The sequence below is a fragment of the Luteimonas granuli genome, assembly GCF_007795095.1.
Classification (GTDB): Bacteria; Pseudomonadota; Gammaproteobacteria; order Xanthomonadales; family Xanthomonadaceae; genus Luteimonas; species Luteimonas granuli.
The window spans coordinates 2,418,799-2,531,417 of sequence record NZ_CP042218.1; the positions used below are offsets into that span (position 1 = coordinate 2,418,799).

The following is a 112,619-nucleotide window of genomic DNA, read 5'->3' on the forward strand; positions in this document are numbered from 1 at the left end:
CCGGAGACGCGCTGCGGCAGGCGGATGATCCGGGCCAGCGAGCGCGGCGCACGCACGATGGCGAGGTGGCCGCTGCGGCCGAATGCGTCCTTGCCCTTGAGCACGACCACCAGGTTGAGCGACTTGTTGAGGATCTTCGGGAACGGATGCGATGGATCGAGGCCCAGCGGCGACAGCACCGGCAGGATCTCCTCGCGGAAGCAGGCGCGCAGCCAGCGGCGCTGGCGCGCGTTCCAGGTCTCCCGCGCGAGCACGCGCACGCCGGCGTCGGCGAGCGCCGGGCGCAGGACCTCGTTCCAGCAGGCGTACTGGGCGTCGACCAGCTCGGCGGTGCGTTCGTGGATCCGCCGCAGCACGGTGCCCGGCGACAGGCCGTCCGCCGGCAGCGGCACCTCGAAGTCCTGGGCATGGCGCACGGTGGCGGCGCGGATCTCGAAGAACTCGTCGAGGTTGGTGCACGAGATGCACAGGAAGCGCAGCCGCTCCAGCAGCGGGATCGTGGCGTCCTGCGCCTGCGCCAGGACGCGGAAATTGAAGTCGAGCTGCGACAGTTCGCGGTTGAGGTACAGCGCGGGGTCGCGGAGCGAATCCGCCGCGGGGTCCGGCGCGGGCGCGGCCGGCACCGACGTCCGGCCCCGGGTGGTGGCGGGTGTCCGCCCGCTAGTCATGCGGCTCTTCATGGATATCCTCGGTGCGCGCCATGACCCGTTCGGCGCCGAAGCGGCAGGTGAAGATGCTGCCGCGCCCGACCTCGCTGGCGATCTCCAGGCGCGCCTGGTGCAATTGGAGCACATGCTTGACGATCGCCAGGCCCAGGCCGGTGCCCCCGGTCTCGCGGGTGCGGCTGCTGGAAACCCGGTAGAAACGTTCGGTCAGGCGCGCCAGGTGGGCTTCGGGGATGCCGTAGCCGGTGTCTTCGACCGACAGCGCGACGCCGCCCCCCGCGTCCGGGGCGAAGCGCACGCGGATGTGCCCGCCGCTGGGCGTGTAGCGCACGGCGTTGGCGACCAGGTTGGAGAAGGCGCTGTGCAGCTCGCGGCTGGAGCCGCGCAGGTCGACGCCGGCGGCGTCCTCGACGGCGACGGTGTGGCGGCCCTGGCCGATGGCCTCCGCCTCGCGGCGCAGGGTGGAGAGCATGGGAGCCATCGCGACCTCCTCTTCGACCAGGGTGTCCTGGGCCTCGAGCCGGGACAGGGTCAGGAGATCCTCGACCAGCTGGGTCATGCGCTGGGACTGGCGCCGCATTTCGCCGACGATCGGCTCCCATTCGGGGTTGTCCGACGGATCGAGCATGTCCAGGTAGCCGTGGACCACGGTCAGCGGCGTCCGCAGCTCGTGTGAGACGTTCGCGACGAAGTCGCGGCGCATCTTCTCCAGCCGCATCAGCTTGCCGACGTCGCGCGCGACCAGCAGCCACAGGGCGTCGGAATAGGGGATCAGCCGCAGGCTGATGCGGATCGACGGATCGGCCGGCGAGGCGGCGTCATTGATCGGCTCGGCGTGCCGCCCGCTGCTCAGCCAGTGCGAGACCGGCAGCGGCTGCAGCCGTTCGCCGAGGCTGGCGCCCTTGTCGCGCGGATAGCTCAGGCCCAGCAGCCGCTCCGCGGCGACGTTGCACCAGATCACCCGCTGGGTGTTGCGATCGGCCACCACCACTGCGTCGGGCAGCGCCGCGGCGACGGCGCGGTAGGCGCGCATCATTTCGACCAGTCGGCGTTCGCGGCCTCGGACCTCGTTGCGCGCGCGGTGGAGCAGGCGCTCGACGCCGGCCCAGACCCCGCCGCCGGAATGCGGCGGCGGCAGCCGCACGCGCGCGTCGAGCTGACCCATGATCCTGCGCAGTCGCAGCAGGTGCGCGGCCAGCATCCCGAGCGCGGCCAGCGCGAGGGCCGGCCAGGGCTGGCCCACGGCCAGCCCCGCGAGCATGGCGCAGCCCAGGACCGCGGCCAGCGTGGCCAGGGTCCGTTGCCAGGAGGTCTGGAGGGTCGGCGGCATGCCGCCAGTCTAGACCGAGGCGGAGAATCGATACCCGGCGCCGCGGACCGTCTGCACCATGCCATCGAGCGCGAACGGTTCGAGCGTCTTGCGCAGGCGGCGGATGTGCACGTCCACCGTGCGCTCTTCGACATAGACGCTGCCGCCCCAGACATGGTCGAGCAGCTGCGAGCGGGAATAGACGCGATCGGGATGGGTCATGAAGAAATGCAGCAGGCGGTACTCCGTCGGCCCGATCGCCACCGGCTCGTCGCCGGCGAACACCCGGTGCGCGGCGCCGTCGATGCGCAGGCTGCCGACGGCGACGCTGCCGTCCTCGTCGTCCTCCCGCGAGCGGCGCATGACGGCGCGGATCCGGGCCAGCAGTTCGCGCGAAGAGAAGGGCTTGACGACGTAATCGTCGACTCCGGCCTCGAGCCCGCCCACGCGGTCGTTCTCCTCGCCGCGGGCGGTCAGCATGATGATCGGAACTTCGCGGGTGAGGGACTCCCGACGCCAGCGGCGGGCCAGCTCGATGCCGCTGGTCCCGGGGAGCATCCAGTCGAGCAGGATCAGGTCGGGCACCCGGTCGGCGATCGCTTCCTGGGCCTGGCGGGCATCCGCGGCATGGACCGGCTCGTAGTCGCCCTTGCGCACGGCGAAGGCCACCATGTCCCGGATGGCTGGCTCATCGTCGACGATCAGGATGCGCTTCTGCACGCTGCTACCGCTCGTTCAATGGAGATGGCGGCCATTAGACGACGGTTTGGTGACTGTTTGGTGACAGTGTCACGTGCGGCCGGGCGGCCTCACTTGCGCAGCACGGGGTCGTGGATGCCCTGGCGGCGCAGCTCCAGCACCATCGGCGTGACCGCGGCGATGCGCGCGTCGATCCGCACCCGCGCATAGTAGTCGAGGTCGTCGCGGCGACGCAGGGTGTTGAGCTGCAGCAGGGCCTGCTCGGCGCGGCCATTCAGCAGGGCGGCTTCGGCCCAGGCCTCGCCGGCGCGGACCGGATCGCCGGCGATCTCGCTGGCGCGGGCGAAGATGCGCTGGAAGACGGGGTCATCGCCGGAACCGGCCGTCAACGGCCGCAGGATGTCGCTGGCCCGGCGTCCTGCCTCGGGAGTGTCGCGCTCGGTCAGCACCTCTGCGTACGCCAGCACCACCGCGCGGTTGCGGGGCATGCGGCGGACCAGGTCTTCGAAGCGGGCGTCGGCGGCCGCGTGCCGCCCCTGGCGGGCTTCGGCCTGGGCCAGCCCGATCAGCAGCCAGGTGTCGCCGGGGTGGGAGGCCAATAGTTCGCCGAATCCACGTGCCGCCTCCGCGCCGTCGCCGGCCAGCAGACGGGCCAGGGCCAGGCCGTAACGCTGGGCGTCGTCGAGGGCGCCGGCGCGCGCGAAGCGTGCGTACTCGCCCATGGCCTGGGCCGGAGTGTCGGCGCTGAGCACGCGCAGGCGCTCGCGCACCCAGCCGTACTGACTGCCGTGGGCGTCCCCGGAAAGGCCGTCCGGGCGCAGCGAGGCAGGCAGCAGGGGATTGTTCCCCGCAAGCCCGGAGGTCGCGAAGGTCGCCTCCGCCCGCCCGCCGTGCTGCCCGGCGAGCTGCCGCGCCTCGCTGATGCGGGTGGTGGTGACCGGGTGGGTGCGCAGGTAGTCCGGCATCCGCTCGCGCTCACCACCCTGGTTGGTGCGCGACAGCGCCTGCATGCGCTCGAACATCCGCGCCATCGCCGCGGTGTCGTAGCCGCTGCGCGCAAGCGTGCGCATGCCGATTCGGTCGGCCTCGGACTCGTTGGACCGGGTGTAGTCGATCTGCCGCTGGACCAGCAGCCCCTGCGCACTGGCGAGCGCGGCCATCGTGGCTTCGCCGGAGGAACTTCCGCCAGCCTGCGACGCCACCGCCACCGCGCCCAGCATCGCCAGCAGGATCGGCACGCTGTCGCGCTGGGCGCGCTCGACGCCGCGCAGCACATGGGCCTGGGTGACGTGGGCCACCTCGTGGGCGAGCACGCCGGCGACTTCGTCTTCGCTGGCGGCGGCAAGCACCAGGCCGGCGTTGGTCCCGATGTAACCTCCGAGGGTGGCGAAGGCGTTGAGCGACCGGTCCTTCATCATGAAGAAGGTGAACGACTGCTCCGGCTGGTCGCTCGCGGCGGCCAGGCGGCTGCCCAGCGCGTGCAGCCAGGCATCGATCAGGGGATCGTCGAGCACGTAGTCGTAATGGCGCAGCTGCGCCAGCAGCATCTGGCCGTATTCGCGCTGCTGCGCCGGGCCGAGCAGGGTGCCGGCGGAGGAGCCGATGTCGGGCAGCCGGGTCTGCGCGGGAGCGGCGGCCGCGGCCAGCGCAAGGACCAGGGCGGCGGTGGCGGGAAGCAGGCGCATGCGGTCTACGGGGCGTCCTCGAAGCATGGATGACAGGATGGAGCCGGGGCGGAGGGCAGGCGTGAACAGCCGGTTAATCCGTCCCGGCGAACGGTGCGGACCACCGGCGCCTGCTGAAATCGGCGCGCGCGGCCCCCACAATCGACCCCGCCAGGCCACGCAAGTTTCCGGAGACCGCCTTGAACGAGCAAGCTTCACCCGAGATCACCCTGTACACCAGCGCCGTCTGCGCCTACTGCGTGGCCGCCAAGAACTTCCTGCGCAGCAAGGGTCTGGAATGGACCGAAGTGAGGATCGACACCGATCCCGAGGAGCGCGCGCGCATGGTGGCACGCGCCGGGCGCACCTCGGTGCCGCAGATCTTCGTCGGCAAGGTCCACGTCGGCGGCTACGACGACATGATGGCCCTGCACCGCGCCGGCGGCTTCGAGCCGCTGCTGGTGGGGAAGGGCGCATGAGCGCCGGTGACGACGGCGATCGCGTCCGGGCCTTCACGGAATTCCGCGAACGCATGAATGAACGCATCCTCGCCGAGCCCAACCAGGTCGTCCGCCGCTTCTTCGCACTCGACACCCAGGCCTACCAGGCCGGCGCGCTCGACGTGGCGACCAAGGAGCTGCTCGGACTGGTGGCATCGCTGGTGCTGCGCTGCGACGACTGCATCAGCTACCACGTCGCGCGCTGCCGCGATGCGGGGGTTGGCCGCGACGCCATGTTCGAGGCGTTCTCGATCGGGCTGGTGGTGGGCGGGAGCATCGTGATCCCGCACCTGCGTCGCGCCGTGGACTTCCTCGACCGGCTCGAGTCCGGCGCCGACGCTCCCCCGGACGGACACCACCACGACTGAGCCCCGCGAGCGCCCCTGGCGGCGCCCCCGGGGCAGGGAAGGGCAGGGCCGCACCGCTGCGTTCCCGGGGGCGCCGGACAGCAGGGGGCCGCATTTGGCATAATTGCGTGCTGCTTTCCGCCCCCAGACGCCCGCTCGCGCAATGGCGTCCCCCCACCCTGGACCCCACACAATGACCCAGACAATCACGGTCATCCGCGGCGATGGCATCGGCCCGGAGATCATGGACGCCACCCTGCATGTGCTCGATGCCATGAAGCTCGGGCTCGCCTACGAAGAGGCCGATGCCGGGCTGATGGCGCTCGAGAAGCACGGCGAGCTGCTGCCGCAGGCCACGCTCGATTCCATCAGCCGCAACAAGGTGGCGCTGAAGAGCCCGCTGACCACGCCGGTCGGCGGCGGCTTCTCCTCGGTCAACGTGCAGCTGCGCCGCCACTTCGATCTGTATGCGAACGTCCGTCCGGCGACCTCGTTCCCCAACACCCGGTCGCGCTTCAGCGAAGGGGTGGACATCGTCACCGTGCGCGAGAACACCGAGGGCGCCTACAGTGCCGAAGGCCAGGAAACGGCGCCCGACGGAAGCTGGGCGGTGTCGGTGACCCGCAACACCCGCAAGGGCTCCGAGCGCATCGTGCGCTACGCCTTCGACCTGGCCCGCAAGGCCGGGCGGAAGAAGGTGACCGTGGTGCACAAGGCCAACATCCTGAAATCGACCTCCGGCCTGTTCCTCAACGCCGCGCGCGACGTGGCGAAGGAATATCCGGACATCGAGTGCAACGAAATGATCGTGGACAATGCCTGCATGCAGCTGGTGATGCGTCCCGAGCAGTTCGACGTGATCGTGACCACCAACCTGTTCGGCGACATCATCTCCGACCTCTGCGCCGGCCTGATCGGCGGTCTGGGGCTGATTCCCGGCGCCAACATCGGAAAGGACGTCGCGATCTTCGAGGCCGTGCACGGCTCGGCGCCGGACATCGCGGGCAAGGGCGTGGCCAACCCCTGCGCCCTGCTGCTGGGCGCGGCGCAGATGCTCGAGCACATCGGCATGGTCGACAGGGCCACGCAGCTGCGCGCCGCGATCGTGGACACGCTGACGGCCCAGGATTCGCTGACGCCGGACCTCGGCGGCAACGGCAGCACGATGGATTTCGCGCGCGCGATCGCCAGCCGGGTCGCGGCCTGAACCGGCCGCCTGCCCCCGGGCAGGCCGCCGGGCTGTATGGAGACGGGCGCTTCGGCGCCCGTTTCCTTTGGCGCCGTTTCGTTTCTGGAACGCCGCCATTCCGGATGTCGTCTCGACAGCGCCCGGCAGCGGCCCCACAATCGCCGATCCTTTCATGCGGATAAAGCGATGGATGCACGTCCCAGCGCGCTCGCGCTGACCCCGCTGCTGCTGTTCCTGGCGCTGTTCTTCGGCTCGGGGCTGTATTTCACCCTGCACGGCGAGGAGATGGGCTTCTACCAGCTGCGCGCGCCGGTGGCGATCCTTCCGGCGCTCGCGCTGGCGGCGTGGATCGCCCGCCGCCGCGGGGTGAAGGCCGTCGAGGTCCTGCTGCTCGGCATGGGCAACCCGAACATCATGACGATGTGCCTGATCTTCCTGCTGGCGGGGGCATTCGCCTATGTCTCGCAGGCCATCGGCGCCGTGGATGCCGTGGTGTCCCTGGGAATCGGCGCGGTGCCGGCGGGGCTGCTGTTGCCAGGGCTGTTCGTGGTCGCCTCGCTGATCTCGCTGGCCATCGGTACATCGATGGGCACGATCGCGGCCGTGGTTCCGATCGCCCTGGGTGTGGCCGATGCCTCCGGCCTGGACCGCGCGCTGGTACTGGGCGCGGTGATCGGCGGCGCGATGTTCGGCGACAACCTCTCGGTCATCTCGGATACCACGATCGCCGCCACGCGCAGCCAGGGCGCCGAGATGCGCGACAAGTTCCGCGAGAACTTCAAGATCGCGTTGCCCGCGGCGCTGGCCACGATCGCGCTGCTGGTCTTCCTCGGCGACCCGGCGCCGGTCACCACCGACGAGCCCGCCTCGGCCTGGCTGGTCCTGCCCTACGTGCTGGTGCTGGTGCTGGCGCTCGCCGGCCTGGACGTCATCCTGGTGCTGGGGATCGGCGTGGCGCTGGCCGGTGCATTCGGCCTGGCCCTGGCGCCGGAGTACGACCTGGTGCACTACGCGGGCGACATCTGGACCGGCTTCGAGGGCATGACCGAAATCCTGCTGCTGTCGTTGCTGATCGGCGGCGTGGGTGCGCTGATGAAGGCCGCCGGTGGGCTGGGGTGGCTGGCCCAGACGATCGCGCGTTTCGCGCGCGGTCACACCGGGCGACGCACGGGCGAGTTCAGCATCGCCGTGCTTTCGGCCACCGCCGATGTCTTTACAGCCAACAACACCGTCGCCATCCTCGTCAGCGGCGATGTCGCCCGCGACATCGCGGAGCGGCACCGGATCAGCCCGCGGCGCGCGGCCAGCCTGCTCGACGTTTTCGCGTGCGTACCCCAGGGTGTGATTCCGTACGGGGCACAGATCCTGCTCGCGGCGGGGCTGGCCTCGATGTCGCCGCTGTCGCTTTCGGGCACGGTCTTCTACTGCTGGATCCTGGCCCTCTTCGCGGCCGCCTTCATCGCCTGGCCATCATCGCGCCCCGTGGGGGCTGACGACGGAGACGCCTGCACCGCTGGCGCCCGGTCGGCCGGATGAAAGCATGGCCACCGCCGTCCGGCGCGGGGCCGCGTTGTCGCGCCTGGAAGAGCCAGGAGCCGTTTCGTTGTGGTCCGTGCGGCCCGTCCCGCGCACAGGGGGTGTGCTTCCCCGGCAGTCTCCGCGTCCTGCTCCCACGGCCGGCCGCCGGCCATCCATGGCCGGCTGTCCGCACACCCCCTGTGCGCGGGACGGGCTTCGGCGTTCTTCGGCTTCGGGAGGGAAGATCCAAAGCGGCGGAGCCGGGCAGCTCCCGGTCATGACGCCCTCCGTTTCGACGCGAACGTCGGCGTAGCCCTCGTCCCGACCGCGACCAAAGGTCGTGCCCCCCTGCGTCCGTGGCGGGCGGCCCGGACTCGAACGGAGCGTCCGTGGCGGGCGGCCCGGACTTCACCGGAGCGCCCGTTGCGGCGGAGCGTCCCCTCGATCGGGAGAAGAACCAAAAAGAGGCGCCGATGGCGCCTCTCCGGGATTGCCGCGTGGCGTGTCCGGCTGCCTCAGTCGCGCGACTGCAGCTTGGCCAGCAGGCGAAGGAACTCGATGTACAGCCACACCAGCGTGACCATCAGCCCGAAAGCACCGTACCACTCCATGTACTTCGGCGCGCCCCGTTCGGCGCCGGTCCGGATGAAGTCGAAGTCCAGCACCAGGTTCAGCGCCGCGATCACGATCACGAACAGGCTGAAGCCGATGCCGACGATGCCGTTGCCGTGGATCATCGGGATATCGACCCCGAAGAAGCCGAGCACGATGGTCGCCAGGTAGACCAGGAAGATGCCGCCGGTGGCCGCGACCACGCCGAGCTTGAACTTCTCGGTGGCCTGCACCCAGCCGGCGCGGAAGGCGACAAGCATCGCGAACAGCGTGGCGAAGGTCAGCATCACCGCCTGGATCACGATGCCCTCGTACAGGTGGCTGTACAGCGCCGAGATCGCGCCCAGGAAGAAGCCCTCCACCAGCGCGTACAGCGGCGCGGTGACCGGCGCCCATTCCTTCTTGAACACCGTCACCAGGGCGAGGACGAAGCCGCCGATCAGGCCGCCCCACATGTAGACGGGAAAGCCGGGCGCGATCTCGCCGGTGGCGGTGAAGGCCTGGCTCCAGGCGAACGCCGCCGTGAGCACGGTCAGGAACAGCAGGAACGCGGTCCTGTTGACCGTGCCATTGATCGTCATCGCGCTGGCGTCGCGGGTGACGACGCTGCCGCTGCCGAGGTCGAGGAAAGTGGATTCGGACAGGACCGGATTGCCGCTACGCATGGATTCCCCCAGGAGGTCGAGTGCGTGTGCCAGTCGGGAGGATACACGGCCGGGCGTTGCAGCCGCGTGGGCCGGCGGGCCCCGGCCCGCGCTCCGCGGGCTCCGGGTTGGTGCGAAAGGGGGGACTCGAACCCCCACGCCTTGCGGCACTGGAACCTAAATCCAGGGCGTCTACCAGTTCCGCCACTTTCGCCTGTGTCCGGGCATCCGATCCGGCAAACAGAAAACGCCCGGCGGGGCCGGGCGCTTCGGGTTTGGTGGGCCGTCAAGGATTCGAACCTTGGACCTATTGATTAAGAGTCAACTGCTCTACCAACTGAGCTAACGGCCCCGAGCGGGAAATCCTACCAAAACAGCGGCCGGCGGATCAACAGCACCGGCCATGCGGGAAGCTGGGGTGGAAGACGGGATTTGAACCCGCGACCCCCGGAATCACAATCCGGTGCTCTAACCAACTGAGCTACATCCACCATGGAGTCCTGTCGCGGCCGCGACACGGCCCGCTAAGGGCCTGCGGGAGCCGGCAGGGCCGGGCATTGTACGCGGTCGGAAGGGAATGTGCGACGTGCGCGTGAGGAGCTGGCGCGCCCGGCAGGACTCGAACCTGCAACCACCGGCTTAGAAGGCCGGTGCTCTATCCGGTTGAGCTACGGGCGCCGGGTGGTCGGGGTAGAGGGATTCGAACCCCCGACATCCTGCTCCCAAAGCAGGCGCGCTACCAGACTGCGCTATACCCCGAAGGTCGTGGACCGCCGGTTCCGCCCGGCATGCCCTGCGGCATTGTCGGGAGGCCCCGGGATGGTGTCAACGCGCGGAGCTGGCGGTGGGCGCGGGATTCCGCCAAAATGTCGCGTTCCGTCGCCGGAGGTGCGGGCCAGACCCGCCGGCTCCCCGGCCAACCAGACAACCAACGCCCGTGGCCCTTGCCGCGGTGGCAGGAGTGGGTATGCAAGTTTCAGTCGAGACCGTCGGCAACCTCGGACGCAGGATGACCTTCAACCTGCCGGCCGACCGCTTCCAGGACCAGGTCGGGGGCCGCCTGCGCGAGATGGCGCGCACGGCGCGCATCAAGGGCTTCCGGCCCGGCAAGGTGCCGGCGAAGGTGATCGAGCAGCGCTTCTGGCGAGCAGGTCCGCAACGAGATCCTCGACGGCATGCTGCGCGAGGGCTTCGACAGCGCCGTGCGCGAGAACGCTCTGCGCATCGCGGGCCAGCCGCGCATCGAGCGCGGCGAGGGCGACGAGCTGTGCTACGTGGCCACCTTCGAGATCGTCCCCGACTTCGGCGACGTCGACGTCGCCGGCCTCGAGGTCGAGCGCCCGGTGGCCGAGGTCACCGAGGAGGACATCGACCGCATGATCGAGAACCTGCGCCAGCAGCGTCGCAGCTGGTCGGAGGTGACCCGTGGCGCGAAGGAGGGCGACGCGGTCGACATCGAGACCTGGTCCGAGGTCGACGGCGAGCGCCTGCCCGCCGAGGGTGTCGAACGCGGCGTCACGGTTGTCGGCTCGGGCGCCATGCACGCCGATCTCGAGGCCGCGCTGGTGGGCATGGCCAAGGGCGGGGAGAAGGACGTCGAAGTCAGCTTCCCGGCCGACTGGCGGGTGCCGCAGCTGGCCGGCAGGACCGCGAAGGTCCACCTCAAGGCCGAGCAGGTCTCCGAGGCCGTGCTCCCGGAAGCCGACGCGGCCTTCATCAGGAGCTTCGGTGTGAAGAGCGGCGAGATGGAGCAGTTCCGCGCCGACATCCGCACCAACCTGGAACGCGAGCTGAAGCACGCACTGATGAACCGCTTGCGCCGCGCCGTCGGCGAGCAGCTGGTCGCCGCCTACGCCCACGTCGAGCTGCCGCCGAACCTGGTCGAACAGGAAGCCCGCGCCCTGGTCGCCCAGGTCGCCGAGCAGGCCCGCCGCCAGGGTCGCCCGTCGGAACCGCCTGCCAACGCCCACGAGAACTTCATGGAGCCGGCGCGCAAGCGCGTCCTGGTCGGCCTGCTGGTGGGCGAGGTCGCCCGCAGGCACCAGCTGATGCTGGACCGCAAGCGCCTGGACGAGAGCCTGCGCCTGATCGCCTCGACCTACGAGGAGCCGCAGCAGGTCATTGACTTGTACCGGAACGATCCCCAGCTTATGGCGGGACTGCAGAACCGCGTGATGGAGGAGCAGGTGATCGACTGGATCGCCCAGCGCGCCCGCCACACCGACACGCAGCTGACCTTCCAGGAGGCGATCGCGCCGCAGGCGTGACCGCCTCCCCCTGACCCGGGATTCCAATGAGCATCGAGACCAAGGCCCTCAACCTCGTGCCGATGGTGGTCGAACAGACCAGCCGCGGCGAGCGCGCGTACGACATCTATTCGCGCCTGCTGAAGGAGCGGGTGATCTTCCTGGTCGGCGGCATCGACGACCACGTGGCCAACGTGATCGTGGCGCAGATGCTGTTCCTCGAGGCCGAGAACCCCGAGAAGGACATCAACCTGTACATCAACTCGCCCGGCGGCATCGTCACCGCCGGCATGGCGATCTACGACACCATGCAGTTCATCAAGCCCGACGTCAGCACGATCTGCGTCGGCCAGGCGGCCAGCATGGGCGCCCTGCTGCTGGCCGCGGGCGCGGCCGGCAAGCGCTATGCGCTGCCGAACTCGCGGGTGATGATCCACCAGCCCCTGGGCGGCTTCCAGGGCCAGGCCACGGACATCGAGATCCACGCCCGCGAGATCCTGTCGATGAAGCAGCGCCTGAACGAGATCCTGGCGCGCCATACCGGCCAGGCGCTCGAGACCGTCGCCCACGATACCGAGCGCGACAATTTCAAGAGCGCCGAGGCCGCGCGCGAGTACGGCCTGGTCGACCAGGTGCTCGAGCGCCGTCCGGAAGACTCGATCCAGCCCGCCTGAACGGGCGGCGCCCGGCCGCCGCGGCCGTGCCTGCCCCGGACGCAGCATCCCGCGCCCCCCGCGCTTGCGGCCCGGGGCCCGGGTGCTATTCTCGACCCGGACCACCCGTATTCCCCCCGAAACACCGATTGGCGAACGCATGACCGAAGACCGACAGGGCCGTTCCGGCGACAGCAGCAAGATCCTCTACTGCTCGTTCTGCGGGAAGAGCCAGCATGAGGTCCGCAAGCTGATCGCGGGCCCGAGCGTGTTCATCTGCGATGAATGCGTGGAGCTGTGCAACGACATCATCCGCGAGGAACTCGAGGAGAAGGCGCAGAGTGCGCGCAGTTCGCTGCCCAAGCCCAAGGAGATCCTCGAGGTCCTCGACCAGTACGTGATCGGGCAGCAGCGGGCGAAGAAGACGCTCGCGGTGGCGGTGTACAACCACTACAAGCGCATCGAGAGCCGGCAGAAGAACGACGAGGTCGAGCTCGCCAAGTCCAACATCCTGCTGGTCGGTCCCACGGGTTCGGGCAAGACCCTGCTGGCCGAGACCCTGGCGCGCATGCTCAACGTCCCGTTCACCATGGCCGACGCCACGACCCTCACCGAGGCCGGCTACGTCGGCGAGGACGTCGAGAACATCATCCAGAAGCTGCTGCAGAAGTGCGACTACGATGTCGACAAGGCGCAGCAGGGCATCGTCTACATCGACGAGATCGACAAGATCTCGCGCAAGAGCGAGAACCCGTCGATCACCCGCGACGTCTCCGGCGAGGGGGTGCAGCAGGCGCTGCTGAAGCTCATCGAGGGCACCATCGCCAGCGTGCCGCCGCAGGGCGGGCGCAAGCACCCGCAGCAGGAATTCCTGCAGGTCGACACCCGCAACATCCTGTTCATCGTCGGCGGTGCCTTCGCCGGCCTGGACAAGATCATCCAGCAGCGCAGCACGGAGGCCGGCGGCATCGGCTTCGGCGCCAAGCTCAAGAGCTCCGAGCGCAAGGCCGAGGTCGGCAAGGTGCTCGCCGACGTCGAGCCCGAGGACCTGATCAAGTTCGGCCTGATCCCCGAGTTCGTCGGCCGCCTGCCGGTGGTCGCCACCCTCGAGGAACTGGACGAGGCGGCCCTGGTCAAGATCCTGTCCGAGCCCAGGAACGCCATCACCAAGCAGTTCCGGAAGCTGTTCGAGATGGAGGGCGTGGAGCTGGAGTTCCGCCCCGACGCGCTTGCGGCCATCGCCCGCAAGGCGCTGAAGCGCAAGACCGGTGCGCGCGGCCTGCGCACGATCGTCGAATCGGTCCTGCTGGACACGATGTACGACCTGCCCTCGAAGGAAAACGTGAGCAAGGTGGTGGTCGACGAGTCGGTGATCGAGCACAAGTCCGAGCCCTACCTGATCTACGAGTCGGCCGCTCCGGCTCCGGCCAAGGCCGCCTCCGGCGACTGAGTCGCCCGGCATCGTCCCACGGCCCGCGGGAGCCGCCCCGGCGGCTCCCGCGGCGTTCGCTGCGTGGCTTTTCGATCACTGGGGCCTGGATGTTCAGGCTGAACGCACAGTCTGCGATGCCGGCCTGCGATGGCGCTTGCATCGGCCGCCGCCGGGCCCCATAACCGGAACCAGGCGGCCCCGGGCCGCATGCATTCCCCCCCAGGAGTCCCGATGAGCCCCTCCCAGACCGCCGCCACCTTCGACCTTCCGGTGCTGCCACTGCGCGACGTGGTGGTGTTTCCGCACATGGTCATCCCGCTGTTCGTCGGCCGTGACAAGTCCATCAAGGCACTCGACCTGGCGATGGAAGGCGACAAGCAGGTCCTGCTGGTCGCGCAGAAGTCGGCGGAAACCGACGACCCGGGCGCGGAGGACCTGCACCCGGTGGGCACGCTTGCGCAGGTGCTGCAGTTGCTGAAACTGCCCGACGGCACCATCAAGGTGCTGGTCGAAGGCGTGGACCGCGCCACCATCGATGGCGTGCGCGACGTGGACGGAGCCCTCGTCGCCACCGGCACGCTGGTGGAGGCCGTCGAGGACCGCGAGCCGCGCGAGGTCGAGGCCATCGCGCGCTCGCTGATGGGCCTGTTCGAGCAGTACGTGAAGACCAACCGCAAGCTGCCGCCGGAGCTGCTGCAGACCCTGGCCGGCATCGACGAACCTTCCCGCCTGGCCGATACCGTGGCGGCGCACCTGGGCGTGCGCCTGGGCGAGAAGCAGCGCCTGCTCGAGACCTTCTCCACCGCGGAGCGGCTGGAGATGCTGGTGGGCCTGGTCGACGGCGAGATCGACGTGCAGCAGATGGAGAAGCGCATCCGCGGCCGCGTGAAGTCGCAGATGGAGAAGAGCCAGCGCGAGTACTACCTCAACGAGCAGATGAAGGCGATCCAGAAGGAACTGGGCGACATGGACGACGCGCCGAACGACCTCGAGGAGCTGGCGCGGAAGATCGCCGCCGCCGGCATGCCCAAGGCGGTGGAAACCAAGGCGAAGAACGAGCTCAACAAGCTCAAGCAGATGTCGCCGATGGCGGCCGAGGCGGCGGTGGTGCGCAACTACCTCGACTGGCTGCTGGGCGTGCCGTGGAAGAAGCGCAGCAAGGTGCGCAAGGATCTGAAGGTCGCGCAGGAGGTGCTGGACGCCGACCACTACGGTCTGGAGAAGGTGAAGGAGCGCATCCTTGAGTATCTCGCGGTGCAGTCGCGCGTTTCGAAGATGAAGGCCCCGATCCTGTGCCTCGTCGGTCCGCCCGGCGTGGGCAAGACCTCGCTCGGCCAGTCGATCGCCAAGGCCACCAACCGCAAGTTCGTGCGCATGTCGCTGGGCGGCGTGCGCGACGAGGCCGAAATCCGCGGCCACCGCCGCACCTACGTCGGCTCGATGCCGGGCCGGATCGTGCAGAACCTCAACAAGGCCGGCACCAGGAACCCGCTGTTCGTGCTCGACGAGATCGACAAGATGTCGATGGACTTCCGCGGCGATCCGTCCTCGGCGCTGCTGGAGGTGCTCGATCCGGAGCAGAACCACGCCTTCAACGACCATTACCTGGAAGTCGACCTCGACCTCAGCGAAGTGATGTTCGTGGCGACCTCCAACTCGCTCAACATCCCTGGCCCGCTGCTCGACCGCATGGAAGTGATCCGCATCCCCGGCTATACCGAGGAGGAGAAGATCAACATCGCCTTGCGCTACCTGCTCCCCAAGCAGATCAAGGCCAACGGCCTGCGCGAGGGCGAGCTGAAGGTTGCCGAATCCGCGATCCAGGACATCGTGCGCTACTACACGCGCGAATCCGGCGTGCGCAACCTCGAACGCGAGATCGCCCGGATCTGCCGCAAGGTGGTGAAGGAGCTCGCGCTGGCCGGCCCGCAGAAGCGGAAGCCGCGCGCTGTCAACGTCGCCCCGAAGAACCTGGAAAAGTACCTGGGCGTGCGGCGCTACGACTTCGGCCGCGCCGAACAGGACAACGAGATCGGCCTGGTGACGGGCCTGGCCTGGACCGAGGTCGGTGGCGACCTGCTGCAGATCGAGTCCACCCTGGTGCCTGGCAAGGGACAGCTCACGCTCACCGGCCAGCTGGGCGAGGTGATGAAGGAATCGGCGTCCGCGGCATTGTCGGTCGTGCGCGCGCGCGCGGAGCGGCTGGGCCTGGAACTCGACTTCCTGCAGAAGCGTGACGTGCACGTGCACGTGCCGGACGGCGCGACGCCCAAGGACGGTCCCAGCGCCGGTATCGCGATGGCGACCTCGCTGGTGTCGACGCTGACGCGGATCCCGGTCCGCGCCGACGTCGCGATGACCGGCGAGATCACCCTGCGCGGCAAGGTCACCGCCATCGGCGGGCTCAAGGAGAAGCTGCTGGCCGCTCTGCGCGGCGGCATCACCACCGTGATCATCCCCGAGGAGAACCGCAAGGATCTCTCCGACATTCCGAAGAACGTCACCCAGGGCTTGAAGATCGTCCCGGTGAAGTGGATCGATGAGGTGCTCGACCTCGCGCTGGAACGCCCGCTGCCGCCGCTGCCGGCCGGCGGGACGGCCGAGGCGGTGGTGCGCGCGCCGCGCAAGGCGCCGCCGCGCCAGGACGTCAAACACTGACGGCCGGCGCTTTTTCTTGCGCCCCTGCGGGTGCGCTGGTATAAATTCGCGCTCGCAGCGGCCGGGGGCCGCGGGCGATCCAGGAGCCGCGGCGGCAAGGTCGCCAGCAGGCCCGCCACCAATTCGAGCGGCCGCAGGGCTGCGCAGGAGCACCGAATAGATGAACAAGAATGATCTGGTCCAGGCCGTTGCCGATGAGGCCAACCTGTCCAAGGCCGATGCCGCGCGCGCCGTCGACGCCGTGTTGTCCTCGGTCGGCAAGGCCCTGAAGCAGGGCGACAGCGTTGCCCTGGTCGGCTTCGGCACCTTCCAGGTCAAGGAGCGCGCCGCGCGTACCGGCCGCAATCCGCGCACCGGGGAAGAGATCGCGATCGCCGCGTCGAAGAATCCGGTCTTCAAGGCTGGCAAGGCGCTGAAAGATGCCGTAAACTAAGCGGCCCGCATGGGTGCTTAGCTCAGCGGTAGAGCGTCTCCCTTACAAGGAGAGGGTCGGGGGTTCGATCCCCTCAGCACCCACCACAAGGGTCTGACGTTCGCAACAGGTTCGACAACGCGGAGTGGTAGTTCAGTTGGTTAGAATGCTGGCCTGTCACGCCGGAGGTCGCGGGTTCGAGTCCCGTCCACTCCGCCAGTCACACCAGGAAGGCGCCCGCAAGGGCGCCTTTCTTCTTTCCGGGCCTCCGGGGCCGCTGCGGGTGGCCATGCGCTAAACTGCGCGGCTACGTCCAACGCCGTGTGCCGACATGCTGCAAGCACTCCGAGAAAAGACCTCCGGCTGGATCGCCGTTGCCATCGTCGCCGTCCTGGCGATCCCGTTCGCGTTCTTCGGGATGGAGCAGTACCTGTTCCAGAACTCCGCGGACTACGCGGCGAAGGTCGAGGCGCCACCGTCGTGGTGGCGTTCGGCGCCCGACCTCTGGCCGGTGCGCAAGGCGTTCTGGGTCACGCAGGAGATCTCCACGAACGATTTCCGCAACGAGTTCGAGGCTGCGCGGCAGCAGGCGCGCGCCACGCAGGGCGAGGCCTTCGACGCGCGTGCCTTCGAGTCGACGGAGAACAAGCTGCAGGTGCTCGACGGGCTGATCGACCGTACGGTGCTGGCCCTGGCCGCGCGCAATGCCGGCATCGCCGTGGGCAACAGCCAGGTGCGCGAGGTCGTGGCATCGATGCCCGACTTCCAGGTGGACGGTCGCTTCGACCAGCAGCGCTACCAGATGCTGCTGCAGGCGCGGGTCCCGGCCCAGACGCCGCGCCAGCACCAGGAGGAGATCCGCGAACGTCTGCAGATGGTGATGCTGCCCAGCCGGGTCGCCGGTTCGGCGTTCGTGACCGATGGCCAGGTCGAGCGCACGATGCGGCTGCTGGGACAGCAGCGCGACGTGGCGATGGCGCTGGTCCCGGCGCCGGCGCCTGATACCGGCGCGATCGCCGCCGCGGACATCCAGGCCTGGTACGACGCCCACCGCAGCGAATATCGCGCGCCCGAAGAAGTCTCGATCGAATACGTCGAGATCCTGGGTGATGCGATGCCGGCGCCGGCGCCGCCCGACGAGGCCACGCTGCGCGCGCGCTACGAACAGGAGAAGGCGCGCTTCGTCGAGCCCGAGCAGCGCCTGGTCTCGCACATCCTGGTCGAGGTGCCTGAGGGTGCGGACGCCGCCACGCGAGAGGCCGCGAAGGAGCGCGCCGACGGGATCGCCGCCCGCGCACGCGCCGAGGGCGCCGACTTCACGGCGATCGCCGCCGAAACGTCCGATGATGCCGGCTCCAGGGCCGTGGGCGGCGACCTTGGCTGGCTCGAGCCAGGGATCATGGGTGAGGCCTTCGATGCCGCCGTGCAGGCGGCCGTTCCCGGCGTGGCCACCCGGCCGGTGTTGACCGACTTCGGCTGGCATGTGCTGCTGGTCCGCCAGGTGCGCGAGGGCAAGGAGGTGCCTTTCGAGGAGGCCCGGGCCGAACTCGCCCAGGCCGAGGCCGCGATCAGCCGCGAACGTGCCTTCAACGACCTGATCGGCCGCCTCGTGGACCAGGTCTACCGCAACCCCAGCTCGCTGGCCGCGGCCGCGCGCGAAGCCGGGCTGCCGGTGCAGAAGACCGGCCCGTTCCCGCGTGCTGGCGGTGAAGGCATCGCCGCCAACCCCGCAGTGCAGCGCGCGGCCTTCTCCGACGCACTCGTGCAGGACGGCACCGTCAGCGACCCGATCGAGCTGGGCCCCAACCACACCGTGCTGATCCGGGTCACCGCGCACCAGCCCGAGAGGGAGCGTCCGCTGGCCGAAGTCCGCGGGCAGGTCGTGGCCGCCATCCGCGCCGACCGCGCCGGCAAGGCCGCGCTGGCCGAGGCCGACGCCGCGGTGGCAGACGTGGCCGGCGGCAAGGCGCTGGCGGAAGTCGCCGAGGCGCGGGGGTGGCAGCACATGGCGATCCCGGACATGCGCCGCGGCATGCCGTTGCCGTCCGTCCAGGCCAATGAAGCGATCTTCGCGGCGCCCCAGCCGGAGGAAGGCAAGGTCTCGGTGGGCCGCGTGCAGCAGGACGACGGCAGCATCGTGGTGTACGCGATCGCCGGCGTGGTGCCGGGCGACACCAACGAAGCCAGTGCCCAGGAGCGGGAGATGATCGCGACCCAGCTCATGCGCATGGCCGGCGACGAGGACGCACTGGCCCTGCTGCGCGGCCTGCGCCAGGGGATGCGGGTGACCACGGTCGAAGCGCGCCTGTAACGGCGCCACCGGTCGCCACCCGGGCGGCCTCCGGAATACGAAGAAGCCCGGCGTTGCCGGGCTTCTTCGCATGGATCCGTCGGCTTCCGCCGCCGGGCGGCATGCCGGTCGCCTACTCGGCGGCTTCGCCCGCCGGTTCTTCCAGCCCCGTCATGCTGACGATGTTGTAGCCGGCATCGACATAGGTGACCTCGCCGGTGATGCCCGATGCCAGGTCCGAGCCCAGGAAGGCGGCGACGTTGCCGACGTCCTCGATGCTCACCGTGCGGCGCAGCGGCGCATGCGACTCGACGTGGCCGAGGATCTTCCGGAAGCCGCCGATGCCCGAGGCCGCCAGGGTCTTGATCGGGCCGGCCGAGATCGCATTGACGCGGATGCCCTCGGGCCCGAGGTTGTAGGCCAGGTAGCGCATCGTGGCTTCCAGGCTGGCCTTGGCCACGCCCATCACGTTGTAGCTGGGGAGGGTGCGCACCGCGCCCAGGTAGGTGAGGGTGAGGATGGAGCCCTTGCGACCCCGCATCAGCGGGCGTGCGCCCTTGGCCAGCGCCGCCAGCGAGTAGGCCGAGATGTCCTGCGCGATCGCGAACGACTCGCGCGACAGGCCGTCCAGGAACTGGCCGGCGATGGCCTCGCGCGGGGCGAAGGCGATGGCGTGGACCAGGATGTCGAAACCCTCGGGCCAGTGCTTGCCGAGATCGGCGAACAGCGCGTCGATCTGGGCATCATCGGTGACGTCGAGCGGAAACGCGGGGCCGCCGCCCAGGCGTGCGGCGACGTCCTCGACGCGCGACCTGAGCTTTTCGTTCTGATAGGTGAAGGCCAGTTCCGCGCCTTCGCGGTGCATCGCCTCGGCGATGCCGTTGGCGATCGAGCGCTGGCTGGCGATGCCGGTGATCAGTGCGCGCTTGCCCTGCAGGAATCCCATGGTGGTGTTCGACTCGATGGAAGGAGCGGGCTAGTTTGCCATGGTCGCCGCGGCCGGGACCGCGGTGGCGCCGGCCGGCACCAGGATCGACTGGCGGGCCGTGCCCCCGCGGTGCGCAGGGTTGAGCCTCTTCAGGCGCGCCGGATCCAGCCCGTTGCGCCGCGCGTAGCTCTCCAGGCCGGCCGACTCGCCGGTGAGCTCGACCGCGACCAGGCGGGACACCGGGCGGTCGAGCGCCCGCGTCCATTCGGCGTCGCCGCCTGCCTCCATCATCAGGCACGAGAGCGCATGCAGCTTGCGCACGTAGGCCCGGGTGGAGCGCGAGAGGCTCTCCAGCGCCTGGGGCTGCGCGTCGGCGGGCCGTTGGCCGTGGCGCCGCAACGCACCGAGCACCCGGTACTCGCCGGCGTTGAACGCCATCACCGCCAGGCGCCAGTCGCCGGCGAACATGCCGTGCAGGGTCTTGAGGTAGCGCACTGCCGCACGGGTGGCGTCCACCGGCGAAAGACGGCCGTCGTACCCGCCGCGGATCGGAACGTCGTGGTTGCGCGCGGTGGCGGCGATGAACTGCCACAGCCCGGCGGGCCCGCTTGCACTGCGCGCGCCGGGGCGATAGCCGCTCTCCACGAACGGGATCAGCGCATATTCGGTGGGCAGGTGCGCGCTGCGCAGCGCCTCGACCACGTAGCCGAACAAGGGCAGCACCTCGCCCTCGCCGGAGGCGAGCTGCCGGGGCACGTGGGCGTAGTGGGCGCGCCAGCGCGGGCTGGCGTCTTCGCAGCCGGGCTGGGCCAGGCCTTCGACGAAGCGGTCATAGATGGCGGCGCCGCTGGTGGCCTGCGGCGGCGCCGGAATGGCGGCCGCTTGTCCGGCAGGCGGCGAGGCGCCGGGCATCACGCTCCCGACATCCGGCGGGGGAGCGGCGCCTTCGCCGGCGTCCGGCGAGGGCGGGGTTCCGATCGCCCCCACCGGGCCTGCGGCGAGCGCCAGCATCAGCGCCAGCGCCGCCACGGCGGGGCGCGCGCTCATGCGCGGAATCCGTCTTTCCAGCGCCGCAGCGCGGCGAAGGCGTCGACCCGGGACAGCGCCTGGTTGCCGGCCCAGGCGGCGATCGACGCGCGGACGGCGGGCGCGTCCACGCGCAGGAAGGGGTTGCAGGCGCGCTCGTCGGCGAGCGCCACGGGAAGCGTGGGCAGGGCGTGTTCGCGCATGGTCCTCACCTCTTCGCTGCGGCGCGCGAGCGCCGGATTGTCGGGGTCGACCGCCCGTGCGAAGGCGGCATTCGACTGCGTGTACTCGTGCCCGCAGCACACCAGGGTGTCGTCGGGCAGGGCCGCCAGCCGGTCGAGCGAGGCCAGCATCTGGGCCGGCGTGCCTTCGAACAGGCGGCCGCAGCCGAGACTGAACAACGCATCGCCGCAGAACAGGAGGCCATTGCCGTAGAAGGCGATGTGGCTCGCGGTATGGCCGGGCACGGCGATCACCTGGAAGTCGCGTCCGGCGGCCTCGATCCGCGCGCCCTCGGCGACGCGCTCGGTGGCCACCGCGATGCGCTCGTCCTCCGGTGCGACCACCCGGAGTCCGGGCCAGCGCTCGCGAAGTGTCGCCACGCCGCCGATGTGGTCGTTGTGGTGATGGGTCAGCAGTACCGCATCGGGTCGCCAGCCGCCGGCGTCGGCGGCCGCCAGCACCGGCGCCGCATCGCCCGGATCGACGATCACCGTGCCGCGTCCCCCGCCGGCGGGCAGCATCCAGATGTAGTTGTCGGCGAACGCCGGAATCGGGGCGGGAGTCATGCGCTGGGAGCGTGCCGGCGGCCGGGCCGTCTAGAATGGCGACCATGCCGCTCCCTTCCCACCCCGGTCAACCCGACGCAGCCCAGGCCTGGTTCGCGTCCAGCGAGGGTGCGATGGTGCTGGACAGCGAGCAGGACGTGGTTGCGAGCGCCCTCGAGGAGCGCCCGGCCCAGCCATGGCTGTGGCTGGCGCCACTCCCGCCCGCACGGCGTTCCGCGGCTCCGGGGCGCGGGCTGGTGCTCCATCCACGCGGGGGCCGGTTCGACGGCGAAGTGGTCTGCGGCCTGCCGCTGCCGCTGCCCAGCGAAACCTTCGGCACGGTGGTGCTGCAGCATGTGGGCACCGCGGACCCTCGCGGCACCGGGCTGCTGGAGGAGGTCGAGCGCGTGCTTCTGCCCGGAGGGAGGGTGCTGCTCTTCGCACTGAATCCGCTGTCGCCCTACCGCTGGCGCTGGCGCGGACACGGGCTCAGCGCCGCCGAGCCGCTGTCGTGGCGCCGCCTGCTGCGCCGGGTGGGACTGGATCCGGGCGCCGTCTCCGAGGGCATCGGGCCGCGCTGGGAGCCGATGGTCGACCGGCGGCGCCAGAGTGGCGCCGGCCTGCGCGCCGCCTATCTGCTCCGCGCCGACAAGCGCAGCCTGCCGCTCACTCCCGTCCGCCGGCGGCGCTTGCTGCCCGTGTCTCCCGGGGCCGCGACCGCATGAAGGCGGTCGAGGTGCATACCGACGGGGCCTGCCTCGGCAACCCCGGCCCCGGCGGTTGGGCCGCGCTGCTGCGCTACGGCGCGCGCGAGCGCGAACTGGTGGGCGGCGAGGTCCTGACCACCAACAACCGCATGGAGCTGACGGCGGCCATCGTCGCCCTGGAAACGCTGAGCGAGGCCTGCGAGGTCACGCTGCACACCGACTCGCAGTACGTGCGCCAGGGCATCACCGAATGGATGCGCAACTGGGTCCGTCGCGGCTGGAAGACCGCCGCCGGGGCCCCGGTGAAGAACCGCGACCTGTGGGAGCGCCTGCACGCCGCCGCCGGCCGCCACGTGATCGAGTGGCGTTGGGTCAGGGGGCATTCGGGGGATCCCGACAACGAGCGGGTCGACAGCCTGGCGCGCGCCGAAGCCCTGAGGTTCAAGGCCACGATGCCCCGCTGAGCCGCCGGCCGCACACGGAGGACGCGATCCTCGCAGATCCTCTCCGACCCGACCAGACCCCCTCCAACCACGACCACGACCATGCGCCAGATCGTCCTCGACACCGAAACCACCGGCCTGGAATGGCGCAAGGGCAACCGCGTCGTCGAGATCGGCTGCGTGGAGCTGTTCGAGCGCCGGCCGACCGGGCGGACCTGGCACCGCTACATCCACCCCGAACGCGAGTTCGAACCCGGGGCACAGGAAGTCACCGGCCTGACCCTGGAGTTCCTGGCCGACAAGCCGAAGTTCGCGGCGATCGCCGACGAGTTCCTCGCGTTCATTGCCGGCGCCGAGCTGGTGATCCACAACGCGGCCTTCGACGTCGGCTTCCTCGACAACGAGCTGTCGCTGCTCGACGGCGCTCACGGCCGGATCGGCGACCACGCACGGGTCCTGGATTCGCTCGAGCTCGCCCGCCAGCGCTTCCCCGGCCAGCGCAATTCGCTTGATGCGCTGTGCCGCCGCCTGGGCGTGGACAACGCGCACCGCCAGCTGCATGGCGCACTGCTCGACGCGCAGCTGCTGGCCGAGGTCTACCTGGCGCTGACCGCGGGGCAGACCGAGCTCGGCCTGGCGGGTCCGTCCGCGCCGGAACCGGCCATGGTGCGCATCGACCGGCCGCGGGCGGACGCGTTCGCGCCGCGGCCGCGGGTGTCCGTGCCCGCCGCGGAGCTCGCTGCGCACCAGGCCCGCGTGGACGCGATCCGGGGCCGCGCAGGCAAGGCGCTGTGGGACGAGGCGGAAGGAGAGCCGGAAGTCGAGCTGGTCGCCGGCGGAGCTTGAGACCGGGCTCGTCGCTGCAGCGGCGACCTCCGCTCAGTGGCGGCGCACCAGGACCACGGTGACGTTGTCCGAGCCGCCGCCGTCCAGCGCGGCGGCGACCAGGCCGTCCACGCACTCCTGCGCGCTGCACTCGGCATGGGCGAGCACGCGCGCGATCGTGCCATCGTCGACCTCTTCGGTCAGGCCATCGCTGCACAGCAGCAGCTGCGTGCCCGGCGCCAGTTCGCCGGACATGGTCTCGACGTTGAGCGCCTGCGGATCGGTCACGCCCAGGGCCTGGGTGACCACGTTGCGCTGCGGGTGGCTGCGCGCCTGGTCCACGCTGATCACGCCCTGGGTGATCAGCTCCTGTACGTAGCTGTGGTCCTGCGTCAGCTGCGCCAGCTTCCCGTCGCGCCAGAGATAGACCCGGCTGTCGCCGACCCAGGCCACTTCGAAACGGTTGCCGCTGATGCGCGCGGCGACCACCGTGGTGCCCATGGGCAGGGCGTCCTGGCGCCTGTGCGAGGCGCTGATGATCTCTTCGTCCGCGATGCGGATGGCCTGGGCGAGCGGGGTGCCCTGGCGGGTCTCGCGCACGATCGCCTCGCGCGCCAGCGCGCTGGCGACCTCGCCGTACTCGTGTCCGCCCATGCCGTCGGCCACCAGCCAGAGACCGAGCTCGCTGTCGCCGTAGTACGTGTCTTCGTTCAGCTCGCGACGCAGGCCGACATGAGTGAGGTGGCCGAATTCGATCATGCGCGGGCCGCGGCGGTTCCCGGGAGGGCTGTACGGATGAACGGTGCCGGCGGGCGGGAAGGGTCAGCGGGCATGCGGTGCGGGCGGTGCGGGCGCGGGTGGCGTGGCCGGATGATCGCATACAGCCCGCCGGATACGCGAAACGCCCCGTTCGGGGCGCTTTGCGTATCTGGCGGAGAGGGAGGGATTCGAACCCTCGAGGCGCTATAAACGCCTGCCTGATTTCGAGTCAGGTACATTCAACCACTCTGCCACCTCTCCGGTGGTCCCGGCCGCTGGGGCCGGGGGGCGCAATGATACGGGGCGGCGGCAGGCCCGACAAGGCGAGGGCGTAGACTGTAGGTCCCTTCACGCCGCCCGTGACCATGTCCGAGATTTCCGTCCCCGTGTCCTTCGGCGAGCTGCTCGACAAGATCGCCATCCTCCAGATCAAGTCCGAGCGCATGACCGATCCGGCGAAGCTGGCCAACGTCCGCAACGAGCTGTCGGCGCTGGAGAAGGCCTGGATGGCCCATCCCGCGGCCGGGAAGGACATCGCCCGTCTGCGCGCCGAACTCAAGGCGGTCAACGAGCGGCTGTGGGTGATCGAGGACGAGGTCCGGCTGAAGGAGAAGGCGCAGGCCTTCGACGCGAAGTTCGTCCGGCTCGCGCGCAGCGTCTATGTGCAGAACGACGAGCGTGCCCGGCTGAAGAAGGAGATCAACCTGGCCCTGGGCTCGGGCTACGTCGAGGAGAAGTCCTACCAGGACTACGGCGCCGGGCCGGCCTGAGCCCCCGCCAGCCTTCCGCCACCTGCAGGGAGCAGCTCAGCTGCGACCCCGATGGGCGAGGACCCCGCACGGAGGTCGCAGCTGTAGCTGCTCCTACGGACGGGGGCGGGTCAGCGCGGATGGTCGGCGCGGTAGCGCTCGAAGGCGCCGATGGCGTCGTCCACGGTGATCAGATCCATCACGCCCTCGCGTTCGATCTTCGTGCCCCAGCGCAGCTCCGCCCCGGGCCTGCCGAGGAAGCGGCGGGCCGCGGCGTCGTAGCGGTCCACGCAATAGCGGCGGTCGGAGTAGGGCCCGCTGCGCGCCGGATCGGTCGCGGCGTGCAGGCCCAGCACCTTCGTGCCCATGGCGTTGGCGATGTGGGTGGGGCCCGAGTCGGGGGTCATCACCAGGTCCGCGCGTTCGAGCAGGGCCGGCAGCTGCTTCAGGGTGTCCTTGCCCACCAGGTCCAGCAAGGGCACGCCGGCGGCGGCGAGGATGGCGTCGGCGGTGTCGCGCTCCAGCCGGCTGCGGCCGCCGCACAGCACCACCCGCCAGCCCTGCGCCACTGCATGTGCGGCCACGGCGGCGTTGCGGTCGGCGGCCCAGTTCCGCAACGGATGGCTGGAGCAGGGCGATACCACGAGCGTCGGCCGGCCGTCGTCCGGCCACTGCGCGCGCGCCCATTCGCGGGCGTCGCCGGGCACCGGCAGATTCCATTCGACCCGGTCCTGGTGCAGGCCGAGGGGGCGCGCGAAGGCGCCGAGCACATCGAGCACATGGGCGCCGGCAGCGGCCGGGATCCGTTCGTTGACGAACAGGCCGTGCAGCTCCTTCGAGCGCGCACGGTCGTAGCCGATGCGCCGCCGGGCGCGGACCGCGCGCGAGAGCAGGTTGGCGCGCAGCGCCAGCTGCATCAGCAGCAGGGCGTCGAAGTCGCGCCCGGCGAGTTCCCGTCGGAGGGCGCGCATTCCTTCGCGGCCGGTCTTCTTGTCGTAGACCACGAACTCCACGCCCGGCAGGCCCTCGAGCAGGCGCTGCTCGCCCTTGCCGATGATCCAGGTGAGTGCCACGTCCGGCCATGCCCGCCGCAGCGTGTGCACCAGGGGCAGGACATGGGTGACGTCGCCCAGCGCGGACAGGCGCAGCAGGCAGATCGAACGCGGGGGAGCGGTATCAGGCTGCGACAAGCTTGCTAGACTCGGTTGAATGGCCATTTTCGATGCCACCGAGAGCCTGACGCCGTTCCGCGCCGGACCCGGCGGGGGCGGGTTCGGCTCGATTCTGTTCGACCTGACGCAGCTGCGGCAAGCCGACCCGCGCTGGTTCGAGCCCGAGGCCTGGGGCGCGCGCGCCACGCCGGTATCGGGCAGCGGTCGCGGCGGGGCCTGGTACATCGACGACACCAGCCACGGTCCCTGCGTGCTGCGCCACTATCTGCGCGGCGGCCTGGTTGCCGCGCTCAGCCGCGACCGCCATCTCTGGCGGGGCGTGGACCGGGTACGCAGCTTCGCCGAGTTCCGCCTGCTGCGCGAGCTGGGCAAGCGCGGGCTGCCGGTGCCACAGCCGATCGCCGCCTCCTATCTCCGCACTGGCGCCACCTACCGTGCCGCGATCCTGATGGAGCGGCTGGTCGATGTGCGTTCGCTCGCGGACCGCGCGGCCGCGGATCCGGCCGGCGTCCCCTGGGAGGAGACCGGCCGCCTGATCGCGCGCTTCCATCGCGAGGGGCTCGACCACGCCGACCTCAATGCCCACAACATCCTCTACGACGCCACGGGCAAGGGTTGGCTGATCGACTTCGACCGCAGCCGGATGCACATCCCGGAGACCGCCTGGCGCATGCGCAACCTGGCGCGTCTCGAGCGTTCGCTGCTGAAGCTCCGCGGGGGACGCAGCGAAGACCAGGTGCGCGAGGATTTCGCACGCCTGCGTAGCGGCTACGACCGGCAGTGGGAACGGGGCATCTGAGCATGACCTGGACGCTCAGGTTCCAGGGCGTGGGCAGCGCGTCGGCACCGGCGCTGGGCGCGACGATGGCGACCATCGAGCGCGACGGCGCGCCGTGGCTCGCGATCGACTGCGGCGCCGAGGGGCTGACCGCGTACCTCGCCCACTACGGCGCGCCGCCGCCGGCGCTGTTCGTCACCCACGTGCATTTCGACCACGTCGCCGGCTTCGAGCGCCTGTTCGTGGCGAACTGGTTCGACCCGACGCGCCGTGGCCGCATGCCGCTGTACGTGCCGGTGGACGTGCTGCCGCTGCTGCACAGGCGGGTCGCGTCCTACCCCAATGCGCTGGCCGAGGGCGGCGCGAACTTCTGGGACGCGTTCCGCGTGGTGCCGGTGGACGACGCCTTCTGGCATGACGGCCTGCGCCTGGAAGTCTTCGAGGCCCGACACCACTGGCCGCGGACCGCCTTCGGCCTGCGCCTGCGCGGCAGCCTCGCCTGGACCGGCGACACGCGTCCGATCCCGGAGGTGCTGGCCGCGATGGCGGACCAGGGCGAGCTGATCGCGCACGACTGCGGCCTTCATGGCAATCCGTCCCACAGCGGCATCGACGACCTCGAGCGCGAATACGCGCCGGACCTGTTGCGCCGCTGCGTGCTGTACCACTACGCCAGCGAGGCCGACGGCGAGGCCCTGCGCGCGCGAGGGCATCGCGTGGCGCGGGCCGGCGAGGCATTCACGCTGGCCCCACCCGTGATGCATCCCGCGCTGGCATCCTGATCGGGAGTGCGCCGACATCGGCGCATGTCCCTCACGAACGGAGGATATCCGTGAGCCATCGACGCATCTTCGCCCCGCTGCTGGTCGCGCTGTGCGGCACGTCGGCCGCCATCCCCGCCCTGGCCCAGTCGCTGGACGCCGCCGCGGGTCCCGCGCGCAAGGCCGCGCTGCTCGTGGGCAACAAGTCCGCCGCCAGCGTCTGGCGCCTGGACCTGGCCGACGGCGCGAAGCTCGGCGAGGCCGCGACCGGGCAGGGGCCGCACGAGATCGCCGTGGCGCCGGGCGGGCGCATCGCCGTGGTCGCCGACTATGGCGTGGGCGACGTACCAGGCAATACGCTCACGGTGCTGGACCTGGGCGGCGGCGCAGCGCGCTCGATCGATCTGGGCGACAACACCAGGCCTCACGGTCTGCGCTTCCTGCCCGGTGGCACGCGCCTGGTCGCGACCGCCGAGGGCAGCGACGCGCTGGTGGTGGTGGACGTCGCCGCCGGCAGTGTCGAAGGCGTGATCGACATCGGCCCAGGGACGGGACACATGGTGGCGCTGTCGGCCGACGGGGGCATTGCCTATGTCACCAAGGTCGGCAACGGCGGCCTGGTCCGCGTGGACCTGGCCGCGGCGGGCCGCGATGGCAACGACGACGCGCGCGCCGCGGACGGATCCAGCGACGGATTCGCCGCAGTCCGCGAGATCCATGCCGGCGCGGGTGCCGAAGGCATCGACGTCGCGCCCGACGGCACCGTCTGGGTCAGCAATCGCGAGGCCGGCACCGTGACCGTGCACGATCCCGACTCACTGGCGGTCCTCGACACGCTGTCGAGCCCGGGCTTCCCGATCCGTCTCGTCTTCACTCCCGACGGCCGGCACGCCCTCGTGACCAACGCCCGCGCGGCGACGCTGACGGTGTTTGACGCCGCCATCCGCAAGCCGGTGGCCACGGTCGCGCTGGAGCCCGAGGGCGTGGAGCTGCACGACACCATGCTCGGCCGCGCGGCGCTGCCCATCGGCGCCATCGCCGACCCCGACGGCAGCCGCGTCTTCGTCGCGGTCAGCGGCGCCGACCGCGTCGCGGTCATCGACACGGCGACGTGGACGGTGGCGGAGTACTGGGAGACGGGCCGCGAGCCCGACGCGCTGGGGATCGTCGCGCCCTGAGCGCGAGGGTTTCCGCGGTCCGGAATGGAGGCGACCCCGCCGACTTGCCTCGGCGCCCGCGTCGATCGATACCGTTGCTGCCTTCCGGCCCTGGCGGGGTTTTCGACCTAGCGTCGCGAGGGGCCGACGGGGCCACCATGGAAACCTGCGGGCGCGCCCGTTGCGCGGCGCGCGTTTGAAGCTGGCGGAGAGAGGGGGATTCGAACCCCCGAAGCGCGGTTTAGACGCTTACACACTTTCCAGGCGTGCTCCTTCAACCACTCGGACACCTCTCCGCACCTGGCCCGGACGTCACGCCTGCCTTGGCGCGGCCGCACGGGGGCCGCAATTCTAGCCTTCCGGCCGCTGAACCGACAAGGAAAAGGTTCTTCCAGACTCCGGGGTGACGGCGTGCGGTTGGCGTTGTCGCGCTCCTGCGCCCGTCGCGCCTTGGAGCCGCTTCGTTGTGGTCCGCGCAGCCCGTCCCGCGCACAGGGGGTGTGCTCCCCCGGCCGTCTCCGCGTCCTGCTGCCACGGCCGGCCGCCGGCCATCCATGGCCGGCTCTGGGCATCCCCCCTGCGTTCGTGGCGGGCGGCCCGGACTCCATCGGAGCGTCCCTTCGGTCGGGAGAAGAGTCCGACAAGAAGGAACGGGCGTCACGCGCGTACATGGCAGAATGGCGGCATGTCCTACCTCGTCCTCGCCCGCAAGTGGCGCCCGAAGCGGTTCGCCGAACTGGTGGGCCAGGAACACGTGGTCCGCGCCCTGGTCAACGCGCTCGACTCAGGCCGCGTCCATCACGCCTTCCTGTTCACCGGCACCCGCGGCGTGGGCAAGACCACGATCGCGCGCATCTTCGCCAAGAGCCTGAACTGCGAGCGCGGGGCGTCCAGCGATCCCTGCGGCGAGTGCGAGACCTGCCAGGCCATCGACGCCGGCCGCTACATCGACCTGCTGGAGATCGACGCCGCCTCGAACACCGGCGTCGACAACGTCCGCGACCTGATCGAGAACGCGCAGTACATGCCCTCGCGCGGACGCTACAAGGTGTACCTGATCGACGAGGTGCACATGCTCACCAAGGCGGCGTTCAACGCGCTGCTGAAGACGCTCGAGGAGCCGCCGGAGCACGTCAAGTTCCTGTTCGCGACCACCGACCCGCAGAAGCTGCTGGTGACGGTGCTGTCGCGCTGCCTGCAGTTCAACCTCAAGCGGCTGGAGGAGGAGCAGATCGGCGGCCAGCTGGCGAAGATCCTCGCTGCCGAGGGCATCGAGGCCGAGCCGGGTGCGGTGCGCCAGTTGGCGAAGGCCGCCGACGGCAGCCTGCGCGACGGCCTGTCGCTGCTCGACCAGGCGATCGCCTACAGCGGCGCAGGTGGAAGCGCGGCGCTAGGCGACGCGGCGGTGGCGTCCATGCTCGGGTCCGTCGACCGGACCCGGGTGGCGGGACTGCTTGCGGCGCTGGCGGATGGCGACGGGGCCTCGCTGATGGCGACGATCGAGGTGCTGGCGGGCTTCTCGCCCGACTGGAGCGGCGTGCTCGACGCGTTGGCCGAGGCCTTGCACCGCATCCAGGTGAAGCAGCTGGTGCCCGGCAGCGAGTTCGAGGCCGACGGCATCGACCTCGACGCCCTGGCGGCCGCGCTCCGCCCGGAGCTGGTGCAGCTCTGGTACCAGATGGCGGTCTCCGGCCGCCGCGACATCAGCCTGGCGCCGAGCGCGCGCGTGGGCTTCGAGATGAGCCTGCTGCGGATGCTGGCGTTCCGGCCGGCCGATGGCGGGGCGGAGGCCTCGCCTGCAGCGGGCGGGACGGTGGCCGGCGGTATCGGCGCCGGCGGCGGGCGCTCCGCGGCTGCCGCGGCACGCGCCGCGCTGGAGGGCGCCGGCCCGGTGCGGACGGTCGCCCCGGAGTCCGCCACGGTGCCATCGCGGGTGGCGGAAGCCCCGGCGTCCCTGCAACACGCGGCCCGTCCGCGGGTACCGGCGGAAACGGAGGCACCGCCGTGGCCGGAGCCGGCGTCGCACGCCGCGCCAGGGCGGCCCGCCCCGGCAGCGGCAGGGCCACCGCCGCAGGCAAGCTCCTCCGGCCCGACGCGACCAGTGGTTGCCGCGGCGCCGGCGGGCGGCCAGGGCACCGCGAGGCCGGTGGATCTCGATGCCGCCTCATGGCCCGACCTCGTCGCCGGCCTCGACCTGCGGGGCCCGGTGCGGGAACTCGCCGCCAGCTCGGCCTTCGTCGCCTGCGACGACGGCGTGCTGCGCCTGTCGCTCCCCGAGTCCGACGACCACCTGCGCGCGCCGTTCCTGGTGCAGCAGCTGGCCGAAGCGCTGGGCGCGCGCTGGGGAACCGCACCCCAGGTCCGTTTCGAGGCCGCTGCGACGGCCGCCGGCGAGACCCTGCATGCGCGCAACGAGCGCGAGCGGGACGCGCGCCAGGGCGCCGCCGAAGCCGTCTTCCACAACGATCCGCACGTGCAGCGCCTGATGGAGCAGGGCGCGCGCGTGGTGCCGGATTCGATCCGACCGATACAGCAACAGGAGCACTGACATGCGCGGGAACATCGCCCAGCTGATGCAGCAGGCGCAGAAGATGCAGGAAAACCTGCAGAAGGCGCAGGCCGAACTGGCCAACATCGAAGTCACCGGCAGCGCTGGCGGCGGCATGGTCACGGTCACCCTGACCGGCCGCAAGGAGTGCCGCAAGGTCCGCATCGATCCCAGCGTGCTGTCCGACCCGGAGATGGCGGAGGACCTGGTCGCCGCCGCGTTCAACGACGCGAGCAACAAGGTCGACGCCGAATCGCAGGCGAAGATGGGCGCCGCGACCGCGGGCATGCCCCTGCCGCCCGGCATGAAGATGCCCTTCTGAGCGGGCCGCGCCGCCGCACCGCAGCTCCGTGAGCGTTCCCCTGCTCGAACAGCTGGTCGAAGCCTTCCGGGTGCTGCCCGGCGTGGGCCAGAAGACCGCGCAGCGCATGGCCTACCACGTGCTCGAACGCGGGCGCGACGGCGGCCGGCGCCTGGCCGAGGTGCTGGGCGAAGCGGTGGAGAAGATCGGCCACTGCGAGCGCTGCCGCGACTTCAGCGAGACTCCGCTGTGTCCGACCTGCGCCAGCGCTTCGCGCGACGCACACCTCCTCTGCGCGGTGGAATCCCCCGCCGACCGGCTCGCGATCGAGCAGGCTACCGGCTACCGTGGTCTCTACTTCGTACTGCAGGGGCGGTTGAGTCCGCTCGACGGCATCGGCCCGCGCGAACTCGGCCTGCACACGCTCGGCGAACGCCTGGCCGAGGGCGAAGTGCAGGAGCTGATCATCGCCACCAACCCCACCGTCGAGGGCGAGGCCACCGCGCACTACCTCGCACAGCTCGCGCGCCAGCACGGCGTGCGCCCCAGCCGCCCGGCGCACGGCCTGCCGCTGGGCGGCGAGCTGGAATACGTCGACCGCGGCACGCTGTCGCACGCCTTCGGAAGCCGCGGCGAGATGCCCTAGGAGACCACGATGACGACCATCTTCCACCGCATCATCAAGCGAGAGCTCCCCGCCGACATCGTCTACGAGGACGAACACCTCATCGCCTTCCGCGACATCGCGCCGCAGGCGCCCGTGCACGTGCTGTTCGTGCCCAAGGTGGACGTGGCCACGCTCAACGACCTGCGGGCGGATCAGGCCGAGATCGTCGGCCGCCTGGCGCTTGCCGCCGCCGCCTATGCGAAGAAGGAAGGCTTCGACGAGGACGGCTACCGCATCGTCATGAACTGCAACGAAGACGCCGGCCAGACCGTGTTCCAGATCCACCTGCACCTTCTGGCGGGAGCGCCGCTCGGCCGCTTCGGCACCAAGGGCTGAGTTACCAGGAGCCCCACCACGGCCAGGGGGCGGGCCGGGTCACCACGCGCACCCGCTCCCGCTCCGGCCAGAGGTAGACGACGTCGGCGTCGAGCAGCGGGAAGCGGTAGCTGTAGCCCCCGATGCGGCGGCTCTCGTGCCCCGACAGGCGCCCGGTGAAGGTGACCTCGCGGTTCACTTCGAAGACCGCCGGGTCGTAGAAGCCGGTACGGCAGGCGATGAAGCGGCCGCCGGCGTCGTTGTCGCGCCACTGCGGCCGCCCGTAGGCGTCAAGGCGGCTGGAGACCATCTCGAAGCAGGTGCTGTCCGGGCGCGGTTCGACCTGGACGATGCGTCCTCCCCAGCGGACCTGGCGCCCGGTGGCGTCGGTCTCCGCGGCCTGGTGGGGCGTGAGCGGGGAGTAGTCACCCTGCAGGGGAACCGGCTGGGTGGCACAGGCGGCCAGCAGGGTGGTGGCGGCCAGTGCGGTGAGGGTGCGGTGGCGCATGTCGGGTCTCCGGGGCCCCGGCCGGGGCCGTGCTCAGGGGCGGTGCGCGCGCAGGTCCCGCAGCAGCCCGCGGGCCCGGTCGTCGCTCCCCGGAGCGTAGCGCCAATCGCTGAAACGTGCGCTGAGGGCGACCAGTCCCGCCGACCGTGGGCGCAGCGCCGCCACCCGGGCCGCCCAGGCGCCCGCGGTCTCGTGCCGGTGACGGGCCAGGCCCAAGCGGGCATAGCGTGCGCCCAGGCGGTGCCAGGCGCGCAGCATCGGGTCATGTTCGCGCTCGCCCCGCGCCACCAGCCAGAGCATCGCGGCCAGGGCCAGGCCGGCCACCAGCGCGAAGAGCAGCGCCAACTGGCCGCCGCCCGGGTCGCTTCCGCCGAAGGCGTGCAGCAGGCGCGCCTGCCGGCCGGCATCGAAGCCCAGCACCAGGTCGTTCCAGCCGCGCCGCATCCAGTCCCCGAGATCCAGCACCGGCGCGAGCGCCTGCAGGCCGCCAAGTCCCCGGCCGGCGCGGTCCTCGATGGTGTCGTAGATGCGCTCGGGAGCCACCGCCGCGGTCGGGTCCACGCGCACCCAGCCGCGCGCCGGGAGCCAGACCTCCGCCCAGGCATGGGCGTCGGAATTGCGCACGATCCAGTAGTCGCCCACGGGGTTGCGATAGCCGCCCACGTAGCCGGTGACCACGCGCGCAGGGATGCCCGAGGCGCGCATCAGTACGACGAACGCGGAGCTGAAGTGTTCGCAGAAGCCCTGCTTCCGGTCGAACAGGAACTCGTCCACCGCGTGGCGGCCGGGCAGCGGCGTGGCCAGGGTGTAGCCGAACTCGGTGCGGATCCAGGAGAGGGCGCGCTCGACGATGGCGGCATCGGCGGCCGCGCCTTCGCCGGCCGCGGCCCGCCATTGGTCCGCGAGGGCCAGAGTGCGTGGATTGAAGCCTTCGGGCAGGCGCAGTGCGGCCTCGCGCAGGAGCGGGCGCAGCTCGGGTTCGAACGACACCGGCGCGGCGGAAGTGATCCGCCAGCGGGTGATCCAGGACAGCGGCCGTCGCGTGCCCAGCGTGTGCTCGTACGCACGGTGCGCGCCTTCGGGCACGGTCACCGGCAGCTCCAGCGCGACGAGCATCCTGCGCTCGGTGGGTTCGACCACGAGCTCATAGGCATAGTGCGTGGCGCCGTGTTCGACCGCGGCGGCGGGGAGCGCGGCGTGCCAGCGCGACGCGGTCCACTCGCGCCCGTCGTAGTTCCACAACACGGGGCCGCGCCAGTACATCTCCGAGGTCGGCGGCGCTGCGCCGTCGAAGGTGACGCGCAGCGCCGGTCTGTCGTCGACCAGCATGTCGACCCATTCGCCAGGCGCCATGCTGTCGGACAGGCCGGTGCGGGCGACGGCGTTCTCCGGCACGCCCCACAGCGGCGTGGTCATGCGCGGGAACAGCCAGAACGCGGCCAGGGCCAGCGGCAGGCCGATGGCCACCATCGTCCCGACGCGGCGCAGCCGCTCCGCCGGGCGCAGGCCGTCGTTCGAGCCGTCCTCCAGCTCGGCCAGGCGCGACATCGCCGCCAGCGCCAACAGCGCGGCCGCCAGGCCCAGCAGCAGGCTCAGCGGACCCTGGTCGAGCAGGAAGGTTGCGAACGGCGCGAACAGGGCGAAGCCGAGCAGGCTGCGCGCGTCGCGCAGCGTCACCAGTTCCACCGGCTTGGCCGCGAGCATGGCGGCGAGCAGCGCACAGGCGGTGTCGCGCCCGAAGCCACCGCGCGCGCCGGTCAGCACCAGTCCAACGAGCACAAGCACCAGCAGCAGCCGCAGCACCGAGGGCAGCCTGCGTCGCCAGGACAGCGCGCTGACCACGGCCGCCACCGCGGCCAGTCCGACGGCCAGCGGGCCGGGCAGCTGCAGCAGCAGTGGCAGCAAGCAAGCGGCCGCCGCCACCAGGGTCCCGGCGCGCGCCTGCGGATCCAACGCGGGACTGCGCCGACGCGCGTCAACCATCGCCGGTCCCCGCGTCCACGGCCGGGGCCGCGGGCAGCAAGGCCAGCGCACGCAGGCAGGCGTGGCGATGCGCCGCTCCGCGGCCGGGGCCGACGTCCTGCTGCGGCAGGCGGAGCCGGTAGCGACGGCCCTCGCGCTCGGCCTCGTCGACCCAGCGTGCGAGCCTGCGGATGCGGTGCTCGTGGCCGAGCGCGAGCGCCGACCAGTCCAGCACCACGTCCCCGCCCTGCGGCTGCTCGTATTCGCGGACGAGGAGGGCACCGCGCCGCGCCGACGGTTTCCAGGCGATCATCCGCCGCGAATCGCCGCGACGCCAGGCGCGCAGGTGGTGCACGTCGTCGCCGGCGGGATGCAGCCGCGCCTGCGGCGCATCGCCGGCGCCCTGCGGCAGCGGCGGCCCCCCGGCCTCCGGGTGCGGATAGACCAGCAGCGGGTCCGCCGGCCAGGCGTAGGCCCAGGCGCGTGCGATGCCCAGCGGGCGGATGGTGGACAGCGTGATCCGGCCGGGCTGAAGCCAGCCGCGGCGATGGGTGGGCAGGACCAGGCGCGCATCCCCGGCACCGTCGAGCAGCGGAACCGTGGTCGCCGCCTCGTCCAGCGCCAGTCGCAGGCCGCGTCGCGGACGGCCTGGATCGGTCCGCAGGTGCACGCGTATCTCTATCGGAGCACCGGCGGGCACCGGCTCGGCGTCGATCGCGACCACGCGCAGGCCGGAAAGCTGCAGATGCGCGGCGAACAGGCTGGCATTGCCCGCGCCCGCCAGCAGCAGCCCCAGCAGCAGTGCCGGGTTGTTGTTGTAGTTCAGCGCGCCGACCAGCATCACCGTCAGCAGCGCGAGGAAGAAGATCCCGAAGGCGGTCGGCAGGATGTAGATGCGGCGACGGTCGAACACGACCGGAAGCGGCTCCGGACCCCTCGGACGCGCCAACGCATCCAGGCGCGAGCGCAGGCCGGACAGCCGCCCGCGCGCCATGCTCAGTCGACCGCGACGGCGTGCAGGATCGCCCCCGCCCGCGTCGCGCCGTCGCCGGCGTCGGCATCGACCACCAGACGGTGCGCGGCGACCGCACCGAACAGGGCCTGGATGTCGTCAGGCAGCACGTGGCCGCGGCCCAGCAGCAGCGCGTGCGCACGCGCCGCGCGCAGCAGCGCGATGCCGGCGCGCGGCGACAGCCCGACCCGGACCCCCGCATGGTGCCGGCTGTGCTCCAGCAGCGCCTGCACGTAGCGCACCAGGGCATCGCTGGCGTGTACCGACAGCACCGATTCGCGCAGGCGCAGCACCTCGTCCGCGCCCAGCACCGGCGGCACGCGCGCGATCAGGTCGCGGCGGTCGGCACCCGCGAGCAGGGCACGTTCGGCCTCGGCGTCGGGATAGCCCAGGTGCAGGCGCAGCAGGAAGCGGTCGAGCTGCGAATCGGGCAGCGGATAGGTGCCGGCCAGGTCGACCGGGTTCTGGGTGGCGATCACGAAGAACGGCCGCGGCAGCGCATGCGTGATGCCGTCCACCGTCACCTGGTGCTCGGCCATGGCCTCCAGCAGCGCACTCTGGGTGCGCGGCGGGGCGCGGTTGATCTCGTCGGCCAGCAGCACGTGCGCGAACACCGGCCCCGGATGGAAGCCGAAGCTCCCCGACTGCGCGTCGTACACCGAAACGCCGACGATGTCCGAGGGCAGCAGGTCCGAGGTGAACTGAACGCGCTGGAAGCCGAGCCCGAGGGTGGCCGCCAGCGCGTGCGCCAGCGTGGTCTTGCCGAGGCCGGGCAGGTCCTCGATCAGCAGGTGGCCATCGGAAAGCAGGGCGGTGAAGGCGAGGCGCACCTCCCGTGCCTTGCCCAGCACCAGCGAGTTCACCTGCGCCTCGGCGCCATGCAGGGCGCTGCGCAGGACGTCGGGTAGCATGTCCGGGTTCGCGGACTGGGCGCTCATGCCGTGCTCCGTAGGGGTCCATCGAAGTGTAGCGAGGTCGTTGCCGGATGCGGGACAAGTTCGATGCGCGTGCGATCTTCGTCGCGCTCTGGTGCGCGCTGCTGCTGCTCAAGGCCGCGGTCGCCGTGCGCTTGCCGCTGTTCGTCGACGAGGCGTTCTACTGGCAGGAAAGCCGGCACTTGGCCTGGGCCTATTCCGACCTGCCCGGTCTGACCGCATGGCTGATCCGTATCGGGACCTGGGCCTTCGGCGAAGGCACGCTGGCGCTGCGCATGCCCTTCCTGCTGCTGGCCTCGCTGGTGCCTTGGCTGGTGGTGCGGATCACCGCGCGCGAGGTCGGCGAGCGCGAGGGATGGGTCGCCGGCATCGCGGCGCTGCTGCTGCCGCTGTCGGGCACGCTCGGCCTGATGGCGCTTCCGGACACGGCCATGGTGCTGGCCGCGCTGATGTGCCTGGATGCGGGCACCCGGCTGCTGCGCGGGGTGGACTACGGTGTGGCGCTGCAGCTGGCCGCCGGCCTGGCCATCGGTGCGCTCAGCCACTACCGCTTCGCCGCGGTGATCGCGGTGGGCGTGGTGGCGCTGCTGGTCCTGCCGCAGGGTCGCCAGGCGCTTCGCGATCCCCGGCTGTGGATCGCGATCGCGTTCGGCGCCGCGGCCTGGACGCCGCTGCTGGCCTGGAACTTCGAAAACGCCGAGGCCGGCCTGCGCTTCCAGCTGGTCGATCGACATCCCTGGGCCTGGCATCCGGACGGCGCCTGGTTCATCGCGATCCAGGCGCTGCTGGCCACGCCGCTGCTGTTCGCGGCGCTGCTGTGGGCGGGCTGGCGCGGAATGCGCGACCCTCGCGCGCCGCTGCGTTTCATCGCGCTGTCCGGTGGCCTGGTGGTGCTCGGCTTTTTCCTGCTCGGCTTTTTCGCCGACACCGAGCGCGTGAGCTTCCATTGGCCGTTGCCGGGGCTGATCGCGCTGCTGCCTCTGCTGCCGGCGGCGCTGCGGCGATGGCCGCGCTGGCTGCGCGCGTTCACCTGGGCGGGTGCGGCCATCGGCCTGGCCGCGGTGCTCGGCTACTACGCCCTGGTCTCGATGCCGGAGCTGCGCGCGCGCACCGCGGCACTCAAGTGGTATCCGTCGAACTTCGCGGGCTGGGACGTGCTCGCCGATGCCGTGCGCGAGGAACTGGCGGCGATGCCCGCCGACACCGTCCTCGTGGCGGACAACTTCAAGATCGGCGCCGAACTCGGCTTCGCGCTCGACGACCCGCGGATCCCCGTCCTCGACCATCCGCTCAACCGCAACCACGGCCGGGCGCCACAGCTGCAGCTCTGGGGCCTGCAGCTCGACGGCCGGGCGGAGCTCGCGGGCAGGCCCGCGCTGCTGGTCGTCGGCGCCACCGACGTCAAGTTCAGGGCCCTGCTCGGGCGTTACCAGTGGGTCTGCGAGCGCATGGGCAGCCTGCCGGCCAGCCGCGTGGTCAACGCCGATCGCGGCGCGCAGCGCTTCGTGCTTGCGCGGATTCCTGCGGCGGCGCCGGCATCCGGGGGCTGCGTCACGCCCACGCTCGCGCACATCGACGCACCGGCCCCGGACGCGGAGGTGGCGGGGCGCTTCGAGGTGGTCGGCTGGGCGGTCAAGGACGTCGCCGGCATCGAATCGGTGGTCGTCACCCTGGACGGCAGGCCGGTGGCTCGCGCGCGCTACGGCCTCGCCAACGCCTGGGTGGGCGAGTTCCTGCAGGGCGGGTCGCGGGATCCGTCGCATCCGGACGTGGCGTTCACGGCGACCGTCGACGCCACCGGGCTGTCGCCCGGACGCCACTGGCTGGGCCTGGAGATCACCGGGCGCGACGGTTCGGTGGAGCGCTGGGCGGAGCGGCCCGTGCGGGTCGGTCCGGCGCGCCCGGACGCGGCTTCCGGAGGCGGGAGCACGTCCCCCTAGGTCAGGGCACGGCGAGGCCGGCCTCGCGGAGCAGCCTGGCCGTGGCGATCAGCGGCAGGCCGACGAGGGCGGTCGGGTCGCGGCTTTCGACGGCATCGAACAGGGCGATGCCCAGGCCCTCGGACTTGAAGCTGCCGGCGCAGTCGAAGGGCCGCTCGGCGTCGAGATAGCGCTCGATCACGTCGCGATCCAGACGGCGGAACCGCACCAGCGTGGTGTCCAGCGCCGTCGCCACGGCGCCGTCCGCGGCCACCGCAACCGCCGTGCGGAAGGCCACCGCGCGGTCGGACATGGCCTCGAGCTGGGCGATCGCCGTGGCGCGGTCCCCCGGTTTGCCCAGCGGGGCGCCATCGAAATCGGCGACCTGGTCGGAGCCGATCACGCACGCGCCGGGGCGCAGCGCGGCCACGGCCAGCGCCTTGGCCGCGGCCAGGCGGAGGGCGAGGGCGTCCGGCGCCTCGCCTTCTCGCGGCGTTTCGTCCACCTCGGGGCGGGCGGTCTCGAACCGCACTCCCAGCCGTGCGAGCAGCTCGCGCCGGTAGGGGGAGGTCGAGGCCAGCACGAGCCGCGCGGGAGCGCTCACGGCAGCGGCGCCCTTGCGCGCTCGATGCGGCGCAGCTGCTGCTCGATGCGCGCGCGCGCGGCGTCGATCGATTCCCGCACCGCGTCGAGCTGGGATGTCGAGGCGGCCGGGCCGTGCTGCTGCAGCCACAGCCGCTGGCGCAGCATCTCCTGCAGGGCCTTGCGCACCGGGTCGTCCCTGCCGTCGCCCGCGACCGACTCGATCTCGCTGCGCGCGGTGCGCAGCCGGGCCTCCAGGGCGTCCGCGGCGTCGAGGACGCCCGCCATCGCCCGCTGATGGCGGCCGCGAGCGGCGCGCCAGCCCCGGAGCCAGAGCCAGCCCGCCAGAACCAACAGCGCGATGGACAGCAGGGTGGGCGCCAAGGGCGGGGCCTCGCTTGCGGGCCCCGCAGTCTGGGGGAAACCGCCGGAAGTGGCAAATTGTCCCGCGAGGACAAGGGTTTGCTTCGGCGGCGCGGTTTGACAGTGGTCGCTTCGACGCCTAATATTCCGCGGCTTATGTCCGCAGACGTGCCCGAGGTACTGGACGCTTGGCGCATGGTCGCGGCCCGGCGGGAGTTCGCCGGGCGCCTGCCGCTCTCGGCGCTGCCACGCCTTCGCGACACGCTGGTCGACGCGGAGGGTGAAGTGGCGTACACGCTGTCTTTCGACCGCGATGCGCTGCAGGTGCCCTACGTCGAGCTGGGGATCGAGGCGCGGCTGCCGCTGGAGTGCCAGCGCACGCTGCGGCGCTTCGAGTACCCGGTGTCGCTGGTGCAGCGCCTGGGGCTGCTGCGGGCCGGGGACGACGAGGGCGAGGCTGCCGAGGCCGCGCTGCCGCCAGGCTACGAAGCCCTGGTGGTGGCGGACGACGGTGCCATCCGCCCCGCGGACCTGGTGGAGGACGAGCTGATCCTGGCGGTGCCGGTGGTACCGATGGCGCCGGGGTCGGAAAGCGTCGAACGCGACTGGCCGGTCGCCGCCGACGAGGAGGCGAAGTCGAACCCGTTCGCGGCGTTGGCGGCGCTGAAGAAGAACACGTGATCGATCGCGGATCCGATCAACCCATTCCGTTGCTGGAGCAATCCCATGGCTGTACAGAAGTCCCGAGTCTCCCCCTCCCGCCGCGGCATGCGCCGCGCCCACGACGCGCTGAGCGCCAAGCAGCTGTCGACCGACCCGACCTCGGGCGAGACCCACATCCGCCACCACATGACCGCCGACGGCTTCTACCGCGGCCGCCAGGTGATCGTGCCCAAGACCCGCGTGGTCGAGGAAGACTGATCCTCCACGCGTCCGCCTTTCGGGCGGGCGATGCCCAGGCCGTGGCGCCCCCGTGCGCCACGCGTCCGTTGGCGCCGTCCACGGCGCCCAGCACCCCGCGAGGTCCGTCGCCGAGATGAGTGAGCCCGCAGCACCGCGCGTCTACGCGCGCATCGCAGGGACCGGCAGCTACCTGCCGTCCAAGGTCCTGACCAACGACGATCTGGCCAAGATCGTCGACACCTCCGACGAATGGATCGCGGCGCGCACCGGCATCCGTCAGCGCCACGTGGCCGCCGAGGGCGAGACCACCGGCGACCTCGCGTTCCATGCGGCGGTACGGGCGCTCGAAGCCGCGGGCACCGACGCTTCCGAGATCGACCTGATCGTGGTCGGCACCACCACGCCGGACCTCGTGTTCCCGTCCACCGCCTGCCTGGTGCAGGCGCGCCTGGGCGTGGCCGGATGTCCCGCGTTCGATGTCAATGCCGCCTGCTCGGGCTTCATCTTCGCGCTCAGCGTGGCGGAGAAGTTCATCGCTTCGGGCTCGGTGAAGACGGCGCTGGTGATCGGTTCGGAAACGCTCACGCGCATGGTCGACTGGAGCGAGCGCACCACCTGCGTGCTGTTCGGCGATGGCGCCGGCGCGGTGGTGCTGAAGGCCGACACGGAGACCGGCATCCTCAGCACCCATCTGCACGCCGACGGCGCGAAGAAGGAGCTGCTGTGGAACCCCGTCGGCGTCTCGGTCGGCTTCAAGGAGAACGAGAAGAACGCCGGCGTGCGCATCAACATGGCCGGCAGCGACGTCTTCAAGTACGCGGTGAAGGCGCTGGACGGCATCGTCGAGGAGACGCTCGAGGCCAACGGCATCGATCGCCACGAGATCGACTGGCTGATTCCGCACCAGGCCAACCTGCGCATCATCGAGGCCACGGCCAAGCGCCTGGACATGCCGATGGAGCGCGTCATCGTCACCGTCGACCGGCACGGCAACACGTCCTCGGGTTCGGTGCCGCTGGCACTGGACGAGGCGGTGCGCTCCGGCAAGGTCGAGCGCGGCCAGCTGCTGCTGCTGGAAGCGTTCGGTGGCGGCTTCACCTGGGGTTCGGCGCTTCTGCGCTACTGAGCCGCTGCGACAGCCTGCTCAATACGGGCGGGTACAGACGGAGCAGGGGGTTCACGCTTATCATCCCCCGGCTTTTTTCGATCGGATTCCCGCTTGACCGCTTCCCAGCTCGCCTTCGTGTTCCCCGGACAGGGTTCCCAGTCGCCGGGCATGCTCGCCGACCTCGCCGCGCGCGAGGCATGCGTCCGTGCGGCGTTCGCCGAAGCATCGGACGGCGCCGGCATCGACCTCTGGGCGCTGTCGCAGGATGCGGGCGATGCGCGGCTCGACCGCACCGAGTTCACACAGCCCGCGCTGCTGGCGGCCGGGGTCGCGGTATGGCGCGCCTGGCGGACGGCCGGCGGTCCCGCGCCCTCGGTGCTTGCCGGCCACAGCCTCGGCGAATACTCCGCGCTGGTCGCGGCCGGCGCGCTGCCGCTGGCGGACGCGGCGCGGCTGGTGCGTCTGCGCGGCCAGCTGATGCAGGACGCCGCGCCTGCCGGCACCGGCGCCATGGCCGCCGTGATCGGCGCCGAGGACGCGCTGGTGCGCGAGACCTGCGATGAAGCCTCGGGCGACGACGTGGTGGTCCCCGCCAACTTCAACTCGCCCGGCCAGGTCGTGATCGGCGGCCATGCCGCCGCGGTCGACCGCGCGCTCGAGCTGCTCGCCGCGAAAGGCGTGCGCAAGGTGGTGAAGCTCGCGGTCAGCGTGCCCTCGCATACGCCGCTGATGCGCGAGGCCGCCAACCGCCTGTCCGCAGCGATGTCGGACCTGGCCTGGAGCGAGCCTTCGCTGCCGGTGGTGCAGAACGTCGATGCCGAGGTGCACGACGGCGTGCACGCCATCCGTGATGCGCTCGTGCGCCAGCTCTATCTGCCGGTGCAGTGGACCGGCTGTGTGCAGGCCCTCGCCGCGCGCGGCATCACCCGGATCGGCGAATGCGGCCCCGGCAAGGTCCTGACCGGCCTGGCGAAGCGCATCGACAGGTCCCTCGACGCCCGCGCCCTCGGCGCCACCGCCGATTTCGACGCGGCCCTGGCGGAATGGAACAGCTGATTCTGGCCACGGATGAACGCGAATGAACGCGGATCCGCACGGATATGGCAGGAGCAGGGTGGGCCGCGGCAATCCGGGCTGTGCTTTCCCTCCCCATTCGCTCTATCCGTGTGAACCCGCGTTCATCCGAGTCGATCCGCGGCAGAAGCTTTCACTGATACAGACGGAGACGATATGACCCAGGAACTGAAAGGCGAGATCGCGCTCGTCACCGGCGCCAGCCGCGGCATCGGCGCCGCGATCGCCGACGAGCTCGCCGCGCGCGGCGCGACGGTCGTCGGCACCGCCACCAGCGAAGGCGGTGCGAAGGCCATCGGCGAGCGCCTTGCCGCGCAGGGCGGCCATGGGCGCGTGCTCGACGTCTCCGTGCCGGGCGCGATCGAGGAACTGGTCGACGCCATCGGCAAGGACGTCGGCGCGATCTCGATCCTGGTCAACAACGCCGGCATCACCCGCGACAACCTGCTGATGCGGATGAAGGACGAGGACTGGCAGGCGGTCATCGACACCAACCTGAGCAGCGTCTTTCGCGGCTCGAAGGCGGTGATGCGCGGCATGATGAAGGCGCGCAAGGGCCGCATCGTCAACATCGCATCCGTGATCGGCGTGACGGGCAATGCCGGCCAGGCCAACTATGCCGCGGCCAAGGCCGGCATCATCGCCTTCTCGAAGTCGCTGGCGAAGGAGATCGGCAGCCGCGGCGTGACCGTCAACGTGGTCGCGCCGGGCTTCATCGCCACCGACATGACCCGCGACCTGCCAGAGGACGCGAAGGCCGCGCTGCAGGAGCAGATCGCACTCGGCCGCCTCGGCGAGCCCGCGGACATCGCCCGCGCCGTCGCCTTCCTGGCCGGGCCGGATGCCGGCTACATCACCGGCGAGACCCTGCACGTCAACGGCGGCATGTACATGCCGTGATGCCAGCGGCCGCCGGCTCCCTGAATGGAAAAGGGACGGCCCGGCCGGTACCACCCCCCCACGAATCCCTTACACTACCCACCGCAACAGCCTCCACCGGAGCCAAATACCAATGAGCAGCATCGAAGAGCGCGTCAAGAAGATCGTCGTCGAACAACTGGGCGTCAAGGAAGACGAGGTCAGCGCCAGCGCCTCCTTCGTCGACGACCTGGGTGCGGATTCCCTCGACACCGTCGAGCTGGTGATGGCCCTCGAAGAAGAGTTCGAGTGCGAGATCCCCGACGAGGAAGCCGAGAAGATCACTTCGGTGCAGCAGGCGATCGACTACATCAAGGCCCACGTCAAGGCCTGAGTCGCCACGCGGCGCGCGCGCCGCGACCGAGCACACAACCCGGGGCCGCTGATGCGGCCTCGGGCGTTTCCGGCACGCCGCGCGGCGGTGTGCGCAACCCGTCCAGGAGCACCCATGTCCAAGCGTCGCGTCGTCATCTCCGGCCTCGGCATCCTGTCGCCGCTCGGCAATGACCTGGCCTCGTCCTGGCAGGGCATCGTGGACGGCCGGTCGGGCATCGGCCCGATCACCAATTTCGACGCGTCGGCCTTCGCCACCCGCATCGCCGGCGAGGTCAAGGGCTTCGATCCCACGCAATGGGTGCCCGCGAAGGACGTCAAGAAGATGGATCCCTTCGTGCACTACGGCGTGGCCGCCTCGCTGATGGCGATCGCCGACGCCGGGCTCGACGTGGCGGCCGATCCCGAGCGCATCGGCGTGGCCATCGGCGCCGGCATCGGCGGCCTCAAGGGCATCGAGGAAACCGCGATCAAGTGGCACGAGGCCGGCCCGCGCAGGATCTCGCCGTTCTACGTGCCCAGCACCATCATCAACATGATCGCCGGCCAGGTGTCGATGATGACCGGCGCCAAGGGCCCGAACATCGCCGTGGTCACCGCCTGCACCACGGCCACGCACAACATCGGTCTGGCGATGCGCATGATCCAGTACGGCGACGCCGACGCGATGATCGCCGGCGGCGCCGAGTTCGCGACCACGCCGACCTCGCTCGGCGGCTTCTGCGCGATGAAGGCGCTGTCGACCCGGAACGACGATCCGCAGCGCGCATCGCGCCCCTGGGACGAGGATCGCGACGGCTTCGTCATGGGCGACGGCGCGGGCGTGCTGGTGATCGAGGAGTACGAGCGTGCGAAGGCGCGCGGCGCGCGCATCTACGCCGAACTCGCCGGATTCGGCATGAGCGGCGACGCGTACCACATGACCGCGCCGAGCGAGAACGGCGAGGGCGCCGCGCGCTGCATGGTGGCCGCGATCCGGGACGCCGGCATCGATCCGTCCGCGATCGGCTACATCAACGCCCACGGCACCTCGACGCCGGCCGGCGATCTCGCCGAGACCATGGGCATCAAGAGCGTTCTCGGCGAGCATGCGCGCAAGGTCATGGTCAGCTCCACCAAGTCCATGACCGGCCACCTGCTGGGTGCCGCCGGCGGCGTCGAGGCGGTGTTCTCGGCGATGGCGCTGCATACCGGCGTGATCCCTCCGACCATCAACCTCGACAACCCGTCCGAGGGCTGCGACCTGGACTACGTGCCGCACACGGCGCGCGAGGCGCGGGTCGACGTCGCGATGTCGAACTCCTTCGGCTTCGGCGGCACCAACGGCAGCCTGGTCTTCCGGCGTATCTGATCCACGGCGCCGCCCCCGATGGGGCGGCGAGGCCCGTACATGACCCACGTCCGCGCGCTGGCGCCCGGCCTCGATCTGCTCGCGCTGCAGCGGACGGCGCCGGCGCGCTATCCGCTGCTGCTCGAATCCGTGGCCTCGGGGACCGCCCAGGGGCGCTGGGACATGCTGCTCGCCGCCGACGGGGGGCGGCTGGTGCTGGGCCGGGATGGCGTGACGCGGCGGGAGGGTGCCGGCCCTGTCGCCGGCGGCGGCTTGTCCGCGGCGGACGACCGTCCACCGCTCGAAGGTGATTTCCTGCGCGCGCTGGACGTGGACTGGCAGGCGCTGCGCCGCCCCGCCGAAGCCTCGCGCTGGCCCTTCCGGGGCGGCTGGGCGCTGCTGCTGGGCTACGAACTGGCCGCGCAGGTCGAGCCCGTGCTGCGGCTGCCGCCAGCGCCCGGCGCGCTGCCGGTGGCGATCGCCTGCCGCTGCCCGGCGGCGGTGCTGCGCGACCGCGTGAGCGGAGCGACGGTGGCGGTGGCCGAGCAGGGCGCGGAGGCCCTGCTCGAGACGATGCTCGACGACATCGGGGGCCTTGCCGCCGCCGCGTCCGCGGACGCCTGCGCGAGCGCCATGCCGCCCTGGCCCGCGCTGCTCGAGTGCCGGGAAGCGCCGGCGGACGACTACATCGCCGCCGTCGTGCGCGCGCTCGACTACATCCGCGCCGGCGACGTCTTCCAGGTCAACCTTTCCCGCGGCTGGGAGGCGCGATTCGACGCGCCGCCCGTTCCTGCCGCCCTGTACGCACGTCTGCGCCGTGCCAACCCCGCGCCCTTCGCCGGCCTGTTCGACCTCGGCAGCGCCGGCGCCGTGGTCAGCGCCTCGCCCGAGCGCCTGGTCTCGGTGCGCGGCGACCTGGTCGAGACCCGTCCCATCGCCGGTACCCGCCCGCGCCTGCCGGGCGAGGACGACAGCGGCCGCATCCGCGAACTGGTCGGCCATGCCAAGGAGCGCGCCGAGCACGTGATGCTGGTCGACCTCGAGCGCAACGACCTCGGCCGGGTCTGCGAGGGCGGCAGCGTCGAGGTCGACGAACTGATGGTGGTGGAGAGCTATGCCCATGTGCACCACATCGTCAGCAACGTGCGTGGGCGCCTGCGCGCCGATGTCACTCCCGGGGCGGTGCTGCGGGCGGTGTTCCCCGGCGGCACGATCACCGGCGCGCCCAAGGTGCGCTGCATGGAGATCATCGCCGGTCTGGAGGGCGTCGGCCGCGGTGCCTACACCGGTGCCATGGGCTGGCTCGACCGCAGCGGCGACCTCGACCTCAACATCCTGATCCGCAGCGCCGAACTCTGCGGCGACGCGCTGCGCTTCCGCACCGGCGCCGGCATCGTCGCCGACTCCGATCCGGCGCACGAACTCGACGAGACCCGCGCCAAGGCGCGCGGGATGCTGCAGGCGATCGATGCCTGACCGGCGCCGCGGCCGGCACGGTATCCTTCGGCGCATGCATCCGACTCTCCACCGCAGCCACGGCGGACGCGAGCCATGAAGGCGCTCAAGCGCATCGTCCTGGTCCTGTTCGTGCTCTCAGCGCTGGCCGCCGGCGTGGCCGGCTGGTGGGCATGGAGCGGCTACCAGCGCTTTGTCGCCACGCCGCTGGCCGGGGTCGAACCGGGCGACAACCTGATGGTGGAGCGGGGCGACACGCTGCGCAGCGTGGTGGGCCGCCTGCGCGCCCAGGGCATCGACGCCGGGCGCGACCTCGAGTGGCGCCTCCTTGCCCGCCAGCTGGGTACGGGCGGGCATATCCAGGTGGGCGAGTACGCCCTCGAGCCGGGCATCACCCCTGCGCAGCTGCTGCGGAACATGCGCGACGGCAGGGTGGTGCGCCACCGTTTCACCATCGTCGAAGGCTGGAACATCCGCGAACTGCGTGCGGCGCTCGGCGGCGCCACGCCGCTGGTGCAGACCCTGCACGACATCGATGATGCCGCACTCATGGCCGCGCTCGGCCGCGAGGGCGTGCACCCGGAAGGACGCTTCCTGCCGGAGACCTACGTCTACGACCGTGGCGACAGCGACCTCGACCTCCTTCGCCGGGCCGCCGAGGCCCTCGACAGGGCGCTCGAGGCGGCCTGGCAGGCGCGCGCCGAAGACCTGCCCATCGGCACGCCCGAAGAGGCGCTGGTGCTCGCCTCGATCGTGGAGAAGGAGACCGGCATCGAGGAAGAGCGACCGATGATCGCCGGCGTGTTCACCCGCCGCCTGCGCGCCGGCATGCGCCTGCAGACCGACCCGACGGTGATCTACGGCATGGGTGCGGACTTCGACGGCAACATCCGCCGCCGCGACCTGCTCACGGACACGCCATACAACACCTATACGCGCGACGGCCTGCCGCCGACGCCGATCGCGATGGCCGGTGCGGCCGCCCTCGACGCGGCCACGCGGCCGGAGGAAACCGACGCCCTGTACTTCGTCGCCGTCGGCGATGGCAGCGGCCGGCACGTGTTCTCGTCGACGCTGTCCGGCCACAACGCCGCGGTGCGCGAGTACGTGCGCCGCTACCGCGAACGGAACGGACCGCGATGAGCGCCCTCATCACGCATCGGCGCTTCGTCTCGCTGGAAGGCGGCGAGGGCGCCGGCAAGACCACGGTGCTGGCCGCGCTGCGCGCGGAGCTCGAGCGTTCCGGCCGTGAAGTGGTGGTCACGCGTGAACCCGGGGGGGACGCCACTGGCCGAGAAGATCCGCGATCTGCTGCTGCGGCCCGGCGACGAACCGGTGGCGGCGGAGACCGAACTGCTGCTGATGTTCGCCGCGCGCGCGCAGCACGTGCGCGAAACCGTGCTGCCGGCGCTGGAGCGGGGCGCCTGGGTGCTGTGCGACCGCTTCACCGATTCCAGCTTCGCCTACCAGGGCGGCGGCCGCGGCCTCCATGCCGCGCTCATCGCCGTCCTCGAGCGGAGCGTGGTGGGCATCCGCCCTGGCCTGACGCTCCTGCTCGACATCGACGTCGCCGCGGGCCGCGCGCGCATCCGGAGCCGCGACCCTCAGCCCGACCGCATCGAGCGCGAACGCGACGCCTTCTTCGAACGCGTGCGCGCGACCTTCCTCTCGCGCGCCGCGGCGGAGCCGGCGCGCTTCCGCGTGATCGACGCCTCGCGCGGAGTGGACGAGGTCGTGGCCGCCGCGCTCGGCGCGCTGCGTGCGTTCGCGGACGCGGAGGCGGCATGAGCCTGGACGATGCGTTCGCGCCCTGGCAGCAGCGCATGTACGAGCATGCCGCCGGCGCGCTCGATGCCGGGCGCATGGGCCATGCGTTGCTGCTCTGCGGCCCGGCGAAGCTGGGCAAGCGCCTGGTGGCCGAACATCTCGCGCAGCGCGTGCTCTGCCAGTCGCCCGACCCGGCCGTGCGTCCCTGCGGCCTGTGCCGCGCCTGCGCCCTGTATCGCTCGCGCTCGCAGAAGGATCCCATCGAGCAGCGGCCCGACGGTTCGCTGGCGCATCCCTGGGGCCATCCCGGCCATCCCGACGCGATCCTCGTCGGCCACGCCTGGCGCATGACGCCCTCGCCGCCGCGGCAGCAGACGGTGATCACGGTGGACCAGATCCGCGAACTGTCCGCGCGCCTGGCCACCACGCCGCAGTACGGCGACGCCAAGGTCGCGATCATCGATCCGGCCGAGGACATGAACGACGCTGCGGCCAACGCCCTGCTCAAGACCCTGGAGGAGCCGGTGCCGGGCCGCTACCTGTGGCTGCTCAGCGCCAACCCGGCGCGGTTGCCGGCGACCATACGCAGCCGCTGCCAGCGCCTGGAGTTCCGCCTGCCTCCCGCCGGCGAGGCCGTGGCCTGGCTGCGTTCGCAGGGACATGCGGACGGGACCGCGGCCGAAGCGCTCGCTGCCGCGCGCGGCCATCCCGGCCTGGCCGATGCCTGGCTGCGCGACGGTGGCATGGCGCTGCGTCGCGAGGTCGCCGCCGATCTCGCGAAGCTCGCATCGAACGCGGCCTCGCCGCTGGAGGTGGCGAAGGCCTGGACCGCCGACGAGTCCGCGACGCAGCGCCTGCTGCACGCGGCGGACATCGCCCGCGACGATGCTGCCGGCTTGACCGACCCTCGGCGAATCCGGAAGCTGGCCGCCTGGTTCGACGCCGCCAACCGCACGCGCGAACTGCTGCGCAGCACGGTCCGCGCGGATCTGGCGGTGGCGGACCTGCTGCTCGCATGGCGCGACGTGGCGGGGGAACAGGCAAAGGGAGCGAGGCGATGAGTGCAACGGGGGGCGGCGCGCGGCAGGGCATCCTGTCGCTGGCGGTGAAGGACAAGGCCCAGCTGTATGCGGCCTACATGCCCTACCTCAAGCACGGCGGCATCTTCGTGCCGACCACGCGTCGCTACTTCATCGGCGACGAGGTGTTCGTGCTCCTGACCCTGCCGGAGTCCAGTGAGCGGCTGCCCGCCGCCGGCAAGGTGGTCTGGGTGACGCCGCCCGGTGCCCAGGGCAACCGGACCGCCGGCATCGGCGTGCAATTCGCCGACACCGGCGAAGGCGAGAACGTGAAAGGCAGGATCGAGACCCTGCTCGCCGGCATGCTGAACGCGGACAAGGCCACGCACACGATGTAGCGAGGGGGCGGAAAGCGTGCGACGGACGGTTGTCCGTTCTCCGCCGGCGCGCGCGTTCAAACGGAAGTCCCCGCTACGGGAGACCTCCATGGCCGTCCGACGCACCCTCGCCCTGTCCGGTGCCGCCGCGCTGCTTGCGCTTGCCTGCGCCGGCTGCCGGCAGCAGCCCCTCGCCGCCGCAGAGCCGGTGGTTTCACCTCCCGAAATGGCCCTCGTGGGCGCCGTCCTGCTGGACGGGCTCGGCGACTACAGCTTCCCCGTCACCAGCAGCCATCCCGAGGTGCAGCGCTGGTTCGACCAGGGCCTGGCCTTGACCTACGGCTTCAACCACGACGCCGCCGAACGCGCCTTCCTCAAGGCCACCGAACTCGATCCCGCTTGCGCGATGTGCTGGTGGGGTGCCTCGCTGGTGCTCGGCCCGCACGTCAATGCGGCGATGGATCCGGCCGACAGCGCCGATGCCTGGACCCGGCTGCAGCGCGCCGTCGAGCTGGCACCGGCCGCCAGCGCCCGCGAGCAGGCGTTCATCACCGCGCTGACGGCGCGCTACGCCGGGCAGCCGCCCGAAGACCGGCGTCCGCTGGACGAAGCCTATGCCGCCGCCACGCGGGCGCTGGTGGCCCAGCGCCCCGACGACCTCGACGCCGCCGTGCTGCACGCCGAGGCGCTGATGGACCTGCAGCCCTGGGACTACTACGACGAGGCACTGCGGCCGAAAGGCCATACCGCCGAGATCGTGGAGGTGCTGGAGTCGGTCATGGCGCGCGATCCCGAGCACGCGGGTGCGCTGCACCTCTACGTGCACGCGGTCGAAGCATCGGCCCATCCCGAACGCGGCGTCGTCGCCGCCGACCGCCTGCGCGACCTGGTCCCCGGGGCGGGCCATCTGGTGCACATGCCCGCGCACATCTATGCGCGGGTCGGGCGCTGGCATGACGCGGTGCTCGCGAACCAGCGCGCGATCGAGGCCGATGACGCCTACCTCGCGATCTGCCGCGCAAACGTCCAGGGCGTCTATCCTCTGGGCTACGTGCCGCACAACCACCACTTCCTCTGGTTCGCGGCAAGCATGGAAGGCAACGCCGCGCTGGCCAGGGAGGCCGCGCTGCACACCGCCGAGCGCACCGGACTTCCTGACCTGATGCGCCAGCCCGGCTTCGCAGGCCTCCAGCACTACTGGATGACGCCCTGGTTCGAGCGGGTACGCTTCGGTCGCTGGGACGAGATCGCCGCCGCGCCCAATCCGGCCCCGGACCTGCCCTATGTCACCGCGATCTGGAGCTACGCCCAGGGCATGGCGGCGGTGCGGCAGTCCCGGTTCGACGATGCCGACAGGCACCTGGCGATCCTGCGCCCGCTCGCCGCCGATCCGGGGATGGACGCGCTCACGATCTGGGACCGCTATCCGCTGACCCACGCCGTGAAGATCGCCGAGCGCACGCTCACCGCCGAGCTCGCATCGGCGCGCGGCGACCACGATGCGGCCGTCGCCGCGTTGCGCGAGGCCACCGCGATCGAGGACGGCATCCCCTATGACGAACCGCCGGGCTGGCACGCACCGGTCCGCCACTCGCTGGGCGCGGTGCTGCTGGCCGCGGGGCGTGCCGCGGAGGCCGAGGCGGTCTATCGCGAGGAGCTGCGCCGCAATCCCGACAACGGCTGGTCGCTGTTCGGCCTGGCGGAAAGTCTCAGGGCGCAGCGGAAGGCGGACGAGGCCACGGAGATCGAACGCCGCCTGGCCGAGGCATGGGAGCACGCCGACACCCGGCTGACGGCCTCCCGCTTCTAGGCAGCCGGTCCCTCAGGCCCTCAGCGCGGGGGAGTCCCAGCCCGGCCGGGGGGCGAAGCGGTCGCCATGCGTCGCCTGCAGCGCTTTCAGGCGCGCGAGCACCGTGTCCACGCCGGTCTCCCGCAGGTACTGGATCGGGCCGCCGCGGAAGGGCGCGAATCCGGTGCCGAAGATCACGCCGGCGTCGAGCAGGTCGGCGTCGGCGACCACGCCCTCGTGCAGGGCGGCCACGGCTTCGTTGAGCAGGGGGAGGATCAGGCGGTCCTCTAGGTCGGCCGGCGCCTTGTAGTCCTTCGGGACCTCGGGCTTCTTCGGCTTGCCGTCCTCCCAGGCATACAGGCCCTGGCCGTCCTTCTTGCCGCGCTTGCCGGGCCCGGGCGGCGCCGACAGCGCGGCCGGGATCGGCAGGTCGAGGAAGGGGGCCAGTTCCGCCCCCACTCCGGCGGCCACGTCCAGGCCCACGGTGTCGATCAGCTCGATGGGGCCCATCGGCATGCCGAACCGCACCGCCGCGCGGTCGATCACCGCGCCCGGGATCCCCTCGGAGTACGCGGTGGCCGCCTCGAGCATGTACGGGAACAGCAGGCGGTTGACCAGGAAACCCGGCGTGCCCGCCACCGGCACCGGCAGCTTGTCGATCGCCCTGCAGAAGGCGGCCAGCCGGCGCTCCGTCTCCGGATCCATCGCGTCGTGGCGCACGATCTCGACCAGGGGCATCAGCGCCACCGGGTTGAAGTAGTGCAGGCCGGCGAACCGCGCAGGGTGGGCGAGGCCGGTGCGCAGCTCGTCCAGCGGGATCGACGAGGTGTTGGTGGCGAGCAGGGCGCCGGGCTTGAGCTCCGGTTCGATGCCCGCGTAGAGCGAGCGCTTGGCCTCGGGCTGCTCGATGATCGCCTCGATCACCAGATCGGCGTCCGCCACGCCGTCGCCGGCCAGGTCGGACTTCAGCCTTGCCGCCACCTCCGGCCGCTTCGCCTCCACCTTCACCTTCTTCGCGAACAGTTCCTGCGCGCGCGCCATGGCCTTGTCGATGTAGGCCTGTTCGCGATCCTGCAGCGTGACCTCGAAGCCCTTCAGCGCGGACCACGCCGCGATGTCGCCGCCCATCACCCCGGCGCCGACCACGTGCACGCGCCGGATGCCACTGTCCTTGCCGCCGATCCCCTTCAGGCGCTCCTGCAGGAAGAAGACGCGCGTCAGGTTGCGCGCGGTGGGCGTGCCGGCCAGCCTGACCACCGCCTTGCGCTCGGCGGCCAGGCGATTCTGGATGCCGCCGCCCGTGCTCCGCCAGGTTTCGATCAGCGCGTACGGCGCCGGGTAGTGTTCCCGGCGGGCCTTGCGCGCGACCTGCCTGACCAGCATCGGAGCCATCAGCTGGCGCACCGGCCAGAGGTTCGTGATCCAGCCCAGGAAGCGCTGTCTGAAGGGCCGCTCGACGCCGCCGAGCGCAAGGGCGGCCGCGGCGTCCAGCAGCTGTGCCGGCTCGACCACCGTGTCCACCAGGCCGATGGCCTTCGCGGCCGACGCCGACAGCGTCCGCCCGGTGAGCATCATGTCCATCGCCGCCGGCGTGCCGACCAGGCGTGGCAGGCGCACGCTGCCGCCCCAGCCGGGAAAGATCCCGAGCTTCACCTCGGGCAGGCCGATGCGCGTGGACGGATCGTTGCTGGCGATGCGGTAACGGCAAGCCAGCGAGATCTCGGTGCCTCCGCCCATGCAGAAGCCGTGGATCGCGGCAACGGTGGGGCAGGGCAGTTCGGCCAGGCGCTGGAACACCTGCTGGCCGCGCCGGATCGAATCGCCGATCGTGCCCTTGCGGTCGAACTCGGCGAACTCCCGGATGTCGGCGCCAGCGATGAACCCCTTGGCCTTGCCTGAATGCAGCACCAGCGCCTTGGGCGGATCGAGCGCCAGGCGTTCGAGCAGGGCGTCGAGCTCGAACAGCACGTCCTGGGCGAAGGTGTTGACCGATTCGCCCTCGCGGTCGAACGTGAGCACCACCACGCCGTCAGGACGCTGCCCGGCGTGCCAGTGGCTGAAGCGCAGACCATCGAGGCCAGCAATCATGCGGAACCATCCGTTCGGGTATGGGGGCCTATGATCCCGAGTCCGTTTCGCCGGCGTCAAATGCGCCGGCTTGCGGATGCGCCTTGCACGGGACTGGACGCGGCCCCAGATGATCCTGCGGTAGGGAACTTTCCCCCCGTGTGAAAGTCATACCTCCGGTCCCAGGGCCGGTCCCGAGGAGAGCACCGGCCGATGGCCGATACCGACAGCACCCACATCGAGAGCGCGCAGCTCGACCAGGAACTCGTCCGCCGCGTCCAGCGCGGCGACATGGCTGCGTTCGACCTGCTGGTCCGCAAGTACCAGCACCGCGTGGCGGCGGTGGTCGGGCGCTATGTGCGGGACTGGAGCGAGTGCCAGGACGTCGCCCAGGACACCTTCATCCGCGCCTACCGGGCGATCGGCAGCTTCCGGGGCGAGGCGCAGTTCTACACCTGGCTGCACCGGATCGCGGTCAATACCGCCAAGAACCATCTGGTGGCGCACAGCCGCCGCCCGCCCACCGACGACATCGGGATCGAGGACGCCGAATACTTCGACTCCGCCAGCGGCCTGCGCGACCACGACACGCCCGAGCGCGAACTGATGCGCCAGCAGATGGAACAAACGGTGCTGCGCGCGGTCCAAGCCCTGCCCGAGGAATTGCGCACGGCGATCACCCTGCGCGAGGTCGAGGGCCTGAGCTACGAGGAGATCGCGGCCCGCATGGATTGCCCCATCGGCACCGTCCGCTCGCGGATCTTCCGCGCCCGCGAGGCGATCGACGTCGAGCTCCGGCCCCTGATGGGCACCGGTTCCGCCCCCGAACGCGCGGCGAGATGAGCATCCCATGAGCCACCACAACCACCGCATCGACATCGACCACGAACTGGCGCCGCCGGACCGGCTGGACGCCTACCACCGCCGGCAGCTGTCGGCGATGCTCGACGGCGAGCTGTCGCCCGACCAGACGCGCTTCATGCTGCGCCGGTTGCAGCACGACCGCGAGCTGGCCGCGTGCTGGGAGCGCTGGCAGGTCTGCGGCGAGGTGCTGCGCGGCCGCGGCCATGCGCTGCTGCCGGCGGAGTTCTCGCAGCGGGTGGCGGCGGCGATCGCCGCGCCCGCGGGCGCGACGGTGTCCCGCGCCGCGGTCGCGGGCGTGGGCGGGCCGCGCCCGCACCGTCTGGCCCGCTGGGGGGGGGCGGCGCGCTCGCGGCCTCGATGGCGCTGATGGCCCTGTTCATGGTCCGGCCCCTGCCGGATGCCGGCGCGCCGGCGCCGGTCGCCGGCATGGGCGAGCCGGCGCCGGCGTCGGCCGGAGGTGGTCCTTCCGCCGCGGCGCCGATGACTGCGGGCGCGGGCGTCGCCGCTGGCCGCCCGACCATGCCGGAGGCGGCGACGGCCCTGCTGGCCGCCGCGGCACCTGCCGCCATGACGGTGTCGGAACTCCCGCGCCGCACCGCCGAGCGCGGCGGCAGCACTCGAAGCCAGTCCCAGCGGGCCGCGCTCCGGCGGTCGCAGACGGCTGCCGACGCTCCGGTCCGGGTACTTGCGGCGTCCGCAACGGTGGCCCCGGCAGCCGATCTCCGCCTGGCGCCCGTGATCCCGGCGGAAGCCGGCGACGCGTTGCTGGCAGGGTCGGCCGCCATTGCGGTCGACAGCGACGCGCTGTTCGGCGGGATTCCCGCCGCGACCGCGCGCCCCTGGCCGCGCGCGGTGCTGCCCGGCCTGTCGGTCCGGCAGCCGTTCGCGGCCGGCTACGGCATGCCGCAGGCCGAGGCCTTCGCTCCTTTCCAGCCCCGGGTGGAAGCGGCGGCCGAGCGCGCGGCGCGCAGGGCTGGCATGGCGCCGGTGCCGCCGGGCGGCGCAAGCGCGCCGGAGCCCGGCGCGGACCGCGGAACCGGGCCCGGCCTCTCTCCGTGACCCCGGATCCCGGCCACGCGCCGGGACTCCGCTCCATCCAGAACCTTTTTGCCCGATCGAGGTGCGTTCCCCGATGAAACGTCCTGTCCAGACCCTGGCCCTCGTGGCCCTGACCGCGGCCGGTACCGCCGCCATCGCGATTCCGGTCGCCACCGCACAGTCGCAGCCGCAGGACGCGGCCACCGCCGTGTCGGCGCCGAAAGGCGCGCCCCTGGTCACCGGACTGCCGGACTTCACCCGGCTGGTCGATCGCGTCGCGCCGGCGGTGGTCAACGTCGAGGTCACCCTTGGCGCGCGCGGCAATTCCCAGGCGCAGGCGCTGCCGGACGACATGCCGGAGTTCTTCCGCCGCTTCTTCGGGCCGGGGATGCCGCTCCCGGGGCCGCAGGGCCCCGGAGGGGCTGGTCCCGCCCGCATGTCGATGGGCAGCGGCTTCCTGATCTCCGGCGACGGCTACGTGATCACCAACCACCATGTGATCGCCGGTGCCACCGAGGTGCAGGTGACCCTTCCCGACCGGCGCGGGTTCACCGCCGAGGTGGTGGGCAGCGACGAGCATTCCGACGTCGCGCTGCTCAAGATCGACGCCAGCGGCCTGCCGTTCCTCCGCGCCGGCGATGCCAACAGCGTCAGGCCGGGCCAGTGGGCGGTGGCCATCGGCTCGCCCTTCGGCTTCGACCAGTCGGTCACCGCCGGCATCGTCAGCGCCGTCGGCCGCGCGAACCGCTACGCCAACCAGCGCTACGTGCCCTTCATCCAGACCGACGTCGCGATCAACCGCGGCAACTCCGGCGGCCCGCTTCTCAATACCAGCGGCGAGGTGATCGGCATCAATTCGCAGATCTTCTCCAACTCCGGCGGCTACATGGGCGTCAGCTTCGCGATTCCGATCGACGTGGTGATGAACGTCGCCGATCAGCTCAAGGCCACCGGCGAAGTGAAGCGCGGCCAGATCGGCGTGCAGGTGCAGGAGATCCGGGCCGACGACGCCCGGGGGTTGGGCCTGCCGGATACCCGGGGCGCGCTGGTGGCCGACGTGATCCAGGGCGGCCCCGCGGAGAAGGCCGGCATCGAGCGCGGCGACGTGATCCGCGAAGTCGACGGCGTCGCCATCGGCCAGTCCAGCGATCTGCCGCCCATGATCGGCGCCAGGGCGCCCGGCAGCCGGGTGAACCTCAAGGTCTGGCGCGAGGGCCGCCTCCGCGATGTCCGGGTGACCCTGGGCGAACTCGACGAGGGTCTGGCCGGCGCCCGGCCGGCGGCGCGGACCCCGGGGGCGCAGCAGAACAATCCGCTTGGCATCGTCGGAAGTGAGCTGAGCGCCGAACAGCGTCGGCGGCTGGACCTCAAGCCCGACGAGGGCGTGGCCGTGGCCCGCGTCGAGGGACTGGCGGCGCGCAGCGCCGGCCTGCAGCCCGGCGACGTGATCCTCCAGGTCGGGCGCGTGACCGTGGCCACCCCGGCCGCGCTCGACCGCGAGCTGGGCAAGGCCAAGGCCGGACAGACCGTGATGCTGCTGGTGCGGAACCGCAGCGGCGGCACGCAGTTCATCGCCGTGACACCGCGGGAAGAGGCGAAGTAGCGCGGCTTCCCGCGCGTCCCGTCCGCCTTCGGGCACCTTCCCCACCTGCCGGGGGAAGGTGCCGGCGGGTGGGGGCGGGGCCGCGCCCGCGGCGCGGCGGCGGCACGCCCCCTCGCTGTGCAACAATGTCGCGTTCGACTCCATCCCAGCCGGATTCCGGCCGCCGACTGCTGCCCATGCCCCCCGAATCGATGCGGAACATCCGCAATTTTTCCATCATCGCCCACGTCGACCACGGCAAGTCGACGCTCGCCGACCGCATCATCCAGCTGTGCGGGGGCCTGACTGCGCGCGAGATGGAAGCGCAGGTGCTCGACAACAATCCGATCGAGCGCGAGCGCGGCATCACCATCAAGTCGCATTCGGTCTCGGTGCCGTACACGGCCCGCAACGGCCAGACCTACCACCTCAACTTCATCGACACCCCCGGCCACGTCGACTTCAGCTACGAGGTCAGCCGTTCGCTGGCCGCCTGCGAAGGCGCGCTGCTGGTGGTCGACGCCGCCCAGGGCGTGGAAGCGCAGTCGGTCGCCAACTGCTACACCGCGGTCGAGCAGGGGCTGGAAGTGGTGCCGGTGCTCAACAAGATCGACCTGCCCACGGCCGACATCGAGCGCGCCAAGGCCGAGATCGAGGCGGTCATCGGCATCGACGCCAGCGACGCGGTCGCGGTCAGCGCCAAGACCGGCCTGAACGTGGAGGAGGTGCTCGAGGCCATTGTCCACCGCATCCCGCCGCCCGAGCCGCTGGACACCGACAAGCTGCAGGCGCTGATCATCGATTCCTGGTTCGACAACTACCTCGGCGTGGTCAGCCTGGTGCGCGTCATGCAGGGCGAGATCAAGCCGGGCGACAAGCTGCTGGTGATGTCCACCGGCCGCAGCCACCAGGTCGACAGCGTCGGCGTCTTCACCCCCAAGCGCAAGGTCACGCCGCACCTGCGTGCGGGCGAGGTGGGCTGGATCACCGCCAGCATCAAGGACGTCCACGGCGCGCCGGTGGGCGACACCCTCACGCTGGCCAACGACCCGGCGGCGAAGCCGCTGCCCGGCTTCCAGGAAATGCAGCCGCGCGTGTTCTCCGGCCTGTTCCCGGTCGACGCCGAGGACTATCCCGACCTGCGCGAGGCGCTGGACAAGCTGCGCCTGAACGACGCCGCGCTGCGCTTCGAGCCCGAGAGCTCGGAGGCCATGGGCTTCGGCTTCCGCTGCGGCTTCCTCGGCATGCTGCACATGGAGATCGTGCAGGAGCGCCTGGAGCGCGAATACAACCTCAACCTGATCACCACCGCACCGACCGTGATCTACGAGGTGCTGATGACGGACGGCGAGGTGATGCCGCTGGACAACCCGGCCAAGCTTCCGCCGGCCAACCTGATCGACGAGATCCGCGAGCCGATCATCCGCGCGAACATCCTCACCCCGCCCGACTACGTCGGCAACGTCATCACGCTGTGCGAGGAGAAGCGCGGCAGCCAGGTCGGCATCCAGTACCTGGGCAGCCAGGTGCAGGTCAGCTATGAACTGCCGATGGCGGAAGTCGTGCTGGACTTCTTCGACCGCCTGAAATCGGTCAGTCGCGGCTATGCCTCGCTGGACTACCATTTCGTGCGCTTCGACGCCGGTCCGTTCGTGCGCGTGGACACGCTGATCAACGGCGACAAGGTCGACGCGCTGTCGATCATCGTCCACCGCAGCCACGCCGACCGTCGCGGGCGCGACCTGACCGAGAAGATGAAGGAGCTGATCCCGCGCCAGCAGTTCGACGTCGCCATCCAGGCCGCGATCGGCTCCCAGATCATCGCCCGGACCACGGTCAAGGCGCTGCGCAAGAACGTGCTGGCCAAATGCTACGGTGGCGACATCAGCCGCAAGAAGAAGCTCCTGGAAAAGCAGAAGGAAGGCAAGAAGCGCATGAAGCAGGTCGGGCGCGTCGAGATCCCGCAGGAAGCCTTCCTCGCGGTGCTCCAGGTGGACAACAAGTGACGGCGGGCCGCGGGCGCGCCAAGGACAGGGTGCGCGCATGAAGTGGTTCGAGATCGGGCTGGTCGTCCTGACCTTCGCCTCCGGCATCATCTGGCTGCTCGACCGGCTGTTCTTCGCCAAGGCGCGCAGGGAGCGTGCCGGGCTGCTGGACGACGGCCGCGATCCGGTCGTGGTCGACTACGCCAAGGCCTTCTTCCCGATCCTGGCGGTGGTGCTGGTCCTGCGCAGCTTCGTGGCCGAGCCGTTCCGCATCCCTTCGAGCTCGATGATGCCGACCCTGCTGGTCGGTGACTTCATCCTGGTCAACAAGTTCGCCTACGGCCTTCGCCTGCCGATCAACAACAGGAAGGTGGTCGGGATCGGACTGCCGGAGCGCGGCGACGTGGTGGTGTTCCGTCCGCCCGCATACCCGGACCAGGACTGGATCAAGCGCGTGGTCGGCCTGCCCGGCGACCATATCGCCTACCGCGACAACGTGCTGTACGTGAACGGCGAGGCCTCGGCCTACCAGACCATCGGCCAGTACGTCGGCAAGGGCCGGGGTGAGGAGATGACCGGTGCAACCCTGCTGTCGGAAAACCTCGGGGGCGATGGCCGTCACGAAGTGCTCGAGATCGAGAGCCCGCTCTTCGCCAGCCACGGCGCGGGCGAGTGGACCGTGCCGGAAGGCGAGTATTTCGTGATGGGCGACAATCGTGATAGAAGCGACGACAGCCGCTTCTGGGGAACGCTGCCGGAGTCGCAGCTCCGCGGCAAGGCGTTCCTGGTGTGGATGAACTTCGACGGTGCCGCCGGCGGCGTCGATTTCGGCCGCATCGGCACCCGCCTGTAACGTCGGTGGAGCCGGCCCGGCGCCAAATGACCACTGCATCGGGATCGAGGGGAAAAGGGCAATGAGAAATTCACAACGTGGCATCACCCTGCTCGGGTTCATCATCGTGCTGGCCGTGGTGGGCCTGTTCGCCTACGTCGGCATGAAGCTGTTCCCGATGTACTCGGAGTACTACAGCGTGCGCTCGGCGATGAAGGGCCTGGCCAGCGAGCCGGGCATCGCCAACACCGACCCGCGCAAGATCCAGGACCTGTTCTTCCGCCGGCTGTACATCAGCTACTCGGAAAACGTGAAGCCGGAACACGTCAAGATCAAGCGCGTCGGCGCCGGCTGGCAGATGGACGTCAAGTACGAGGTCCGCAAGCCGCTGATCGCGAACCTCGACGTGGTGGGCAAGTTCGAGTCCACCCAGATGCTGACCAGGACCGGTGCGGTCGACTGATGCCGGGGCGCGCATCGCGGGGCACCTGTTCCGCGATCCCGCGCTGCTTGCGCAGGCGCTGACCCACCGCAGCGCCGGCGCGCCGCACAACGAGCGCCTTGAATTCCTCGGCGATGCCCTGGTCGGGCTGATCGTCGCCGAGGCACTGTACCTGCGCTGGCCGAAGGCCGACGAGGGCGCCATGACCCGGGCACGCGCCGAACTGGTGCGGGAGTCCTCGCTGGCCCGGATCGCGCGCAGCCTGGAGCTGGGGGCGCGCATCACGCTGGGCCCCGGCGAGATGAAGTCCGGCGGGCACCGCCGCGACTCCATCCTGTCCGACGCCCTCGAGGCCGTGATCGGTGCGATCTACCTCGACGCCGGCTTCGAGGCCTGCCGCGCCGCCGCACTGCCCCTGTTCGAAACCGCCATCGCGGCCCTGCCCGCCGGCGGCTTCGGCAAGGATCCCAAGACACGGCTGCAGGAATGGCTGCAGGCGCGCCAGCGCCCGCTGCCGGGCTACGAGCTGCTGTCGGAAAGCGGGGAAGAGCATGCCCGTACCTTCCACGTCCGCTGTCTGCTGTCCGAGCCGGCGCTCGAGGCCGAAGGCAGCGGCAGCTCCCGCCGCGCCGCCGAACAGGAGGCCGCGGCCGCGGTCCTGCTGAAACTGGAAACCATGAAGCCATGAATACTCAAGCCGCCCCCCGCAGCGGCGCGGTCGCCGTCGTCGGCCGACCGAACGTCGGCAAGTCCACCCTGGTCAACGCGCTGGTCGGCGCCAAGGTCAGCATCGTCTCCAACCGCCCGCAGACCACGCGCCACCGGCTGCTGGGCATCGCCACCTTCCCCGGCGGACAGCTGCAGCTGGTCGATACACCCGGCATCCACCGCGGCGAGCGCAGCCAGTCGGCCACCGCGATGCACCGGATGATGAACCGCGCCGCGCGCGGCGCGCTCGAGGGCGTGGACGCCGCGGTGCTGGTGGTCGAGGCCGGGCGCTGGGACGAGGAGGACACGCTCGCCTACGATGCCCTGCGCGACGCGAAGGTGCCGGTGGTCCTGGTGGTGAACCAGGTCGACCGCATCCAGGACAAGACCAGCCTGCTGCCCTATCTGCAGAAGGCGACCGAAGGCCGCGACTTCGCCGGAGTGCATCCGGTGTCCGCGCTCAAGCGCACCGGCCTGGATGCGCTGGTGGCCGAGCTGCTGGCGCTGGTGCCCGAAGGCCCGCCGGCCTTCGACGAGGATGCGATCACCGACAAGAGCCAGCGCTTCCTCGCCGGCGAACTGCTGCGCGAACAGCTGATGCGGCAGCTCGGTGCGGAACTGCCGTACTCGACCACGGTCGAGATCGAGTCCTTCAGCGAGGAACAGACGAAATCGGGACCGATGGCGCGCATCGGCGCCGTCATCTGGGTGGAACGCGAGGGCCAGAAGGCGATCGTGATCGGCAAGGGCGGCGCGCGCCTGAGGGAGATCGGCACCCGGGCCCGCATGTCGATGGAGCGCCTGTTCGGCTGCAAGGTGTTCCTCGAGACCTTCGTCCGCGTCCGCGCCGGCTGGTCGGACGACGAAGCCGCGCTGCGCAGCTTCGGCTACGACGACTGATCCGTCCCGCGCCGGCGGGGGACAATGGCGCCATGCGCATCCTCGGCGAGCACGCCTACGTCCTCCACGCCCGGCCCTGGCGCGAGACCAGTCTGCTGGTGGAGGTGCTTGCGGCGGAGCAGGGCCGCCTCGGCCTGGTCGCCCGAGGCGTGCGCGGACCGAAGCGCCAGGCGCTGCGCGCGGCGCTGCAACCGATGCAGCACGTCCGCTTCGATGCCGTGCTGCGCGGCGAACTGGCCCATCTCAACGCCGCCGAGGCCCTGGACGCGGCGCCGCGCCTGCAGGGCGAGGCCATGCTGTCGGCGCTGTACGCCAACGAACTGGTGCTGAGGCTCGCGCCCCGGCAGGATCCGCAGCCCGAACTCTACGCAACCTACGGCGAGCTGCGCGCGCGGCTGGGCGCGGGCGAGCCCCTGGCCTGGACGCTGCGCCGCTTCGAGCGCGACCTGCTCGACGCCATCGGCGTCGGCCTCGACTATGCGCACGAGGGCGACGGCGGGCCCCTGGATCCGGCGGCCCGCTATCGCCTGGACCCTGGTCAGGGCCCGGTGCGGATGCACGGGGAGCGGGCGGGCGAGCGCGGACGCAGCGCGACCGGGCGCGCCCTGTTGGCGCTGGCCGCCGACACTCCGCCGCCGGTGGAAGACCTGGGCGGCCTGCGCCGCGTCCTGCGCGAGGTGCTCGAGGCGCATCTGGGCGGCAGGCCGCTGGCGTCCTGGCAACTGCTGGGCGAGCTCGGCCGGGTGGCCGCGACGCCTCAGGGCAGGGACAGCTCCTGAGCCGCGGCGTCGAGCGACGTCAGCGCCTGCTCCGACGCCGGGGCGTCCTGCAGCGCCGCCACCGCCTGCCCGAGACGGGCGGCGCCCACGAAGCCGCAGCTCGCTCGCAGCCGGTGCAGGACCTCGAGCAGGCCGGCGTGGTCGCCATCCCGAGCACAGGCCAGCACGCGCGCATGCGTGGCGGGCAGTTCGTCGAGGAACAGCCGCCGCAACGCGTCCACGTGCGCGCGCTCGCCGTTGAGCGCGCGCAGCGCCGCCGCATCGTCCCAGACGGGAAGCGCAGCGCCCGGCGTCCCTGCCAGCGCTGCCGGCCAGGCTTCGGCAACGCGCGGCGCACGCTGTGCGGCCAGGAGCCCGGACAGGGCCGACCGCAACGTGTCTGCCTGCAGCGGTTTGACCAGCACCGCCTCGAAGCCGGCCTCGTACAGTGCGCGGTGCAGCGCGTCGTCGCGGGCGGCGGTGTGCGCGATCGCCGGCGTGGCCAGTCCGCGTCCGCGCAGTTCGGCCAGCAGACCGGCACCGTCGCCGTCCGGCAGGTGGGCATCCACCAGCCACAGCGAGTAGGCGATATTGGTGACCTGGGCGTGCGCGGCCGCGCGCGTGCCGACGATATCGACGCTGGCCGGCAGGGCCTCGGCCGCGGTGGCCATGAACAGGGCCGTGGTGTGGTCGTCCTCGACCAGCAGGATGCGTGGCTTCATAGACGCAAGCACTCCTGTCGTTAATCTGGCGGCCATGCCAGCCCGGATCTTAACCCTGCTCGTGCTGCTTGCGCTGTGGCCCGCGAACGCGGCCGGCGCGCGCACCCTGGTGGCGCGCGTGGCCAGCGTGTCCACGCCGGTGGCGATCCTGCAGGACGTCGAGCTGCGACTGGCGTGGCCGGACGGTGCCGCCGAGGGCGACCTGCGGATCCGCGCCGCGCGTGCGCATGCTCCGGACCTGGGCTACCGGTTCGAGGATCTGTCCTGGCGGTGCCCGCTGCGGCGCGACGGCGATGGCGGCTGGGTCTGCGAGGGCGAGCTGCGGCAGGGGCGTGGCGCCCCCCTGCGGCTGGCGCTGGCGCTGCCGCGGGATGGAGTCCAGGCCGCGCTGTCCGGCCCGGACGGCGCGCGCCTGGGCCTGCGGTACGCGGCAGCGGCGCCGGATCTGCTCGCCATCGACCTTGCGCGGGTGCCGGTGGTCTGGGCGCAGGCGCTGGCGGCGCAGGCCTGGAGCGAGGTGCGGCTGGGCGAGGGCCGGGTGGACGGCCGGATGCGCGTGCATCTGCCCGATGCCGACCCGGTGCGCGTCGAGGGCGGGCTGGTCCTGGCCGGCGGTGCGTTCGACAGCGCAGACGGCCGCTTCGCCGGCGCCGGTCTGGGCGCTGCGCTGGAACTCGACTGGCTGGCGTCGCCCGGCGCGCCACGGCTCGCGTTGGGCGGCGAACTGCGTGGGGGCGAACTGCTGCTGGGCGACGGCTACTTCGTGCTGCCGGCCCATCCGCTGCCCCTGGAGCTGCGCGCGCAGGGCGAAGACGGGGCATGGGTCCTGTCGGCATTCTCGATCCGCGATCCCGGCGTGCTGGACGCGCGCGGCAATGCGGTGCTGGAGGACGGCGGGCTGCGCGGGCTGTCGCTGTCGCTGCGCAGCGAAGACGTCGCGCCGCTGCCCGAGCGCTATCTCTCCGGCTGGCTGGGCCTGGCCGGGCTCGGCGGGCTGTCGCTGTCGGGCGCGTTCGAGCTGGAGCTGGAGGTGGAGGACGGCGCGCTGGCGGCATTCGACCTGCGGCCGCGCGCGCTTGACGTCGTCGCGCCGGACGACCGCTTCCGCTTCGAGGGCCTCGACGGCCGTGTGCGCCTGGTCGCCGAGGGCGTGGCCGACAGCGAGCTGCGCGGGCGCGGCGGAGCGATCGGCGCCATCGGCTTCGGCGCGGCGCGCTTTCCCTGGCGCAGCAGCGGCGGCGAGCTGCATTTGCGCGAAGAAGTGACGATCCCCATGCTGGACGGCCGGCTGGACGTGTCCGGACTGCGCCTGCGCCCGCGCGGGGAGGCCGGTCCACTGCTGGTGGAGGGCGCGATCGCCGTCGATGGCCTGGACATGGCGCGTCTGGCGACCGCGCTGGGGCTGCCGGCCTTCCCCGGCACGCTGTCGGGCGCCATCCCGGGCCTCCGCTACATCGGCGACCGCCTGGATTTCGACGGTGGCCTGTCGGTGCATGCCTTCGACGGCGAGGTGCGGGTGTCGTCGCTGGCGATGGAGCGACCCTTCGGCGTCGCGCCCACGCTGCTGGCCGACATCGCGCTGGACGGCCTGGACCTGCAGGCGCTGACCGGGGTCTTCGACGTCGGCAGCATCAGCGGCCGCCTGCACGGCCGCATTGACGGCCTGCGCCTGGTCGACTGGGAGCCCGTGGCCTTCGACGCGGAGCTGCACACGGAGCGGCGCCGCGGCGTCCGCCAGCGCATCAGCCAGCGCGCGGTGCAGGACATTTCCAGCGTCGGCGACGCCTCGTTCACCGCCAGCCTGCAGGGCCGGCTGCTCGCGCTGTTCGACGACTTCGGCTACCGGCGCATCGGCATCTCCTGCCGGCTGGCGAACGGGGTCTGTACCATGGCCGGCCTTCAGCCTCGCGGCGGCGGCTTTGTTATCGTCGAGGGTGCCGGGCTGCCCCGCCTGGACATCGTCGGCTACAACCGGCGCGTCGACTGGGAAACCCTGGTCGAGCGCGTGCTGGCGGCAGGGTCCGGCGATGTTTCGCCGGTGTTCGACTGATTCCAACCCGGAGGATTGCATGCGTTTGACCGGTCTGCCATTCGTCGCCGCGCTGGCGCTCACCGCCTGCGTCACCATCAACGTGTATTTCCCGGCGGCCGAGGCGCGCGAGGCCGCGCGCGAGTTCGTCGAGAACGTGATCGGAGAGGAGCAGGCCGCGCCGCCGCCCGCCGGGCGCGAGAAGGACGGCGACGGCCAGGGGATGTCCGGCGGCATGGCGCTCGCCCCGCTGCCGGCGGGCATGCCCCTGCGGGAGTCGCCCGCGTTCGATCCCTGGATCCTGTTCGGCATCGGCGCGGCGCAGGCGCAGACGCCGGACATCACCATCCGCACGCCGGCCATCCAGGCGATCCAGCAGCGCATGGAGTCGCGCTTCAACTCCACGCTGCGCCCGCACTTCGACACCGGCGCCCTGGGGTTCGCGGGCGACGGCCTGGTCGTGGTCCGGGATGCCTCGCAGCTGCCGCTGAAGGACCGCGTGGCGGTGAACGCCGCGGTGGCCGACGACAACCGCGACCGCAACGCCGTGTATCGCGAGATCGCCGTGGCCAACGGCCACCCCGAGTGGGAGTCCCAGATCCGCGAGGTGTTCGCGAAGCAGTGGGTGGCCAGCGCGCGGGCAGGCTGGTGGTACCAGCAGGGCGGCAGCTGGAAGCAGAAGTAACCCGGCATCCCCACGGACCGAAAGCAGCGCATTGGCTCGCATCGACCAGACACCCTTCGAGGCCGTGATCCTCGGGGCGGCCCATGACGGCCGGGGCATCACACGACGGCCCGAGGAGCACCCGCACGCCGGCAAGGCCGTGTTCATCGCAGGCGCCTTGCCCGGCGAGCGCGTGCTCGCGCGCCAGACCCGGCGCTGCCGCCGTTTCGACGAGGCCGAGGTGGTCGCGGTGCTGGATCCTTCGCCGGACCGCGTCGAACCGCGCTGCCCGCACTTCGGCACCTGCGGTGCATGCAGCCTGCAGCACCTGGCGCCGGAGCGGCAGGTGGAAGGCAAGGCGCGGATGCTGGCCGACTGCTTCGGTCACGCAGGGGTGGCGGCGGAGGCCGCGCTGCCGCCCCTGACCGGCGCCTCCTGGGGCTATCGACGCAAGGGCCGGCTGTCGGTTCGGCGGGTGGAGAAGAAGGACAGGACGCTGGTGGGGTTCCGCGAGCGCGATGCGCGCTTCGTCGCCGAACTCCGCGAGTGCCATTCGATCGTGCCCGGGGTCGGCATGCGCCTGGAAGCGCTTTCGAAGCTGGTCGATGGCCTGGACGCGCGCAGCGCCATTCCGCAGATCGAGTTCAGCGCCGGCGATGAGGTCACGGCGCTGGTGGTCCGCCACCTGGAACCGCTGGGGGAGGGCGACCGTGCGGCGCTGGTGGAATTCGCGCAGGAACACGGCTTCGCCATCCATCTGCAGCCGGGAGGCCTCGATACCGTCGCGCCCCTGTGGCCGACGGAGCCCCGGCTGTCGTTCCGCTTCGCGCCCTGGGACGTCGAGCTGGTCTTCGAGCCGCTGGACTTCATCCAGGTCAACGGCGACCTCAATGAAAAGATGATCGCGCACGCGCTGGCTCTGCTCGACGTGCAGCCGGGCGAGCGGGTGCTCGACCTGTTCTGCGGACTGGGCAACTTCAGCCTGCCGCTGGGCCGGCACGCGGCGGAAGTCGTGGGCGTGGAGGGCGACGCCGGGCTGGTGGCGCGCGCGCGCGCGAACGCGGCCCGCAATGGCATGGAGAACGTCCACTTCCACGTCGCCGACCTCGCCACCGATCTCTCGGCGGAGCCGTGGATGGGCGCAGGCTTCGACCGGCTGCTGCTCGATCCGGCGCGCGCGGGCGCGCTGGAACTGCTCCAGCAGCTGCCGCTGGACGGCCTGAAGCGCATCGTCTACGTGAGCTGCAATCCCGAAACGCTGGCGCGCGATGCCGCGTACCTGGTCAACGAACGGGGCTGGCGCATGCGCGCGGCCGGCGTCATGGACATGTTCCCGCATACCACGCACGTGGAGTCGATCGCGGTCTTCGAGCCGGCCTGACGGGGACATCGCGTGGGCGCGGCCGCGATATGCTGGCGGGCCGGATCGCGGCCATGGCCGCTCCTACAGGGTTGCGGAGTGGTGATGGCGATCGAGATCGAAAGGAAGTTCCTCGTGGCCGGCGACGGCTGGCGCGAGGCCGCGCACGCGGTGGTGCCGATGGCCCAGGGCTACCTCAACGACCAGCTGTCGATGGACGAGGGCCGGCAGCGCGCTTCCGTGCGCGTGCGCCTGGAGGGCGATGCCGCCTTCCTCAACATCAAGTCGCGCGAGCCCGGCCATACCCGGCAGGAGTTCGAATACCCGCTGCCGGTGGACGAGGCGCGCGCGCTGCTGGAGCTCTGCGTCGGCGGCCTGGTCGAGAAGCGGCGGCACCTGGTGCGGCACGGCGCGCACCTGTGGGAGGTCGACGAGTTCCTCGGCGACAACGCCGGCCTGGTGGTCGCCGAGATCGAGCTGGCGAGCGCCGACGAGGCCTTCGAACGTCCCGGCTGGCTCGGAGTGGAGGCCACCGACTGCCTCCGCTACTACAATCTGGCCCTGGCCGCCCGTCCGTACGCGCTGTGGAGCGACGCGGAGCGCGCGGGACCGGAAACCTGAGGAGAGAATCCCATGCTCGTCATCGGCGTCGCCGGTACCGGACTCACCGCGCAGGAGCGCGACTGGCTGCAGCACGACGCCTGCGCCGGCGTGATCCTGTTCACCCGCAACTTCGCCTCGCGCGCGCAGGTGGCCGAGCTGGCCCAGGCGATCCGCGAAGCCGCGCCGCGTCCGCAGCTCGTCTGCGTCGACCAGGAGGGTGGCCGCGTGCAGCGCTTCCGCGAGGGCTACAGCGCGCTGCCGCCGCTGGAGACCTTCGGCCGCGACTACGCACGCGATCCGGAGGCCGCGCTGGCCCGCGCCCGCGAGCACGCCTGGCTGATGGCCAGCGAGGTGCGCGCCTCGGGCGTCGACCTCAGCTTCGCGCCGGTGGTCGACCTGGGGCGCGGCAACCTCGCCATCGGCGATCGCGCCTTCTCGGACGACCCGCAGGTGGTGGCCGCCTTCACCCGCGCCTACGTCGAAGGGATGCACGAGGCCGGCATGGCCGCGACCCTCAAGCACTTCCCCGGCCACGGCTCGGTGCGCGAGGACACGCACTTCGATGACGCCATCGACAACCGCCCACTGGAGGTGATCCGCGCCGAGGACCTGGTGCCTTTCGCCGCCGGCATCGAGGCTGGCGCCGACGCGGTGATGCTGGCCCACGTGGTCTATCCGCAGGTCGCGCCGGAGCCCGCCGGGTACTCGCCGCGCTGGATCAACGACATCCTGCGCACGGAGCTGGGCTTCCCGCGGCGTGGTCTTCTCGGACGACATCGGCATGGCCGCCGCGCACGGCGTGGGCGGCATCAAGGCGCGCGTGGACGCGCACCTCGACGCCGGCTGCGACGTGGTCCTGGTCTGCCATCCGGAGCTGGTCGAGGAATCGCTGGCCGCGGTCGAGGGCCGGGCTCTCAACACCATGGCGCTGGCGGGGCTGATGGGCCGCGGCGCACTGGGCTGGGACGGCCTGCTCGCCGATGCGCGCCACGGTGCGGCCTCCCTGCGCCAGGGCGGCGGGGTGGTGGCATGAACGCGCCCGCTCTCGCCGAGGTGATGGCGGACGCCGACCTCATCCACGACCGCGAGGCGCTGGAGGACGCGATCGAAACCATGGCCGACGCCATGCGTGACGAGTACGCGGGCGACGAACGCCCGCCGCTCTTCGTGACGATCATGCATGGCGGCATGCCCTTCGCCGCGCAGCTGGCGTTCGCGCTTGGCGAACGCGGCCTGGACGTCGAGTTCGACTATCTGCACGCCACCCGCTATCGCGGCGGCACCAGCGGCTCCCGCCTGGCCTGGCTGCACCGCCCGGCGACGCCGATGCGCGGCCGCCGCGTGATCCTGGTCGACGACATCCTCGACGAAGGCCACACGCTGAAGGCCGTGGGGCGCTGGTGCGAGGACGAGGGTGCCGCCGACGTTCGCATCGCGGTGCTCGCGACCAAGGTCCACGATCGCTGCGTCGACGGCGTCTGCGCCGACTGGTCCGGCGTGGACGTGCCGGACCGCTACGTCTTCGGCTATGGCATGGACTACAACGAGCAGGGCCGCAACCTGCCCGCCATCTATGCGCTGGGCGAGTAGCCGCGCGCATCCGGAGCCAGGAGCGCCATGACGATCCAGACCGTGCCTTCCGACGCCGTGGACCCGATCGCCCTGGCGGTGATCGGCGGCACCGGCCTGTACCGGCTGGCCGGGCTCGAGGACGTCGAGGCGCACCAGCCGCCCACGCGCTACGGCGCGCTCTCGGGACCGGTCCGCATCGGGCGCCTGGCCGGCCGTCGGGTCGCCTTCCTGGCCCGCCACGGCGAGGGGCATTCGGTGCCGCCGCACCTCGTGAACTACCGCGCCAACCTGTCGGCCCTGCACGCGCTCGGCGCCCGCCGAGTGCTCGCGCTCAATACCGTGGGTGGAATCACCGGAAACTACGGGCCGCGCGTGCTGGCCTGCCCGGACCAGCTCATCGACTACACCTGGGGCCGCATCTCGACGTTCTGCGAGGAGCCGGGCAGCGAGGTGCTGCACGTGGACATGGGCGATCCGTACTCGCCGGCGCTGCGGCGCGAGGTGCTGGCCGCCGCCTTGGCCGCCGGCGTCGCCCTCGTCGATGGCGGCTGCTATGGCGCCACCCAGGGCCCGCGCCTGGAGACGCGCGCCGAGATCGCGCGCATGCGCCGCGACGGCTGCGACCTGGTCGGGATGACCGGCATGCCGGAAGCCGGGCTGGCCCGCGAGCTGGGCCTGGACTACGCCTGCCTGGCCATCGTCGCGAACTGGGCGGCGGGCGCGGGACCGCAGGTGGACGAGCTGATCACGCTCGACGACGTGCTCGCCAACGTCGCCGCGGCGTCGTCGGGGCTGCCGGTCCTGCTCGAGGCGCTGCTCGCCTGAGGTGATTGCACGGTCCGGGCTGGATTTGCATACTCGGGCGGCGCGTGCGGTGTCCCTTGCAGGCATGCGCGCGCAATCGCATCCAGACGAGGTAGGAAGAGTCATGCAATACGGCACAGTGAAGTGGTTCAACGACGCCAAGGGTTTCGGCTTCATCGCTCCGGAAGACGGCAGCGCGGACGTGTTCGTGCACTACTCGGCGATCGATTCCAAGGGCTTCCGCAGCCTCCAGGAGGGCCAGCGGGTCAGCTACGAGGTCACGCAGGGCCCGAAGGGCGCACAGGCGGCAGGGGTGTCGCCGGTCGCATAAGGGGTCAACGCAACAGCAGCACCTGTTCCAGGGCCCTGGATGTTCCGGGGCCCTTTTTCTTGGTTCTTCTCCCGATCGAGGAGACGCTCCGTTCGAGTCCGGGTCAGCCGCCACGGGCGCTCCGTTCCAGTTCTGGCCGCCCGCCACGGACGCAGGGGGGATGCCCAGCCGGATTCTCCGCGTCCTGCTCCCAGATCCGGCCGCCGGCCATCCATGGCCGGCTCTGGGCATCCCCCCTGCATCCGCGGCGGGCACGACCTTTGGTGCGGTCTGGAAGTTCAAGAGCGACGCTACGCCGAAACGGAGAGCGTCATGACCGGGAGCAGCCCGGCTCAGCCGCTCCTGACCTTCCCTCCCGAAGCCGCAGAACGTTGGAGCCCGTCCCGCGCACAGGGGGTGTGCGGACAGCCGGCCATGGATGGCCGGCGGCCGGCCGATGGGAGCAGGACGCGGAGACGGCCGGGGGAGCACACCCCCTGTGCGCGGGACGGGCAGCGCGGGCCCCAACGGAGCCGCTCCTGAGCGCGGGACGGGCGGCGCGGACCCCAACTGAGCCGCTCCTGAGCGCGGGGCGGGCTGCGCGGACCCCAACGAGGTGACTTCAAGGCGCGGCGGTGCGCCAGAAGCGCGACAACGCCTACTCAAGATCCGGGCAGCGTTCCCCGGAGTTGGGAGATGAACCACGGAGCGTGACGCCAGGGGGTGCTAACGTCCGGAGCGGACCGTCCCGGAGCCGCGCCATGCAGCCATTCCAGACGCACGAGGTCCGCAACCAGCCGCCTGCCTTCGGTGCACGCGATCTCTGGAGCGAGGATGCCGCGCTGCGCGAGGCGGTGGCGCACGAGGGCGGCGAAGCGTTCGGCGGCGAAGTCGCCGCCTACGGCGCGCTGGCCGGAGGCGAGCTGCTGCCGCTGGCGGACGAAGCGCACCGCGACCGTCCCCGGCTGCGGACGCACGATGCGGCGGGCCGGCGCATCGACGAAGTGCGCTTCAACGCCGCTTATCACCGGGTGATGGACATCGCGGTCACCCATGGCGTGGCCGGCCTGTCCTGGGCGCGTCCCGAGCCCGGCGCGCAGGTCGCGCGCGCGGCCCTCGCGTATCTGCACTACCAGGCCGAGCCCGGCAGCAGCTGCCCGCTCACGATGACCCATGCCGCGGTGCCGGTACTGCGCCAGGCGCCGGCGCTGCGCGAATGGGCGGACAAGGTCGCGGCCTGCCGCTACGACGCGCGCGACGTCGCCGTCGGCGACAAGCCCGGCGTGACGCTCGGCATGGGCATGACCGAGAAGCAGGGCGGCAGCGACCTGCGCTCCAACGCGACCACCGCCACGCCAGCTGCGGACGGTGACGGCGCCTACACCCTCGTCGGCCACAAGTGGTTCATGTCGGCGCCGATGTCCGACGGTTTCCTGGTGCTGGCGCAGGCGCCCGGCGGCCTGACCTGCCTGCTGATGCCGCGCCGCCTTCCGGATGGATCGCGCAACGCCTTGGCGCTGATGCGGCTGAAGGACAAGCTCGGCGACTGGTCCAACGCCTCCAGCGAAGTCGAGTTCCAGGATGCGCTAGCCTGGCGGATCGGCGAGGAGGGTCGCGGGGTCGCCACCATCCTGCGGATGGTCATGCTCACCCGCCTGGACTGCATGCTCGGCTCGGCGGGACTGATGCGCATGGCGCTGGCCCGGGCGGTGCACCATGCGCGCCACCGCAGCGCCTTCGGCCGGCTGCTGTCGGAGCAGCCTCTGATGCGCAACGTGCTGGCCGACATCGCGATCGAGGCCGAGGCCGCCCTGGCGCTGTCGATGCGGGTCGCACGCGCGGTCGATGCCGCCGGGCGCGACCCGGGCGAGTCCGCGTTTGCACGCATCGCCACCGCCATCGGCAAGTACTGGATCTGCCGGCGCGCACCGACCGTCGTCAACGAGGCGCAGGAATGCCTGGGCGGTGCCGGCTACGTCGAGGACTCGCTGCTGCCACGGCTGTACCGGCAGGCACCGCTGAACTCGATCTGGGAGGGCAGCGGCAACATCCAGTGCCTGGACGTGCTGCGCGCGCTGGCGCGGGAGCCGGAGGCCGGAGAAGCACTGCGTGCGGAGATCGAAGGCGCGCGCGGGCTGCACCCGGCACTCGACGCCGTGGCGGCGAATCTGGGCGACCTGCTGGCGGGCGCGGACGAAGCCGGGTCGCGGCGGCTGGCCGGACACCTGGCGCTGGCGCTGCAGGCCTCGGTCCTGCTGCGCTCGGGAAGCCCGGTGGCGGAGGCCTTCTGCAGGACCCGCCTGGCGGGTGATCACGGTCTGGCGCTGGGTACATTGCCTGCGGGCGTGGACTGCGACGCCCTGGTCACCAGGGCCCTTCCACTGTAGGAGCGGCTACAGCCGCGACCTGGAGCCGCGCCGGGTCGCCGCTGCAGCTCCTACAGCTCGGCGGGAGGTGCGGCATCCAGGAACTGCAGCCGCGCGAGTTCCGCGTAGAGGCCGCCCTGCGCAAGCAGCTCCGCATGCGTGCCCTCGGCGACGATGCGGCCGTGGTCCATGACCACGATGCGGTCGGCGCGGAGCACGGTGGCCAGGCGGTGCGCCACCACGATCGTGGTCCGGCCTTCCATCAGCCGTTCGAGGGCGTGCTGCACGGCACGCTCGCTCTGCGCGTCGAGGGCCGACGTCGCCTCGTCGAGCAGCAGCACCGGCGCGTCGCGCAGCAGGGCACGGGCGATGGCGACGCGCTGCTGCTGGCCGCCCGACAGCCGTGCGCCGCGTTCGCCCAGCTCGGAGGCATAGCCGCCGGGCAGGGCGCTGATGAAGTCGTGCGCCTCGGCCGCGCGCGCGGCGGCCTCGACCTCGGCGTCGCTGGCGTCCAGCCGGCCGTAGCGGATGTTGTCTGCGGCGCTGGCGGCGAAGATGGTCGGGCGTTGCGCGACCAGGGCCATGGCGCCGCGCAGTTCGACCGGATCCAGCGCGCGCAGGTCGATGCCGTCCAGCGACACGCTGCCCGACTGCGGGTCGTGGAAGCGCTGCAGGAGCGCGAACACCGTGCTCTTGCCGGCGCCCGAGGGGCCGACCAGGGCCACGGTCTCGCCGGGTGCCACCTCCAGGCTGAAGCCGTCCAGTGCCGCGGTCGTGGGCCGGGTGGGGTAGTGGAAGACGACGTCGCGCATGGCCACGGCCCCGCGCACCGGCCGCGGCAGGGCGCGCGGCGCGGCGGGTGCCACGATCGACGCCTGCTCGTCGAGCAGCTCGCCGATCCGGCCCATGCCGCCGGCCGCCTTCTGCAGTTCGTTCCAGACCTCGGCCAGCGCGCCCACCGAGCCGGCGCCGAACATCGCGTACAGCACGAACTGGCCCAGGGTGCCGGCGCTCATGCGGCCGTCGGCGACGTCGTGCGCGCCCAGCCACAGCACCAGGGTGATGGCGCCGAACACCACCGAGATCGCCACCGCGGTCACCAGTGCCTGGACGCCGATCCGCTTGCGTGCGACCGCGACGGCCGTCGCCACCGCGGCACCGAACCGGGCGCGTTCGTGGCCTTCGCGCGCGTGCGACTGCACGGTGTCGATCGCGCCCAGGGTTTCGGTGGCCAGCGCGTTGGCGTCGGCTACGCGGTCCTGGCTCTGGCGCGAGATCTTCTGCAGCCGGCGCCCGCCGAGCACCAGCGGCAGCACCGCCAGCGGGATGCCGACCAGGGTCCAGGCCGCAAGCCGCGGGCTGGTCACCACCAGCATCGCCACGCTGCCCAGTACCATCACGACACTGCGCAGGGCCACCGACATGCTGGTGGCGACCACGCCGCGCAGCAGTTCGGTGTCGGCGGTCAGGCGCGAGACCAGCTCGCCGCTGCGGCTGCGCTCGAAGAAGGCCTGGTCCAGCGTCACCAGGTGGCCGAAGAGCCGGGTGCGCAGGTCGGCGACCACGCGCTCACCCAGCAACGAGACGAAGAAGAAGCGCGCAGCGGTCGCGATCGCCAGCGCCAGCGTCACCAGGAACAGCAGCACGAAGGCGGCATCGATGCCGGCGCCGCTGGCGAAGCCGTCGTCGATCATCCGCCGTACCGCGATGGGCAGGCTCAGCGTGGCCGTGCTCGAAGCCACCAGCGCCACCAGCCAGGCCAGCAACAGCCCCCTGTGGCGGGCCAGGAAGGGCCACAGGGGGCGCAGCGAGGACAGCGGGGCCCTGGTCCTGGCGGGCGCGTCGCCGGTGTCGTCCGGCGGCGGCGTGGAGGTGCGTGCGAACTTGACCATCAGCCATTGTCGCCCATGCGCGCGCGGTCGCGGGTGGCATCGCGCAGGCGCGCGGCCAGGGCGTCGAGCAGCGCGGCCGGCAGGCGCAGGCGGAAGCGCACGCCCTCGGCGCTGAACTCCTCGTCCAGTTTCTCGGCGTCGAAGGCCGGCAGGGCGGCGTGTACGGCGGCGATGTCGGCGAAGGGGCACTCCACGTCGACTTCCGCCATCTCCACGACTTCGCGCCGCGCCGCGGTGCGCAGGCACTCGGCGGCGGCCCCCCCATACGCCCGCACCAGGCCGCCGGCGCCGAGCTTGATGCCGCCGTACCAGCGCGTCACCACCACGACCACACCGTCGAGGCCCTGGCCGTCGATGGCCGCGAGGATCGGCCGGCCGGCGGTGCCGGCGGGCTCGCCGTCGTCGCTGGAGCGGTAGGCGCTGCCGATGCGCCAGGCCCAGCAGTTGTGCGTGGCGTCGGCGACCGAGGCCTCCGCGATGAAGGCCGCGGCGGCGTCGGCATCCCCGATCGGCGCGGCCCCGGCCAGGAAGCGGCTGTGCTTGACGATGAGTTCGTGGGTCGCGGGTGCGGCCAGGGTGGTGGTGCTCATTCCTCGGCCATCATGCCCGGGTCGCCGGGCAGCGGGAAAGCATCCATCCGCGTGAGGGTAAGCGCTGCGCGGGGGGGGCGGGAAGCCCGTGCGTTCGGCCGGGATGCCGGGCATCATTGCGCCAACGGTCGCGGGGAGCGTCCGCCAACTGGATGAGGGAACCTCGCGAGTGCAGGCTCTGGTGGACATCCCTGTGCCCTTGTCGCCGCGCGAAACGGATCTCGCGGGGCTGGCCGGCATGCTCGCGGAATCGTTGCCCACCGGTTCTGGCGTCGTCGTGTGCTGGGACGACGCGCGCCTGGGCGCCGGCTGTTCCGGCGTCGACGGTGTATCGGACACCCTCCGCCTGCGCGCAGGGCGACTGATGATGGGCGACCGGGACGGGACGGAATCCTCCGATGGGGCGATGGTCGACGAGGCCTGGCGCGACGGGAGGACGCGGGTGGCGATCGTGGCGCGGCTGTCGGACGCGCTGACGCCGGCATCGCTCGACGCCTGGCGCGCGCTGGCCCGGCGCGTGGTCTCGGCCACCCTGGCGTCGGCCAGGGCCGAGGTGCAGGTCGAATCCCTGCGCAAGTCCGAGCGGCTGCAGCAGGCGCTGTACGAGATCGCCAACCTCGCCGGCGCCGGACTCGAGATGCAGGAGGTGCTGAAGTGCATCCACGGCGTCGTCGGCCGTCTGATGTCGGCGGAGAATTTCTACATCGTGCTGTTCGACGATGTTCGCGGCACGACGCGTTTCCTGTACTTCGCGGACCGCCTGGACCCCTGGATCGCCGACCCCGACGTCGAGATCCCGCTGGCCGAGATGCCCAACAGCCTGACCGTGGCCCTGCTGCTCCATGGCCAGCCCCTGCGCGGGCCCTCGGAGACGATCCGCAAGCGGCTGGCGGTGGACGACGGGGTCGCCCACGGTCCCGACGCCGCGGACTGGCTGGGCGTGCCCATGCGTCGCGACGCCCGGGTGAGCGGCGCGATCGTGGTCCAGAGCTACGACCAGCCTGCCTGCTACACCGACGAGGACCGCGCGCTGCTCGAGTTCGTGGCCCAGCACATCCTCACCGCGCTCGACCGCAAGCACGCCCAGGCCGAGCTCGAGCGCCGCGTGGATGCCCGCACCCGCGAACTGCAGCAGGCCAACGAGGTGTTGCAGGCCGAGATCATCGAACGCCAGCGCGCCGAACGCCTGCAGCGCGCGCTGTTCCGCATCAGCGAACTGTCGTTCACCGCCGGCAGCGTCGAACGCTTCTACAGCGACCTGCACGCGGTGGTCGGCGAACTGCTCTACGCGCGCAATTTCTACATCGCCCTGGTCTCCGGAGACGGCGACCACATCGAGTTCCCGTACTCGGTCGACGAGCGCGACATCGTGCGCCAGCCGCGGCGGATGATGCGCGGCCTGAGCGAGTACGTGATCAACAACGGCCGGGCCCTGCTCGCCGACCACGAGGTGATCGAGCGCCTGGAGGCCGCGGGCGAGCTGCGCCACCACGGGACGCTGGCGCACTGCTGGCTGGGCGTGCCGCTGCTGCGCGACGGCGTGGTGGTGGGCGTGATCGCGGTGCAGAGCTATTCGCCGGACATCATGTTCAGCGCCCAGGACCAGCGACTGCTGACCTTCGTCGCCCACCACATCGGCGGCGCGCTGGCGCGCAAGCGCTCGCAGGACCACCTGAAGGCCGCGCACGCCGAGCTCGAGGACCGCGTGGATGCGCGCACGCGCGAACTGGAAGAGACGAACCGCGAACTCCGGGCACAGGTGTCCGAACGCATCCGCGCCGAGCAGCGCCTGATCCACCAGGCGCGGCACGACCATCTCACCGGACTGCCGAACCGGACCCGCCTGCTCGAAAGCCTCGACACCGCCATCGTCCAGACGCGCGCGCAGGAGCGGGGGCCGTTCGCGGTCCTGTTCCTCGACCTCGACCGGTTCAAGCTGGTCAACGACAGCGTCGGCCACGCCGCCGGCGACGAGATGCTGGTCGAGGCCGGTCGCCGGATCGCGCGCATGCTGCGCGAGGGCGACGTGGTCGCCCGACTGGGCGGCGACGAATTCGCGGTGCTGCTGGGTGAGGCCGGCGACGCGGCGGCGGCGCGCGCGGTGGCCGCGCGCATCCTCAACGAACTCGGCAAGCCGATGTGGATCGCCGGGCGCGAGCTGTTCCCTTCGGCTTCGGTCGGCATCGCCATGTGGCAGCCACGCTACGAGCAGGGCGAGGACCTGCTGCGCGACGCCGACGCGGCGATGTACCGCGCCAAGGCGCTGGGCCGGGACCGCAGCGAGCTGTTCGACGAGCGCATGCGCGCCGAGGCCACGCGCCTGCTCGATCTCGAGGCCGACCTGCGCCGAGCGATCCTGGCCGACGCCTTCGAGCCCTGGTTCCAGCCCATCGTCGACCTGGCCAGCGGCGAGGTGGTGGGCCACGAGGCGCTGCTGCGCTGGAACCACGATACCCGGGGACCGCTGCCGCCGGACGCATTCATCGGCGTGGGCGAGGACACCGGCCTGATCGAGCAGGTCGACTGGCTGGTCTACCGGCGTGCGTTCCAATGGATGACGCGGCACCGCGAGGGCTATGTCTCGATCAACGTCTCCCCGCGGCACTTCCATTCCGACAACTTCGCCGAGCGCCTGCTGCAGCTGCTCGAGGAGACCGGAGCGGAGCCATCGCGGCTGCGCATCGAGATCACCGAGGTGGCGCTGCTCGACGATGCACCGCGCGCGCTGCGCATGCTGCGTACGCTGCGCGGGCGCGGCGTGTTCGCGCTGCTGGACGACTTCGGCACCGGTTTTTCGGCGCTGTCCTACCTGCACCGCTTCCCGATCCACGCGCTGAAGATCGACCAGAGCTTCGTCGCCGGGCTCGACGACGCAATGCATCCGGAAAGCCTGGCACTGGTGCGCGCGATCCTCGCCCTGGCCGGCACGCTGGGCATCGCCACCATCGGCGAGGGCGTGGAGACCGAGGCGCAGGCCGACGTGTTGCGCCAGCTGGGCTGCACCATGGGCCAGGGTTTCCTGTTCGGCCGGCCGATGCCGGCGCCCGGGGACTGATGGTCGACGGCCGTCGACGCGGAGCCCACCCCGGCAGGATCAGGCTCGGGGCATCCGAAAGCCTCGAGGTGGCGGCATGGACAAGAATGCGTCCAGGCGTCGGCGCACACTGCGCGGCTGGCTGCTCTGCCTGGCCTGCCTGCCCGGCGTCGCGTGCACGGAGCCGGCGCGGCCGCCGGACGATCCCACCGCGGATGCGCGCCGGGCGATGGTGGAGCGCCAGCTGGCCGCGCGCGGCATCGACGACCGCCGCGTGCTGGAAGCCATGCGCACGGTGCCGCGGCACCGGTTCGTGCCGCTGTCCGAAGCCCCTGCGGCCTACCAGGACCGGCCGCTGCCGATCGGCCACGGGCAGACCATTTCGCAGCCCTACATCGTCGCGCTGATGACGCAGCTGGCGCTGCCGGCGCCGGACGACCGCGTACTCGAGATCGGGACCGGGTCCGGATACCAGGCGGCGGTGCTGTCGCGGCTCGCGGGCGAGGTGTACACGATCGAGATCGTGGCGCCCCTGGCCCAGGAGGCGGCGCGGGTGCTGCACGAACTGGATTACGACAACGTCACCGTGCGTGCCGGCGATGGTTACGGCGGCTGGCCGGACGAAGCCCCCTTCGACGTGATCGTCGTGACCGCGGCGCCCGAGCGCATCCCGCAGCCGCTGCTGGACCAGCTGAAGCGCGGCGGCCGGCTGGTGGCGCCGGTCGGGCCGGCGGGCGCGACGCAGGAACTGCGCGTGGTCGAAAAGCGGGCGGACGGCTCGCTGCACACCGTGCGCGCGATCCCGGTGCGCTTCGTGCCGTTCACCGGTGAGGCGGCCGAGCGCGACCGTCGGGCCGGCGATCCGCGCTGATCAGGACGGGTCGCGGATCACCATGAGCCGCGGCTCGGTCATGTCGCCGATCGCGCTCTTCACGCCCTCGCGGCCCAGGCCGGAGTCGCGCACGCCGCCGTAGGGCATGCTGTCGACGCGGAAGCTGGGCACGTCGCCGATCACCACGCCGCCGACCTCGAGCCGGTCCCAGGCACGCATGGCATGGGCCAGGCTTGCGGTGAACACGCCCGCCTGCAGTCCGAAATCGCTGTCGTTGGCGCGCGCCAGGGCGTCGTCGAAATCGTCGAAGGCTTCCAGGCAGGCCACCGGGCCGAAGACTTCCCTGCGGTACAGGTCGGCGTCGCGCGGCACGTTCTCCAGCAGCGCCGCCGGCAGCATGTTGCCTTCGCGGTCGCCGCCGACGAGCAGCTTCGCGCCGCCCTTGCGCGCGTCACGGATCCACTTCTCCACGCGCTTCGCGGCCGCCTCGTCGATCATCGGGCCGATGAAGGTGCGCTCGTCGCGCGGGTCGCCCATGCGCAGCTTCGCCACCGCGGCCTTGAGCTTGCGGCGCAGGGCGGGATAGACGTCGGCATGGGCGATGATCCGCTGCACGCTGATGCAGCTCTGCCCGGACTGGTAGTAGGCGCCGGACACCAGGCGCTCGACCACGTGGTCGAGGTCGGCGCCGGGATCGGCATCGACGATACAGGCGGCGTTGCCGCCCAGTTCCAGCGTCACCTTCTTCTTGCCCGCGCGCGTCTTGAGCTCCCAGCCGACCAGGCCGCCGGTGAAGCTCAGGAGGGCGATACGCTCGTCCTCGACCAGCTGCGCGGCATCCTCGTTGCTGCAGGGCAGGACCGAGAACGCGCCCTTGGGCAGGTCGGTTTCGGCCAGCACCCCGGCGATGATCAGCGCGCCGACCGGGGTCTTCGCGGCGGGCTTGAGCACGAACGGACAGCCGGCGGCGATCGCGGGCGCGACCTTGTGCGCCACCAGGTTGAGCGGAAAGTTGAACGGGGTGATGAAGCTGCAGGCGCCGATCGGCACGCGCTTGACCATGCCGCGGTAGCCGCGGGCGCGCTCGGAGACCTGCAGTTCCAGCACCTCGCCCTGGATGCGAGTGGCCTCGCCGGCGGCGATGCGGAAGGTGTCGATCAGGCGGGTCACTTCGCCGCGAGCGTCGCGGATCGGCTTGCCCGCCTCGATGCACAGCGCCAGCGCCAGTTCCTCGGCGCGCTCGCCGAAGCGGCGCACGCAGTGCTCGAGCACGTCGCGGCGGGCGTCCGGAGGGAACGCGGCCATCGCCGGGCGCGCCCTGTGCGCCGCCACCAGCGCCTTGCGCACGGTGGCACCGTCGGCAAGGGCCACGCGGGTGGCGATCCTGCCGCTGTACTTGTCCCGCACCTCGAGGTCGGTATTGGCCGCGACCGGACGGTTGGCGAGGTAGTAGGGATAGCTGCGGTCGAGGCCGTCGCGCCGCGCGCCGCCGGCGGCACGCGCCCCCTCTTCTTCTGTTGCTCCGGCATGGTCGGCTGCTCCTTTGGCTCCCTGCGCCGGGCAGTATGCAAGCCGCCGCGTCAGCGCCGGGCGAGCTCGGTCCGGCCCGCTCAGCCGTCCGCGCCCTCGACCCGCACCCGCAGCTCGCCGTCGCCCACGAGCGCGGACAGAGGATCGCCGGGCGCGGCGTCGCCGATGCCGCGCACCACGCGGCCGTCCGGGTGGCGGAGGATGGCGTAGCCCCGGGCTACCGTGGCCAGCGGGCTCACCGCCTGCAGCGAGCGCGCGATGCCGCCCAGGCGCAGGGCGTCGCGCTGCAGGCGGCGCGCGATCGCCGCCTGCGGCCGGGCGCCGAGCGCGGCCAGGCGTTGGCCCAGCACCGCGAGGCGGCGTTCAGGCCGGGTCGCGCGCAGCACCGCATCGGCGTGCCGCAGCCGCGCGCGCAGCCCGGCATCGCGCGCCTGCCAGGCCGCGTGCAGCCGGCGCATCGCCTGGCGCTTGCGTTCCCGCAGCGCCTGCAGCCGCGCCTGCGGACGCAGCGCCTGCAGGCGCAGCGAGGCGCGGTCGGCGCGCTGCATGCGTTCTCGCAGCTGCTGCAGGTGCAGCACGCCCAGCCGCTGGTGCAGGCCGCGCACGCGGGTCGCGACGTCCACCGCATTGGGCACCAGCAGCTCGGCCGCCACCGAGGGGGTGGGCGCGCGCAGGTCGGCGGCGAAATCGGCGAGGGTGAAATCGGTCTCGTGGCCCACCGCCGACACTACCGGCACCGGTGCGGAGGCGATCGCGCGCACCAGCGCCTCGTCGTTGAACGCCCAGAGGTCTTCCAGCGAGCCGCCGCCGCGCGCCAGGACCAGGGCGTCGTAGCGCCCCCCGGCGCCGGCGCGCTCCAGCATGCTCCGGATCTGCGCTGCCGCCGCGTCGCCCTGGACGGGTACAGGCAGCACATCGACCTCGACCAGCGGGAAGCGCCGCGCGAGCACGCTCAGCACGTCGCGCACGGCGGCGCCGGAAGGCGAGGTGATCAGTCCGAGGCGGCGCGGCCAGGCCGGAAGCGGGCGCTTGCGGGCTTCATCGAACAGCCCCTCGGCCTGCAGCCGCGCCTTCAGCGCGTCGAAGGCGCGGCGCAGCGCGCCTTCGCCGGCCTCCTCCAGCGAGTCGAGGATCAGCTGATAGTCGCCGCGGGCCTCGTACAGGGTGAGCCGGCCGCGGGCGAGCACATGCAGGCCGTCACGCGGCTGGAATCGCAGCCACTGGCTCTTGGGCCGGAACAGGGCGCAGCGCACCTGGGCCCGGCCATCCTTCAACCCGAAGTACAGGTGGCCGGAGGCGGGGCGGGAGAGGTTGCAGAGCTCGCCTTCCACCAGGACGACGGGGAAGGCGTCCTCCAGCAGACTGCGGGCGAGCGCATTGAGCTGGCTGGGGCTGAGGACGTTGTCGGAGAGCGTGACGGACATGAGGCCAGCATACCGCGCGCCCATCCTCCGCCTTCGCCATGACAACCACGCAGGACTAGAATGGCGCGATGAACGCCAAGCCCAGCACCGCGCACGCCGGCGCCGCCCGCAGTCTCGATGAATGGACCTTCGGCCCGGCGCCGCGCCGTGGCACGCGGCAGGTGCGCGTGGGCGGCGTGGCCATCGGCGGCGACGCGCCCGTGGTGGTGCAGTCGATGACCAATACCGACACCGCCGACGTGGCCGGGACGGTGAAGCAGGTGGCCGAACTCTGGCGCGCCGGCTCCGAACTGGTGCGGGTGACGGTGAACAATCCGGAGTCGGCGGCGGCGGTTCCGCGCATCGTCGAGAAGCTGGCGATGATGGGCATCGACGTGCCGATCGTCGGCGACTTCCACTACAACGGGCACCAGCTGCTGGCCGGCGAGCCGGCCTGCGCCGAAGCGCTGGCGAAGTACCGCATCAATCCGGGCAACGTCGGTTTCGGCCGGAAGAAGGACCTGCAGTTCGGCCAGCTGATCGAGCTGGCGATGAAGCACGGCAAGGCCGTGCGCATCGGCGTGAACTGGGGCTCGCTCGACCAGTCGCTGGCCGCGGCGCTGATGGACGAGAACGCCGCGCGCGCCGAACCCTGGGACGCCGGCCGGGTGCTGCGCGAGGCGCTGATCCGCTCCGCCATCGATTCCGCCGAACGTGCGGTCGAGCTTGGGCTCGGGCGCGACCGGATCGTCCTCTCCGCCAAGGTCAGCGGCGTGCAGGAGCTGATCGCGGTGTACCGAGACCTGGCCGCGCGCAGCGACTTCGCCCTGCACCTGGGCCTCACCGAGGCCGGCATCGGCAGCAAGGGGATCGTGGCCTCCAGCGCGGCGCTCGCGGTGCTGATGCAGGAGGGCATCGGCGACACCATCCGCATTTCGCTCACGCCGGAGCCGGGCGCGCCGCGGACGCAGGAAGTGGTGGTGGCGCAGGAGCTGCTGCAGACCATGGGCCTGCGCGCGTTCACGCCCCTGGTCACCGCCTGCCCGGGCTGCGGCCGCACCACCAGCGAGTTCTTCCAGGAGCTGGCGCAGGTGGTTCAGGAGCATGTGCGCGCAAAGATGCCGGAATGGAAGATCACCCACCCGGGCGCCGAGCACATGACGCTGGCGGTGATGGGCTGCGTGGTCAACGGCCCCGGCGAATCGCGCCACGCCGACATCGGCATTTCGCTGCCCGGTACCGGGGAGGCGCCGGCGGCGCCGGTGTTCATCGACGGCGAGAAGTCGGTCACCCTGCGCGGCGACAACATCGCGCGGGAGTTCATCGGCCTGGTCGACGCCTACGTGGACCGGCGTTACGGTCGCGCCGCGCCGCCCGGCTGAGGCGCGCGCTCAGCCTTCGGCCAGTTCGGGCGCCCGCGGTGCGACGCGGATCTGCTTGATCAGCTGGCCCAGACTGCCGGCCCCCGGCGGCAGCTGCGCCGCGCCGGAGTGGATGGAGACTGCCAGCGGCGCGTGTCCCGCGAACTCGAGCGGCGCGGCAAGCTGCTGCTCCAGCAGCGCGATGAGCCCGCGCGTCGCCTCCAGGTCGCGCCCGTGGAGCAGGATCGCGAAGCGGGATTCGCCGATGCGCGCGGCCAGATCGCCGGGGTCGAGCTGCGCGCTCACCAGCCCGGCCACATGGGTCAGCACCGCGTCGCCGGCCGCGTCGCCGTGCTCGAGCTGGATGCCGGTGAGGTCGGCGATGTCGACCAGGGCGAGGCTCAGCGCCGAGGCCGAAGCCTTCGAACCGGCGATGCGCTCCTCGGCGGCGCCGATGAAGTCCTGCCGGCCCAGCAGCCCGGTCACCCGGTCGCGGAACAGCAGCCGCGAAACGCGCTCGTGGTAGAGCGCTTCGACGTTGCTGTGGCTGATGAACTTGAGGATGGTCTCGCCGACGGTGATCTGGTCGCCGTCGGCCAGCGTGGCCTCCTGCACCGCGCGGTCGCCGACGCGGGTGGCATTGGTCGAGCCCAGGTCGCGGACGATGTAGCTGTCGCCCGCGCGGCGGATCTCGCAGTGCTGGCGCGAGACGCTGGGGCTGCGGATGCAGAGGGTGGCGTCGCTGGAGCGCCCGATGACCACCGGCTCGTCGCGGATGTCCGCCCGCAGCCCGAAGCCCTCGCCGTGGATCACGACCACGCAGGCCGGCGCCGCCGGGACGTCCGGCGGTCCGATGCAGGCGAGGGTCTGCTGATCGTTGTTTTCCATGCGCGGAAAGATAGCAGGCTCTCCCGCGTGCCGGCTGTGACCGCTGGCCCGGTGACGGAGCGGGTTCCAGCGGCCGGGAATCATGGTGTGGCCGGCGCGCTCGCGGGGCCGGAATAGTGGAACCCCATGGCGGCGCTGCGGACCTCCGGATCAGGAAACCCTCCCAGCATATCGGCGCGACGAGCGTTGGTGACAAGCTCCTTCTCCAGCCTCTCCGCCTCCGAAGGGAACTGCGCGGCGAAGCTGTCGCGATGACCCTGTGCGGTGTGCCAATAGGTGTCCGCCGAGCCTTTGGCGATGCCGGCGGCGATGGTGCTGCCTACGGCGGTACCGATGCTGCCGGCGGCGATGGCAGCGCGCCAGTTCCAGCCGCCGTAGGTATCGAAGATCTCGGCGATGGTGTCCAGGGTGTTGGCGGTGGTGTTGATGAGTTCGGCGCTGGCGTCGATGATCGCCACGGTCGCGTTCATGCTTTCGGCCCGGCCCAGTTCCACCATGATGTCCAGCTGGGTCTTGTGGTTGTGCATGGTCGGCGTCGTCAAGCGGGCGGCCATGGCCACGTTGGCGTGGGCGTAGAGCGCAGGCGCATAGTGTTCGCCGCAGCGCAGGCGGGTCCAGAGCTGGTCGATGCCGACGGCGAGAACCTTGTCCCGGTAGTCGCCGGAACCGGGGCGGCGCGGCGACTGGAACGCCGGCGAACCGGCGTCGTGCGTAGGCGAGAGCTGGTCGGTGATCGCCAGCGCATAGGCGACGTTGCCCGCGTTGCGCAGGACGTCGTCCTGACGGCGGGTGTGCACATGGTCATCGCTAGTCGGCAGCAGATTCGCGTTGCGGATGGCATCGCAGAAATCCATGCTGTTGTGGTTGAGCCGCGGCAGGGCGGCGCAGTCCAGGTGGCTGCAGTGGTCCCACGCTTCCACCCTGCTGATGACGAAGCTCTCCGCGCCGTTGGCGGTGACCTGCATCGGCATGGCCTGGTCGGGGAGAGCGGCCAGATCGGCATCCAGCACCGTGGGCTGGGGGGTTACGCGCTGGCTGGCCATGTCCCATCGTTCGATCACGGCGCTATCCCCGTTCCGACGCAGCACGCCATAGCGCATGCGGCCGGCGCGGGCATCAGGCAGGCCCACGGTCAGGTAGGGCAGCTTGCCGACCTCGCCACCACCGCAGTCCTCGCGGCCATCGTCGTCGGTGTCCGGGCAGGGCAGGCGCGAGTGGCTGGTGGCGAAGCCCATCACCGCGTCATCGGCGCGCTGCAGCATGTCGCGCTGGACAACCTGGACGCGCTCTTCGGACATGACTCCGAGCCAGCGGATGAGCAGGATGCCGATGATGCCGAGGATGACCAGGGAGACGGTCAGTTCGATCAGCGAAAAGCCGCGTGAGTCCGGATGCGGGTTGTGTCGGGAAGCGGAAAACATGGTCATGGAGCCAGTCCGGCCCGGTCCAGGGCGATGGTGGTGTCGCGGGCATTTTCGTGGAGCGCCCGCACCCGGTCGCGAAACGTGGTGACCAATTTGTGCCGGTGCTCGGCGTCGGCCACTCCCGAAAGGGCATCGTCGTAAGTGGCCTGCGCGTCGACCAGGCCCTTGATGGCCTGTGCAATGGACAGCACCGACTTGGCCAACTGCTTGGCGCCGGCTGTCATCGTGGCGCCATCGGGCGGCCAGCCCGAGGCAAGCATGGTGATGGCGATGGCCTGGTTGGTGATGGACTCCGCCAGGGCGTAGGCAGCCAGGTCGCGGCCGGCCTTGGCCTGGTCGCGGATGGTCTGGGCAATGAGGATGTCGAACTCGCGGAACCTGCGGTTGAACTCGGTCATGCGCAGGGCGCTGTGCGCGGCATAGGTGGCCTGTGCGCTGCCCTGCGCGCGGGCCAGCCGGTCCGGGCAGGACAGCCGCGCGGCCAGTTCGCCCGGGCCGGCGGCGACGGTGGCCAGGGCCGTGGGAGCATCGGCCGAACCCGGCAGCGACTGTGCCGTCGGCTGCCATTGCGCACCCGCTTCGATGAGGCGGTGCCCGGCCACCCCCGAATGACCGAGATAGTAGGCCACGGGGAGGCCCAGTCCCGCCGTGGTGATTCCGACGCGCTGGTTGAGCAGCAGGCGCATGCACAGGTCCAGCCCGTTGCCGACGGCGGAAGGCTGGTCGGACGGTGGCAGCACAGGGTCGAACAGGTCGTCCGGCAGGCCGCTGATCAGGCCCGGTTCGACCTGGTAATGCAGCCGCATGCGTGACGGCAGGCCCAGATCGGACACCGGGAGCCAGCCGACAGTGGCGCCATCGGCACGGCCATCGCCATTGACATCTGCGCTGGGCAGGTGGCCATGGCTGCGCATGTGGCCCAGCAGCGCCTGCTCGGCCCGCGCCAGTTCCTGCTGCTGCCGGTCGGCGTCCAGCACTTGGTTGCCCAGTGGAAGCAGGCTGAAGGCAAGTACGCCGAGCAGCGCGGCGATGGACAGCGCCACGGCCAGCTCCACCAGAGAGAATCCGCGCTGGCGATCACGCCTCAGGTTCATGGCTGCACCGGCGACTGTGGACCGGTGGAGCCGCGGCTGTCGGCGTGTTCCAGCGTGGCTTCGGCGCCGAAGCTCATCTGGGTGGTGGGGCCGCCACCGGAGGCGCCACCGGCATCCATGTTCCTCAGCTCTTCCTCCAGCTTGTCGAACTGCGCCTTGGTATCGACGTAGTTCTTCCTCGCGTTCTCGGCGCCCGCCTTGGCGCGCTGCCAGTCCTCGAAAGCGCGGCTGTACGGATAGCGCTGGCAGTAGAGACCCATCGGGTAGGCGTCGTTGCCCCACCAGTCCAGACTGTTGCGGTCAGGCCACCACCAGCCGCTTCCGTTCCAGTGCCGCCCGCTGAAGTATTTGCAGAAGCGCTGGGAAATGAGTTCGTTGAGTTGCAGGGTTTCGCCGAGGAAGCGGGTTCTGTCAGTGACCAGCAGCGGCGACGAATCGCGTGCGGACGCGCCGTAGGGTTCGCGGGCATACCACGGCAGGCTGCGTGTCCCTTGGCAGGTGCTGTCCTCTTCCACCCAGTTGTCCTTCCATGTGTCCTCGGTGGGCGGCGTGGCCTTGGGGTCGCCCGGTACCAGGATCGGCCGGTTGACCAGCTCCTTGCAGGCGTAGGTGTAGTTGTCCTTGAAAGTGCTACGCACCCACTCGTACTTGACGGGGTTACCGTCCGCGTCCTCGGTGGTCTCGATGGCCCACTGGAACCAGTCGTAATCGTGCTCGCCCGAGTAGGGCTGTGCCGGAGAGGGGTAGGCGACCCAGGGCGAGGGCAGTGCGTCGTAGGCGGCCTTGGCCGCAGCCCGGCTGTCCGCAATCCCGGCTTTCCGTCGTTTCAGCTCCGCGAGGCGGCCCTCCATGTTTGGCTTGCAGGTAGCCCGTTCGTTGCGATCGGTTTCGTAATGGCCGCTGCTGGTCTCCCGCCAGACGTAGTCCTTCGGTGTTCCGTTCCGGTCGGTGCATGCGCTGTCCGAGTAACGGCCGCCATCGCGGCCCACGAAGGTGCATTCGGTCACCACCACCGGCTTCTCACAGGTTTCGATGTATCTGACGGCGTTGCGGGCATTGATACACTGCTGCCGCTCCCTTGTCGCCCGCGGGCAGGTTGGCTAGCGGATCATCGGGATTCCCCCGCCCCCTGCCTTGGCAGTGGTCCTTGTCGTCGAGCTGGGTCAGCATCTTGGCGAGGATGGAGTCGTCGCCCTTGAACCAGGTGTCGATGTTGTCCTCGAACTGTTTGATCTCCTTGGCCAGTTCCTGCTCGCGCCGGTTGGAGTCGACCCATTCCTCCACCTTCTTGCGGCGCGCGACGGCGTCGGCGGTGGCCACGTCCCAATCGAATGCGTAGCTGACCTTCAGTACGCGGTCCTGTGTTCCGTTGTTCAGGACCACCTCCTTGCCTTCGACCGTCTCGGTGCGGGTGCCGACTTCCACACAGTCGTCGTCGTACAGGCCGCCGCCGGATCCTGCCGGTTCGCACACCCATTCCTCGACCCGCTTGCGATAGCGGGGCTTGTCACAGTCTTCCCAGTTGGTGCTGTTGTCGCCGATGCCGCAGGTTCGCTGGGGATGGATGCGCTCCTGGATCTGCGAGCGCAAACTGCCGTCCTTGCCCAGGCTCTCGATTTCGACGAGTTCGTAGGTGGGCAAGCCGTTGTCATCCCGCACCGGTTCGCCGTTGGAGTCCATGGCTGCCCGCGAGGCCACACCCCATGGTGCCAGGCGGTAGTACTCGAGCTTGTCGACCTGGTACTGCATTTTGTCCCACTCGGCCTTGGCGATCTGGGTCTGCTTGTCCAGGCCAATGCGCGGGATCACGATTTCGGATTCGATCTCGTACAGCGGGTTTCCGTGGGCGTCATACAGCGGGTTCCCGTACTCATCCTTCTTCGGCACCGGATTGCCGCTGTCGTCACGCTTGTAAACAACGTCCTTCTGCGTGTCCTCGTCGCACTCCTCCGCATAGAGCGTGCATTTCAGCTGCGAGCGGGCTTCATCCAGATCCTGGGGCACCTTGCCCGTATCGGCCCGGCGCGCCAGGTCGCGTGCCTTGACCGACGCGTCCAGCGCCAACGCGACGAATGGCAGCGATGCCGCCTTGGCCGCCAGGGTCACGCCTTTGGTGCCCAGTCCGACGATGGACGTGACCACGGCGGCGGCCTTCAGCGGCACCTCCCAGCACATGGCGCCCAAAGAGGCGATACAGGTGGCGATAGAGCGGGTGAGGTTGGTGGCTGACGTGACGAGCGTAGTGATCTGGTCGGAGAGGCTGGCCGCAGTGGTGACCAGTTTGAAGATCAGCGAGATCTGCGCCTTGACCGCACCCTGTACCGCCGCTTCGGTCGCGTCGACGTTGCTGGCCTGCAGCAGTGCCAGCGCATCATGCAGGGTCACGGCGGCGGCCAGAACGTCCATGCCCGCCAGCGAAACGTTGTACGGAGAGCCAGAGGACGGGCCGCTGCCCCCCGCCAGCAGCCGGCATCCCAGCGCCTGGCCGAGCCTGTCGAACGTCCGCACGCGGACGCGGTCGTCGTATCCCGAATCCCACTGGCGCCACGGCGCTTCCATGGTCTGTCCGGCACCTGCGTTGGCATCGTCCAGCCGCGTGGAGCCGGCGTGGGAGCCGGCCGCCGCGATGCCGTAGGCCACGTTGCGGGGGACGTGGGCCTGGTTCGTGATCCTCGCCAGGGCGGAGTCGAGACCCGCGGCCTCGGCCAGCTCCAGCGAACGGCACAGGTCCAGCCCGTTGACCGCCGCGAACCGGCGGCGGCCGGTCTCTTTGCCGTCCTTGTCCTTGGTGATGATCTCGCGCGGGCTGCCGTCGATCAGCGGCGGCTGGTAGGCGTTCCCGGGGCGCGTCAGGTCCAGGTGCGCGGACGCGCCGCCCCGGTAGACCATGTAGGCGACCGGTCCGATCTGCGGGCCCGTGCCCGACGCGCCCAGCAGCGTGCGGAGCGGCAGCCAGCCCTGGGCGTTGACGCCGGTGCAGTCCTCTTCGCCGTGCACGGTCGGGGACGGACAGGGCAGCCGCGCGTTGCTCGCGGCGAACGCGGCGACGGCCTCGTCGGCCCAGCGCAGGGTCTGCTCCTGGGTGACCGCCTGCTGCACGGGGCGCTTGGACTGCAGCAGCATCGCGCCCGCGGCGAGTGCGCCGCCGACGAGCACGAGGATCAGCATCACCTGGACGAGGCCGAAGCCGCGCTGGCGCCGGCCGGCAGGGCGGATGGCAGCGAAGACAGGGATGTCCGGAGACGGGTTCTGCATGCTCATGACGGAAAGTCCTGTGCAGGCGGGGAGGTGGGACGGATGGGGCTCACTGGTTCATCCGGATGTAGCCGGTCATCACCGCGACCTGGGCATCCTGGTTCGTGCCGCCGGCGTAGTTGTCGACGTCGGTGAGGCTCCACGGGTTCGGGGCGGGTGGACTGCTGATCGCGCCGAGGTCGCTGTGGCGGTTCAGCTCGCGCATGCGGCCGAAGCGCGCGTCGATGCGGCCGTCGATGCGGACGTCGAGCTGGTTGGCCAGCTCCGGGGTCATGCCGGTCAGCCGCATCACGTTCCTGGCACGCCCCACATAGGCGGTGCCCGGAGCAGGTTCCGCCCAGTCGCCGAGGTTGATGAAGCAGATCTCGAGTTCCTGCGGGTTGCCCCGGCTGTCCTGGTAGACGTAGCGCGTCTCCAGGCCCTCGGCGCGGCCCTGGGGCAGGGAAACACCGCGTCGGAGCATCTCGTCGCGCAAGTCGTCCCTGCACAGTTCACGTCCGAGCTCGCCGCGGACGCGACCGCTGGGATTGGCCATGTCGTCCAGCGGCACTGCGCCGGTCTGCTGCACGTACCGGTCATACGCGATCATCCACCCCTGCACGAACTCGCTGCCGATGCGCTCGGCCACGGCGCTGCGGTAGACGTCGCGGCCGACCGAGACCGCACCGAGGATCAGTGCGATGACCACCAGCACCACGGACATCTCGAGGATGGTGAATCCGTGCGCGGGCCTTGGGGGATGGCGGAGCGAGCGTTGCATCGATGGATCCTCAGAACTGCGGCGACGTGATCGCCTGCTGGACCAGGTCGTAGACCGGAAGCAGCAGGGCGACGATCAGGAACACGAACATGCCGCCGGCCAGGAGCACGACCACCGGCTTGATGATTTCCGAGAGGTTGGTGATCAGCCGCTGCAGGCGCACGCTGTACTCGGCCGAGAGGCGGGCGAACTGCGAGTCGAGCGTGCCGGTCTCCTCGCCGACGCCGATCATGCGCACCATCATCGAGGGGAACCCGCCGACCTGGCGCATGGCCGAGGACACGCGGTCGCCGCGCTCGAGCACCTGGCGGATGGCGATGATGCGGTCGCGGTAGTACTCGTCCTGCATCGCCCGCTCCATCACCTGCAGGCTGCTGACCATGTCCACGCCGGCCTTGACCAGCAGCGACATGTATTCGGTGAAGAAGGCCAGTCCGGACGAGAACATGATCGTCTTCGCGATCGGCAGGCGGTGCAGGGTGTAGTGCACCGTGCGCCGGAACGCGCGGCTGTAGCGCCAGGTCACCCAGGTCGCGAAGGCCGCGAGGACCAGGCCACCGAGGATCAGGCCGATGTGCGCGATCAGCCACTCCGAGCTGGTCATCACCGCGATGGTCAGCGGCGGCAGCTTGGCGTTCATCTGTTTGAAAAGGTCCGCCAGGTTCGGGATCACGTAGTAGATCCAGAAGCCTCCGGCGGCGAAGATCGCCGAGAACACGAAGGCCGGGTAGATCAGCGCCTGGCGGGTGTCTGCGGTCATCTTGGCGATGCGCTCGATGTGGTCCGCGGACTCCATCAGCATCTTGTCCATGGTGCCGGTCTCGTCGCCGATCATGACGAGGTTGCGCACCGTTTCCGGGAACGAGTCGGGATAGCGCGAGAACGCGTCGCTCAGCGAGGCGCCGGCGTCGAGTTCCTCGATCAGGCGCCGCGCGAGCTTGGCGGCGTTGGTAGTGCGCCCCTCGCCGATCTCGTTGGCGACCGCGCGCAGGGCCTCCATCACCGGGATGCCGCTGCTGGTCATCACTCCGAGGTCGCGCAGCATGCCGGCCAGCTCCAGCGGGCGGATGCTGGGCTTGACCAGGTGCGAGATCGAGCGCTGGGTCTCTGCCAGCCAGCCCGGAAGCCGGTACAGCGACAGCACCACGGCGTCGAAGTTCTTCTCCAGCCACATGCGCGCCGAGGAGTCGCGCTCCACCGAGAGCTGGGCGACGCCGCTGCGCACGCGGCCGCTGGAGAGCAGCAGCCGGTAGTAGTAGACGTTCACGGCGCGGGCCCCACGCCGGCGACGCGCATGATTTCCTCGCTGGTGGTCTGGCCCGCGATCACGCGCGCCTTCGCCACGTCCTCGATGCCGCGGAAGCCGGCGCCCATGGCCAGGTTGCGCAGCGCCTCGCGGCCCGCGTCGTCGGCGATGCCGTTGGCCAGGGCCTCGTCCACCAGCATGATGTCGTACACCGGCAGACGGCCGTAGAAGCTGCTGCCGCGGCAGCGCTCGCACCCGGCGCCGCGCTTGCCCCGGGCGCCCGGTGCAACGCCCAGCCAGGCGATCTCCTTGTCGGTGAAAGGCACCTCCACCGAACAGAAGGGACAGTTCTGGCGCACCAGGCGCTGGTTGACGACGGCCAGCAGGTTGTCGGCGATCACCTGGGCCTCGATGCCCAGCGGCCGCAGGCGCGGCACCACGCCGAACACCGTGGTCACGTGCAGGGTGGAGAGCACGAGGTGGCCGGTGGCCGCGGCCTCCAGCGCCGCCTGCGCGGTTTCCGCGTCGCGCATCTCGCCGAGCAGGATCACGTCGGGGTCGTGGCGCAGGAAGTGGCGCAGGGCGGAGCCGAACTCGTAGCCGGCGCGGCGGTTGACCTCGGTCTGGCCGGCGCCGGGAACGCGGTACTCGATCGGATCCTCCACCGTCAGCACGTTGCGCTCGATCAGCGACTGCATGCGCAGCGCCGCATGCAGCGACGAGCTCTTGCCCGAGCCGGTGGGGCCGGTGATCAGCACCAGGCCCGCGGGCTTCGCGAACAGGCGCTCGAGCACCACCACGTCCTCGGGGAAGAAGCCCAGCTCCTTCAGGCCGGCCAGGTCGCTGTGCTCGGGCAGCAGTCGCAGCACGGTGCGCTCGCCGGCGTCGGTGATGATCGTGGACACGCGCACGGTCAGCGCCGAGTCCAGCACCGTGGCGCGGAAGCTGCCGTCCTGCGGCCGGCGCTGCTCGGAGATGTCCATCTCAGCCTCCAGCTTGATGTAGCCGAGCAGGCGATGGAGGCTGTTGGGCATCGCGAACATCGGCCGCAGCACGCCGTCGACGCGGAACAGGACGTGCAGGCTGTCGTCGGACGGCGCGATGTGGATGTCCGTGGTGCGCTCGCGCACGGCGTAGTGCAGCAGGTAGTCGAGCAGCTTCTCCGGGCTGTAGGCGTGGTCGTTGTCGACCGAGAGGCGCTTGATCTCGCGCTCGAGCAGGCTTTCGACCGGGTTCTGGGCGAAGTAGTAGGTGTGGCGGATCAGGCGCGCGACCTTGCCGTACTCGCCCTGCACGAAGCGGCAGCGCAGGCCGCAGCGCTGCAGCACCAGTTGCTGCACCGCGGCGGTGTCGGCGTCGCCCAGCAGCACCTCGAGCGCATCGCCCGTGCGGCGCAGCGGCAGGAACTGGCGCAGCTGGCAGAGCTCGCGGTTGAACATCGCCAGCACCTGCGGATCGGCCTGCGGCAGGGTGTCGACCTGCACGAAGTCGATGCCGTTCATCTCGGCCAGCGTCTGCACGATGTCCGATTCGTTGGCCAGGCCGTGCCGGATCAGGATGCGGCCCAGGCGCTGCTTCTCGACCTCGTTCTTCTGCAGCGCGTACTGCAGCTGGGTGGCGTCGATCATGCCGCGGTCGAGCATCCGCTCGCCCAGGCGCGCGCCGCCTCCCTCCGGGGCGGCGTGCGGCGGCGTGCGGGGAAGGGCGGCTTCAGTCGTGGACATGGCGAGAGGGTTCCGGAACTTCGGGCCCGCCGGCGACGGGGCCGGCGGCGAGGAGGGTGTCGAACAGGTACAGGGTCGCGGCGTCGGGTGCGCCGCCCGCGGCGAGTCCGCGCCGGCTCTGGAAGCGGCTGATCGCGGCGCGCATCCGCGGTCCGTACAGGCCGTCGAGAGCGCCGTCGTACAGGCCCTGCGCGGCCAGCAGCGTCTGCACGTCGAGGATGCGTTGGCGGTCGCCGCCGTCGGCGAGGAAGTCTTCCGGTACAAGACCGGTGCGCCACCCGGCCAGCCAGTGGTCGTCCTGGCGGCGCAGGCACAGGCCGTCCCGCGAGGGCACGTGCTCGAGCCAGGCGTCGGAGACGCGCTGGAGCCGGGCCGGCGCGTCCTGCAGGCGCCGCAGGCAGTCGTCCCACTGGACGTCGCCGGGTGCGGCCGGGATCGCGGGCGCTGCCGGACCGATGGCCCTGGCGGTCGATGCGGTCGCGGCCGCGTGGGCGCTCGGAGGCAGGGCGGCGGCACCGCCTCCCGCATGCGAGTCCGCGCTGCGCAGGGCGAGCGCGACTGCGAACGAGGATGCGAGCAGCACGCCGCACAGCGAGGCCGCCAGCGCCAGCGGCAGGCGCGGATGGCGGCGCAAGGGCCTGGCGCCGGCCTCGGTCGCGGCGGTCCGGACCAGGGTCGCGTCGATGGTCCGCTGCCCGGGTTCGCGCCCGTAAAGGCCGTACAGGCAGCGGTCCATGATCAGGTGGATGCGGCGGGCGTTGCCTCCGCTGGCACGGTGCAGGGCCGACGCGGCCTCGGGGGCGAGCACGATGCCCGGCTCCGGATTGCCGGCGGCGGCCAGGCGGAATTCGACGTAGCGACCGACCTCATGCGCGTCCAGGGCTTCGAGATGGACGTGCTTGCAGATACGGCTGGTCAGCTGGCGGATCCGGGGCTGATCCAGGTTCTCGCGCAACTCGGGCTGGCCCGAGAGCACGATCTGCAGCAGCTTCTCCTGTCCGCTCTCGAGGTTGGTCAGGAGCCGCAGCAGTTCCAGGCTCTCGAGCGTCAGGTTCTGGGCGTCGTCGATCACCAGCACGCAGGTGGTCTGTTCCTGCCAGCGCTCGACCAGGAAGCGGTTGAGCGTCTCGATGTCGGCGGCCGGGCTGTGACCGGTCTCCAGTCCGAAGTCGCGCAGCACCGCCGCCAGCAGGTCGGCGCCCTGCAGGAAGGTGTTGAAGACCATGGACGTGGCCACGCCGTCGCCTTCGAGCGCATGCAGCAGGCGGCGCAGGAAGGTGCTCTTGCCGGTGCCGACCTCGCCGGTCAGCAGGACGAAGCCCGCGCGCGTGCGCAGGCAGTGCGCGGCCTCGAACAGGGCCCCCTCGAGCTGCGTGGTCTGGAACCACGCGGCCGCATCCGGCGTCGGCGGGAACGGCGCGCGCGCAAGGCCGAGGGTCCGCAGGTGGCTGGCGAGCGTCGGGTTCATTGCGGCAGTGCGTCCAGTTCCGCGAGTGCCCGCGCGACCTGCGGCGAGCGCGAATGGCGGTTCGAAAGCCGCCGCAGCCGGCTGCGGGCATCGGCGACGTCGCCGCGGCGTGCGTCCAGCAGAGCGATGTTGACGCCGGCGTTGATGTCGTCGGGCACCCGTTCGGCGATCCGGCGGTAGAGCTGTTCGGCCGCGGCCATGTCCTCGCTGCCGTGAGCCACCCAGGCGCGCATGCGCAGCAGGGTCAGGCTGTCGGCGTGGAGCATCGACTCCAGGGAGGCCAGTGCCTGGCGCGCGGCGTCGAAGTCGCCGGCGGCGACGGCCGCTTCGATCGCCCGCACCGAATGCCGGACGTCCACCTCGTTGCCTCCCGTACCCTGCGCACGTGCGCTGGCGCGCTGTTCGACCTTGATGTTGATCGGTGCCGCGGACGGTGCGGACGGCGCAGACTGCGCCGGGAGGGCCGGCCCGGTCGCGGCATGGGGCGCGGCGGCCGGCACCAGCTGCGATCCGGGTGCGTCCGGAGCCGCCTCAGGCACGGTGTCCTGCGGAGTGGGCTCCCCGGCCTCCGCCACCTGCTGTCCGGCGGCCGTTGCCGTCGGCACGTCCGCAGGGGGAGCCATGGCACCGGCATCGTGGTCGTACGCCGGGGCGGTGGCACCGGCTTCGGGGGCGCCGCCGGTGACGGCAGGGGCCGCTGCTGCCGCGACAGCCGGCGGCGCCGGTTCGATGCCGGTGGATGCCGGCGGTGTCGATCCGATGGCTGTGGACGCCGGCGTCGACTCCGGCCGGCTCAGCGCGGACGCCGCAAGGAACGCCAGCGGTGCGGCGAGCACCGCGCCGGCGGCCAGCAGCAGCCCTTCGCGCCGGCGCGGCGACTGCCGCGCCCACCACGACGCGCGCGGCGCCGGCCGGCCCGGCAGTGCCGGGTCGCCCTGCTGCTTCAGCGCGTCGTAGACCAGGCTCATATCACCCGCACCCGCAGCACCAGCACCAGCTCGCGGGTCTCGTGCGACTTGCCGCGCGAACCGAACAGCCGCCCCAGGCCGGGAACGTCGGACAGGCCGGGGATGCCGCTGTCGCTGGTCGATCCCTTCTGGTCGATCAGGCCGCCCAGCATCACGGTGTCGCCGTCGCGCAGGTTGAGCGTGGTGGTGATGCCCTTGACGTTGATCACCGGCAGGGTGACCGCGTTGCCGTTGGGGAACTCCTGCAGCGCCAGGCTGCCCGGCTCGACCTCGGTCTGCATCGGATGCACCAGCAGCTCCACCGAACCGTTGTCGTGGATCATCGGCGCGACGCCGATCACCACGCCGGAGAACAGCGAGTCGGTCTGGATGTCCGACGAGGTGTTGAAGCCGCCGCCGCCGGAGTTGGAGAAGTTGGTGGTGGACTTGGTGACGTAGCGGATGTTCGAACCCACGCTCAGGTAGGCCGGGCTGCCGTTGCGCACGCGCACGCTCGGGTTGGACAGCACCTTGACGTTGCCGAAGGTGCGCAGCGCGTTGAGCGCGGCCGAGAAGCTGTCGGTGACGTAGCTCAGGCCAAGCGCGCGCCCGGCGGCGGAACCCAGGGTCTGGTTCGGGAACACGATCGAGCGGGGCTGGTCGCCCAGTCGCGGGAAGAAATCGTACTTCGGCGGGTTGTCCGCGTCGTGGTGGCGGTAACCCAGCGGTGTCTCCGCGTCCGGAACGATGGTGGCCGGGTTGCTGCCGTAGATGCCCGCCACGCGGTTGCGCAGCACGTTCCAGTCGACGCCATAGCTCGAGCCGTCGTTGAGCGAGACGTCCAGGATCTGCGCCTCCACAAGCACCTGGCGGCGCATCTTCTGCGTGGTGTGCGAGACCAGCTCCTCCACCGCGCGGACCTGCGACGGCCGGGCGCGCACGAACAGCGTGCCCGAGCCGGCGTCGAGGCTGTAGCGGCCCTGCTCGGGCGGCGGCGGGTCGTCCGGGCCCCGTGCCACGGGCACGGCCTGGTCGGTGCCCAGGATCACCTGCAGCGCCGCGTCCAGCTGCTTGTAGGGGTCGTTGTCCTTGCCGACCGCGCCGGACATGGTCAGGGTGCCGCGCAGCGACTGCCCGCCGCCACCACCGCCGCTCTGCATGCCGGCGCCGAACACGTCGCCGCCGGTCGACAGGTCGATCGAAGTGCTGGAGTTCAGCAGGTCGATGTTGAAGATGCGCTCGCTCATCTGCCCGACCACCAGCGCGCCGCCGCGGGTCTCGCCGTGCAGGTCGAAGGCATCGAGGATGTGGTTGTAGACCTCGCGCGCGCTGACGTTGCGCAGGTGCAGGCTGGTGCGCTGCCGCTGCTCCAGCACGCGCGGGTCGACGATGAGGTTCATGTCCAGCTCGTCGGCCAGCGCCCACAGCAGCTGGCCGACATCGGCGTTGAACATGCTGATGCTGACCACGCTGTCCTCCAGCGGGTCGTGGGCCGGTGCCAGCGGCTCGACGACGGGCGTGGCGCGCAGGGAGCGCTCGATCTCCTGGCGCAGGCGGTCCTGCTGCGCGGCAAGCTTCGCCGACTCCTCGATGATCGAGGTGCCGGTGCGTTCCAGTGCGGCGTGCTCGGTGGGCGGGACGTCCTTGACGCTGCGCGGCGGCATGCCGGCGCAGGCGGCCAGCGACAGGGCGCCCATCGCGCCGACGAGTACGCGCGCGGCGGTCGGCCAGTGGCGCGGGCGGACAGGGGTGGCGTTGGTGGTCATGGGTTCAATGCCTTGAGTGGATGCAGGATCGGAGCGGAGCGACGGCGGTCATCGGACGACCGTCATCACCCAGCCGAGCAGGGTGGTATGGCTTTCGGCCACGACGATGTCGTCGAACGCGGCGTCGCCGGGGTAGCCGGGGTGGGCGACGCAACGGTCGGAGCCGTCCGCGAACTCGCGGTGGACGCCATCGAACTGCGGGTGGTTGCCGCCCTGGCCGTCGCGGTCCGCCACGGGCGCGACCAGGACGAAGGCAGGATTGGCGAAGGTCGAGCCGATGAGGCCGCAGTGGGATTCGACTCCCGCGGTGGCGTAGTGGGGCTGGAGGGTGGACGGTGCGGCCTTCGCGCCCTGTGCCAGCGCGGCGACGAGCCCGCCGCTGCCCTCCAGGTCCGGCGCATCGACCGAGGTCGGCTGCGGCGCGACCAGGTCCGACGCCGCGCTGCCGCGGTAGACGCCGTAGCGCAGGCGCGATGCACGCACCGGCGTGTCCAGGCCGAGCGATTCATAGGGCAGCCAGCCGGTGTTCGCGGTGCCGGAGCAGGTCGAGGTGCCGCCGGCCTCGCGGCCAAGGTCGCCGAAGGGCGAGGTGTCGGGGCAGGGCAGCCGCTTGTTGCGGATGGCGAAGGCGCGCAGCGCCTGGCGCGCGGACTCCGCATGCGCGCGGGCGGCGTTGTGCTGCCGGGCCTGTCCCATGCCCTCGAACGCGGAGGTCATGGTCATGGCCAGCAGTCCGAGCACGCCGACCACCACCGCGAGTTCGACCAGGGTGAAGCCTGCGTCGCGGCGTGGAGTGGATGGAGGACGGTGTGACAGGCCGCCCATGTCACGGCGTCCGTTCCGCCACGGGCAGGCCGGCCGGGACCAGGTCGTAGCGCAGTTTCCCCTGCAGCGCCTGCAGTTCGGCCACGATCTCGCTGGTCCGCTTCTGGCGTGCCGGGCTGTCGGGCTGCTGGGTGGACTCGGCCAGCTCGAGCGCGAGGGCCTGCGCGCGGCGCGCGATCTTCAGGTTGTCGCGCAGGGCATCGAGCCGCATGTCCGGCGAGGCCTGGCCGGATTTCTCGAGCGCGTCGAGTTCGCGCAACAGGTTGTCGACCATCGCGACGTTGCGCTGCGACTGCTCGCGGATGGTCGCGATGGACGCGGCCGCTTCGGCGGGGTTCGTGACGGTCGCAGCCCCGTTCCCGGGCGCTGCGAATGCACTGATGGCGGACCCCGGGGACATCGGGGCCTGCCCCTGCTCCCAGGGCGCGGGCGCCATCGCGGGCGGCGGCGGGGCCACGGCCGGCTCGTCCGCGATCGCGGGCGCAGCGGCCAAAGCCTCCGGAGGCGGGGGTGGCACCTCGGCCCCGCCCAGGCTGCGGAGCACCAGCACCGCCGCGACGCCAACCGCGATCGCGGCCGCAGTCCAGGCGAAGGGCCGGTAGCCCGGGTTCACGGCCGCGCTCCCGTGCTCTGCGACAGGTAAGGGGACTGCACCTGCCGCTCGACGAGCTCGCCGTCCGGGCGCTCGATGCGCACCCGGCCGGCGCCGATGGCGCGCACCCGCGAGCCGTCCGCCAGGCGCGATCCCGCACGGACGCGCTGACCGTCGATGATGGCCAGGCGACGGCCGTCCGCGACCAGCACCATCGAGACCTCGAGCGGGGCGGGTTCGCCCGTGTAACCGGTGCCCTGGGCCCGTGCCGCCTGCCATGCGCCGGTGTCGGCGGTGGGAGCCGCGGAGGGCAGGGCGAGCAGGGGCCGCCCGCCGTCGACGAAGCTGGCGCGCCGCAGCGACGCGGTGCGTTCCTGCGCCTGCCGGTTGCGCTCGATCGCGGCCCGCAGCTCGGCCATGGACGCGGTCTCCTCGGCGTCGTGGCCCAGGTGCAGGATCGCCGGTTTGGCGATCACCATCGTCGCCAGCCAGCCGGTGACCGCGAGCCAGACCGCGAGTGCGATCATCGCGAGGAACTTCATCTTCATGGCTGCCCCCCTGCGTGGCGACCGGGCTCTTGAGCAGATAGGAGAAGAAGTCGCCGCCCGAGCGGTTGCCGCCGCCGCCCTGCGGATCGACCGGCTGCGGGTCGAAGCCCGCCCGGCGCAGGCGCTCGACGAAGTTGGCCACCTGCATTCCCGGCGTGCCGCGGTACGGATCGACCACGCCGTCGACGCGCAGGACGTATCCGTCCTCCGGCTGTTGCGGCTGCGGTGCGACGGGAGCGCCCCGCGGGTCCGCCTGGACCGGCTCCTCGAGGCGCACCCGCAGGATCCTCACCTCGCCGCCCGAGGCATCGCGCACCTGCGCGAGGCTGGCGGTCGGGTCGACGCCGGACTGCAGCCGCGCTGCGCGTTCGAGGAAGTCGATGGTGGCCTGGAAGCCGTCGGGGATCGCCTCGTCGGCGCGCAGCGACTCGATCCGTTCCTCGGTCGCGGCGATGTCGCCGCGAAGCTGGGTCGCGCGTGCGTTGGCCTCGCTGCCACTGATGGTCCAGCGTGCGCCAAGCGTGGCGAGCGCGATCGCGAACACCAGCGATGCCGCGCTGGCGACCGGCAAGGCCCATTCGGCGAACCAGGCCAGGCGGCTGATCGCAGGGTTGACGGCGACCGCCGGACCGGCGTTCGCGTCGATCCAGGCGATGCCGCTGCGGTACTCGCGGCCCTCCTCGTCGACCACGCGGCGCAGCGGCACGGTCGTGACCGCCAGTCCGCTGCGTGCGGAGAAGATCTCGCGCAGGGCATCGTCCCCCCACGCCGCGCCCTCCTCGGGGCGTGCGACCAGCACCGGGCACCATTGCATCGACAGGGGATCGAGATTGTCCTCGCCGCTGCCCAGGTCCTCGGCGAACTGCTCGGCGAGCGCGCCGACCGTCATCGCCAGGTCCTCCGGGTGGTCGCTGTAGGCGAGCGAGGTGCGGTAGACCATCTCGTGCTTGAGCATCGCCAGCACGCTGATCTGGCGGCCGGATTGCAGCACCAGGCCCTGGCCCGGCGTGAGCGACTTCAGCAGCAGCGAGGTGAAGGGGACCAGCAGGCAGTGGTCGGGCTGCGCCTCCGCCCAGGCGTAGGTCTGCTGCCACAGGTCCAGCGGCACGGCGGTGAACAGCGTCTGGTAGCCGCCGGCCATGTTGCGGGTCCTGTGGATCAGGATCTTGCTTTCGCTGTCGATCAGGCCGTCGGAGCGCAGGCGCTTCTCGATCAGGGCGACCGCGTGCGCGGGACTGCCCTCGAGCGAGATGACGTTGCTGACCGCACCCTCGAAGTCGCTGACCACGACCGCGGCGCGCTGCAGGCGCGGGCGGGAGTCGCTGCGGGAGAGGTTCTGGCCGTCGAAGACCAGCCAGCGCCCGTGCTGCTGGATGACGTGGAGCAGGCTCATGGCGCACCCGCCTGTTCGGACTGGAGGGGGCCGCCGGCGTATCCGGCGGTCTGGAAGAGGAGGCTGCCGCGCAGGGTCAGGGTCAGCGGCGCGGGCCGCCGGTCGGGGGCGTCGGGCGGATCGAACAGGCCCTCGTCGGGATGCGTGACCGAGACCTCGAAGGACTCGGCGCCGAACATCCGCTCGTGCGTGCGCTGCATCGTGGCCAGCAGCGGCAGCGCCTCCTCGCGGCTCATCTGGCTCTGGCGGAGGTTGATCAGGCGCTCGCCCCAGGCACCCGGCGCCAGCCCGTGGGAACGGGCCGACGCCAGGAGTTCCTGCGACGATTTCGCGTAGTCGACGCGGAGCCGCGCTTCCTGCTCGCGGATCCGCGCCTCGGACAGCACCTGGTTGGCGGTGCCGAGCCGCTCGTAGGCCTCCGCCAGTCCCGATCGCGCGTTGACGAACCAGGCCGCCGACAGCACGAGCGCACCCAGGGTGGTGGCGAACAACAGCAGCGATGTGCGGCGCGAGTCCCGCAGGCGCCTGAGCACGGCGGAGGGTTTCATCGGCGACGGCCTACTGGTTCATCTTGTAGTTGGCGACCAGCGTCATCACCTGGTCATCGTCGGTGGCGGTGCCGAAGGTCTCGTCGTCGGTCACGCCCGCGGTGAACGAGCCGGTGTTGTTGCCGCCCCACTCGGCACCGATCGCCTGGGCCGAGGTCGCGCCGCCAGCGGCGGTCGTCGGACGGGTGGCGATGCCGTACTGCCTGAAGGCGCCGTTGGCGGCGTCGGCCTGGCCGTCGATCATCTGGTCGAGCGCGCGCGCGAGGTCGGGCGTCAGGCCGGTGATGATCATCGAGTTGCCCGAGCCATGGAACGAGCCCGGCTTGTTCCAGCCGAAGCAGACGCGGATTTCCTGCGGGTTGCCGTTGGTGTCGAGGTAGGCGTAGCGGTCTTCCTTGCCCTCGCCGCGGCCCGGCGGCAGGGTGATGCCGGCGCGGCGCATCATGTCGCGCAGGTCCGCACCCTGGGCGCCCTCCCGCTGGCGGGCGAAGCCGGTGGCGGTTGGCAGCGGATCGGTGCCCGAGCAGATCAGCGCGGGTTCGGTGGCGCCCGCCATGTTCCCGCCGGAGAAGCCGGTGGTGAAGCGCGCGCCGTTGACCATCAGCTGCGGCGCCGCCTGGTTGTCGCCGACCGGTGCGCCGTAGCGCTGGTGGTAGCTGTTGTAGGCGACGACCCACTGGTCGACGAACTTCTGCTTGATGCGGTTGTATTCGGCGTTGCGCTGGACATCGCGGCCGATCATGACCGCGCCGAGGATGACGCCGATGATGACCAGGACCACGGCCATTTCGACCAGCGTGAAACCGCCCTGCTGGCGGCGGGTGCGACGAGCGTGCATTGGATTTTCCCCTGGGTGGTGGCAGGGCCCCGGCGTGGCGGGGCGACGCGTGCGCATCCTGGGGCGGAGGGGTAAGAGGTGCGTAAGGGCACCGTAAGAGAGTTGCCGGCCCCTGTGTCGCGGGCGGCGCGCACCGGGCGCCGCCCGCCGCGTCAGGGGGAGAGCGCGGGCAGCAGCCGGGCGTAGAGCTCGCTGGTCTCGGGGCTCGGCGCGCAGTGCAGGTGCATGCGGAGCGTGCGCTCCAGATCGGTGTAGACGCGCTGGACGGCATGGGGGGCACCGTCTTCGGAGAGCAGCAGCATCAGCGCCCGATGGTGGCTTTCGTTCCAGGCGTCGATCCTGACGATGCGCCAGCCGATCTCGATCGCCTCCATGCGCTTTCCGAGGTCGCGGAAGCGGTCGCGCAGAGCGCACATCAGCCGGATCTCGCGGCGCAGGAAGTGTTCGCGGGTGAAGCCGAGCCAGTCCTCGAAGTCGGTGCTGTCGGGAACGCAGACGCCTTCGAGGAACAGGCCGCGGTGCTGCCAGCCTCCGCTCCCGAGCAGTCTTTCCACCACGTCGGCCTCGTCCACGAGCAAGGGGTCGAGGAGGTCGATGTCGAAGAGCAGCGCCGAAGGATCCTCCGGGATCACGCCGATGGTGGTCTTGTCGGCGCGGATCAGATCCGGAAAGCCGAGCCCGCGGAACAGCTGCTGCAGGTTGCTCAGCACCTGCCTGAGGTTGGTGCGCGCGGCCGTGGCGTCCAGCCTGGGCCAGAGCATCCCGGCCAGCTGTTCGCGCGGATGGCGTCGCCCACGCTCCACCGCCAGGTATCCGAGCAACGCCCAGCCCTTGCGGTATTGCAGTTGCAGGTCCGTTCCGGTGCCCGGTTCCGGCAGACGGGCGACACCCAGAAGGTGCAGCCGCGGCATCGCCGGATGCCCCGGGGTGGGTGGTTTGGTCATAGGTGTGTCGCCCCAGGGGCGGGAAACTACGCGAAACGCCCTCGACAGACAACGCCGGCGTGCGTTCCGTGCGCTACCATGGCCGCCGGGGAAATGAAAGCGATCCAGTTCGCATGATCACTCCCGTCGATGACGGAGAAGACGCACAGGCGACGATAGGCCTGGCCGCGGGAGCCACCACCGCCGGTGACGCCGCTGTGATGGCGGGCGCGCGCATCGGCCCGTACCGGCTGCTGTCCCTGCTCGGGCGCGGCGGAATGGGCGAGGTCCATGTCGCCCGCCAGGACGAGCCGGTGCGTCGCACGGTGGCGCTGAAGCTGCTGCGTGCACGCCATCTGGACACGCGGCGCCTGGTGCACTTCGAGATCGAACGCCAGCTGCTGGCGCAGATGCGCCACCCGGCGATCGCGCAGATCTTCGACGCCGGCACCACCGCCGACGGCCGCCCCTATTCGGCGATGGAGCTCATCGACGGCCTTCCGGTGACCGCCTACTGCGCCGGAGAGCGGCTGCCGCTGCGCGAGCGCCTCAAGCTGTTCATGCGCATCTGCGAGGGCGTGCAGCACGCGCACCAGAAGGGCGTGGTGCACCGTGACCTGAAGCCCGGCAACATCCTGGTGGCCAAGATCGACGGCCGCGCGCTGCCGAAGATCATCGACTTCGGAATCGCTTCCATCACCTCGGGGGGAAGCTCGGACGGCGGCAGCGGCGATGCCCTGGGCACGCCGGTCTACATGAGCCCCGAGCAGGCCGCCAGCGCCGATGACATCGATACCCGCAGCGACATCTATTCGCTCGGCGTGCTGCTGCACGAGCTGCTGTGCGGCCACCGGCCGGCCGCCGGCGGAGCGCATGCCTTCCGGCCGTCCGCCAGGCTGGCGGAGCTGCCGCGCGCCGGCCAGGCGCGGATCGCCGACGCGATGGGCATGGGCGTGGCCGACCTGCGCAGGGTCCTGGAGCGCGATCTCGACTGGGTGGTGGCCCGCGCGACCGCGCCGGATCGCGCGCAGCGCTACGGCTCGGCAATGGAGCTGGTCGACGACATCGGGCGGTTCCTGGACGGTCGCCCGCTGGGCGCGGTCCCGGACAGCAGGCGCTACCGCTGGGGCAAGTTCGTGCGCCGCAACCGCGGTGGCCTGGCCGTGGCCGCGGTGGTGCTGCTGGCGCTGCTGGGCGGCCTGGCCGTGTCGCTGTACGGCCTGGGCCAGGCGCGCAGCCAGCAGGCGCTGGCCGAGGAGCGCGCCAGGCAGCTCGAGACGGTGTCGCGTTTCCAGCGCGCCATGCTCGGGGAGATCGACATCGAAAGCATGGGCCTGCGGCTTGCGACCTCGCTGCGCGCACAGGTCGAACGCGCGGCGCCAGGCGAGAAGGACGCGCTGGAACGCGTGCTCGCCCAGGTGGGGACCGTGGACGTGGCGCGCGAACTGGTCGGCGGAAGCATCCTGGGGCGGGCCGAGGACGCCATCGGCCAGGACTTCGCCGACCAGCCGCTGCTTGCCGCGGACCTCCGCGAATCGGTGGCCGAGGTGCGCAAGTCGCTGGGCCTCTACACGAGCGCCGCCGCCGGCTTCGGCGAGGTCGCCGACCTCCGCGCGCGCCTGCTGGGCCCCCGTGCGGAGCCGACGCTGCGCGCGCGCCGCGAGCAGATCAGCCAGCTCCTGAACGGCGGTCGCGACCAGCTCCGGGAGGCGCGAGCGGTGATCGAAGGCGCCGGCCAGGAGTTCGCGGCGCTGGCAGAGGACGATCCGCTGCGCATCGGCTTCGAGATGCATCGGGTGGTGTCCTCGACGGCGGACGACCAGCATGCGCGTCGCGACGGCCTGCACGCATTGCTGCAGCAGGCCCGCCGTCTGCTGGGAGAACGGCACCCGGTGGCGCTGGAAATCGCCAACTACTACGCGATCGCGCTGTCGCGGGTGGGCGAGCGCACGGAGGCGAAAGCCCTGTTCGAGCAGCTGCTGCCGGTGCACGTCGAGGAGTTCGGCGAGCTCCATCCGTTGACCTACAGCGTCAGGAGGAATGTGGCGGTCGCCCGGGTCCAGGCGGGCGATTTCGACGGTGCGGTCGCGATGCAGGGGGAACTGGTGGCCGGCGACGTGCAGCAGCGCGGCCTGGAGCACCCGTCCACCCTGGCGTCGCGCGGCACGCTGGCCGCCATGCTGACCGACGCCGGGCGCGCCGGGGAGGCCGTGGCACTGGCGCTGGCCGTGCTGGACGGCAACGTCCGCGTGCTCGGGCCCGACCACCCGCAGACGCTGCGCAGCAGGGTCAACGCGGCGACGATCATGGCCCGGCTGCAGCGCTACGACGAGGCACTGGCCATGCAGGACGAAGTGATCGAGGCGCGGACACGGGTGTTCGGTCCGATCCATCCCGACACCCTCTTCATGCGCATCAACCTGCCCGCGACGCTGCACCAGGCCGGTCGCACGGACGAGGCGCTGGCGTCGATGGCCACCGTTCTGCCGACGGTGCGCGAGACCCTGGGCGATGCCCATCCCACGACCCAGATGGCCATGGACATCCGCGCCATGATCGCGCGCGAAAGCGGCGACCTGGCGCTGGAGATCCGGACCCTGAGGGAGCTGCTCGCCTGGCGCCTGGCGGCGCCGGGCCAGGGCGACCTGAAGACCGCCGAGACCGCATGGCTGCTCGCGGGCGCCCTGCGCGAAGCGGGCCAGGCGGCCGCGGAGGCCGATGCGCTGTGGGAGACCCACGTGCAGCCGCTGCTGGACGCGCCCGTGGAATCCCTGTCGCCCGGCCACCGGCGCCTGGCCGACGCCATCCGCAGGGAACAGGCCGCCTGAGCGCGCGGACGCGCTACTCCGCGGGCTTCGCCGCTTCCACCGGCGCGGTCGTCGCCGCCCGGCGCGCCAGCTGCACCTCGCGGTGCGCGATGTAGGCGTTCGCGGCGAGGATGATGCCGGCACCCAGCAGCGTCCATTGCGTGGGCGCTTCGCCGAACAGCAGCCAGGCCGCCAGCGCCACCAGCGGCAGCTGCATGAAGCTGATGGGCTGCAGCGCCGAGACCTCGCCGATCTCCAGCGCCCGCGTCCACAGCAGCTGGCCGCCGGTGCCGAAGGCGCCGAGCAGCAGCAGCCACAGCCACTGGATGCCCTGGGGCCACTGCCAGGCGAACAGCGCCGGCACCAGCGACATCGGGACCCAGAACACATAGGTGTAGAAGACGATGGTGTCGGCGGCGTCGATCCGCGACAGCTGCTTGATCTGGATCGCGACCAGGGCCGAGAGCAGGGCGCCGGACAGCGCCACCAGCGTGCCGAGGCTGAACTCCGCGCTCCCCGGGCGCACGATCACCAGCACGCCCACCAGGCCCACGGCGACCGCCGACCAGCGCCGCAGGCGCACCGTCTCGCCGAGGATGAACACGGCGGCCACGGTCGCGAACAGCGGCGTCGCGTAGGACAGCGCCACCGCCTGCGCCATCGGCAGGTGCCCCAGCGCCCAGAAGCCGCAGAGCATCGAGGCGACGCCGATCGCGCAGCGCAGCAGGTAGCGCGGCAGCTGGGTGGTGCGCGGCAGGCGCCAGGTGCGCCGGAACAGGAAGGGCAGCAGGAACAGCAGGCCGAAGAGATTGCGGAAGAAGGCGATCTCGTAAGTTGAAAGATCCGCCGAGGCCAGGCGGATGGTCACCGCCATCGCCGCGAAGAAGGTGGTGCTGCCGAGCATCAGCAGCGCGGCGCGCGCGTGCGGGCTCGCGGCCGGGCTCACCAGTCGGCCCCGACGATGCGCGGCTCCGGCTCCAGCGCGACGCCGAAGCGCGCCTGCACCGAGGCGGCGATGCGCCGCGCCAGCGCCAGCAACTGCTCGCCGCTGGCACCGCCATGGTTGACCAGGACCAGCGCATGGCCGGGAGCGACCCCGGCGTCGCCGTCGCGGTATCCCCCTCCAGCCGGCGGCGTCGATCAGCCAGGCCGCGGACAGCTTGCGCAGGCCGGGCGCGCCGGCATCGAAGCAGGGCAGGCCCGGGTCCGCGGCCAGCAGCGCATCGGCCTGAGCCTTCGGCACGATCGGATTCTTGAAGAAGCTCCCGGCGTTGCCGAGGACGGCGGGGTCGGGCAGCTTGCGTCGGCGGATGCGACAGACTGCTTCGGACACCTGCAGCGGCGTGGGTGCGTCGATGCCCATGGCCGCGAGTTCGTCGGACAGGCCGGCATAGCCCAGCTCCGGTCGCGGCACGCGCGACAGCGCGAACTCCACCGCGGTCACGATCCAGCGGCCGGGCTCGCGCTTGAAGCGGCTGTCGCGGTAGGCGAAGCCGCAGTCGGCCGCCGCCAGGCGCACCCGGGCACCCGCCTGCCGGTCCCAGGCCTCGACCGCATGCACGCGGCGGTCCAGCTCGACGCCGTAGGCGCCGATGTTCTGGATGGGAGAGGCGCCGACCGTGCCGGGGATCAGCGACAGGTTCTCCAGCCCGGACAGGCCCAGCGCCAGCGTGTGGAGCACGAAGTCGTGCCAGCTGCAGCCGGCCTCGGCGCGAACGAGGAGGATGTCGCCATCGCCATCATCGCCGCCGCCTCCGCTGCGACCGGCCGCTTGCCCCTGCACGCTGACCGAGTCGCCGGTCATGGCCAGCGCCACGCCCTCGAGATCCGCGGCGAACAGCAGGTTGCTGCCGCCGCCCAGCACGAGCAGTCGGTCCCCCTCGATGCGCGGGTCGGCGAGCACCGCGGGCAGCGCGTCCGCGTCGGCGACCTCGACCAGCCAGTCCGCGCGCGCGGGCACGCGCAGGCTGGTGCGATCGGTGAGGTCGGCGGCGGGCGTCCAGCGCACGGCGGAACCGGCATCGATGGCGGCGGCGCTCACAGGTTGGGAACGTTGCCGCGGCTGGGAGCTTCCTTGCGCCGGCGGATGGCCTCGACGCATTCGCCCACCAGTCCGGGCCCGCGGTAGACCAGGCCGGTGTAGAGCTGCACCAGCGAGGCGCCGGCGGCCATCTTCTTGGCGGCGTCGGCGCCCGAAAGGATGCCGCCCACGCCGATCAGCGGGATGTCGGCCGGCAGGCGCGTGCGCAGCATCCGCAGCACCGCGGTCGACTTGTTCATCAGCGGTTCGCCCGACAGGCCGCCGGCCTGGTGGGCGTGTTCATGGCCCTGCACGGCGATGCGCGAGACCGTGGTGTTGGTGGCGATCACCCCGTCCACGCGCAGGTCGCCGAGTACGCGGGCGGCGGCGTCGATGTCTTCGTCGCTGAGGTCCGGCGCCACCTTCACCAGCAGCGGCACGCGGCGCCCGTGGAGGACGGCCAGCCGCTCCTGGCCGTCGCGCAGTTCGGACACCAGGCGGCGCAGCGCCTGTTCCTCCTGCAGCTCGCGCAGGCCCGCGGTGTTGGGCGAGGAGATGTTGACCGTGACGTAGTCGGCCAGCGGGTAGACGCGCTCCAGGCAGAGCAGGTAGTCGAGGTGCGCCGATTCGTTGGGAGTGTCCTTGTTCCTCCCGATGTTGATGCCCAGCAGGCCGTCGCCGCGGCGCTTCGCGCGATCCACGTTGCGCACCAGCGCCTCGACGCCGTCGTTGTTGAAGCCCAGGCGGTTGATGATCGCCTGGTGCTCGGGCAGCCGGAACATGCGGGGCTTCTGGTTGCCGGGCTGCGGCCGCGGCGTGACCGTGCCGATCTCGACGAAACCGAAGCCCAGCGCCAGCAGCGCGTCCACGTATTCGCCGTTCTTGTCCAGCCCGGCGGCCAGACCGACCGGGTTGGGGAAGGTCAGGCCGAGCAGCTTCGTCGGGAACCGGCGCGGCTCCGCAAGCAGGCGCAGCAGCCGCAGGCGGTGCAGCGCCCCGAGCGAGGACAGGGCGAGGCCGTGCGCGCGTTCCGCATCGAAAGCGAAGAGGAAGGGGCGCGCCAACCCGTACATGGAGGCCTCAGAGGTCGAACTTGATGCCCTGGGCCAGCGGCAGCGCATCGGACCAGTTGATGGTGTTGGTCTGGCGGCGCATATAGGCCCTCCACGCGTCCGAGCCGGATTCCCGGCCGCCGCCGGTCTCCTTCTCGCCGCCGAAGGCGCCGCCGATCTCGGCGCCCGAGGTGCCGATGTTGACGTTGGCGATCCCGCAGTCGGAGCCGGCCGCGGACAGGAACTTCTCCGAGGCCTTGACGCTGTTGGTGAAGATCGCCGACGACAGGCCCTGCGGCACGTCGTTCTGCATCGCGATCGCGTCCTCGAGCTCCGAGTACTTCATCACGTAGAGGATCGGCGCGAAGGTCTCGGTCTGCACCACCTCGGCGTCGTTGGACAGGCCGGTGATGATGGTCGGCAGCACGAAGAAGCCCTTGCGGTCGGTCAGCGCACGGCCGCCGGTCTCGACGGTGCCACCGGATGCCTTGGCCTTCTCGATCGCCGCCAGGTAGGCGTCCACCGCCGACTGGCTGTTGAGCGGACCCATCAGGTTGCCCGGGTCGGTCGGGTCGCCGATCTTCTTCTCCACCTGGCCGTAGGCGGTCTTCAGCTTGGCGAGCACGTCTTCGTAGATCGACTCGTGGATGAAGACGCGGCGGGTGGTGGTGCAGCGCTGGCCGGCGGTGCCGACGGCGCCGAACACGATCGCCGGGATCGCGAGCTTCAGGTCCGCGGTCTCGTCGACGATCATGGCGTTGTTGCCGCCAAGCTCGAGCAGCGAGCGGCCCATGCGGCGGGCGACGCGCTCGCCGACCTGGCGGCCGACCTTCGTCGAACCGGTGAAGCTGATCATCGCGACCCGCTTGTCGTCGACCATGCGCTCGGCCAGCGAATTGTCGGTGTCGTTGAACACGAAGAAGAGGTCGGGGTAGCCGCCATCGCGCAGGGCCTCGTTGCAGATGCGCATCGAAGCGATCGCCGACAGCGGGGTCTTGCCCGAGGGCTTCCAGATCGAGATGTCGCCGCAGACGGCGGCGATGAACGAATTCCAGGCCCAGACCGCGACCGGGAAGTTGAACGCCGAGATGATCCCCACGATGCCCAGCGGGTGCCACTGCTCGTACATGCGGTGGCCCGGGCGCTCGGAATGCATGGTCAGGCCGTAGAGCTGGCGCGAGAGGCCGACGGCGAAGTCGCCGATGTCGATCATCTCCTGGACCTCGCCGTCGCCTTCCGGCTTGGACTTGCCCATCTCCAGCGCGACCAGCGAGCCGAGCGCGTCCTTGTTGGCGCGCAGCGCATTGGCGCAGAGGCGGATGGCCTCGCCGCGCAGCGGCGCCGGCGTCGTGCGCCAGGTCCTGAACGCGGCCCGGGCGCGCTCGACGATGCGTTCGTAATCGGCTTCGGAGGCCGCATGCACCTGCGCCAGCACGTCGCCGTCGGTCGGGTTCACGGGTTCGAGCACGCCGGCGTCGCGGGTCTTCGACCACTCGCCGTTGCCGAGATAGGTGCCGGATTCCGTGCCGGACAGGCCGAGGGCGGTGAGGACGGGGTGGGGCATGGGTGTGACTCCTGGTGGCGGCGATGCGCGGCGGGCGCGCAGGTCGTGAAGTTCGTGCAGGAGCGGCCCTTGGCCGCAACCCGGCCCGTCCCGGCGTCCGGTCGCGGCCATGGGCCGCTCCTGCAGGCGGATGTGGCGCCCCCGGCGCGATTCGAACGCACGACCTTCCCCTTAGGAGGGGGACGCTCTATCCAGCTGAGCTACGGGGGCAGCGGGGCGCAATTCTGGCACGCGCGCCGGAAGCGGGCAAAAGCGGGGAGTGGAGTCCGGCCGCCCGCCGCGGACGCAGAGGGGGGTGCCGAGTCGGGTGTGGGTACGCGCCGTCCGCCGCGGACGCAGGCGGATGCCCAGCCGGATGTCTGCGCGTCCTGCTCCCACATCCCGCCGCCAGCCATCCATGGATGGCCGGCGGCCGGCAATGGGAGCAGGACGCGGAGACTGCCGGGGGAGCACACCCCCTGTGCGCGGGACGGGCTGCGCGGACCCCAACGGAGCCGCTCCTGAGCGCGGGACGGGCTGCGCGGACCACAACGAAGCGGCTTCAAGCCCGCGCGGAGCCGGCCCGGCGGCGGGAAAAACGACGAAGGGCTGGAG

At 71.2% G+C, this 112,619-nt stretch carries 95 protein-coding genes, 10 tRNA genes, 1 other RNA gene and 5 pseudogenes (1 of these 111 running past the window's edge); 60 read left to right on the top strand and 51 right to left on the bottom strand.

Features of this window, described 5'->3' with window-relative positions; translation table 11 throughout:
• From ppk1 to FPZ22_RS11220, 4 genes are all read right to left on the bottom strand, one after another.
• Positions 1-668: the 5' portion of a polyphosphate kinase 1 gene (gene ppk1, locus FPZ22_RS11205; protein WP_144894148.1), read on the bottom strand. 1,462 nt of this gene lie to the left of the window's left edge; 668 of the gene's 2,130 nt are visible here — the first part of the coding sequence; the start codon lies at positions 666-668; the stop codon falls past the left edge of the window.
• The gene (gene phoR / locus FPZ22_RS11210; RefSeq protein WP_144893017.1) at positions 661-1,995 is read right to left on the bottom strand and encodes a phosphate regulon sensor histidine kinase PhoR; all 1,335 of its coding nucleotides are present in this window, start codon (positions 1,993-1,995) and stop codon (positions 661-663) included. The genes ppk1 and phoR overlap by 8 nt, the downstream gene beginning before the upstream one ends.
• 9 nt (positions 1,996-2,004) lie before the next feature.
• Entirely contained in the window at positions 2,005-2,694 is a 690-nt protein-coding gene (gene phoB, locus FPZ22_RS11215) for a phosphate regulon transcriptional regulator PhoB (RefSeq protein WP_144893019.1), read from the bottom strand.
• A gap of 89 nt (positions 2,695-2,783) precedes the next feature.
• Positions 2,784-4,358 carry a M48 family metalloprotease gene (locus tag FPZ22_RS11220; RefSeq protein WP_144893021.1) on the bottom strand — a complete coding sequence of 525 codons (1,575 nt, stop codon included), beginning with the start codon at positions 4,356-4,358 and terminating at the stop codon, positions 2,784-2,786.
• 179 nt (positions 4,359-4,537) lie between these two features.
• Here FPZ22_RS11220 and grxC point away from each other — a divergent pair, with 179 nt between their 5' ends.
• From grxC to FPZ22_RS11240, 4 genes are all read left to right on the top strand, one after another.
• Positions 4,538-4,816, top strand: a complete 279-nt coding sequence (grxC, locus tag FPZ22_RS11225; RefSeq protein ID WP_144893023.1) for a glutaredoxin 3 — start codon at positions 4,538-4,540, stop codon at positions 4,814-4,816.
• On the top strand, positions 4,813-5,205 hold the full coding sequence (locus tag FPZ22_RS11230; protein WP_144893025.1) for a carboxymuconolactone decarboxylase family protein: 393 nt from the start codon (positions 4,813-4,815) through the stop codon (positions 5,203-5,205). The genes grxC and FPZ22_RS11230 overlap by 4 nt, the downstream gene beginning before the upstream one ends.
• 172 nt (positions 5,206-5,377) lie before the next feature.
• Complete coding sequence (locus FPZ22_RS11235) at positions 5,378-6,391, top strand: isocitrate dehydrogenase (protein ID WP_144893027.1); 1,014 nt, start codon at positions 5,378-5,380, stop codon at positions 6,389-6,391.
• A gap of 168 nt (positions 6,392-6,559) precedes the next feature.
• Positions 6,560-7,909 carry a Na+/H+ antiporter NhaC family protein gene (locus tag FPZ22_RS11240; protein WP_144893029.1) on the top strand — a complete coding sequence of 450 codons (1,350 nt, stop codon included), beginning with the start codon at positions 6,560-6,562 and terminating at the stop codon, positions 7,907-7,909.
• A 497-nt stretch (positions 7,910-8,406) separates the two neighbouring features.
• On the opposite strand, the gene FPZ22_RS11245 is transcribed toward FPZ22_RS11240, so the two are convergent.
• The 6 genes from FPZ22_RS11245 to FPZ22_RS11270 all read right to left on the bottom strand — a co-directional run bounded on the left by FPZ22_RS11245 (position 8,407) and on the right by FPZ22_RS11270 (position 9,906).
• The gene (locus FPZ22_RS11245) at positions 8,407-9,168 is read right to left on the bottom strand and encodes a Bax inhibitor-1/YccA family protein (RefSeq protein ID WP_144893031.1); all 762 of its coding nucleotides are present in this window, start codon (positions 9,166-9,168) and stop codon (positions 8,407-8,409) included.
• 108 nt (positions 9,169-9,276) lie between these two features.
• Positions 9,277-9,361 (bottom strand) — tRNA-Leu (locus tag FPZ22_RS11250).
• Between the two features lie 62 nt (positions 9,362-9,423).
• Positions 9,424-9,499: transfer RNA gene (locus tag FPZ22_RS11255), tRNA-Lys, on the bottom strand.
• A gap of 62 nt (positions 9,500-9,561) precedes the next feature.
• Positions 9,562-9,638, bottom strand: a tRNA-His gene (locus FPZ22_RS11260).
• A 110-nt stretch (positions 9,639-9,748) separates the two neighbouring features.
• Positions 9,749-9,825, bottom strand: a tRNA-Arg gene (locus FPZ22_RS11265).
• 4 nt (positions 9,826-9,829) lie between these two features.
• Positions 9,830-9,906 (bottom strand) — tRNA-Pro (locus tag FPZ22_RS11270).
• Between the two features lie 208 nt (positions 9,907-10,114).
• Between FPZ22_RS11270 and tig the strand changes: the two are divergent.
• The 8 genes and pseudogenes from tig (at position 10,115) to FPZ22_RS11310 (ending at position 18,859) form a co-directional block, all read left to right on the top strand.
• Positions 10,115-11,414: pseudogene (gene tig, locus FPZ22_RS11275) on the top strand (trigger factor).
• Between the two features lie 26 nt (positions 11,415-11,440).
• Positions 11,441-12,067 (top strand): ATP-dependent Clp endopeptidase proteolytic subunit ClpP, encoded by a 627-nt coding sequence (gene clpP, locus FPZ22_RS11280; protein WP_144893033.1) that lies wholly within the window; start codon positions 11,441-11,443, stop codon positions 12,065-12,067.
• A gap of 139 nt (positions 12,068-12,206) precedes the next feature.
• A complete protein-coding gene (clpX, locus tag FPZ22_RS11285) occupies positions 12,207-13,496 on the top strand; it encodes an ATP-dependent Clp protease ATP-binding subunit ClpX (protein WP_144893035.1) in 1,290 nt (429 codons plus the stop codon).
• Between the two features lie 213 nt (positions 13,497-13,709).
• A complete protein-coding gene (lon, locus tag FPZ22_RS11290) occupies positions 13,710-16,136 on the top strand; it encodes an endopeptidase La (RefSeq protein WP_144893037.1) in 2,427 nt (808 codons plus the stop codon).
• A 160-nt stretch (positions 16,137-16,296) separates the two neighbouring features.
• A complete protein-coding gene (locus FPZ22_RS11295; protein WP_144893039.1) occupies positions 16,297-16,569 on the top strand; it encodes an HU family DNA-binding protein in 273 nt (90 codons plus the stop codon).
• 11 nt (positions 16,570-16,580) lie between these two features.
• Positions 16,581-16,655 (top strand) — tRNA-Val (locus tag FPZ22_RS11300).
• Positions 16,656-16,690: 35 nt separating this feature from the next.
• A tRNA-Asp gene (locus FPZ22_RS11305) sits at positions 16,691-16,767 on the top strand.
• A 112-nt stretch (positions 16,768-16,879) separates the two neighbouring features.
• The gene (locus FPZ22_RS11310; RefSeq protein ID WP_144893041.1) at positions 16,880-18,859 is read left to right on the top strand and encodes a SurA N-terminal domain-containing protein; all 1,980 of its coding nucleotides are present in this window, start codon (positions 16,880-16,882) and stop codon (positions 18,857-18,859) included.
• A gap of 112 nt (positions 18,860-18,971) precedes the next feature.
• Here the strand turns inward: FPZ22_RS11310 and FPZ22_RS11315 are convergent, their stop codons facing one another.
• The 3 genes from FPZ22_RS11315 to gloB are packed head-to-tail and all read right to left on the bottom strand — an operon-like array spanning position 18,972 to position 21,580.
• A complete protein-coding gene (locus tag FPZ22_RS11315) occupies positions 18,972-19,784 on the bottom strand; it encodes an enoyl-ACP reductase FabI (protein WP_144893043.1) in 813 nt (270 codons plus the stop codon).
• A gap of 30 nt (positions 19,785-19,814) precedes the next feature.
• On the bottom strand, positions 19,815-20,813 hold the full coding sequence (locus tag FPZ22_RS11320; RefSeq protein ID WP_144893044.1) for a lytic transglycosylase domain-containing protein: 999 nt from the start codon (positions 20,811-20,813) through the stop codon (positions 19,815-19,817).
• A complete protein-coding gene (gene gloB / locus FPZ22_RS11325; protein ID WP_144893046.1) occupies positions 20,810-21,580 on the bottom strand; it encodes a hydroxyacylglutathione hydrolase in 771 nt (256 codons plus the stop codon). The genes FPZ22_RS11320 and gloB overlap by 4 nt, the downstream gene beginning before the upstream one ends.
• A 44-nt stretch (positions 21,581-21,624) precedes the next feature.
• Between gloB and FPZ22_RS11330 the strand changes: the two genes are divergently transcribed.
• The 3 genes from FPZ22_RS11330 to dnaQ all read left to right on the top strand — a co-directional run bounded on the left by FPZ22_RS11330 (position 21,625) and on the right by dnaQ (position 23,555).
• Positions 21,625-22,284: a class I SAM-dependent methyltransferase gene (locus tag FPZ22_RS11330; RefSeq protein ID WP_144893048.1), complete on the top strand. Its 660-nt coding sequence runs from the start codon at positions 21,625-21,627 to the stop codon at positions 22,282-22,284.
• Positions 22,281-22,730 carry a ribonuclease HI gene (rnhA, locus tag FPZ22_RS11335; RefSeq protein WP_144893050.1) on the top strand — a complete coding sequence of 150 codons (450 nt, stop codon included), beginning with the start codon at positions 22,281-22,283 and terminating at the stop codon, positions 22,728-22,730. Before FPZ22_RS11330 ends, rnhA begins: the two co-directional genes overlap by 4 nt.
• Positions 22,731-22,811: 81 nt before the next feature.
• The gene (gene dnaQ / locus FPZ22_RS11340; protein WP_144893052.1) at positions 22,812-23,555 is read left to right on the top strand and encodes a DNA polymerase III subunit epsilon; all 744 of its coding nucleotides are present in this window, start codon (positions 22,812-22,814) and stop codon (positions 23,553-23,555) included.
• A 33-nt stretch (positions 23,556-23,588) separates the two neighbouring features.
• Here the strand turns inward: dnaQ and FPZ22_RS11345 are convergent, their stop codons facing one another.
• Positions 23,589-24,293, bottom strand: coding sequence for a PP2C family protein-serine/threonine phosphatase (locus FPZ22_RS11345; protein ID WP_144893054.1), 705 nt, complete (start codon positions 24,291-24,293; stop codon positions 23,589-23,591).
• Positions 24,294-24,463: 170 nt separating this feature from the next.
• Positions 24,464-24,554, bottom strand: a tRNA-Ser gene (locus FPZ22_RS11350).
• Positions 24,555-24,658: 104 nt separating this feature from the next.
• On the opposite strand from FPZ22_RS11350, the gene FPZ22_RS11355 reads away from it, so the two are divergent.
• The gene (locus FPZ22_RS11355; RefSeq protein WP_144893056.1) at positions 24,659-25,063 is read left to right on the top strand and encodes a DUF6165 family protein; all 405 of its coding nucleotides are present in this window, start codon (positions 24,659-24,661) and stop codon (positions 25,061-25,063) included.
• A gap of 110 nt (positions 25,064-25,173) precedes the next feature.
• Here the strand turns inward: FPZ22_RS11355 and FPZ22_RS11360 are convergent, their stop codons facing one another.
• Positions 25,174-26,232 (bottom strand): glycosyltransferase family 9 protein, encoded by a 1,059-nt coding sequence (locus FPZ22_RS11360; protein ID WP_246120700.1) that lies wholly within the window; start codon positions 26,230-26,232, stop codon positions 25,174-25,176.
• 19 nt (positions 26,233-26,251) lie between these two features.
• Between FPZ22_RS11360 and FPZ22_RS11365 the strand changes: the two genes are divergently transcribed.
• From FPZ22_RS11365 to FPZ22_RS11375, 3 genes are read left to right on the top strand one after another with little or no spacing between them, the layout of a single operon-like run.
• Entirely contained in the window at positions 26,252-27,013 is a 762-nt protein-coding gene (locus FPZ22_RS11365) for a 3-deoxy-D-manno-octulosonic acid kinase (RefSeq protein WP_144893060.1), read from the top strand.
• Positions 27,014-27,015: 2 nt separating this feature from the next.
• Positions 27,016-27,774, top strand: a complete 759-nt coding sequence (locus FPZ22_RS11370) for an MBL fold metallo-hydrolase (protein WP_144893062.1) — start codon at positions 27,016-27,018, stop codon at positions 27,772-27,774.
• 50 nt (positions 27,775-27,824) lie between these two features.
• Entirely contained in the window at positions 27,825-28,931 is a 1,107-nt protein-coding gene (locus FPZ22_RS11375) for a YncE family protein (protein ID WP_246120701.1), read from the top strand.
• 33 nt (positions 28,932-28,964) lie between these two features.
• Here the strand turns inward: FPZ22_RS11375 and ffs are convergent.
• Both ffs and FPZ22_RS11385 read right to left on the bottom strand, forming a co-directional pair.
• Positions 28,965-29,061, bottom strand: an RNA gene (ffs, locus tag FPZ22_RS11380) — signal recognition particle sRNA small type.
• 52 nt (positions 29,062-29,113) lie between these two features.
• A tRNA-Ser gene (locus FPZ22_RS11385) sits at positions 29,114-29,206 on the bottom strand.
• 389 nt (positions 29,207-29,595) lie between these two features.
• Here FPZ22_RS11385 and dnaX point away from each other — a divergent pair.
• From dnaX to FPZ22_RS11405, 4 genes are read left to right on the top strand one after another with little or no spacing between them, the layout of a single operon-like run.
• The gene (dnaX, locus tag FPZ22_RS11390) at positions 29,596-31,458 is read left to right on the top strand and encodes a DNA polymerase III subunit gamma/tau (RefSeq protein WP_144893064.1); all 1,863 of its coding nucleotides are present in this window, start codon (positions 29,596-29,598) and stop codon (positions 31,456-31,458) included.
• A 1-nt stretch (position 31,459) separates the two neighbouring features.
• Positions 31,460-31,780 carry a YbaB/EbfC family nucleoid-associated protein gene (locus FPZ22_RS11395; protein ID WP_144893066.1) on the top strand — a complete coding sequence of 107 codons (321 nt, stop codon included), beginning with the start codon at positions 31,460-31,462 and terminating at the stop codon, positions 31,778-31,780.
• A gap of 28 nt (positions 31,781-31,808) precedes the next feature.
• Positions 31,809-32,405 (top strand): recombination mediator RecR, encoded by a 597-nt coding sequence (gene recR / locus FPZ22_RS11400; protein WP_144893067.1) that lies wholly within the window; start codon positions 31,809-31,811, stop codon positions 32,403-32,405.
• A gap of 9 nt (positions 32,406-32,414) precedes the next feature.
• Positions 32,415-32,762, top strand: coding sequence for a histidine triad nucleotide-binding protein (locus FPZ22_RS11405; protein WP_144893069.1), 348 nt, complete (start codon positions 32,415-32,417; stop codon positions 32,760-32,762).
• 1 nt (position 32,763) lies between these two features.
• Here the strand turns inward: FPZ22_RS11405 and FPZ22_RS11410 are convergent, their stop codons facing one another.
• The 4 genes from FPZ22_RS11410 to FPZ22_RS11425 are packed head-to-tail and all read right to left on the bottom strand — an operon-like array spanning position 32,764 to position 37,161.
• On the bottom strand, positions 32,764-33,249 hold the full coding sequence (locus FPZ22_RS11410) for a Slp family lipoprotein (protein ID WP_144893071.1): 486 nt from the start codon (positions 33,247-33,249) through the stop codon (positions 32,764-32,766).
• Between the two features lie 33 nt (positions 33,250-33,282).
• On the bottom strand, positions 33,283-35,232 hold the full coding sequence (locus FPZ22_RS11415; protein ID WP_144893073.1) for a transglutaminase TgpA family protein: 1,950 nt from the start codon (positions 35,230-35,232) through the stop codon (positions 33,283-33,285).
• Positions 35,225-36,205 (bottom strand): DUF58 domain-containing protein, encoded by a 981-nt coding sequence (locus FPZ22_RS11420; protein WP_144893075.1) that lies wholly within the window; start codon positions 36,203-36,205, stop codon positions 35,225-35,227. Before FPZ22_RS11420 ends, FPZ22_RS11415 begins: the two co-directional genes overlap by 8 nt.
• Positions 36,206-36,207: 2 nt before the next feature.
• Positions 36,208-37,161: an AAA family ATPase gene (locus FPZ22_RS11425; protein ID WP_144893077.1), complete on the bottom strand. Its 954-nt coding sequence runs from the start codon at positions 37,159-37,161 to the stop codon at positions 36,208-36,210.
• Positions 37,162-37,208: 47 nt separating this feature from the next.
• On the opposite strand from FPZ22_RS11425, the gene FPZ22_RS11430 reads away from it, so the two are divergent.
• A complete protein-coding gene (locus tag FPZ22_RS11430; RefSeq protein ID WP_144893079.1) occupies positions 37,209-39,098 on the top strand; it encodes an ArnT family glycosyltransferase in 1,890 nt (629 codons plus the stop codon).
• A 1-nt stretch (position 39,099) separates the two neighbouring features.
• Here FPZ22_RS11430 and FPZ22_RS11435 read toward each other — a convergent pair whose 3' ends face one another.
• Both FPZ22_RS11435 and FPZ22_RS11440 read right to left on the bottom strand, forming a co-directional pair.
• Positions 39,100-39,681 (bottom strand): Maf family protein, encoded by a 582-nt coding sequence (locus tag FPZ22_RS11435; RefSeq protein ID WP_144893081.1) that lies wholly within the window; start codon positions 39,679-39,681, stop codon positions 39,100-39,102.
• Positions 39,678-40,043, bottom strand: coding sequence for a hypothetical protein (locus FPZ22_RS11440; RefSeq protein WP_144893083.1), 366 nt, complete (start codon positions 40,041-40,043; stop codon positions 39,678-39,680). Before FPZ22_RS11440 ends, FPZ22_RS11435 begins: the two co-directional genes overlap by 4 nt.
• 135 nt (positions 40,044-40,178) lie before the next feature.
• Between FPZ22_RS11440 and FPZ22_RS11445 the strand changes: the two genes are divergently transcribed.
• The 13 genes and pseudogenes from FPZ22_RS11445 (at position 40,179) to FPZ22_RS11505 (ending at position 52,116) form a co-directional block, all read left to right on the top strand.
• A complete protein-coding gene (locus FPZ22_RS11445) occupies positions 40,179-40,703 on the top strand; it encodes a YceD family protein (RefSeq protein WP_144893085.1) in 525 nt (174 codons plus the stop codon).
• Positions 40,704-40,748: 45 nt separating this feature from the next.
• Positions 40,749-40,943 carry a 50S ribosomal protein L32 gene (gene rpmF / locus FPZ22_RS11450; protein WP_144893087.1) on the top strand — a complete coding sequence of 65 codons (195 nt, stop codon included), beginning with the start codon at positions 40,749-40,751 and terminating at the stop codon, positions 40,941-40,943.
• A gap of 115 nt (positions 40,944-41,058) precedes the next feature.
• Entirely contained in the window at positions 41,059-42,051 is a 993-nt protein-coding gene (locus FPZ22_RS11455; protein ID WP_144893089.1) for a beta-ketoacyl-ACP synthase III, read from the top strand.
• Between the two features lie 93 nt (positions 42,052-42,144).
• Positions 42,145-43,089 carry an ACP S-malonyltransferase gene (fabD, locus tag FPZ22_RS11460; protein WP_144893091.1) on the top strand — a complete coding sequence of 315 codons (945 nt, stop codon included), beginning with the start codon at positions 42,145-42,147 and terminating at the stop codon, positions 43,087-43,089.
• Positions 43,090-43,263: 174 nt separating this feature from the next.
• Positions 43,264-44,007: a 3-oxoacyl-ACP reductase FabG gene (gene fabG, locus FPZ22_RS11465; protein ID WP_144893093.1), complete on the top strand. Its 744-nt coding sequence runs from the start codon at positions 43,264-43,266 to the stop codon at positions 44,005-44,007.
• Between the two features lie 112 nt (positions 44,008-44,119).
• Positions 44,120-44,359, top strand: a complete 240-nt coding sequence (gene acpP, locus FPZ22_RS11470) for an acyl carrier protein (protein ID WP_133000863.1) — start codon at positions 44,120-44,122, stop codon at positions 44,357-44,359.
• Between the two features lie 114 nt (positions 44,360-44,473).
• Positions 44,474-45,709 carry a beta-ketoacyl-ACP synthase II gene (gene fabF / locus FPZ22_RS11475; protein ID WP_144893095.1) on the top strand — a complete coding sequence of 412 codons (1,236 nt, stop codon included), beginning with the start codon at positions 44,474-44,476 and terminating at the stop codon, positions 45,707-45,709.
• A 39-nt stretch (positions 45,710-45,748) separates the two neighbouring features.
• Positions 45,749-47,164: an aminodeoxychorismate synthase component I gene (locus FPZ22_RS11480; RefSeq protein WP_144893097.1), complete on the top strand. Its 1,416-nt coding sequence runs from the start codon at positions 45,749-45,751 to the stop codon at positions 47,162-47,164.
• A 75-nt stretch (positions 47,165-47,239) separates the two neighbouring features.
• Positions 47,240-48,286 (top strand): endolytic transglycosylase MltG, encoded by a 1,047-nt coding sequence (gene mltG / locus FPZ22_RS11485; protein WP_144893100.1) that lies wholly within the window; start codon positions 47,240-47,242, stop codon positions 48,284-48,286.
• Positions 48,283-48,931: pseudogene (tmk, locus tag FPZ22_RS11490) on the top strand (dTMP kinase). The gene mltG and the pseudogene tmk overlap by 4 nt, the downstream one beginning before the upstream one ends.
• A complete protein-coding gene (locus FPZ22_RS11495) occupies positions 48,928-49,971 on the top strand; it encodes a DNA polymerase III subunit delta' (protein WP_144893102.1) in 1,044 nt (347 codons plus the stop codon). Before tmk ends, FPZ22_RS11495 begins: the two are co-directional and overlap by 4 nt.
• Complete coding sequence (locus FPZ22_RS11500) at positions 49,968-50,327, top strand: PilZ domain-containing protein (RefSeq protein WP_144893104.1); 360 nt, start codon at positions 49,968-49,970, stop codon at positions 50,325-50,327. The genes FPZ22_RS11495 and FPZ22_RS11500 overlap by 4 nt, the downstream gene beginning before the upstream one ends.
• Positions 50,328-50,415: 88 nt before the next feature.
• Positions 50,416-52,116: a hypothetical protein gene (locus FPZ22_RS11505; RefSeq protein WP_144893106.1), complete on the top strand. Its 1,701-nt coding sequence runs from the start codon at positions 50,416-50,418 to the stop codon at positions 52,114-52,116.
• A 12-nt stretch (positions 52,117-52,128) separates the two neighbouring features.
• Here FPZ22_RS11505 and FPZ22_RS11510 read toward each other — a convergent pair whose 3' ends face one another.
• Positions 52,129-54,183 (bottom strand): 3-hydroxyacyl-CoA dehydrogenase NAD-binding domain-containing protein, encoded by a 2,055-nt coding sequence (locus FPZ22_RS11510; protein WP_144893108.1) that lies wholly within the window; start codon positions 54,181-54,183, stop codon positions 52,129-52,131.
• A gap of 192 nt (positions 54,184-54,375) precedes the next feature.
• Between FPZ22_RS11510 and rpoE the strand changes: the two genes are divergently transcribed.
• The 10 genes from rpoE to recO all read left to right on the top strand — a co-directional run bounded on the left by rpoE (position 54,376) and on the right by recO (position 63,292).
• Complete coding sequence (gene rpoE / locus FPZ22_RS11515) at positions 54,376-55,005, top strand: RNA polymerase sigma factor RpoE (RefSeq protein WP_144893110.1); 630 nt, start codon at positions 54,376-54,378, stop codon at positions 55,003-55,005.
• 7 nt (positions 55,006-55,012) lie between these two features.
• On the top strand, positions 55,013-55,393 hold the full coding sequence (locus tag FPZ22_RS11520; protein ID WP_144893112.1) for a sigma-E factor negative regulatory protein: 381 nt from the start codon (positions 55,013-55,015) through the stop codon (positions 55,391-55,393).
• The gene (locus tag FPZ22_RS11525; RefSeq protein WP_144893114.1) at positions 55,393-56,085 is read left to right on the top strand and encodes a hypothetical protein; all 693 of its coding nucleotides are present in this window, start codon (positions 55,393-55,395) and stop codon (positions 56,083-56,085) included. Before FPZ22_RS11520 ends, FPZ22_RS11525 begins: the two co-directional genes overlap by 1 nt.
• A gap of 73 nt (positions 56,086-56,158) precedes the next feature.
• Positions 56,159-57,667, top strand: a complete 1,509-nt coding sequence (locus FPZ22_RS11530) for a Do family serine endopeptidase (RefSeq protein WP_144893116.1) — start codon at positions 56,159-56,161, stop codon at positions 57,665-57,667.
• Positions 57,668-57,843: 176 nt separating this feature from the next.
• Positions 57,844-59,652, top strand: a complete 1,809-nt coding sequence (gene lepA / locus FPZ22_RS11535) for a translation elongation factor 4 (RefSeq protein ID WP_144893118.1) — start codon at positions 57,844-57,846, stop codon at positions 59,650-59,652.
• Positions 59,653-59,689: 37 nt separating this feature from the next.
• Positions 59,690-60,484, top strand: coding sequence for a signal peptidase I (gene lepB / locus FPZ22_RS11540; protein WP_144893120.1), 795 nt, complete (start codon positions 59,690-59,692; stop codon positions 60,482-60,484).
• A gap of 61 nt (positions 60,485-60,545) precedes the next feature.
• A complete protein-coding gene (locus FPZ22_RS11545) occupies positions 60,546-60,926 on the top strand; it encodes a DUF4845 domain-containing protein (protein WP_144893122.1) in 381 nt (126 codons plus the stop codon).
• Positions 60,913-61,593, top strand: a complete 681-nt coding sequence (gene rnc, locus FPZ22_RS11550) for a ribonuclease III (protein ID WP_144893124.1) — start codon at positions 60,913-60,915, stop codon at positions 61,591-61,593. The genes FPZ22_RS11545 and rnc overlap by 14 nt, the downstream gene beginning before the upstream one ends.
• Positions 61,590-62,513: a GTPase Era gene (era, locus tag FPZ22_RS11555; protein ID WP_144893126.1), complete on the top strand. Its 924-nt coding sequence runs from the start codon at positions 61,590-61,592 to the stop codon at positions 62,511-62,513. Before rnc ends, era begins: the two co-directional genes overlap by 4 nt.
• 32 nt (positions 62,514-62,545) lie before the next feature.
• Positions 62,546-63,292 (top strand): DNA repair protein RecO, encoded by a 747-nt coding sequence (gene recO / locus FPZ22_RS11560; RefSeq protein WP_144893128.1) that lies wholly within the window; start codon positions 62,546-62,548, stop codon positions 63,290-63,292.
• On the opposite strand, the gene FPZ22_RS11565 is transcribed toward recO, so the two are convergent.
• Positions 63,271-63,993, bottom strand: a complete 723-nt coding sequence (locus tag FPZ22_RS11565) for a response regulator (RefSeq protein WP_168198993.1) — start codon at positions 63,991-63,993, stop codon at positions 63,271-63,273. The genes recO and FPZ22_RS11565 overlap by 22 nt on opposite strands.
• A 34-nt stretch (positions 63,994-64,027) precedes the next feature.
• Between FPZ22_RS11565 and FPZ22_RS11570 the strand changes: the two genes are divergently transcribed.
• The 9 genes and pseudogenes from FPZ22_RS11570 (at position 64,028) to FPZ22_RS11610 (ending at position 73,722) form a co-directional block, all read left to right on the top strand.
• Positions 64,028-66,043: an intermembrane phospholipid transport YdbH family protein gene (locus FPZ22_RS11570; RefSeq protein ID WP_144893132.1), complete on the top strand. Its 2,016-nt coding sequence runs from the start codon at positions 64,028-64,030 to the stop codon at positions 66,041-66,043.
• 19 nt (positions 66,044-66,062) lie between these two features.
• On the top strand, positions 66,063-66,707 hold the full coding sequence (locus FPZ22_RS11575; RefSeq protein ID WP_144893134.1) for a YdbL family probable chaperone protein: 645 nt from the start codon (positions 66,063-66,065) through the stop codon (positions 66,705-66,707).
• A gap of 31 nt (positions 66,708-66,738) precedes the next feature.
• Entirely contained in the window at positions 66,739-68,067 is a 1,329-nt protein-coding gene (rlmD, locus tag FPZ22_RS11580; RefSeq protein WP_144893136.1) for a 23S rRNA (uracil(1939)-C(5))-methyltransferase RlmD, read from the top strand.
• Between the two features lie 84 nt (positions 68,068-68,151).
• Positions 68,152-68,667 carry a CYTH domain-containing protein gene (locus FPZ22_RS11585; protein WP_144893138.1) on the top strand — a complete coding sequence of 172 codons (516 nt, stop codon included), beginning with the start codon at positions 68,152-68,154 and terminating at the stop codon, positions 68,665-68,667.
• 12 nt (positions 68,668-68,679) lie between these two features.
• Positions 68,680-69,682 (top strand): annotated as a pseudogene (gene nagZ / locus FPZ22_RS11590) (beta-N-acetylhexosaminidase).
• Entirely contained in the window at positions 69,679-70,239 is a 561-nt protein-coding gene (locus FPZ22_RS11595) for a hypoxanthine-guanine phosphoribosyltransferase (RefSeq protein ID WP_144893140.1), read from the top strand. Before nagZ ends, FPZ22_RS11595 begins: the two are co-directional and overlap by 4 nt.
• A gap of 27 nt (positions 70,240-70,266) precedes the next feature.
• Positions 70,267-71,046: an S-methyl-5'-thioinosine phosphorylase gene (locus FPZ22_RS11600; RefSeq protein ID WP_210412665.1), complete on the top strand. Its 780-nt coding sequence runs from the start codon at positions 70,267-70,269 to the stop codon at positions 71,044-71,046.
• 103 nt (positions 71,047-71,149) lie between these two features.
• Complete coding sequence (locus FPZ22_RS11605; RefSeq protein ID WP_144893142.1) at positions 71,150-71,356, top strand: cold-shock protein; 207 nt, start codon at positions 71,150-71,152, stop codon at positions 71,354-71,356.
• Between the two features lie 740 nt (positions 71,357-72,096).
• Positions 72,097-73,722 (top strand): acyl-CoA dehydrogenase family protein, encoded by a 1,626-nt coding sequence (locus FPZ22_RS11610; protein WP_144893143.1) that lies wholly within the window; start codon positions 72,097-72,099, stop codon positions 73,720-73,722.
• A gap of 50 nt (positions 73,723-73,772) precedes the next feature.
• Here the strand turns inward: FPZ22_RS11610 and FPZ22_RS11615 are convergent, their stop codons facing one another.
• Positions 73,773-75,593: an ABC transporter transmembrane domain-containing protein gene (locus tag FPZ22_RS11615; protein WP_144893145.1), complete on the bottom strand. Its 1,821-nt coding sequence runs from the start codon at positions 75,591-75,593 to the stop codon at positions 73,773-73,775.
• On the bottom strand, positions 75,593-76,183 hold the full coding sequence (locus FPZ22_RS11620) for an IMPACT family protein (RefSeq protein ID WP_144893147.1): 591 nt from the start codon (positions 76,181-76,183) through the stop codon (positions 75,593-75,595). The genes FPZ22_RS11615 and FPZ22_RS11620 overlap by 1 nt, the downstream gene beginning before the upstream one ends.
• Before the next feature lie 238 nt (positions 76,184-76,421).
• Here FPZ22_RS11620 and FPZ22_RS11625 point away from each other — a divergent pair, with 238 nt between their 5' ends.
• A complete protein-coding gene (locus tag FPZ22_RS11625) occupies positions 76,422-79,238 on the top strand; it encodes a sensor domain-containing diguanylate cyclase (RefSeq protein ID WP_144894154.1) in 2,817 nt (938 codons plus the stop codon).
• 76 nt (positions 79,239-79,314) lie between these two features.
• A complete protein-coding gene (locus tag FPZ22_RS11630; RefSeq protein WP_144893149.1) occupies positions 79,315-80,088 on the top strand; it encodes a protein-L-isoaspartate(D-aspartate) O-methyltransferase in 774 nt (257 codons plus the stop codon).
• On the opposite strand, the gene FPZ22_RS11635 is transcribed toward FPZ22_RS11630, so the two are convergent.
• Positions 80,089-81,456 carry an aldehyde dehydrogenase family protein gene (locus FPZ22_RS11635; RefSeq protein WP_246120702.1) on the bottom strand — a complete coding sequence of 456 codons (1,368 nt, stop codon included), beginning with the start codon at positions 81,454-81,456 and terminating at the stop codon, positions 80,089-80,091.
• 203 nt (positions 81,457-81,659) lie between these two features.
• Positions 81,660-83,003, bottom strand: coding sequence for an exodeoxyribonuclease VII large subunit (gene xseA / locus FPZ22_RS11640; protein WP_144893153.1), 1,344 nt, complete (start codon positions 83,001-83,003; stop codon positions 81,660-81,662).
• Positions 83,004-83,071: 68 nt separating this feature from the next.
• On the opposite strand from xseA, the gene ispG reads away from it, so the two are divergent.
• The gene (gene ispG, locus FPZ22_RS11645; RefSeq protein WP_144893155.1) at positions 83,072-84,364 is read left to right on the top strand and encodes a flavodoxin-dependent (E)-4-hydroxy-3-methylbut-2-enyl-diphosphate synthase; all 1,293 of its coding nucleotides are present in this window, start codon (positions 83,072-83,074) and stop codon (positions 84,362-84,364) included.
• 9 nt (positions 84,365-84,373) lie between these two features.
• On the opposite strand, the gene FPZ22_RS11650 is transcribed toward ispG, so the two are convergent.
• The 16 genes from FPZ22_RS11650 to FPZ22_RS11730 form a co-directional block, all read right to left on the bottom strand.
• Entirely contained in the window at positions 84,374-85,231 is an 858-nt protein-coding gene (locus tag FPZ22_RS11650; protein ID WP_168198994.1) for an FHA domain-containing protein, read from the bottom strand.
• An 80-nt stretch (positions 85,232-85,311) separates the two neighbouring features.
• Positions 85,312-86,658, bottom strand: coding sequence for a prepilin-type N-terminal cleavage/methylation domain-containing protein (locus FPZ22_RS11655; RefSeq protein WP_168198995.1), 1,347 nt, complete (start codon positions 86,656-86,658; stop codon positions 85,312-85,314).
• The gene (locus FPZ22_RS11660; RefSeq protein WP_144893159.1) at positions 86,655-87,749 is read right to left on the bottom strand and encodes a PulJ/GspJ family protein; all 1,095 of its coding nucleotides are present in this window, start codon (positions 87,747-87,749) and stop codon (positions 86,655-86,657) included. The genes FPZ22_RS11655 and FPZ22_RS11660 overlap by 4 nt, the downstream gene beginning before the upstream one ends.
• Positions 87,746-88,762, bottom strand: a complete 1,017-nt coding sequence (locus FPZ22_RS11665; RefSeq protein WP_210412666.1) for a hypothetical protein — start codon at positions 88,760-88,762, stop codon at positions 87,746-87,748. The genes FPZ22_RS11660 and FPZ22_RS11665 overlap by 4 nt, the downstream gene beginning before the upstream one ends.
• Before the next feature lie 7 nt (positions 88,763-88,769).
• On the bottom strand, positions 88,770-91,010 hold the full coding sequence (locus tag FPZ22_RS11670; protein WP_144893163.1) for a type IV pilus modification PilV family protein: 2,241 nt from the start codon (positions 91,008-91,010) through the stop codon (positions 88,770-88,772).
• Between the two features lie 43 nt (positions 91,011-91,053).
• Positions 91,054-91,764: a type II secretion system protein gene (locus FPZ22_RS11675; RefSeq protein WP_144893165.1), complete on the bottom strand. Its 711-nt coding sequence runs from the start codon at positions 91,762-91,764 to the stop codon at positions 91,054-91,056.
• A gap of 10 nt (positions 91,765-91,774) precedes the next feature.
• Entirely contained in the window at positions 91,775-93,031 is a 1,257-nt protein-coding gene (locus FPZ22_RS11680; RefSeq protein WP_144893167.1) for a type II secretion system F family protein, read from the bottom strand.
• Positions 93,028-94,734: a GspE/PulE family protein gene (locus FPZ22_RS11685; protein ID WP_210412667.1), complete on the bottom strand. Its 1,707-nt coding sequence runs from the start codon at positions 94,732-94,734 to the stop codon at positions 93,028-93,030. Before FPZ22_RS11685 ends, FPZ22_RS11680 begins: the two co-directional genes overlap by 4 nt.
• Positions 94,721-96,202 carry an ExeA family protein gene (locus FPZ22_RS13695; protein ID WP_168198996.1) on the bottom strand — a complete coding sequence of 494 codons (1,482 nt, stop codon included), beginning with the start codon at positions 96,200-96,202 and terminating at the stop codon, positions 94,721-94,723. The genes FPZ22_RS11685 and FPZ22_RS13695 overlap by 14 nt, the downstream gene beginning before the upstream one ends.
• Positions 96,199-97,170 carry a tetratricopeptide repeat protein gene (locus FPZ22_RS11700; RefSeq protein WP_144893169.1) on the bottom strand — a complete coding sequence of 324 codons (972 nt, stop codon included), beginning with the start codon at positions 97,168-97,170 and terminating at the stop codon, positions 96,199-96,201. The genes FPZ22_RS13695 and FPZ22_RS11700 overlap by 4 nt, the downstream gene beginning before the upstream one ends.
• A complete protein-coding gene (gene mshL, locus FPZ22_RS11705) occupies positions 97,167-98,915 on the bottom strand; it encodes a pilus (MSHA type) biogenesis protein MshL (RefSeq protein WP_210412668.1) in 1,749 nt (582 codons plus the stop codon). The genes FPZ22_RS11700 and mshL overlap by 4 nt, the downstream gene beginning before the upstream one ends.
• 48 nt (positions 98,916-98,963) lie before the next feature.
• Positions 98,964-99,740, bottom strand: a complete 777-nt coding sequence (locus tag FPZ22_RS11710; protein WP_144893171.1) for a type II secretion system protein — start codon at positions 99,738-99,740, stop codon at positions 98,964-98,966.
• Between the two features lies 1 nt (position 99,741).
• Positions 99,742-102,273 (bottom strand): hypothetical protein, encoded by a 2,532-nt coding sequence (locus tag FPZ22_RS11715; RefSeq protein WP_144893173.1) that lies wholly within the window; start codon positions 102,271-102,273, stop codon positions 99,742-99,744.
• Positions 102,270-102,821 carry a hypothetical protein gene (locus tag FPZ22_RS11720; RefSeq protein WP_144893175.1) on the bottom strand — a complete coding sequence of 184 codons (552 nt, stop codon included), beginning with the start codon at positions 102,819-102,821 and terminating at the stop codon, positions 102,270-102,272. Before FPZ22_RS11720 ends, FPZ22_RS11715 begins: the two co-directional genes overlap by 4 nt.
• Positions 102,822-102,831: 10 nt before the next feature.
• Positions 102,832-103,659, bottom strand: a complete 828-nt coding sequence (locus tag FPZ22_RS11725; protein ID WP_144893177.1) for a type II secretion system protein — start codon at positions 103,657-103,659, stop codon at positions 102,832-102,834.
• A 152-nt stretch (positions 103,660-103,811) separates the two neighbouring features.
• Positions 103,812-104,603 (bottom strand): AfsR/SARP family transcriptional regulator, encoded by a 792-nt coding sequence (locus FPZ22_RS11730; protein WP_144893179.1) that lies wholly within the window; start codon positions 104,601-104,603, stop codon positions 103,812-103,814.
• A 113-nt stretch (positions 104,604-104,716) separates the two neighbouring features.
• Between FPZ22_RS11730 and FPZ22_RS11735 the strand changes: the two genes are divergently transcribed.
• Complete coding sequence (locus FPZ22_RS11735; RefSeq protein ID WP_144893181.1) at positions 104,717-107,410, top strand: serine/threonine-protein kinase; 2,694 nt, start codon at positions 104,717-104,719, stop codon at positions 107,408-107,410.
• 13 nt (positions 107,411-107,423) lie between these two features.
• Here FPZ22_RS11735 and FPZ22_RS11740 read toward each other — a convergent pair whose 3' ends face one another.
• The 5 genes and pseudogenes from FPZ22_RS11740 to FPZ22_RS11760 form a co-directional block, all read right to left on the bottom strand.
• Positions 107,424-108,293 (bottom strand): DMT family transporter, encoded by an 870-nt coding sequence (locus FPZ22_RS11740; protein ID WP_144894165.1) that lies wholly within the window; start codon positions 108,291-108,293, stop codon positions 107,424-107,426.
• A 38-nt stretch (positions 108,294-108,331) separates the two neighbouring features.
• Positions 108,332-109,490, bottom strand: a pseudogene (gene murB, locus FPZ22_RS11745) (UDP-N-acetylmuramate dehydrogenase).
• Positions 109,427-110,425, bottom strand: a pseudogene (locus FPZ22_RS11750) (quinone-dependent dihydroorotate dehydrogenase); the annotation flags it as partial. The pseudogenes FPZ22_RS11750 and murB, both read right to left, overlap by 64 nt.
• 64 nt (positions 110,426-110,489) lie before the next feature.
• Complete coding sequence (gene amaB / locus FPZ22_RS11755; RefSeq protein ID WP_144893185.1) at positions 110,490-112,025, bottom strand: L-piperidine-6-carboxylate dehydrogenase; 1,536 nt, start codon at positions 112,023-112,025, stop codon at positions 110,490-110,492.
• A 133-nt stretch (positions 112,026-112,158) separates the two neighbouring features.
• Positions 112,159-112,235, bottom strand: a tRNA-Arg gene (locus FPZ22_RS11760).
• Positions 112,236-112,619 lie beyond the last annotated feature (384 nt).

Excerpts from the sequence above, each read along its gene's own strand:
- phoR (WP_144893017.1), bottom strand. The coding sequence starts at position 1,995 with ATGCCGCCGACCCTCCAGACCTCCTGGCAACGGACCCTGGCCACGCTG.
- FPZ22_RS11220 (WP_144893021.1), bottom strand. The coding sequence starts at position 4,358 with ATGCGCCTGCTTCCCGCCACCGCCGCCCTGGTCCTTGCGCTGGCCGCG.
- FPZ22_RS11230 (WP_144893025.1), top strand. The coding sequence starts at position 4,813 with ATGAGCGCCGGTGACGACGGCGATCGCGTCCGGGCCTTCACGGAATTC.
- FPZ22_RS11235 (WP_144893027.1), top strand. The coding sequence starts at position 5,378 with ATGACCCAGACAATCACGGTCATCCGCGGCGATGGCATCGGCCCGGAG.
- FPZ22_RS11240 (WP_144893029.1), top strand. The coding sequence starts at position 6,560 with ATGGATGCACGTCCCAGCGCGCTCGCGCTGACCCCGCTGCTGCTGTTC.
- FPZ22_RS11245 (WP_144893031.1), bottom strand. The coding sequence starts at position 9,168 with ATGCGTAGCGGCAATCCGGTCCTGTCCGAATCCACTTTCCTCGACCTC.
- clpP (WP_144893033.1), top strand. The coding sequence starts at position 11,441 with ATGAGCATCGAGACCAAGGCCCTCAACCTCGTGCCGATGGTGGTCGAA.
- clpX (WP_144893035.1), top strand. The coding sequence starts at position 12,207 with ATGACCGAAGACCGACAGGGCCGTTCCGGCGACAGCAGCAAGATCCTC.
- lon (WP_144893037.1), top strand. The coding sequence starts at position 13,710 with ATGAGCCCCTCCCAGACCGCCGCCACCTTCGACCTTCCGGTGCTGCCA.
- FPZ22_RS11295 (WP_144893039.1), top strand. The coding sequence starts at position 16,297 with ATGAACAAGAATGATCTGGTCCAGGCCGTTGCCGATGAGGCCAACCTG.
- FPZ22_RS11310 (WP_144893041.1), top strand. The coding sequence starts at position 16,880 with ATGCTGCAAGCACTCCGAGAAAAGACCTCCGGCTGGATCGCCGTTGCC.
- FPZ22_RS11315 (WP_144893043.1), bottom strand. The coding sequence starts at position 19,784 with ATGGGATTCCTGCAGGGCAAGCGCGCACTGATCACCGGCATCGCCAGC.
- FPZ22_RS11320 (WP_144893044.1), bottom strand. The coding sequence starts at position 20,813 with ATGAGCGCGCGCCCCGCCGTGGCGGCGCTGGCGCTGATGCTGGCGCTC.
- gloB (WP_144893046.1), bottom strand. The coding sequence starts at position 21,580 with ATGACTCCCGCCCCGATTCCGGCGTTCGCCGACAACTACATCTGGATG.
- FPZ22_RS11330 (WP_144893048.1), top strand. The coding sequence starts at position 21,625 with ATGCCGCTCCCTTCCCACCCCGGTCAACCCGACGCAGCCCAGGCCTGG.
- rnhA (WP_144893050.1), top strand. The coding sequence starts at position 22,281 with ATGAAGGCGGTCGAGGTGCATACCGACGGGGCCTGCCTCGGCAACCCC.
- dnaQ (WP_144893052.1), top strand. The coding sequence starts at position 22,812 with ATGCGCCAGATCGTCCTCGACACCGAAACCACCGGCCTGGAATGGCGC.
- FPZ22_RS11345 (WP_144893054.1), bottom strand. The coding sequence starts at position 24,293 with ATGATCGAATTCGGCCACCTCACTCATGTCGGCCTGCGTCGCGAGCTG.
- FPZ22_RS11355 (WP_144893056.1), top strand. The coding sequence starts at position 24,659 with ATGTCCGAGATTTCCGTCCCCGTGTCCTTCGGCGAGCTGCTCGACAAG.
- FPZ22_RS11365 (WP_144893060.1), top strand. The coding sequence starts at position 26,252 with ATGGCCATTTTCGATGCCACCGAGAGCCTGACGCCGTTCCGCGCCGGA.
- FPZ22_RS11370 (WP_144893062.1), top strand. The coding sequence starts at position 27,016 with ATGACCTGGACGCTCAGGTTCCAGGGCGTGGGCAGCGCGTCGGCACCG.
- dnaX (WP_144893064.1), top strand. The coding sequence starts at position 29,596 with ATGTCCTACCTCGTCCTCGCCCGCAAGTGGCGCCCGAAGCGGTTCGCC.
- FPZ22_RS11395 (WP_144893066.1), top strand. The coding sequence starts at position 31,460 with ATGCGCGGGAACATCGCCCAGCTGATGCAGCAGGCGCAGAAGATGCAG.
- FPZ22_RS11405 (WP_144893069.1), top strand. The coding sequence starts at position 32,415 with ATGACGACCATCTTCCACCGCATCATCAAGCGAGAGCTCCCCGCCGAC.
- FPZ22_RS11410 (WP_144893071.1), bottom strand. The coding sequence starts at position 33,249 with ATGCGCCACCGCACCCTCACCGCACTGGCCGCCACCACCCTGCTGGCC.
- FPZ22_RS11415 (WP_144893073.1), bottom strand. The coding sequence starts at position 35,232 with ATGGTTGACGCGCGTCGGCGCAGTCCCGCGTTGGATCCGCAGGCGCGC.
- FPZ22_RS11420 (WP_144893075.1), bottom strand. The coding sequence starts at position 36,205 with ATGGCGCGCGGGCGGCTGTCCGGCCTGCGCTCGCGCCTGGATGCGTTG.
- FPZ22_RS11425 (WP_144893077.1), bottom strand. The coding sequence starts at position 37,161 with ATGAGCGCCCAGTCCGCGAACCCGGACATGCTACCCGACGTCCTGCGC.
- FPZ22_RS11430 (WP_144893079.1), top strand. The coding sequence starts at position 37,209 with ATGCGGGACAAGTTCGATGCGCGTGCGATCTTCGTCGCGCTCTGGTGC.
- FPZ22_RS11445 (WP_144893085.1), top strand. The coding sequence starts at position 40,179 with ATGTCCGCAGACGTGCCCGAGGTACTGGACGCTTGGCGCATGGTCGCG.
- rpmF (WP_144893087.1), top strand. The coding sequence starts at position 40,749 with ATGGCTGTACAGAAGTCCCGAGTCTCCCCCTCCCGCCGCGGCATGCGC.
- FPZ22_RS11455 (WP_144893089.1), top strand. The coding sequence starts at position 41,059 with ATGAGTGAGCCCGCAGCACCGCGCGTCTACGCGCGCATCGCAGGGACC.
- fabG (WP_144893093.1), top strand. The coding sequence starts at position 43,264 with ATGACCCAGGAACTGAAAGGCGAGATCGCGCTCGTCACCGGCGCCAGC.
- acpP (WP_133000863.1), top strand. The coding sequence starts at position 44,120 with ATGAGCAGCATCGAAGAGCGCGTCAAGAAGATCGTCGTCGAACAACTG.
- fabF (WP_144893095.1), top strand. The coding sequence starts at position 44,474 with ATGTCCAAGCGTCGCGTCGTCATCTCCGGCCTCGGCATCCTGTCGCCG.
- FPZ22_RS11480 (WP_144893097.1), top strand. The coding sequence starts at position 45,749 with ATGACCCACGTCCGCGCGCTGGCGCCCGGCCTCGATCTGCTCGCGCTG.
- mltG (WP_144893100.1), top strand. The coding sequence starts at position 47,240 with ATGAAGGCGCTCAAGCGCATCGTCCTGGTCCTGTTCGTGCTCTCAGCG.
- FPZ22_RS11495 (WP_144893102.1), top strand. The coding sequence starts at position 48,928 with ATGAGCCTGGACGATGCGTTCGCGCCCTGGCAGCAGCGCATGTACGAG.
- FPZ22_RS11500 (WP_144893104.1), top strand. The coding sequence starts at position 49,968 with ATGAGTGCAACGGGGGGCGGCGCGCGGCAGGGCATCCTGTCGCTGGCG.
- FPZ22_RS11505 (WP_144893106.1), top strand. The coding sequence starts at position 50,416 with ATGGCCGTCCGACGCACCCTCGCCCTGTCCGGTGCCGCCGCGCTGCTT.
- FPZ22_RS11510 (WP_144893108.1), bottom strand. The coding sequence starts at position 54,183 with ATGATTGCTGGCCTCGATGGTCTGCGCTTCAGCCACTGGCACGCCGGG.
- rpoE (WP_144893110.1), top strand. The coding sequence starts at position 54,376 with ATGGCCGATACCGACAGCACCCACATCGAGAGCGCGCAGCTCGACCAG.
- FPZ22_RS11520 (WP_144893112.1), top strand. The coding sequence starts at position 55,013 with ATGAGCCACCACAACCACCGCATCGACATCGACCACGAACTGGCGCCG.
- FPZ22_RS11525 (WP_144893114.1), top strand. The coding sequence starts at position 55,393 with ATGGCCCTGTTCATGGTCCGGCCCCTGCCGGATGCCGGCGCGCCGGCG.
- FPZ22_RS11530 (WP_144893116.1), top strand. The coding sequence starts at position 56,159 with ATGAAACGTCCTGTCCAGACCCTGGCCCTCGTGGCCCTGACCGCGGCC.
- lepA (WP_144893118.1), top strand. The coding sequence starts at position 57,844 with ATGCCCCCCGAATCGATGCGGAACATCCGCAATTTTTCCATCATCGCC.
- lepB (WP_144893120.1), top strand. The coding sequence starts at position 59,690 with ATGAAGTGGTTCGAGATCGGGCTGGTCGTCCTGACCTTCGCCTCCGGC.
- FPZ22_RS11545 (WP_144893122.1), top strand. The coding sequence starts at position 60,546 with ATGAGAAATTCACAACGTGGCATCACCCTGCTCGGGTTCATCATCGTG.
- era (WP_144893126.1), top strand. The coding sequence starts at position 61,590 with ATGAATACTCAAGCCGCCCCCCGCAGCGGCGCGGTCGCCGTCGTCGGC.
- recO (WP_144893128.1), top strand. The coding sequence starts at position 62,546 with ATGCGCATCCTCGGCGAGCACGCCTACGTCCTCCACGCCCGGCCCTGG.
- FPZ22_RS11565 (WP_168198993.1), bottom strand. The coding sequence starts at position 63,993 with ATGAAGCCACGCATCCTGCTGGTCGAGGACGACCACACCACGGCCCTG.
- FPZ22_RS11570 (WP_144893132.1), top strand. The coding sequence starts at position 64,028 with ATGCCAGCCCGGATCTTAACCCTGCTCGTGCTGCTTGCGCTGTGGCCC.
- FPZ22_RS11575 (WP_144893134.1), top strand. The coding sequence starts at position 66,063 with ATGCGTTTGACCGGTCTGCCATTCGTCGCCGCGCTGGCGCTCACCGCC.
- FPZ22_RS11585 (WP_144893138.1), top strand. The coding sequence starts at position 68,152 with ATGGCGATCGAGATCGAAAGGAAGTTCCTCGTGGCCGGCGACGGCTGG.
- FPZ22_RS11595 (WP_144893140.1), top strand. The coding sequence starts at position 69,679 with ATGAACGCGCCCGCTCTCGCCGAGGTGATGGCGGACGCCGACCTCATC.
- FPZ22_RS11600 (WP_210412665.1), top strand. The coding sequence starts at position 70,267 with ATGACGATCCAGACCGTGCCTTCCGACGCCGTGGACCCGATCGCCCTG.
- FPZ22_RS11605 (WP_144893142.1), top strand. The coding sequence starts at position 71,150 with ATGCAATACGGCACAGTGAAGTGGTTCAACGACGCCAAGGGTTTCGGC.
- FPZ22_RS11610 (WP_144893143.1), top strand. The coding sequence starts at position 72,097 with ATGCAGCCATTCCAGACGCACGAGGTCCGCAACCAGCCGCCTGCCTTC.
- FPZ22_RS11615 (WP_144893145.1), bottom strand. The coding sequence starts at position 75,593 with ATGGTCAAGTTCGCACGCACCTCCACGCCGCCGCCGGACGACACCGGC.
- FPZ22_RS11620 (WP_144893147.1), bottom strand. The coding sequence starts at position 76,183 with ATGAGCACCACCACCCTGGCCGCACCCGCGACCCACGAACTCATCGTC.
- FPZ22_RS11625 (WP_144894154.1), top strand. The coding sequence starts at position 76,422 with ATGCTCGCGGAATCGTTGCCCACCGGTTCTGGCGTCGTCGTGTGCTGG.
- FPZ22_RS11630 (WP_144893149.1), top strand. The coding sequence starts at position 79,315 with ATGGACAAGAATGCGTCCAGGCGTCGGCGCACACTGCGCGGCTGGCTG.
- xseA (WP_144893153.1), bottom strand. The coding sequence starts at position 83,003 with ATGTCCGTCACGCTCTCCGACAACGTCCTCAGCCCCAGCCAGCTCAAT.
- ispG (WP_144893155.1), top strand. The coding sequence starts at position 83,072 with ATGAACGCCAAGCCCAGCACCGCGCACGCCGGCGCCGCCCGCAGTCTC.
- FPZ22_RS11650 (WP_168198994.1), bottom strand. The coding sequence starts at position 85,231 with ATGGAAAACAACGATCAGCAGACCCTCGCCTGCATCGGACCGCCGGAC.
- FPZ22_RS11655 (WP_168198995.1), bottom strand. The coding sequence starts at position 86,658 with ATGACCATGTTTTCCGCTTCCCGACACAACCCGCATCCGGACTCACGC.
- FPZ22_RS11660 (WP_144893159.1), bottom strand. The coding sequence starts at position 87,749 with ATGAACCTGAGGCGTGATCGCCAGCGCGGATTCTCTCTGGTGGAGCTG.
- FPZ22_RS11670 (WP_144893163.1), bottom strand. The coding sequence starts at position 91,010 with ATGAGCATGCAGAACCCGTCTCCGGACATCCCTGTCTTCGCTGCCATC.
- FPZ22_RS11675 (WP_144893165.1), bottom strand. The coding sequence starts at position 91,764 with ATGCAACGCTCGCTCCGCCATCCCCCAAGGCCCGCGCACGGATTCACC.
- FPZ22_RS11685 (WP_210412667.1), bottom strand. The coding sequence starts at position 94,734 with ATGTCCACGACTGAAGCCGCCCTTCCCCGCACGCCGCCGCACGCCGCC.
- FPZ22_RS13695 (WP_168198996.1), bottom strand. The coding sequence starts at position 96,202 with ATGAACCCGACGCTCGCCAGCCACCTGCGGACCCTCGGCCTTGCGCGC.
- FPZ22_RS11700 (WP_144893169.1), bottom strand. The coding sequence starts at position 97,170 with ATGAGCCTGGTCTACGACGCGCTGAAGCAGCAGGGCGACCCGGCACTG.
- mshL (WP_210412668.1), bottom strand. The coding sequence starts at position 98,915 with ATGACCACCAACGCCACCCCTGTCCGCCCGCGCCACTGGCCGACCGCC.
- FPZ22_RS11710 (WP_144893171.1), bottom strand. The coding sequence starts at position 99,740 with ATGGGCGGCCTGTCACACCGTCCTCCATCCACTCCACGCCGCGACGCA.
- FPZ22_RS11715 (WP_144893173.1), bottom strand. The coding sequence starts at position 102,273 with ATGAGCCTGCTCCACGTCATCCAGCAGCACGGGCGCTGGCTGGTCTTC.
- FPZ22_RS11720 (WP_144893175.1), bottom strand. The coding sequence starts at position 102,821 with ATGAAACCCTCCGCCGTGCTCAGGCGCCTGCGGGACTCGCGCCGCACA.
- FPZ22_RS11725 (WP_144893177.1), bottom strand. The coding sequence starts at position 103,659 with ATGCACGCTCGTCGCACCCGCCGCCAGCAGGGCGGTTTCACGCTGGTC.
- FPZ22_RS11730 (WP_144893179.1), bottom strand. The coding sequence starts at position 104,603 with ATGACCAAACCACCCACCCCGGGGCATCCGGCGATGCCGCGGCTGCAC.
- FPZ22_RS11735 (WP_144893181.1), top strand. The coding sequence starts at position 104,717 with ATGATCACTCCCGTCGATGACGGAGAAGACGCACAGGCGACGATAGGC.
- FPZ22_RS11740 (WP_144894165.1), bottom strand. The coding sequence starts at position 108,293 with ATGCTCGGCAGCACCACCTTCTTCGCGGCGATGGCGGTGACCATCCGC.
- amaB (WP_144893185.1), bottom strand. The coding sequence starts at position 112,025 with ATGCCCCACCCCGTCCTCACCGCCCTCGGCCTGTCCGGCACGGAATCC.